This window comes from Amycolatopsis sp. NPDC049253, from assembly GCF_040678995.1.
Lineage (GTDB): Bacteria > Actinomycetota > Actinomycetes > Mycobacteriales > Pseudonocardiaceae > Amycolatopsis.
On the sequence record NZ_JBFAQX010000008.1, the window covers coordinates 171,091 to 281,602 of the forward strand.

Sequence of the window (110,512 nt, forward strand, 5' to 3'; positions counted from 1 at the left end):
CATGATGGCGGTGAGCAAGGAAGCCCGGTCCATCGATTTCGCCGAGGCGGCGTAGCTCAGGGCGTAGGTGTTGACGATGTAGTAGTAGGCGCCGGTGCTGATCATCGATCCGATGGCGAGCAGGATCTGGGTGGGGTACGCGCGGATCGCGGTGATCAGCGGCGCGCGCTGCGCTTCCTTGCGTTCACGGACCTTCTCGAACACGGGCGTCTCGCGCAGCTGCAGCCGAACCACGAGCCCCACGGCCACCAGCACGATGCTGATGAGGAACGGAATCCGCCAGCCCCACGCCAGGAACTGCTGCTCGGGCAGTTGCGAAACCAGCAGGAAAACCAGGGTGGACAGCACCAGCCCGGCCGGGACGCCGATCTGGGGGAGGCTGCCGTAGAGGCCGCGCTTGCGGGGCGAGGCGTATTCCACGGCCGTGAGCACGGCGCCGCCCCACTCGCCACCGACTCCGAAGCCCTGCACCAGGCGCAAGAGCACCATGAGGATCGGCGCCCACACGCCCACTTGCGCGTACGTCGGCAGCACGCCCATGAGGAAGGTCGCGAACCCCATCATGGTCAGTGACAGGACCAGCATCTTCTTGCGGCCGATGCGGTCGCCGAAGTGGCCGAGGATGATCCCGCCGATCGGCCGGGCGCCGAACCCGATCGCGAAGGTGGAGAACGCGAGCAACGAGCCCGCGAGCGGGTCCGCGGAGGGGAAGTACAGCGGTGCGATGACCAGGGCTGCGGCGATCCCGTAGAGCTGGAAGTCGTACCACTCGATGGTCGTGCCGATCAGCACCGACAGGGCGACCCGCCGCATCGGTGGACGAGCTTGGGGCGACGGCCCTCCGGGCGCGCCCTCCGCGGTCGCGGATCTCGATGTGCTCCGTGACCGGTCCGGCGTCAGCTCACTCGCCATGTACCTCTCCTCGTCGTTTTGGGGACGGCGGGCAGCGCCGTCCGAACCCGATGACTGCATTGGCATCCAGGAGCGAGGGCGGCCGCGTGGCTGTGGCTGGAGTCGGCCGTTCGCGAAATCGATCGGCCGGAGTCGGCCGATCGACAGTTAATTAACGTTCATTAATGGGTGGAAAGGGACGATAGTCTGGAGCTGTGACCAAGTCAACGGCCGTCTCGCCGCAGGCCGTGCACGAAGCCGCTCGCGATCTCTTCGCGAGCCGGGGCTACCGCGGCACCTCGATGAAGGACATCGCGCAGGTCTTGGCGGTCTCCGCGCCGAACCTCTACAACCACGTCACGTCGAAGCAGGATCTTCTCTACCGGATCATGGACGTGGCGATGGACCGCGCCCTGGCCGCACTCGCCACCGCCCTCGACGGCGTGACCGACCTGGCGGACCAGCTGCGGCGCGCCACCGAGGTGACGGTGCTGGACTTCCTCGAGAACCCCGCCGAGGTCACGGTCTGCAACAGCGAGATCCGCAACCTGGAGACACCGCTGCGCCAGGCCATCATCGACAAGCGTGACGCCTACGGCGCGCAGATCCTCGCCATCGTCGACCGCGGCTGCGCGCAAGGCCGGTTCGACGTGCCCGAGCCGCGGGTCGCCTCGTTCGCGATCCTGGAGATGGGCAACAACGCGAAGGCGTGGTTCCACCCGGACGGCCACTACACCGCGGCCGAAGTGGCGGCGCTCTACGGCAGCTTCGCGTTGCGGATCGTCGGCTGCCGGCCCGCGGAGCCGTGATCCGTGGGAGCGGCGGCCGGGCGGGTCGTGGCCCGCTGGGCCAAGCGCGCGCTCAGGGGAGAGAACTGCCGATGCATCCCTGATTTCGGGGATGCGGGCAGGGAGCCTCCTGACGATCGAGGCTCTGGCTCTGTGTGGTGCCGATCAGCCGTGCCCTGTCGGCCGAAGGCTCAGCCTTCGCCCCAGGAGGCAATGAGCGGCTCGGTAGTGACAGGACTCCGATGCGGTGAAAACGAACCAGGGCGGGAGAGGATTCCGGCTCTCCCGCCTTGATTTCGCCTTATCGCCCGGTTTGTCGCTCAGTGGTGGTTACCGTGCGGTGCCCAGATCTTGAACTGGCCGCTGTCGTAAAGCAGGCCGAGCAGGTAGAGCATTCCGTCGTAATAACGGGCCCGCCCGGTCGGGATCGGCGTGTTCCAGAAATCCCGGACAAAGGCGTTCTTGCCCGGATCGGTGGCCGAGATCGCGGAGGTCGAGTTCATCGCCACGAGCCCCTCGGCGTGCGCGGGTTCGTAGGTGTTCTGGCCGGAGGTCAGCGGGGTGCCGTCGAGGTGGTAGCGGCTGACATAAGTGCTGACGCCCTGGCCCTGGAAGAAGTGCTCCAGCGTGTTGGAGTACTGCGTCTCCCACGGTTTGACGCCGTACCAGGAAGCGTCGACGTTGGCGTTGGCGATGGCGCGCCACGCGTCTTCCTGGAAGTTGTGGTCGTAGGCATTGTCGGTGGCCGTCTCGGTCGGCCGCAGGTACGGCGTGCCGTCGAAGTGGGCGTAGTCCGGGGCCAGGCCGGTCGCCGGGTTCGCCGCCTTCTGCAGCAGCGTTTCGCCCGCGGTGTAGGCCTTGTCCCACAGCTCGCGATCCGACGGGTCGGCCGCGGCGAACACCTTGTAGAACCCGGTGAGGCTGTAGGAGGGATCGGTGTAGTCGACCGCGAACGGCGGCGAGAACGTCGGCAGGGAGGACTTGCGGTCGAACATGTCGACGCCGCCGTGGTCGGACTCGTGCCACATCGCGTGGAGGATCTGCTCCGCCTGCTGCCCGTAGTCGTAAGTCCCGCGCCCGTCGCCCCACCGGCCCGACGCGAAGTCGAGCGCCGCGGCGATCCACTGGTCCCCGTCGGGCGCCACGCCGGTGTCGATGATCTTCCCGGTGGTGTCGGTGTGCCAGGCGAAGTAGTACTGCTCGGGTCCGCTCTGGATCTGCATCTTCGTCTTCGCGAAGTTCCACAGCGCGTCGAACTCCTGCTTGTGGCCCAGTTGCACCGCGATCATCATGGCGTAACCCATGCCCTCGGTGCGTACGTCCTGGTTGCCGATGTCCTCGACGTAGGCCAAGTCCGGCGCGAGCTGGTAGTACAGCGTCTGGCCGTCGTAGCGGTTCGCGTCGGTGCCCGGGTTGCCGTGGAAGAGCTGTTGCCAAGTGGTGTTCACCTTGGCGTCGACCTGTCTCTTCGAGTAGCCGGCGCGGGCGAACGCGTCGGGATACGGCCCGGCGTGCAGATTTCCGGGCGGATTGTGGGCGGGAAATGGTGCGGCGAATGCGGTCGCGGATACGGAGGACAACAAAGCAGCGGTCGCGAGAATCAGCGTGCTGAGTTTCGTCGTCTTGCGCACACGACACCTCCTCGTGTCAGGGCGGGCACGGTGGCCGCGGGGCCGTCGTCAACTTAAGAGGCCGAGATAGAGCGAGTCAATGGCCAACCCTCGCCAGAAATGGGGGAGGTTATTTCAATTATGGGGCTAACCTTGCTAACGTGACCGGGGTGGAATCGCGACAAATGCGCAATCGGCGCGCAGTGCTCGCCGCGGCACGATTCGGGCGCCCGACGACCCGGCTGGAGATCGCGCGCATGACCGGTCTCTCGGCGGCCACCGTCTCCGGCCTTGTCGCTGACCTGATCACGGACGGTGTCCTGGTCGAGCTGGCCCAGCGAGTCCCCGCCGCGGGCGTGGCCGGCGGGCGCCCGGCCGCGGCGCTCGCCCTCAACCCGGCGCTGGGCGCGCTGATCGGCATCCACCTGGCTCACGCGGGGGTCCGGATCCTGCTCGCCGGCGTGGACGGCACCGTGCGCGCCGAGCACACCCACGACATCGACGTCGAACACCAGCCGGCCGACACGCTCGAGTACGTGGCTTCCACGGCGCTCGACCTCGTCGCGGACCTCGAGATCCCGCACCGGGAGCTGCTGGGCGTCGGGGTGGCGGTCTCGGCTCCGGTGCTGCTGCATTCGCAGACCCTCAGCTCACCGCCGATGCTGAGCGATTGGGGCGAGGTCGACATCGCGGCGCGGCTCGGGAAGCGCATGGGCCTGCCCGTGCACGTCCGCAACGACGCCGACCTCGGCGCGCTCGCCGAATGGCGCCTCGGCGCGGCGGCGGCCGCGGACAACTTCGTCTATGTGATGCTGTCCGAGGGGGTCGGCGCCGGTCTCGTCCTGCAGGGCCGGCTCTACGAGGGCGACGCCGGTGCCGCGGGCGAGCTCGGGCACGTCACGGTGGTCCCGGACGGGCAGATCTGCCGATGCGGCAGCCGGGGCTGCCTGGAGACCGTCGTCGGGGCTCGCGCGCTCGCCACCACGCTCGCCCACAGTCACGGCCCCACCTGCAGCTTCGCCGATCTGATCTCCCTGGCGCACCAAGGAGATCCCGGCGTGCGGCGCCTGCTCGGCGACGCGGGCCGGGCCGTCGGCACCGCGCTGGCCCCCGTCTGCACCGTGCTCAACCCGAAACTGGTCGTCGTCGGCGGCACCCTCGCGCAGACCGGCGAGCCCCTGCTCACCGGAATCAGGGAGACGCTGGCGCGCAACGTTTCGCCCGTCACCAACCGGACGCCGGAGCTCGTCCCGGGCGCACTCGGCACCGGCGCCGAAGCGCTCGGCGCGGTGATCACGGCGAACCAGTTCGCCGACCTCGGCTGACCACCGCGCGGCGATTCGGGCCGCAGGGCGCGGAGCCCGGGCTCGACGTCGCGGAGACCGGTACCTCCGGCGCCGGATCGGGCTGTCGGTCGGGCCCGGTACCGGGGGATGCCTCCCCGGTAACCTCCACTTAGCGCGCGCTTAGCCAGGCCGGTGCGCCGGGCCGCGGGAAACGAAGGAGCACGATGAGGATCGGGACGGGCATCAACTACTCCGGCGGGTTCGCCGACAGCGTGGCGGACATCGTCGAGCTGGAGAAGGTCGGGCTCGACATCGCCTTCGTCCCGGAGGCCTACAGCTTCGACGCGGTGAGCCAGCTGGGGTACCTCGCGGCGAAGACCGAGCGGGTGCAGCTGGCGTCGGGGATCTTCCAGATCTACACGCGCACGCCGAGTCTCACGGCGATGACGGCGGCGGGCCTGGACTTCGTGTCCGGTGGCCGGTTCACGCTGGGGCTGGGCGCGTCGGGCCCGCAGGTGATCGAGGGCTTCCACGGTGTGAAGTACGACGCGCCGCTGGCCCGCACGCGCGAGATCGTGGAGATCTGCCGGCAGGTGTGGCGGCGCGAGCGCGTGGTCCACGAGGGCAAGCACTACACCATCCCGCTGCCGCCGGAGCAGGGCACGGGGCTGGGCAAACCGCTGAAGCTGATCAACCACCCGGTGCGCGAGCGGATCCCGATCCTGCTGGCGGCGCTGGGCCCGAAGAACGTCGCGCTGACCGCGGAGCTGGCCGAGGGCTGGGAGCCGATCTTCTTCCACCCGGAGAAGGCGAACGACGTGTGGGGCGAGGCGCTGGCCGAGGGCAAGGCCAAGCGCGACCCGGCGCTGGGTGAGCTGGACGTGTTCGCGGGCCCGGCGCTCGCGATCGGCGACGACGTGGAGCACCTGCTCGACCGGATCCGGCCGCACCTGGCCCTCTACATCGGCGGGATGGGCGCGCGCGGCAAGAACTTCTACAACACCCTGGCCCAGCGCTACGGCTTCGAGGCCGAGGCGAAGGAGATCCAGGACCTCTACCTGGACGGCAAGAAGGACGAAGCCGCGGCCGCGGTGCCGCTGGAATTGCTGCGCGCGATCTCGCTCGTGGGCCCCGCGTCGTACGTCGAGGAACGGGTGGCGGCGTTCAAGGAAGCGGGGGTGACCACGCTGGTGGTCAGTCCACTGCAGCCCGGTCGCGAGGCTCGGGTCGACGCCGTGGCGAAGCTGGCGGAGATCATCACCTGACCTGCGGCGACGCGCCGGTGAGCGGGACGGACCAGGCTCGCTCAGGCGTTCGGTTTATCATGTCGTAATAGGAAGGTGTGAAGAAGTCGCACCTCGGGCCCAGTGGCTGTGGTGGGAAAACCGTAAATCCGCGTCCGGCGGGTCACATCGGGTGTAGGAACGGTCTTCCGGGGGAACACGACGGCGAAGCGAAAGCGAGGTAGGCCTGACTGTGCGCAAAATAGCGGGGCCGGCTGCGGGAGTGCTGGACGTGGGTTCGTTCAGCGCCCGCCTCGTCGTGCTCGAGCCCGGGGGTACGCCGCTCGAGCCCGCCTTGACCCACCAGACACGGCTGCGCCTCGACCGTGAGCTCGACGACGACTGCCGGCTGAGCCCGCGAGGGATCGCCGCCATCTCCGCGGCGGTGGCCGACGGCGTGGCCGTAGCGAGGGAACACGGCGTGCGCGACGTGTTCCCCCTGGCGACGTCTTCGATCCGCGACGCGGCCAACGCCACCGAGGTGGTGCGCCGCGTCCGTCGCGACACGGGTGTGGAGCTGCAGTTCCTCTCCGGCCGGCGCGAGGCCGAGCTGACTTATGTGGGCGCCCGGCGCTGGTACGGCGCGTCGGCGGGCCCGCTGCTGGTGCTCGACATCGGCGGCGGCACCGTGGAGCTGTCCGCCGGCGCCGGCTCTCAGGCCGACTTCGCCCGTTCGCTGCCGCTGGGTGCCCGCTCGGTCACGCGCGACTGGCTGCCGGCCGAGCCGCCGGTGCGCACGAAGAAGGTCCGCGCGCTGAGCGAGCACGTGCTGGCAGAGGTGTCGGGCGCGCTGGGCGACGTGACGGAGCACCTCGCCGACCACCACGTGGTCGGCTGCTCGAAGGTGCTGCGCCAGCTGGCCCGCCTCGCGGGCGCGCGCCCCGGCAAGACCCGCGAGCTGCACCTCGACGACCTGCGCGTCTGGATCCCGCGCCTGGCCGCCATGCCGTCGGCGAAACGCGCCGAGCTGCCCGGCATCTCGCGCCAGCGCGCCCAGCAGGCCCTCGGCGGCGCCGTCGTGGCCGAAGCCCTGCTCACCATCACGGGCGGCCGCATGGCCATCTGCCCGTGGTCCACCCGCGACGGCCTCCTGCTCACCCTGCTCGACGCGCTCGCCACGACCCCGGACAGCACGGGTTCGCGTCCGGCCGCGTGACACCTCTGGTGCGGCCAGGGTGGAACGGGGTATCCCGGACGTATGACACGTGAGCTGTTTCCGCGGGATCGGGCTGAGGACGACGAAGACGACTTGACGCTGCCTGATCCCAGCCGGGTGCGTTCGGAGGTGCCGTCGGTGCCGGGGCCGGATTTGACGCCGGGTGAGACGAAGGATGTGGAGTCGCCGCCGGGTACTGGGGACGCTGAGGACGCTTGAGAGTGGGTGCGCTCGTTGCGCTGGCGCGCAACGTTGCGCGTGGGGTGGACGGCACCCCGATCTTTGAGTGTCGCCACGGTCCGGACCGCGAGTCAAGGCGGGAAAGCGTGCCTTGACACGCGGTCCGGACCGCGGAGAAGGCGGGGATCGAGGTGCAGGGCCAGGGCTGGGTGCGCTGGTGAGTTGAGGTTGCCGGCCGGCGGTCTGTGGGGTGGGCGCGGGCGCAGTCGCGTGGTCGGAGTCGGGCCTCGCGGACACCTGCGCGTCCGTGAGGCCCGTGGGCTCAGGCTTCCGGGGACACGAACTGGCGGACCTTTGAGGCGTCGCGGCGTTGGGGGGCGCGGCCGTAGGGCTGGACTGGCGGGGTGCCCGGGTCGACGTCCGCGATGGGCAGCGTCAGGGGGTCCGTGGTGACCGTGAAGCGCTCGCCGTGGTGGACGAGTTCCAGGGGCTCGCCATCGAGGACGTGGTAGGTGGCCTCGCCGGGACGGATGGCGACCTGGAAGCGCGTGCCGCGGAAGGCCAGGCGGAAGGTGATGCCGCCGAGGTCACGGGGCAGGCGCGGGGCGAACGAGAGCTGCCCGCCGTGGTCGCGCAGGCCGCCGAAGCCCGCGACGGTGCCCTGCCAGGCGCCGGCGAGCGAGGCCATGTGCAGGCCGTTGCGGACGTTGTTGTGCACGTCGTGCAGGTCGGTCAGGGCGGCCTCGGCCAGGTAGTCGTACGCGAGGTCCAGGTGGCCCACCTCGGCCGCGATCACGGCCTGCGTGCCGGCCGAGAGCGACGAGTCGCGCACCGTGCGGGCCTCGTAGTAGGCGAAGTCGCGGGCCTTCTCCTCGGGGCTGAACGAGTCGCCGCACAGGTGCAGCGCCAGCACGAGGTCGGCCTGCTTCACGACCTGCTTGCGATACAGGTCGAAGTACGGGTAGTTCAGCAGCAGCGGGTAGAACGCCGGGTCGGTGCCCTTGTAGTCCCACTCGTCGTGCTCCAGGAAGCCCTCCGACTGCGGGTGCACGCCGAGTTCCTGGTTGTACGGCAGGAACATCGCCTCGGCCGCGGAGCGCCAGCTGTCGATCTCCGTGATGTCCACTTCGAACTGCTGCACGACGTCGGGGTACTTCTCGCACACCTGCGCGGCCGAGATCAGGTTCCGGCGCGCCATCAGGTTCGTGTAGACGTTGTTGTCCGCCACCGCCGAGTACTCGTCCGGGCCGGTCACCCCGTCGATGCGGAAGTGCCCGTGCCGGTCGTAGTGGCCCAGCGAAGCCCACAGCCGCGCCGTTTCCACGAGCAGCTCGGCGCCGCAGCCGCGTTCGAAGTCCTCGTCCTCGGTGGCGTTGAGGTAACGCTGCACGGCGTCGGCGATGTCGGCGCTCACGTGGAACGCCGCCGTGCCCGCGGGCCAGTACGCCGAGCACTCGGCGCCGTTGATGGACCGCCACGGGAAAGCCGCGCCGCGCAGGCCCAGCTGCTTCGCGCGTTCCTTTGCTTTGTCCATTGTGGAGTGCCGCCAGCGAAGGGCGTCGCGCGCCGCGTCGGGGATGGTGTAGGTGAGCACGGGCAGCACGAACGTCTCGGTGTCCCAGAACGCGTGCCCGTCGTAGCCGGGGCCGGTGAGGCCCTTGCCGGCGATCGCGCGCGTCTCGCCGCGGGCCCCGGCCTGCAGCAGGTGGAACAGCGCGAAGCGCACGGCCTGCTGAAGCTCGGGGTCGCCGTCGATCTCGATGTCCGACGTGGCCCAGAAATCGTCGAGGTACTGGCGCTGCTCGCTGATCAGCCCCTTCCACCCCGTCTGCCGCGCACCGGCGAGCGCGGCCTCGACCTGCGCGCGCAAGGCGGGCACGGACCGCTGCGCGGACCAGCCGTAGGCGAGGAACTTCGTGATCCGCAGCCGCCCGCCCTTCGGGACGTCGACGGCGACCGTGAGCCGCGCGAGGTCTTCCTCGCTGTGGATGCGGGTGCGGATGCCGTCGTCGACCTCGATCTTGTGGTCCATCGCGGCGGCCATGCGCAGGCCGGAGTTGCGCGTCTGGTGCACGAGCACGGCCTGGTAGTTCGCGGCGCGGTTGAACTGCGAAACCAGCGGCGTGTCGAGAGCGGCGGCCACGCGCGGGTCACGGGCGTCGGACTCGATGGGCTCGTTGGCCAGCAGATCCGACTGGACGACCAGCTGCAGGTCCTCGTCGAGCGGTTCCACCTCGTAGCGGATCGCCGCGATCGCGCGCTGGGTGAACGACACGAGCCGCTCGGTTTTCACCCGCACGCGGCGGCCGGTGGGGGAGGACCACTCGGTGGAGCGGGACAGGGTGCCGCGGCGGAAGTCGAGCACGCGGTCGTGTTCCGGCGCGATGCCGTAGCGCATGTCGAGCGGCTCGTCCTCCACCAGCAGCCGGAGGATCTTCCCGTCGGTCACGTTGACCACGGTCTGCCCCTCCTCGGGGTAGCCGTAGCCGCCTTCGGCGTAGGGCAGTTCGTGCTGCTCGTAGAAGCCGTTGAGGTACGTGCCGGGCAGCCCGCGGGGCTCGGCCTCCTCCAGCGTGCCGCGCAGGCCGAGGTGGCCGTTCGACAGCGCGAACGCCGACTCCGTGCGCTGCAGCGCGTCGACGTCGAGGCCGCGCCAGCGCAGCTCCCACGGCGAGCACTCGTAGCCGAACGGCGTTTCGGTCATGCCTTCTCCAGAAGTTCGGCGAGGTCGTCGACCACGACGTCGGCGCCGTGGGATCGCAGTTCGTCGGCCTGGTCGGCGCGGTTCACGCCCACCACGCAACCGAAGTGGCCGGCGTGCCCGGCCTGCACGCCCGAGAGCGCGTCCTCGAACACGGCCGCGTGCGCGGGCTCGACACCGAGCGCCTTCGCGCCGGCGAGGAAGGAATCGGGGGCGGGCTTGCCCTTGAGGTTGTCGCGCCGGATGACCAGGCCGTCGATCCGGGCCTCCACGAACTTCGTCAGGTCCGCGGCGTCGAGCACCTTCGCGCCGTTGGCCGACGACGTCACCACGGCGATGCGCAGGCCGGCCGCCTTGGCCGCTTCGAGGTAGCGCACCGAGCCGGGGTAGGGGTTCACGCCGCGTTCGTCGATGATCTTGAGGACGAGCTCGTTCTTGCGGTTGCCGACGCCGTTCACGGTCGGCTCGTTCACGCTGTCGTCGGGCTTGCCTTCGGGCAGCCGGATGTCGCGGGAGCGCAGGAACTCGCGCACACCGTCGGCGCGCGGGCGGCCGTCGACGAACGCCGCGTAGTCGTGGTCGGTGAACTCCCGGAACGAGTCGCCGTCCCGGCCGCGGAGAAACTCGTCGAACGTCCGTTTCCACGCTTCACGGTGGAGCACGGCCGTTCCGGTCAGCACGCCGTCGAGGTCGAACAGACAGGCGGTGATGGTGTCCGGCAGTCCGATCATGCGTGCAAACCTACCGGTCCGGATCCGCTTCCGCGGCACCCGTGTCGTGCGGGCGCACGCGGTGGATCAGCTCGTGCACCGTCGCGTCCGCCAGCCGGTACCGCACCACGCGCCCGTCCCGGTGCGCGGTCACCAAACCGTGGGCCCGCAACAGCCGCAGCGCCTGCGACACGGCGGTGTCCGTCATGCCCGTGGCCGCCGCGAGGTCGGTGACGCTGATCTCGCGCGCGTAGTGGATCGACACCAGCAACGCCAGCCGCGACGGATCGGCCACCACGGCGAACCGCCCCGCCCACTCGTCGATGACCGCCCTGTCCCCGAGTCCGGCGACAGCGGCGGCCACGCGCTCCGGGTCGATCAGACGCCGGTCGGGCTCGATGCTCACAGGGGCCGATGATTCCACCCGGCGAGCGCGGGGACCAATGCGGCTGCCGGGATCGGGTGATTCGGACGTTCTGGCTCAGGCCGCCCCGACCCGTCGTTCGAACACCAGCCCCTCCGCGGCCCTCAGCCCGACGCTCATCGCTCCCGTCAGTACGCCGTCGTCGCCCAGTTCGCCTTGGACGACGGTGGGCAGGAGGGGTGTGAAGGAGCGCAGGGCGCGGTCGATGGGGTCCAGCAGGAGGTCGGCGGCGGTGCCGATGCCGCCGCCCAGGACGATGAGCTCGGGGTCCACCACGGCGGCCACGGAGGCGACCGTGTAGGCGAGGCGGTCGGCTTCCGTCCGGACGGCGCGCTGGGCCAGTTCGTCGCCCTCGCGGGCCAGGCGGAAGACCTCGCGGGCCGATTTCGCCGTGCCCAGGCCGAGTTCGCGCGCGCCGCGGACCACGGACTGGGCGGCGGTGGCCTCTTCGAGGTGGCCGCGGGCCGGGACCTCGCCGCCGGACTGCGTGCGGCCGTAGGGGAGGTAGCCGATCTCGCCGGCGGCGCCCGTCGCGCCGCGGAAGACGCGGCCGTCGACCATGAGGCCCATGCCGACGCCGGTGCCGATCATGAGGCAGCCGACCACGGACGCGCCGCGGGCGGCGCCGCTTTCCCACTCGCCGACGGCGGTGAGGTTGGCGTCGTTCTCCACGACCAGGCGGCCGCCCAACGCGGCCTCCAGGTCGTCGAGCAGGCCGGGTTTGCCCCAGCCCGGCAGGTTCGGCGCGTGCCGGAAGCAGCGCTTCGCCGGGTCCGCGACGCCGGGGGAGCCCAGCACGCGCACCACGATGTCGGCGTCGGTCAGCCCGGCCTCGGCCACGATCTCGCGCGCCAGCCGGCCCACGGCGGCGACCAGCGCGCTGCCGGAGCGGGCCGTGTTGCGGGCGTCGCGGCGGGCGACCACCGTGCGGCCCAGGTCCGACACGGCGACGCGGATGTGCTCGCGCCCGATGTCGACACCCAGCACGTACCCCGCGGTGGGGTCGGCTTCGTAGAGCACGGCGGAACGGCCGGTGCCGGTGGACGTGTGCCCGGTCGCCCGCGCGAGACCCGCGGCCTCCAGCGCCAGCAGCGCCTGGCTCACCGTCGGCTTGGACAGCCCGGTGTCCTTCGCGACCTGCGGCCGCGTGGCCGGCCCGCCGCGGCGCAGCAGGTCGAGCACCGCCCGCTGGTTGATCCTGCGCATCCCGGCCGGCGTGCCGACCGGCGGAGTCCCCGCGCCCACCACGTGCCGCCCGCTTCCTACTCGTGCCGATGTCACCCTTGCCAAGGTAACCGGCTTCGGCAGGAAACCTTCTTTTCACCCGTTCGGTGACCAGCGGCAGAGCGTCCAGACGACGATACGGGTTGTCCGCGCCATCCCGGCGCAGGGCGCGCGGAGCCGAAGCCCGGCGAGTGCCCGAGCGGCCATCCGGCGCAGCGCGCGCTCACCCGTCGGCACCCCTGCGAACCGCCGATCCGACCAGCGGTGAATGTGTCACGACGCACATTCGAAGGCGGTCGGCTGTTACCTCGTCACAGACATCAGTCGACACGACTACCGCGCGTTGCGTCGTTTCTGTCACGTCCTTAGCGTGGCGCGCCAGACGTCCGGTTCCACCACCGCGTCACACCCCACCACCCGGGCTGCACCGTCGCAGCGGCGCTCGCCCGGCGCGCCGTCCGCACCGGCGCGAGTGCCCCGAAGGGATTCCCGATGGCCAGTCCCACCACCAGCCCCGGACCACAGGGCGACGCCGCGCCGGACGACGACGGCCGCGTCGGCCGCCGCCGCTTCCTGACGTATCTCGTCGCCGCGCCGACGCTGACCGTCGCGACGAAGCTGTCGTTCGACACTCTCGTGCCGGACAAGGCCGAGGCCGTGGTGCCCACGCTGCCGCAGCCCGCGGAGATCCTCGACCTCGGCGACGTGCTCACGCTCTCGTGCGCGCCGACGTCGGGCATGCTCGTGCTCGAGGTGACCACCGACGGCCGCGTGCGCCTGCAGCTGCCCCGCGCCGAGGTGGGCCAGGGTATCAACACGGCCAGCGCGATGCTCGTCGCCGAAGAGATGGACCTGCCGCTCGACAAGGTCGACGTGGTGCTGGCCGACGCGCGCCCGGAGCTGCTGTTCAACCAGCTCACCGGCGGCTCCAACACCATGCGGTCGCTGTACGACCCGATCCGCACCGCCGCCGCCACGGCCCGCGCCCGGATGGTGTCCGCCGCGAGCTCGCAGTGGAACGTCCCGGCGGCGCGCCTGTCCACCCGCGACGGTCTCGTGCGCTCGCCGGACGGGCGCAAGGCCTCCTACGGTGTGCTTGCCGGTCCGGCCGCCCGCGCGGACCTGCCCACCGCGGCCGTGAAGCCGAAGGCCGAGTCGGACCACACGCTGGTCGGCACCCCGACGTCGCGCAAGGACGCGCTCGCCATGGTCACCGGCAAGCAGGTATACACGCTCGACCTCGACATCCCCGGCGCGATGCCGGTGATGGTGCGGCGCCCGCCGACGATCAACGGCACGGTGAAGAAGGTCAACAACGAGGCCGCCGTGCGCGCGATGCCCGGCATCATCGACATCGCCGTCGTGCAGACCGGCGTCGCCGTGATGGCCGAGACCTTCGGCCAGGCGCTCGACGGCAAGAACGCCCTCGACGTCACGTGGAACGCGGGCACCGTCGACGGCGAGAACAACGCGTCCATCACGAAGAAGCTGCAGGCCGCGGCGCTGCCGTTCGTGGTGCCGCCGCTGCTGACGCAGTACGTGGACGGCGAGTTCGACTTCGCGTTCGTCAGCCACGCGCCGATGGAGTCGAACTCCGCGGTCGCCGACGTCCGTGAGGACAGCGCCACCATCTGGGCCGGCCTGAAGTCGCCGATCGTCGCGAAGCAGACGATCGCGCAGGAGCTGGGGCTGCCGGAGAACAAGGTCACCGTGCACGTCCAGCAGGGCGGCGGCTCGTTCGGCCGCCGGCTGTTCTTCGACGCCGCGCTGGAAGCCGCGCACATCTCCAAGGCCATGAAGAAGCCCGTCCGGCTCATGTGGAGCCGGATCGACGACATGCGCCACGGCCGTGCCCGCGCGGCGAGCCACCACAAGATCCGCGCGACGTTCGCGCTCGGCCAGGTGCTCACGTTCGAGCACCGCGTGGCCAGCGTCGAGACCGACTGGGGCCACGGCCTCGGCGAGATCCTCACCGCGTTCGCCGCGAAGCTGCCCGTGGGCGGCAACCTGAGCTTCGCGCAGACGGTGTTCCTGCTGACGGTGAAGTCGCCCTACAACTTCGGCGTCACCACGCAGCTGCTCAACGAGGTGCCGCTCAAGTTCCACACCTCGGCGTGGCGCTCGGTGTATTCCGCGAACACCCGCGGCGCCGAGGAGATCATGGTCGACGAGATCGCCGCCAAGCTCGGCAAGGACCCGCTGGCCTTCCGCCGCGAGTTCATCAAGGAGCCGCGCCAGAAGGCGGTGCTGGACAAGGTCGCCGAGCTCGGCGAGTGGGGCAAGAAGATGCCGAAGGGCTTCGCCCAGGGCATCGCGGTGCACGGCGAGTACAAGTCCTACACCGCCTGCCTGGTGGAGCTGGACGCGCGCGACCCGAAGAACCCGCGCGTGACCAAGGCGACGATCGCGGTGGACGTCGGCAAGCCGGTGAACCCCCGCGGTATCCAGTCGCAGATGCTCGGTGGCCTCACTGACGCCATCTCGACCACCCTCACCGCGGGCCTGCACATCGACAACGGGCTCCCGCTCGAAGGCAGCTACTCGCAGTTCCACTACTCGCGGCAGAAGAACGCGCCGACGGACGTGAACGTGTTCGTGATGCCGGCCAACGGCAGCGAAATCGGCGGTGCGGGCGAGCTGGGCCTCCCCGCGCCGGTGGGGGCGATCGCCAACGCGTACGCGCGCGCCACGGGGATCAAGCCGCGCAGCTTCCCGATCAACTTCCCGGTCGACTTCGACCCGTTCCCCCGCTGATCTCCCCACCACACCAAGGAGTTCTCGCATGCCCAACTACACCTTCGTGGTGAACGGGAAGACCGTCACCGTCGACGCACCCGCCGATCTGCCGCTGCTGTGGGCGCTGCGCGACAAGCTGAAGGTGCGCGGCCTCAAGTACGGCTGCGGCATCAACGTCTGCAAGGCCTGCACCAGCCACCTCGACGGCGAGGCGGTGAACCCGTGCGTGGTCCCGGTCTCCGAGTGCGAGGGCCGCGAGGTCACCACGATCGAGGGCCTGGCGGACGGCGACACCCTGCACCCGGTGCAGGAGGCGTGGCTGGAGCAGGACGTCGCGCAGTGCGGCTACTGCCAGCCGGGCCAGATCATGGCCGCCGTCGCGCTGCTGAAGAAGACCAAGAACCCCACCGACGCCGACATCGACGCGATCGAGAACGTGTGCCGCTGCGGTTCGTACTTCCGCATCCGCGAGGCGATCAAGGCGGCCGCCGCGAAGATGTGACCCCGCGAATGCGGAAGTTCTACACGAATTCCTCCGCATTCGCGGCAAGTGTCACAAGTTCACCCGGTCGAGTGGGCGGGTGTCGTGTTAGATGACCTTCCCGAGGGCTCAACGGCGAGTCCCCGTACGGTCACGGGCGAGGGGCGCGCGAGCGCCCTTCGCCCCGGCCTGGAGGGCGTTGATGCATTACCAGACAGTTCTGCGCGATGGGCTCGCCCCCGTGGTCTCGGTGCTGGCCGCCGAGGTCGAAACCGCCATGCCCGAGCTGATCGAAACGACCACGCACCAAATCCTCGAGCAGATGCCGGTCTACCGCGACCAGCGGTTCGTCACGCACGCCGAGCTGCGCAAGTCCGTGCGCGCCAACCTCGACTACGTGATGCGCACGCTGCGCGGCGAGGACGTGCCGGACCTGTCTCAGGCGCGCGCCACCGGCCGGGCACGAGCGCTGCAGGGTGCGCCGCTGCCGGAAGTCCTGCGTGCGTACCGGATCGGGCTCACCGAGGTGTGGCACCGGTTCGTGCTGCTGACCGCGCGCGGAGATCACCAGGACCTCGCCGGGCTCGTCGCCGCGACGTCCGCGGTGTGGGCGCTGGTCGACGACTACGCCGAGGCACTGACTTCGTCCTATCGGGACACCGCCGCCGAAGTCGTGGTGGCGCACCAGAACCGGCGTTCCGCCCTGGTTGAGGCATTGTTCGCCGGCGGCGCCGCGACCGAGGGCACGCTCTGGGACATTGCCCGCGTGCTGGAGCTGACCGTGGACGGCAGTTTCGTGGTCGTCGCGGCCGAAACCCCCCGGCTCGGGCACGAACCGCTGCCGAAGATCGAGCAGCGCCTGCGCGAAGCCCAGCACGCCTCGGCGTGGCGGCTCACACCGGACCTGCAGGTGGGTGTGGTGTCGCTGCGCGACCCGTCGGCGTGCAAGGTCACCATCGACCTGCTGCGCGAAGCCCCGGTGGGCCGCGTCGGCATGAGCCCGGTGTTCTCGGGGCTGGGCAACACTTCCCGGGCGCTGCACCTCGCGCGCGTCGCGCTGTCCAGCATGGCGCCCGGCTCGACGGGCCTGGTGCAGTTCACGGAGTCCCCGCTCGCGGGCCTCGTCGCCAGCGCGCCCGAGGCGTCGGTGCAGCTCGCGCACCACGTGCTGCGCCCGATCCTCGACCTGCCCGGCGACGACCGCAACGTGCTGCTGCTGACGCTGCGCGCGTGGTTCGACTGCCAGGGCTCCACGAAGCTCACGTCGGAACGGATGTTCTGCCACCCCAACACGATCCGCCACCGCCTGCGCCGCATCACCGACGAGCTCGGCCGCTCGCTCACCGACCCGGCGGACATCGCGGAGCTGGGCGCGGCGCTGCGCGCGCTGCACCTGTTCCCGGACACCTCGCACCTGCCGGCACCGCGGCCGACGCGCGCGGGCTGAGCTCCCCGACCCGGCCGTCCACAGTGGCCGGTGACGCGAACGCCACCGGCCACCGCGGCAGGCGTCAGGCGTCGCTGGACTGCTTCCAGAGGTTGATGTCCGACTCTGTCGCGTACCGGTCGATCTCGGCCAGCTCCTCGGCGGTGAACTCGAGGTTGTCCAGTGCGGCGACGTTGTCCTCGAGCTGCTTGACGCTGCTCGCGCCGATCACCAGCGACGTCATGCGCGGGTCGCGCAGGGCCCAGGCCAGCGCGAGCTGCGCCAGCGACTGGCCGCGGCGCGCGGCGATTTCGCCGAGGGCGCGGATCTTCGCGAGCCGGTTCTCGGTGATCGTGTCCGGGTCGAGGGACTTGCCCTGCGCCGCGCGCGAGTCCGCCGGCACACCGCCGAGGTAGCGGTCGGTGAGCAGGCCCTGGGCGAGCGGCGAGAACGCGATGCAGCCGGCACCGGCCTCTTCGAGCGTGTCGAGCAGGCGGTCGTCCTCGGTCCACCGGTTGAACATGGAGTACGAGGGCTGGTGGATCAGCAACGGCGTGCCCAGCTCGCGCAGCAGGCGCGCGGCCTCGGCGGTGCGCTCGGAGTTGTACGAGGAGATGCCGACGTAGAGCGCCTTGCCCGCGCGCACGGCCGCGTCGAGCGCGCCGACGGTCTCCTCCAGCGGCGTCTCGGGGTCGAAGCGGTGGGAGTAGAAGATGTCGACGTAGTCCAGGCCCATGCGGCCCAGCGACTGGTCGAGCGAGGCCAGCAGGTACTTGCGCGAGGCCCAGTCGCCGTACGGGCCCGGCCACATGTCGTAGCCGGCCTTGGTCGAGATCACCAGCTCGTCGCGGTAGGGCTTGAAGTCCGTGGCGAGGATCTGGCCGAAGTTGGACTCGGCCGAGCCGTAGGGCGGGCCGTAGTTGTTGGCCAGGTCGAAATGCGTGATGCCCAGGTCGAAGGCGCGGCGCAGGATGTCGCGCTGGACCTGCAGCGGCCGGTCGTGGCCGAAGTTGTGCCACAGGCCCAGGGAGATGGCGGGCAGCTTGAGTCCGCTGCGCCCGCAGCGCCGGTAGGGGATCGAGTCGTATCGGCTGGTCGCCGCAACGTAGGTCACGTGGCCAGATGCTAGCTCGCGACGAGCGGCTCGGCTCCCTCGCCGCCCGACCAGTCCGCGTCGCTCGCGACCCGTCGCAGGCCGGCGAGCCGGCGGGACGCGATGTCCTGGCCGTGGCCACGACGTCGAGCAGCCGGTCGGGCGGTCCGGTGCCGATAGGGCTCTTGCGAGACCCGACGGTGCCGCGCAGGGCGGCGACGAGCCCGCCGGGTGGGCGGTCGGTGCGGCGGATCGCGGAGTCGCGCAGCACCCGATCGAGTCCGCCACGGGTGCGGACCAGCTCCGAAACGACCGTGCCGAGGCCACCACGTCGCGGACCCGCCACCCGGTGCAGAGCGAGGGCTCGTCCCAGCTCGTGGGCGGCAGCTGTGGGGAGCTGCTCGACGACCTGGAGCGGCTCGGCTACCCGCGGCGCGTACCGGACCCGGCCGACCGGCGCGAAGCTGATCCTCTCCACCGACCGAGGCGTCGAGGCGCTGGACGTCGCGTTCGCCGCGATCCGCGAACTCGAGCGGAAACTCGCGCAGCGGCTGGGCGAGGAGACCGTGGCGGAGCTCAACCGCACCCTCGCGCGGATCGTGGAGACGGACTGAAGCCCGGCCAGTACAGTGCGAGGTGAGCATCCGCTTAGGAGGTCACGTGGGCACCGGGTTCTTCTCGTCCGTCGACGACGTGTCGGCACAGCTGGCCGAGGTCGGGTACCTCGCCTCGACGGCGGTGGCGACCACCGTGTTCCTCGCCGACCGGCTGGGCAAGCCCTTGCTCGTGGAGGGCCCGGCCGGCGTGGGGAAGACGGAGCTGGCCAAGGCCGTGGCCACCGTGAGCGGCTCGCGCCTCGTGCGCCTGCAGTGCTACGAGGGCATCGACGAGGCCCGCGCGCTCTACGAGTGGAACCACGCCAAGCAGCTGCTGCGCATCACCGCCGGGCGCGACGAGACGTGGGAGGACGCGCGCACCGACATCTTCGGTGAGGAGTTCCTGCTGCGCCGTCCGCTGCTGCAGGCCATCTCCGGCACCGAGTCCACCGTGCTGCTGGTCGACGAGACGGACAAGGCCGACGTCGAAGTGGAGGGCCTGCTGCTGGAGGTGCTCGGCGACTTCCAGGTCACCGTGCCCGAGCTGGGCACGATCACCGCCACCCGCGACCCGTTCGTGGTGCTCACGTCCAACGCGACGCGCGAGCTGTCCGAGGCGCTGCGGCGGCGCTGCCTGTTCCTGCACATCGACTTCCCCGACCCGGAGCTCGAGCTGCGGATCGTGAAGCTGCGCGTGCCCGGGATCGACGCGGCGCTGGCCGGCTCCGTGGTCCGCGTGATCGCCGCGCTGCGCGCCATGGACCTGCGCAAGCTGCCGTCGGTCGCCGAGACCATCGACTGGGCGCGCACGCTGCTGGAGCTCGGCGCCGGCACGCTCGACGAGCAGATCGTGCGCGAGAGTCTCGGCGTGGTGCTCAAGCACCAGGACGACATCACCAAGGCCGGCGCCGGCCTCAAGCTCGACCAGGTGCTGGACGCGTCGTGAGCGCGCCCGGCGTCACCGAGCGGCTCACGGCGTTCGTGCAGGCGCTGCGGGCGCAGGGCATCCCGGCGGGCCCGGCCGAGACGGTCGACGCGGGGGCCGCGCTGGAGGTGCTCGGCTTCGACGACCGCGAGCTCGTCCGCGAGGGGCTCGCCGCCGCGCTCGTGCGCCGCGGTGGGCAGCGCGCGGTGTTCGACGCCGCGTTCGACCTGTACTTCCCGGCCGGCGTGGGCGTGCCCGAGCTGGCGCGCGACGACCGGCCGCGGGACCTCGAACAGCTGCGGGAGGCGGTGGCGGCCGCGCTCGCCGAGGGCGACCAGCAGGCGCTGGCGCAGCTGGCGGGCGTCGCCGTGGAGATGCTCGGCGGGTACGGCGCGGGTTCCGGCGCCGGTGGCGGGTTCTCGGCGCACCAGACGCTGGACCGGCTGCAGCCCCAGACGCTGATCGTGCGCGTGCTCGCCGCGATCCGGGCCGCCGGCGGCGGCTCCGACGAGGGCGGCGAGTTCACCGACCGGCTCACGCGCGACGAGGTCCGCCGCCGCGTCGAGGACTTCCGCGGGAACGTCCGCACGGAGGCCCGCCGGCGCGCCGCCGAGGTGCGGGGACGCGACCGCGTGGCCAAGCACGCGATCGCGCCGGCCGCGGACCGCGTGGACTTCCTGATCGCCAGCCGCGCGCAGCTGGCCGAGCTGCGCCGGGCCGTGCAGCCGTTGTCGCGCAAGCTCGCGACCCGGCTGGCCGCGCGCCGCAAGCGCACCACGCGCGGGCAGATCGACCTGCGGCGCACGCTGCGGCGGTCGCTGTCGACGGGTGGCGTGCCGGTGCGCCCGGCGTTCCGCCACCGGCGGCCCGGCCGGCCCGAGATCGTGCTGCTGTGCGACCTGTCGGGGTCGGTCGCCGGGTTCGCGAACTTCACGATGCTGCTGGTGCAGGCGCTGCGTGACCAGTTCAGCAAGGTGCGCGTGTTCGCGTTCGTGGACAGCACCGACGAGGTCACGCACCTGGTCACGGCGGGCGTCGCCGACCCGGAGCACCTCGGCGCGCGCATCCTCGAAGAGGCGGCCGTGGTGCGCTGGGACGGGCACAGCGACTACGGCGGCGCCCTGCGGGGGTTCACCGGCAAGTGGCTCGACGCCGTCGGCCCCCGCACCTCGGTGCTCATCCTCGGCGACGCGCGCACCAACGGCGGCGACCCCAACCTCGACGCCGTCCGCGCCATCCGCGACCGCGCGCGGCACGTCTACTGGCTCAACCCCGAGCGTCGCGCGCTGTGGTCCACCGGCGACTCGGCGGCGCTGGCGTACGCGGAGCTCGTGGAAATGCACGAGTGCCGCAACGTGCAGCAGCTGAGCACGCTGGTCACGCGCCTGCTGCCGGTGTGAGCCACGCGGCGATCTCCTGGCGCAGCGCGGTTTTCGTCTCCTCCGGCGCGAAGGAGGCCGTCACGGCGGTCTCGGCCAGTGCGGCCAGAGTGGTGTCGTCGTAGCCGAACGTGTCGCGCGCGGCGGCGAACTCGTCGGTCAGCGTGGTGTGCGTGACGGAGGGGACGTCGGTGTTCAGCGTGACGGCGAGGCCTGCGCCGACGAGCCGGGGGAGCGGGTGCTCGGCCAGGCTCGGCACCAGGCCGAGCACGACGTTCGACGTCGGGCACACCTCGAGCGCGATGCCGCGGTCGCGCACCTCGGCCACCAGGCCGGGGTCGTCGAGGACGCGGATGCCGTGGCCCAGGCGCTCGGTGTGCCCGACGTCGAGGGCTTCGCGGATGCTCTCGGGCCCCGCGTCCTCGCCTGCGTGGTGCACGAGGTGCAGCCCGGCTTCGCGTGCTTCGGCGAAGACGCCGGCGAACGGGACGAGCGAGTGGTGCTCCTCGCCCGCCATGCCGAGACCCACCACCTCGTCGTGGGCGAGGGCGAGCCCCAGGGTGCGCTCGGCGCGGTCGACGGACCGGCGGCGCGAGTGGTCGAGGATCACCCGGGTCTCGAGCCCGCCTCCGGACAGTCCTTTGAGGACGGACACGAGCGGCATCTCCAGATCCCCCAGCCGTTCCCCGTGGGAGGCGGCCGTGAACGTCACCTCGGCGTACCGCGTGCCCTGTGCGGCCTCGTCCACGCAGAACTCCCGGGCGACGCGCTCGAAGTCGTCCGGCGTGCGCAGGCAGGCGCGGACGAGGGAGTTGTAGTCGGCGAAGTCGCGGAACCCGGTGAACTTCCGCGCCTCGCCGGGCAGCGGAACGCCGTTCGCGTCGGCCAGCTCGCGCAGCGTCGCCGGCCGCACGGTGCTCTCGAGGTGGACGTGCAGGTGCGCCTTCGGCAGCGCCGCGAGATCTCGCATGGCGCCGATCATGCCTGGTCAGCCGCCGCGGGTCGCGTGGATTTCGGCGGGTCCCCGTCCGGAATGTTCGAATCGGGGGAACTCCGGGTACTCATCGCTGCGTTGAGGGGATGACGAGAAACCCGCGGGAGGACTCCATGGCAATGCTCAAACGACTCGCCGTACTGGCCGGCGCGGCCGGTGCCGTCACGTCGTACGCGAAGAAGAACCCGGAGAAGGTCAACCAGGCCGTGGGCAAGGCCGCGCAGTTCGTCGACCAGAAGACCAAGGGCAAGTACCACGCGAAGATCAACGGCGTGACCCAGAAGGTCTCCGACGCGACGAAGCCGAAGCCGGGCCACTGACGTACGCGCGGTGAGCCGGCGGGTGCCGGAACGACCGGATGCTCACCTGGTGAACGCCGGTCACCGCGACCCCGCCTTGCTCGCGTTGACCATCCGTCGCCGCTCATCGAGCTGCGCGACGACCGGCTCGCGCCCTCGGCGTCCGGCTGCCGACGTCCGGGGGTGCGTTCTCGAACCGCCGGCGGGCCACCGCCGCGGCCGGGCGCCGCTTCGGTTCGGGACCCGTCGACGTGGTCCGCGGGGAAGAGCACTTGCCGCTCGACGAGCCGCCCGCGCATGCGTGCGCGAGGGGTTGAGCGACGGTCGTGGCCGTCCTGAGCCGGTGGCGGTGCCAGGCCGCCCTTGCGGAGCCTCCGCTATTCCGCCGCCAACGCGGCCAGCACGCTCTCGCCGTACTTCGCCAGCTTGGCCTCGCCGACGCCGCTGACGGTGCCCAGGTCGGAGAGCGAGCCGGGGCGTTCGGCGGCGATCTGGCGCAGCGTCGCGTCGTGGAAGATCACGTAGGCGGGGACGCCCTGTTCCTTGGCCGTGGCGGCGCGCCAGGCGCGCAGGCGCTCGAACAGCGGCGCGGCCTCCGCGGGCATCTCCACGGCCGCGGCGGTGCTGCGGCGGGACGTGCGTGCGGCGCGGGCCGGGCGCTCCGGTTCGCGCCGCAGGGACACCGTGCGTGAGCCGTTGAGCACCGACGTGCTGCCGTCGGTCAGGACCAGGGAGCCGTAATCCCCTTCCACGGCAAGGAGGTTCTGCGCCAGCAGCTGCCGGACGACCGCGCGCCACTCCTGCTCGCGCAGTTCGGTGCCGATGCCGAAGACCTTCAGTGTGTCGTGCTGGAACTGGGTGACCTTCGGGGTCGTCTTGCCCAGCAGGATGTCGATGATCTGGCCGGCGCCGAACTTCTGGCGGCGTTCGTTGCGCAGGCGCACGACGGTGGAGAGCAGCTTCTGCGCCGGGATGGTGCCGTCGAAGCGTTCGGGCGGGGCGAGGCAGGTGTCGCAGTTGCCGCAGGGTTCGCCGGTCTGGCCGAAGTAGGCGAGGATCTGCGTGCGGCGGCATTCGACGGTCTCGCACAGCGCCAGCATCGCATTGAGGTGCGCGGCCTGCCGGCGGCGGTGGGCTTCGTCGCCCTCGCCGTTCTCGATCATCTTGCGCTGCTGCATCACGTCCTGCAGCCCGTAGGCGAGCCACGCCGTGGACGGCAGCCCGTCGCGGCCCGCGCGGCCCGTCTCCTGGTAGTAGCCCTCCACGGACTTCGGCAGGTCGAGGTGCGCGACGAACCGGACGTCCGGCTTGTCGATGCCCATGCCGAACGCGATGGTGGCCACCACCACGAGCCCGTCCTCGCGCAGGAACCGCGCCTGGTTCTCCGCGCGGGTGCGCTTGTCGAGCCCTGCGTGGTAGGGCACCGCGCGGATTCCGTTCTGCACCAGGAACTCCGCCGTCTTCTCCACCGACGCGCGCGAGAGGCAGTAGACGATTCCCGCGTCGCCCTTGTGCTCGGTGCGCAGCAGCTCCAGCAGCTGCTTCTGCGGCGAGTTCTTGCCGACGATGCGGTACTGGATGTTCGGCCGGTCGAAGCTCGCGACGAAGTGGCGCGCGCCGTCGAGGTTGAGCCGCGCGGAGATCTCCTTGTGCGTGGCCTCGGTCGCCGTGGCGGTGAGCGCGATGCGCGGCACGTCCGGCCAGCGCTCGTGCAGCGACGAGAGCATGAGGTAGTCGGGCCGGAAGTCGTGGCCCCACTGCGACACGCAGTGCGCCTCGTCGATCGCGAACAGCGCGATCTTCCCGCGGTCGAGCAACCGCACGGTCGACTCGACCGAAAGCCGTTCCGGCGCCAGGTAGAGCAGGTCGAGCTCACCGGCGACGAACGCCTCCTCCACGCGCTGGCGCTCGCCGAAATCCTGCGTGGAGTTGAGGAATCCCGCGCGCACACCGAGGTTGCGCAGTGCGTCGACCTGGTCCTGCATCAACGCGATCAGCGGCGAGATCACCACGCCGACACCGGGCCGCACGAGCGAGGGGATCTGGTAGCACAGCGATTTCCCGCCGCCGGTGGGCATCAGCACCAGCGCGTCTCCGCCGGAGATCACGGTTTCGACGATGTCCGCCTGATCACCGCGGAACGCGTCGTAACCGAACACGCGCTGCAGGGTTTCGAGGGCGGGGGAGCGCTGGGCCTGGTCGGGGTGAGCCACCCGGCCGATTCTAGGCGCCGGGACCGACACCGCGGTGCCACCCCGGGGCCTCGGCGCGTTTCCGGCACGAGTGTCCCGCTCGCACCACACCGGTCACGCTGTGTGTGATCCCCGCCCTGTCGCCGCGTCACGTCGCACGCGCGGGCGCAGAATGGCCGGGTGGACTTCGCGATCACCGACCTCGCCGCGCACTTCGCCGGCCCGTGGCGGCTCTCGCGCGACATCGTGGCCGCCGACGGCGAGCCGATGGGGGAGGTCACCGGCACCGCGACGTTCACCCGGGACAGTGCCCGTGCCGGCGTGCTCGTCTACCACGAGACGGGCGAGCTGCGGCTGGCCGGCTACACCGGCCCGGTGAGCCGCACCCTGCTCTACCACGCCGATGGCCCCCGCGCCGCCGTGCACTTCGACCACGGCGGGTTCTTCCACGACCTCGACCTGGCCACCGGCCGGTGGAGCACCGACCACCCGTGCCGCGACGACCTCTACCGCGGCGAGTACCGCGTGCTCGACGCCGACCACTGGCGCCAGGAGTGGGTGGTCGCCGGCCCGGCGAAGGACCACGTGATCACCACCCGGTTCACCCGCGCCTGACCCGCCCGTCGAAAGGGGACACCCGATGCGCATCGACCGACTGGACCACCTCGTGCTCACCGTCGCCGACGTCGAGGCCACGGTGGCCTTCTACACGCGGGTCCTCGGTATGGCGGAGGTGACGTTCAAGGGCGGGCGCACGGCGCTGGCTTTCGGCACCAGCAAGATCAACCTGCACCAGGCCGGCCACGAGTTCGAACCCAAGGCACTGCGCCCGACGCCGGGCAGCGCGGACCTGTGCCTCATCACCGAAGACGCGCTCGACGACGTGATCGAAGAACTGCGCCGGGCGGGCGTGCCGATCGAGGAAGGGCCGGTCGAGCGCACCGGAGCCACGGGCGAGATCCGCAGCGTCTACTTCCGCGACCCGGACGAGAACCTCATCGAGGTCAGCAACTATCTCGGCTGAGCAGCGGGAAGGAACGCAGCCGGGAAAGAACTCAGCGCCGCCGGTTGCGCACGATCAGCAGCAGCACCACGAGTGCGGCGACCGCGCACACCACAGCCAGCAGCGTGCCGGCCCAGCCGGGAATGGGTACGCCGGCGATGGTGTCGAAGCCGGGCACGACGCGGAGCGCGCCGGAAGCGAGCCGCACGGTGGTGGCCACGCGCTGTCCTCCCGTCCGCCGGGTTCCGCCCTGATGTCCGAACCGTACCTCATCCGGTGGCTCGCGCTCGGCCACTCGGCCGAAAACGCCGTTCATCCGGCGCAATTCGCGTTTCGCCTGGGCTGCGGCGGGCATCCGGGCGGTACGGGGGGCTCGACAAATCCGTAAGGAGTTCGTGCGATGCCCACTTGGCTCATCGTCGTGATCGTGGTGGCCGCCGTCGTGGTGATCGGCGCCGTGGCCTGGCTCGTCGTCCAGGAACGGCAACGAAAACGACTGCAGCAGCAGTTCGGTCCCGAGTACTCGCGCGCGGTCCGGGAAAACGAAAGCCCGCGTGCGGCGCAACGGGAGCTGGCCGAACGCGAACGCCGTCACCGCGACCTCGACATCCGGCCGCTCTCGGCCTCGGCGCGCGAGCGCTACGCCCAGCACTGGACGCTGATCCAGGAGAAGTTCGTGGACCAGCCCGCCGGTGCGCTTGACGAGGCCGACGACCTGCTGGTGGCCGTGATGTCCGAGCGGGGCTACCCGACCGAAGGTTACGACCAGCAGCTTTCCGACTTGTCCGTGCGCCACTCGCGCACGCTGGAGCACTACCGCTCGGCGCACGAGACGCACCGCCGCCACTCCGAGACGGCACTGTCCACAGAGGAACTGCGTTCGGCGATGGTGCACTACCGCACCGTGTTCGAGGACCTGCTGACCGACCACACCGGCGCCGGCACCGACGCGGACCCGCGTCCTGGCAGCCGTGCCGACGCGGACACCGTCGAGAGCCGGCGCGAGCACACCGCCGCGCGCACGGGCAACCACCGCGGCGCCCACGAGCGGAACGGAGACCGCTGACATGACCGACCAGGAGACCCGGGGACTGAGCACCGCCGACCTGGCGGGTGCCGCCGAGCAGCCCCGCACGGAGCAGCGCCGGGACATTCCGGAAGAACGCTCGCGTGAAGTGTCCGATGTGGACACTCGGGTGCCGGATGCCGCCGACATGGACGACCGTGCGGCGGACAGAAGCACCGCTAGCCGCGGCGCCCGCACCGACGGTGCTCCGCCGCTGTTCCAGGGCGGCGACGTCGACCGTTTCCGCAATCGCTGGCAAGACGTGCAGACCGGCTTCGTCGACGACCCGCGCCGTGCCGTGCGTGACGCCGACGAGCTCGTCGCCTCCGTGATCAGCTCGCTGGCCGAGACCTTCGCCGAGCACAAGGGCGAGCTGGAAGCGCAGTGGCGCGACGGCGAGCCCGCCACCGAGGACCTGCGGATCGCGCTGCGCCGCTACCGCGCGTTCTTCGACCAGCTGCTCGGCGCGTAGCGGGGCCGCCGGGTCAGCCCGCCGCCGCGCCCGACCGCCGGAATTCGGTGGGGGCGCGGCGGTTTGCGTGCGGCATGATCGGGGTAGCAGGCAGGAACGAACCGAGGAGGACTACGGATGAACGTGGCCGATCTGCTCGTGGACGGCTTCGGCCGGATCCAGGAGGTCGTGCACCAGTCGGTCGACGGCCTGACCGGCGACCAGCTCGTCGCGCGGCCCGGGCCGCGCGCCAACTCGATCGCCTGGCTCGTCTGGCACCTCGCGCGCGTGCAGGACGACCACGTGGCCGACGTCGCGGGCACCGAGCAGATCTGGACCGCGCAGGACTGGCACCGCCGCTTCGGCCTGCCCTTCCCGCCGGCGGACACGGGGTATGCGCACAGCAGCGACGACGTCGCCGCCGTGCAGATCGACGACCCCAAGCTGCTGACCGGCTACTTCGACGCCGTGCACGAGCAGACCGTGGCGTGGGTCGGCGGCCTCGAGGGCGAGGCGCTCGACGCCGTCGTCGACGAGCGCTGGGACCCGCCCGTGACGCTGGGGGTGCGGCTGGTCAGCGTGCTTTCGGATGACCTGCAGCACGCCGGGCAGGCCGCCTACGTGCGCGGTCTCGTGCTGGGCTGAGCGTCACGGGTAGCCGTCGCCACGGTGGTCCGGGAGCCGCCGCGGCCCTGGCCCCTCGCGGCCCAGGCGGTCGCCGGGGTTGGCCAGCCGGCACTTCGTGAGCGACATGCAGCCGCAGCCGATGCAGTCGGTGAGCTGGTCGCGCAGCTGCTCCAGCTGCCGGATGCGCTCGTCGAGGTCCTCGCGCCAGCAGTGGGAGATGCGCGCCCAGTCGGCGCGGGTGGGGGTGCGGTCGTCCGGCAGCAGCGCGAGGACCTCGCGGATCTGCGACAACGGCATGCCCACCCGCTGCGACATCCGGATGAACGTGACGCGCCGCAGCGTGTCGCGGCGATAGCGGCGCTGGTTGCCCGCGGTGCGGCGGCTGCGGATCAGCTTCTCGTCCTCGTAGAAGCGCAGGGCCGACGCGGGCACCCCGGTGCGGTGCGCCAGCTCGCCCACGGTCAGCTCGGGCAGCTCGGTCTTGGTCATGCGGGCGAGCATAGCTTGACTTCAAGTGAACTTGAAGTTCCAGACTCGGTATCCGTGCGGGACACCCGGTCCCGCAACGGGATTCGAGGAGAACATCGTGTCGGAAGTTCCGGTCCGGGTCGCCGTGATCGTCGGCAGTGTCCGGGAAGGACGGTTCGCGCCGACGGTCGCGAACTGGTTCACCCGCGAGGCCGCGGCGCACGGCGGGTTCGAGGTGGACGTGGTCGACTGCGCCGATCTGGCTCTGCCACTGGCTTTTCCCGCGTTCGGGTCCGAGCCGGAGCCGGAGGTCGGGCGCCTCGCGGCCCGGCTCGCCGCGGCCGACGCGTTCGTCGTGATCACGCCGGAGTACAACCACAGCTACCCGGCCCCGCTCAAGAACGCCGTCGATTGGTTCCGCTCGGAGTGGCAGGCCAAACCCGTCGCTTTCGTGGCGTACGGCGGGCTTTCCGGCGGCCTGCGGGCGGTGGAGCACCTGCGCCCGGTCTTCGCGGAGCTGCACGCCGTCACCATCCGCGACACCGTGAGCTTCCACGGCGCCCGCGGCCGGTTCGACGACGCCGGCAGCCCCACCGACGCCGAAGCCACCGCCGCGGCTGTGAAGAAGCTGCTCGACCAGCTGGAGTGGTGGGCGCGTTCGCTCGCCGACGCGCGGGCCCTGCGCGCCTACCCCGCCTGACCGGCGGCCGGTACCGGCTCAGAACGTGCAGAGCGCGGGACCGAGGCGGGAATCGGGCGTGACCACCGAAACACCGCGCAGGTCCGCGGGCAGCCCGGCCGCCGACATGGCCGCCACGGTGGTGCAGACCACCTGGTCCACGCCGAGGTAGAGCGGCTTGATGGAGAACGGGATGGTCACCGTCGGCGGCACGCTGGTGGTGTCGATGGTGACCTGGCCGTCGCCGGGGAACAGCAGCGAGTAGTAGCCGCTCTCCTGCTCGGCCGGGGTGGGGCCCTGGAACAGCTCGTTCACCGCCAGCTCCGGTGAGACCGGGCTGCCCCAGCTGCGCACGACGGGGGCGAGCTGGCCGTCGACCAGGAAGTACAGCGTGAGCTGGTTCGCGCGGGCGCCGGGGCCGACGGCGGTCGGGGCGGGACCGGCGGGCACGACGACGGTGGGCTGGATGCCGCACGCGCTCACCAGCAGGAGCACGGCGAGTGCGGTCACGAGCTTTTTCATCGCGTCTCTCCGGGCCGGGGGTGGCGCGGCAGCCACAGGGTGAACCGCGCGCCGGAACCGGTGTTCGCCGCCTCGACGTCGCCGCCGTGCAGCCGGGCGTTCTCCCGCGCGATGGACAGGCCGAGCCCGCTGCCCTCCGAGCGCGCCCGCGCGGAGTCGGCCTTGGTGAAGCGGTCGAACACGTGGGGCAGCACGGCGTCGGGGATGCCGGGCCCGTGGTCGGTGACCTCCAGGGTGACGGTGTGCGCGTCGGCGGCCAGGTGCACCTCGACGGGCGGTTCGCCGTGGCGCAGGGCGTTGCCGACCAGGTTCGCGACGACGATGTCGAGCCGACGCGGGTCGACGGTCGCGACGACGCCGGCGAGCAGGTCGGTGACGATCCCGTCGGCGGCGGTCCAGCCGCGTGCGGCAAGGGTGTCGGTCACGCCCTGCGCGACGTCCCACTCTTCCAGCCGAAGCTCGGCGCGCCCGGCGTCGAAGCGCGAGATCTCCACCAGGTCCTGCACGAGCCGCGTCAGCCGGCGCGTCTCCGCGGACACCAGGCGCGCGGCGACGGCGGTGTCGGCGGGCAGCTGCTCGGCGTCCTCGTCGAGCACGTCGGTCACTGCGTTCATCGCGGCCAGCGGGGTGCGCAGCTCGTGGGAGACGTCGGCGACGAAACGGCGCGCGTCGGCCTCCATGTCGCGCAGCGTGCCGACGGTGCGTTCCAGCTCCGCCGCGGTGCTGTTGAACGTGGTCACGAGCTGGGCCAGCTCGTCGGAGCCCGTGGCCTGCAGGCGGACGTCGAGCTGCCCGTGGCCGAGCTTGCGGGCCGCGGTGTTCAGCGCGCGCACCGGCCGCAGCACCTGCCGGGCGGCCAGCAGCGCCAGCGCGACGGCGATCGGCAGCGCCAGCGCGGCCGTCTGCCACGCGCGGGTGGCCAGCTGGTCGATCGCGGTCTGCTGGGCGGCCAGCGACACCATGGAGTAGACCTCGACGCCCGTGTGCGCCACCCCGTTGTCGCCCGGCTGCAGCACCGGCATCCCGACCAGCAGCAGCGGCGTGTCGCCCCTGATCACCCGTTTGAACTGGATCGTGGCGCCGCCGGCGACCTCCTGGCGCAGGTCGGCTGGCAGTGTCGAGGGATCGAGCCCCGACCGCGAGTGCAGGTCCCGGTAGATCGCGACGGTGGTGCCCTTGAGGTTGTCGGCGAGGTTGTCGAGCTGGCGCTGGTCCGGTGGCAGCGTCATCTGCGGCAGGTACGCCGTGACCTGGTCGCGCAGCTGGACCATGGCCGGGTCCTGCACGCCCTGCAGGATGGTCGTGCGCGCCGTCACGTAGCTGGCGCCGGCGGCCGCGGCCGCGCCGACCAGGGTCATCGCCGCGAAGGACAGCACCAGCCGGGGCCGCAGCCCCGAGAGCCACGGCCGCAGCCGGGGCAGCCTCACGAGCGGCCGAACCGGTAGCCGAAACCACGCACGGTCTGGACGTGGTCGGGCCGCGCCGGCACGTCCTCGATCTTGGACCGCAGCCGCTGCACGCAGGCGTCGACCAGGCGGGAGTCGCCGAGGTAGTCGTGGTCCCACACGGCGGTGAGCAGCTGCTGGCGGCTGTACACCTGGCCCGGTGTGCGGGAGATCTCGAGCAGCAGCTTGAGCTCGGTCGGCGTGAGCGCCACCTGCTCGCCGCGTTTCCTCACGAGCATGCCGGCACGGTCGATCACCAGCTCGCCGTGGCGTTCGACCTCGCCGGCGCGCGCGTCGTGATCGCTGACGGCGCGGCGCAGGACGGCGCGGATCCGCGCGTCGAGCACCCGCGGCTCGACCGGCTTCGCCACGTAGTCGTCGGCGCCGGCTTCCAGGCCCGCGACCACGTCGAAGTCGTCGCTGCGCGCGGTCAGCATGATGATGGGCACCTCGCCCAGCGCACGCATCCGGCGGCAGGTCTCGAACCCGTCCATCCCGGGCAGCATCAGGTCGAGCACCACGATGTCGGGCTGGTGCTTGCGCACCAGGTCCAGCCCCGCCTCGCCCGAGCCCGCGGTGTGCACCCCGTGCCCCTGCCTGCGCAGCGCCAGCTGGAGTCCTTCCCGTACGGCCGCGTCGTCCTCGACCACCAACACCTCTGCCACCCCGGCCATTATTCGGAAAACCGCAGCGTGGGGCGAACCGGGGCGATCTTGTAGCAAAACCATGACACGGCACTGACCTGACCACTAAATCCCGCGCCGAGACTCGGGTCCATGGCAGTGACGTTCCCCGAGGCACCCCCGATCACCCCGTCCGGCTTCCCGCGCCAAGCGCTCGAGGTGCGGACACCGTCGCGCACCGTGCTGCTCGCCGCGAGCGCGGTGGGCTGCGCGGTCGCGTTCCTCGTGGCGTACCTGCTCTTCGTCCGCACCGCGGCGGGCCAGGAGGCGGAGAACGGCGTGGTGCACAGCGCGCAGGCGACCGGCTCGTCCACTGTGGACTGGGCCGCGCCGCTGCGCGACGTGGACCTCGTGGTGCTGCTCGGCGCGGTCGCGGTGCTCGTGCTCGCGCTGGCGTCGGTGCGGCGCCGGTTCGCCCTGGGCGTGACGGCGCTGGTGCTGCTCGCGACCCCGCTGGTCGCGGCGCAGCTGCTCAAGATCTACGTGCTCGACCGGCCCGGGAGCCACGACGGCTACGCGGTCGCGAGCCACAACAGCTTCCCGAGCGGGCACGTCAGCGCGGCGACGGCGGTGCTGTTCGCGCTGGCGGTGGTGCTACCCGCACGGATGCGCACCTGGGTGCTCGCCGTGGGTTCACTCGGCGTCGCCTGGGTCGCCGCGGCGACCGTCGCGCTCGGCTGGCACCGGCTTTCCGACACCGTGGGTGGCTGCCTCCTCGTGGCCGCCGTGGTGTGCGCCGGCGCGGCGGTCGTCTCGGCCCGGCGGCCCGACGGGCGCCGGGTCCCCGTGCTCGCCACGGTGGTGGCGCTGGCGGGCCCGACGGTGGTGGTGCTCGCCGGGTTCGCGGTACTGGCCTCGGCGACGTCGGAGGCCGCGCAGTTCCTGGCCGCGCTGGTGCTGGCGGGCGTGTCGGCCGTGGCGCTGGTGCTGCTGGTCGCCGGCCCGGTGCGGAAGGTGAATTTCGACCCGGGGCGGGCGCGGACGCGCCTGAGCCGCTGAACGGGCCAGTTCCGGGGGATTGGCCTGCGACGGCCGCGGCCGCACGCGGCTAGGGTCGCCGCAGGAGGTGGCTGTGTACTCGAAGCTGGCCGAAGACCTCGACGGCCTGCCCGCGCTGCTCGACGCCGCGCGTGAGCAGGCCGGCGAGCTGCTCGCGGGGGTGGCGGACCGTCCGGTGGCGGTGCCGCCGGGGACGCCCGAACCTGCGGAGCTGCCGGAGGACGGCGTGGGCGCGCGAGCCGCGCTCGCGGAGTTCGCGCGCCGCTGGGCGCCGGGGTTCGCCGCGAGCGCCGGGCCGCGGTACCTGGGGTTCGTCACGGGCGGCGCGACCCCCGCGGCGGTGGCCGGCGACTGGCTCACGGCCGCGGCGGACCAGAACCCCGTGTCGTCGCTGGACTCCTCGGCTTCGGACCTCGAACGCGAGACAGTGGGCTGGCTCGCGGAGCTGTTCGGGCTGGGGCCGGAGTTCAGCGGCGCCTTCGTGTCCGGCGCGACGATGTCCAATGTGGTCGGTCTGGCGATCGGGCGCGAGTGGCTGGGGGAGCGGCTCGGCGTCACGGTCGCCGACGCCGGGGTCGCGGCGCTCGGCCCGGTCGAGGTGCTGAGCGGATCACCGCACTCCAGCGCGCTCAAGGCGATGTCGGTGCTGGGCCTGGGCCGCTCGGCCCTGCGGCCGGTGACCGTGCGGCCCGGGCGTGAGGCCGTGGACGTCGAGGCGCTGGAGCGGGAGCTCGCCGAGCTGGGCGGGCGGCCCGCGATCGTGATCGCCAACGCGGGCACGGTCAACACCGTCGACTTCGACGACCTGCGGGCGATCGCGGCGCTCAAGCAGAAGTACCCGTTCTGGCTGCACGTCGACGCGGCGTTCGGCGGGTTCGCCGCGCTCTCGCCCGAATACGCGCGGCTCGTGGACGGGCTCGAGCTGGCCGACTCGGTGTGCGTCGACCTGCACAAGTGGCTCAACGTGCCCTACGACTCGGCGATCCAGTTCAGCCGCCGGCTCGACCTGCAGGTGCGCGTGTTCCAGAACTCCGCGGCCTACCTCGGCCACCCGGGCGTCAACCCGGACTTCGTGCACCGCACGCCCGAATCGTCGCGGCGGCTGCGCGCGCTGGCCGCGTGGTGCACGCTCGCCGCCTACGGGCGAGCGGGGCACCGGGAGATCGTGGAACGCTGCGTCGCCCACGCCCGGGACCTCGGCGACCGCCTGGCCGGCACGCCGCGGTGGCGGCTGCTCGCGCCGGTGCGGCTCAACGTCGTGTGCTTCACGCTGGCCGAGGACCCGACGCAGGAGCGCATCGACTCCGTGGTGCGCGCCGTCGCGGCCGGAGGCGAGACGTTCGTGACGCCGACGGTCTACGCGGGCGTGCCGGCGCTGCGGGCCGCGTTCAGCAACTGGCGGACCGGGCGTGCGGACGTGGACCGGATCTTCGCCGCGCTCGTCACGGGTTCCGGCGCGGCTTGATCCGGACGTTCGGCAGGACGGGGGCCGGCAGCCGCGCGGGGTCGCCCGGTACCTCGGGGATCGCCCCGAACTGCGGGGATTCCGCCTGCCACGCCTCGCGGTACTCCACGATCTCCTCGTGCGTGCGGGCCAGGAAGTTCCACCACATCACGATCTCCTCGCCGAACGGCGGCCCGCCGAGCAGCAGCACGCGAGCACGGCCGTCGCCGGTGTTCGTCAGTTCGAGCGTGGCGCGGCCCGTGCCGAGGTACCCGAGGTCGGTGCTGTGCAGCGCCGAGCCGGCGAAGGTGACCTCTCCGGTGTCGACGAGCACGCCGTGTTCGTACTCGGGGTCGACGTCGAGCGTGACGCGGGCGCCGGGCGCCAGCACCAGCTCGGCGCCGAGCAGCGGCGTGAACGTCTTGACCGGCGCGGTCTCACCGGCGAGCGTGCCGAGGAAAACGCGCGCGGTGGCGCCCCCGAGGTCAGTGGCGGGCGGGGCGTAGTGCTGGAAGTCGCGTGCGGCGTGGCGGTGGGCGTCGGGCAGCGCGACCCACAGCTGCACGCCGTGCAGCGTGGTGGTCTCCGGCGTCGAGACCTCGGAGTGGCAGATGCCGTGGCCGCCGGTCATGAGGTTCAGCTCGCCGGGGCGGATCATCGCGTGGGAGCCGAGGCTGTCGCGGTGCTCGATCTCGCCCGCGAACAGCCAGCTCACCGTCTGCAGGCCGGTGTGCGGGTGCGAGCCGACCGACATGCCGCCGGTCGTCCTCGGGTCGTCGGGCCCGTAGTGGTCGGCGAAGCACCAGGCGCCCACGAGCGAACGCTTGCGCTGCGGCAGCGTGCGGCGCACCTTCATCGCGCGCGGCCCGCCCAGGGGCACGTCCCGCGCGCCGAGCACCTCGACCCCGCCGAGCACCTCGACCCCGCCGTGGCCGGCCGCGTCGTCCCCGCAGTCCAGGACGGGTGGCTCGGTCTCGACGTTGCTCATCGTGGTGCCTCCACTCGCGCGGCCGGTTCACCGAAACCTTAGCGGGAAGGCTTGTGCCGCGTCGTTTTCGAGGCGCGGCGGCACGGCAGGGTGGCTCAGTCGGGCGAGTTCGGGGTGGCCTCGTGACCCGGCAGCCCGGGCGTGCGGTTCTCGCGCTTCACGCGGGCCTCGGCGAGGTGGCGGACGCCGCGGGTGAGCTCGCGGACGCGGGTCTCGTGGTCGTGGAACGCGCGGTAGTAGGTGGTGTCGTACTCCTCGACGATCTGGAACGTCCAGCGCCCGTGCAGCACGTTGCGGCCCAAAAGGTGCTCGGTGAGCCGGTCGGCGTGCTCGGCGTGGCCCGCGTCGCGCAGCATGGCGATGCCGTCGGCGAGCTTGCGGTCCGCGGAGCCGGTGAGCTGGTGGAACTCGTAGAGGTGGCCGCGGGCGATCTCGACGGTCTCCAGCGCCTCGGTGATCTTGCCGACGGCGTCCAGCGTCGCGCGGTCGGGTTCGAGGTGCTCGGCCGCGGTGTCGTCGAGCCGGAGGTCGGGGTGCGGGTCTGAGTCCATACCTCGCGAAGTACCCCGTGAACGCCGTTCCCTCACGGGCGCGGCCCGCTAGAGTCGCCGCGTATGGGGACCTCACACGATCTGACCCTCGCGGGCGGCCGCGTGCTGCGCGCGCACGACAGCGGCCGCGGCGACACCCTCACCGTGGTCTGGCTCCACGGCACGCCGCAGACCGGAGCGCTGCTCGCACCCGTTCTGCAGGCCGCGGACGCCCGCGGGATCCGGGTCGTCTCCTACGGCCGCCCGGGCTACGGCGGGTCGACCACGGTGCCGGGCCGCACCATCGGGTCCGCGGCCGAGGACGTGCGCCTGGTCGCCGACGCGCTGGGTCTCGGCCGATTCGCGGTGGTCGGCGCTTCGGGCGGCGGGTCGCACGCGCTGGCGGCTGCCGCACAGCTGCCGGACCGCGTCACGGCGGCCGTCGCCCTGGCCGGCGTCGCGCCGTACACCGACGAGTTCGACTGGTTCGCCGGCATGGCCGACCCGACTTCGCTGCGCGCGGCCCGCGAAGGCCGCGAAGCGCGGATGGCCCACGCGCTCACGCACGAGTTCGACCCGGCGAGCTTCGTCGCGACCGACTGGGCCGCGCTGGACGGCACGTGGGGACCGCTCGGCGCCGACGCCGGGGAAGCCGGGGGCGCAGGCCACGACGGAGAGGTCGACGACGACGTCGCCTACGCCTCGCCGTGGGGCTTCGAGCTCGCCGACGTGCGCACGCCGGTCCTGCTGGCCCAGGGCGGCGCCGACCGCGTGGTCCCCGCGTCGCACGCGCAGCACCTGCTGGCCCACCTGCCCGACGCCGAGCTGTGGCTGCGGCCCCGCGACGGGCACATCTCGGTGCTCAACGCTCTGCCCATCGCGCTGGACTGGCTGCTCGCGCAACCCCGGTGACGCCGGCGTCCTCGCGGGCCGGTCAGGACGCCTCTTCCAGCGCCCGTTCCAGATCCGCGCGCTTCATCTTCGAGCGGCCCTTGATCTCGCGTTCCTTGGCCAGCTCGTCGAGCTGGGCCTTGGTGAGGTCCGCGAGCTGCGGCCCCTTCTCCTTCTTGCCGCGCCGCTTCCCGTTCTTCACGCTGCGCTGCAGGGCCTCGAACAGGTCGACCACCTTCGTCGGCTCCGCGGCCTCGGCGGCCGGCGTGACCGTGTCGCCCTTGCGCTTGGCCTCGATCAGCTCGTGGACGCGGTCGGTGAACGTGTCGCGGTAGTCCTCGGGCCGCCAGTCCTCCGTGAGGGCCTCGATGAGATCCACGGCCATGTCGAACTCCTTGCCGCGCGCCGGCGCCTTCTCCGGCAGGTCCGGCAGCGACTTCTCCCGGTCCCGCAGGTCCTCCGCGAAGTGCAGCGTGTCGAGCAGCATCAACCCGTCGCCGGCCCGCACGAGCGCCAGGTACTCGCGCCCGCGCAGCACGAACTTGGCCACGCCCGCCTTGTCCGTCTTCGCCATCGCCGCCAGCAGCAGCGAGTACGGCTTGTCGTAGTCGGAGCCCGCGGGCGCGAGCCAGTAGGTGCGGTCGAAGAACATCGGGTCGATGTCGGCGAGGTCGGCGAACGCCTCGACGTCGAGCGACTTGCTGCGCCCGGGGGCGATCTCGTCGAGCTCCCCGGGCTCGACCAGCACGTAGTCGCCGTCGTCGAGCTCGTAGCCCTTCACGATCTCGGACAGCTCCACCTCGTCGCCGGTGCGCTCGTTCACCCGCCGGTAGCGGATGCGGTCGCTCGTGCCGCGCTCGAACTGGCGGAAGTGCACGGTGTGGTCCTCGATCGCGCTGTAGAGCCGCACCGGCACCGTCACCAGGCCGAGGGTCAGCGAGCCGCTCCAGACGGGCCGTTTCGGTGCCATGACGCACTCCTTTCCCGACCGGGGAGTACCCGCTTTCCCCCGCGCCGACGCATCGCCCCGCGTCAGGCCAGTCGGTCCAGCAGCTCGTCGTGCCCGCCCGCGCGGCGCAGCTTGCGCGGGTCGGGGCGGCCGAGGGAGTGGTCGGCCGCGCGCAGCGCCCCCAGGAAGCGCTCGACGGCGGCGGGTTCGGCGAGCACGTCGTCACCGTCGAGGTAGGCCAGCACGATCAGGTCCTCCCCGCACGAGGCCTCGATCGCCGCCGACCAGCCGTGCACCTCGTCCCACAGCAGCGCCAGGTCCCGGTCGGGGAAGCGGTCGAGCCGCCGGTCGAGGGCGATGTAGGCCGAGACGGGCTGGTCGAGATCGATCGTGCAGGACTCCAGTCCCACCCCGACCGCGGCCGCCACCCGGGAGAGGTAGCCGCGCAACGCGCGGTCGAAACGGTGGTCCACGCCGAGGTCCGCATCCACGAAGCTGCTCACGACGGACACCCTCTCTGTCGCCGGGGAAGGGGATCGCCCTGTGGGGCGAGCATCGGCTACCCCGTTCCGGGTCGCGTCACACCCCATTTTCGGGTGAATTTCGTGCCACACGGGCGATCCGGCGCAAAGTGGCTCCGATCGGACGCACACCGGTCCCGGCGAACGGAACCCCTCGTGAGCGGGCGGCTACCGTCCGCCCAGCCGCCGCACCGCCGCGACGATCTCGCGGTTCGGCACACCCTTCGTGAGGTACTCGACGGCGCCCGCGCTCTCCAGGGAGGCCATGGACGCGTGGTCGGAGTAGGCGGAGAACGCGAGCACCGCCGTACCCGGGCAGCGGGCCGCGATCTCGCGCGCGGCGCGGGCCCCGCCTCCGCCGGGCATGCGCACGTCGAGCACCGCGACGGCGGGCCGGTGGCGCTCCGCGAGCGTGATCGCGTCGTCGGCGTCGCGCCCGACGCCGACGACCTCGATGTCGGGCTGCTCGTCGAGCACCTCGCGCAGGGCGTCGCGGATCATGTCGTCGTCGTCGCTGATCACGACGCGCAGGGGGCCGGTCACCGCTGCTCGTCCGGGGCGCTCGGCAGCCAGAACTCCACACTCGTCCCTTCTCCGGGTTTGCTGGACATCGACCACCAGCCGTGGGCCGACTCGGCGCGCTCGCGCATCTCGATCAGCCCGAAGTGGTCGCGGCCGGGATCGGTGCCGGTCACGGCGGTGCCGACCCCGTCGTCGGTCACGCGGAACAGCGTGCCACTGTCCACTGTGGACAACGAGACCTCCACCCGTGACGCGCGGGCGTGCTTGTGCACGTTGGTGAGCGCCTCCTGGCAGATCCGGTACCCCGTCACGGCGGCTTCCGTGGTGGGCTCGGCGGTGAGGTCGTGGCGCAGGGTGTACTCCAGCCCCCAGTCGGGCAGGACCTCTTCGAGGTGACCGGTGAGCGCGACCACGAGCCCGTCGTGGTCCAGGTCCGGCGGCCGCAGCCGGGAGACGAGCGTGCGCAGCCGGCCCACCGCGGCGCGCACCGACTCGTCGAGCGCGAGCACCCCCGCGCGGTGCTCTTCGGGCAGCCGGTCGGCCAGCAGCTGCAACCGCATGCCGACGGCGACCATCGACTGGATCGAGTCGTCGTGCACGTCCCACGCGATGCGCCGGCGCTCCACCTCCTGGGCGTCCACGAGGTGCCCGACCAGCCGGCGCCGTTGCACCAGGGTCTGCTCGGCGGTGCGGCGTTCGGTCATGTCCCGGGTGACTTTGCCGAAGCCGCGGTGGTTGCCGGCTTCGTCGAACAGCGCGGTGATGACGACGTTGGCCCAGAACCGGGTGCCGTCCTTGCGCAGCCGCCAGCCTTCGTCTTCGAGCCGGCCTTCGGCGAGCGCGGTTTCGAGCTCGCGTTCGGGTTTGCTGGCGGCGATGTCCTCGGCGGGGTAGAACGCGGAGAAGTGCTGCCCGATGATCTCGTCGGCGCGATAGCCCTTGATGCGCTGGGCACCGGCGTTCCAGCTGACGATACGGCCGCCGGTGTCGAGCATGAAGATGCCGTAGTCGACCACGTCCTGCACCAGCAGGCGGAAGCGCTCCTCGCTCTCGCGCAGGGCCTGTTCGGCGGTGCGGCGTTCGGTCGTGTCGCGGGTGACTTTGCCGAAGCCGCGGTGGTTGCCGGCTTCGTCGAACAGCGCGGTGATGACGACGTTGGCCCAGAACCGGGTGCCGTCCTTGCGCAGCCGCCAGCCTTCGTCTTCGAGCCGGCCTTCGGCGAGCGCGGTTTCGAGCTCGCGTTCGGGTTTGCTGGCGGCGATGTCCTCGGCGGGGTAGAACGCGGAGAAGTGCTGCCCGATGATCTCCTCGGCGCGGTAGCCCTTGATGCGCTGGGCGCCGGCGTTCCAGCTGACGACCCGGCCGGCCGGGTCGAGCATGAAGATCGCGTAGTCGAGGACTCCCCGCACCAGCAGGCCGAGGTCGTCCACCGCGGGGTCGTCCATGCCCCAACTCTGCCCCATCCGGCTCACGCGGGCAGCTTCCGGCTCACTCGCGCGGAGCCCGGCCCAGCTCACACCACACGACCTTCCCCGACGCGCCGGGCGTGACGCCCCACGCGAGCGAGAGCTCCTGCACCAGCCGAAGGCCCCAGCCGCCGTCCGGACCGGAGTCGCGGGTCGCGGGCGGCGTGGCGCTCTCGTCGGCCACTTCGAGCCGGACCGCCGCGTCGCCGTACTTGAGCCGCAGCACGGGTTTCCCCTCACCGTGCTGCACGGCGTTGGTGGCCAGCTCGGTCACGATCAGCAGCGCGTCGTCGGTCACGGCGCCGAAGCCCCAGCCGGTCAGCGTCGCCCGCGTGAAGTCGCGCGCCTGCGCGAGACCGGCCACCGATTCGGGCAGCACGCACTCGGCGTCGACGGGCGCAGGGACCTCCACATCCCCACTCTGCTCGAACCGCCCGCCGTGCGGCAGACGCAGATCACCACCGCGTCACTGACGCAGGTGCATCAATCGAGCAGGCCCTCGCGCCGCGCGAAGGCGACCGCTTCGAGTTTCGAGCGCGCGCCGAGCTTCTCCAGCACGCGCTGCACGTGGTTGCGCGTGGTGTTGCGGGTGACGCCGAGGCGGTCGCCGATCTCCTCGGTGCTCGCGCCCTCCGCGAGCAGCTGCAGCGTCTCGCGTTCCCGCGCGGTGAGCGCCGAGCCGTTGCCGCCGGCGCGCCCGGTGAGCCGGTCGAGCACACCGGGCAGCAGGGCCGCGTCGAACACGACCTCGCCCGCGGCCACGCGCTGCACGGCCGACTCCAGCTGGTTGAGCGGCGCGGACTTGAGCAGCAGCCCCCGGCCGCCGGCCTCGGCCACGCGCGCGGCGACGGCCGGGGTGGCGTCACCGGTGAGGACGAGGACACGCGAGCCCAGCGCGGCGAAGTCGCCGATCGCGGCCACGGCGTCACCGTCGGGCAGGCGCCGGTCGAGCACCACGACGTCGGGCCGCAGCCGGGCCGTGTCGGCTGTCGCGGCCTCGCGCGAGCCGGCGCGCCCGACCACGGAAATCGCGGGAGAGCGCTGCAGGGCGAGTTCGAGCGCCTCGGCCACCATGTCGTGGTCTTCCACGAGCAGCACCCGCACCGGGCCGGCGAACCGAGGCTCGACAGGCATGTCGCTGCCTTTCCAACTGGGACTGGGCGGGTTTCGGAGCTGACCACTCATCGTAACGGGGTGCAGGCCTGGCCACCGTCCGGGCGGGTCAGGCCGTCGCCGGTCTCGCCGCGCCGGCCGGCACGGCGAAGTGGTCGACGACGTCGAGAGCGCTTTCCCGGTTCGCGAAGAGCCGGCGCTGGCGGTCGGCCCCACCGCCTTCGCGAGCGAGCCGAGCGAGGCCTTCGCGGACGAACTCGGTGTCCCCGGCAGCACGGAGGGCGGGGGCGCAGAGCTCCGCCAGCCGCCTGAGCACCTCGGTGGCGGGCAGCAGGTCGCCGGTGGCCGGGTCGGAGCAATGGCCGGTGACGCCCTCGCGGGCGGCGCGCCAGAGCTGGCCGCGCAGCACCTCGTTGGACAGGTGCGGGGGGTCGCCGGCGTCGAGCACCGTGGCCACGAGCGCGCGGCACAGCACGGCGAGCAGCGTGGCCTCTTCGGCGGTCGCGGCGACGTCGGCGACGCGGAATTCGATCGTCGGCTGCCTCTCCGACAGGCGCACGTCCCAGTAGACCATCCCGCGGTCGAGGATCGCGCCCGCGCGCAGCCACGCGTCCACGACGCCCTCGTAGTCCGCGTGCGAGGCGAACCGCGGCGGCGGCCCGGCCGAGGGCCAGCGTGCCCACTCCTGGTGGCGCCAGCTGCAGTACTCGGTGTCGAGGCCGTCGGCGATCGCGGAGTTGGCCGTGACGGTGAGCAGCGCGGGCAGCCACGGCCGCACGTGCCCGAGCACCCGCGTGCCGGTCTCCGGGTCGGGCACGGCGACGTGGATGTGGCAGCCGCAGGTCATCGTGGTGCGCGCGGTGGCGCCGAAGTGCGCGGCCATCCGCCGGTAGCGCGGTGTCGAGGTGATGGCCGGGAGCTCGCCGGGGGAGACGGGCGAGCTGGCGCAGGGGAGGATTCGCAGCGCGCGCCGGTCGGCCGCGAGGGCGAGCGAGGTCCGCATCGCCTGCAGCTGCTCGACGGCTTCGCCGTGGGTCACGCAGATGCCGGTCGCGGTCTCGGCCTGCGCCTTGGTGAGCTCCTGCTGGAGATCTCCCGCGCCGCTGTCGTCGGCCGATTCCAGCACGGCTTCGGCCGCGTGCGCCGGGCGTCCCCGGTCGTCGACGACGAGGAACTCTTCTTCGATCCCGAAGGTGAGCACATCGGCCATGGTGGTCCTTTCCGGGGTCAGCCCGTGCGCTCGGCGCGGGCCTGGTCGGCGAAGCAGCCCCACGCCTGGCTCACCAGAGCCGGGTGCGCCAGCAGGTCCACCGTGGTCCTGCCGAGCGCCGCGGCCGCCGCGAGGACCACCGAACGGGCTCGGGGGGACGCGGCCGCCGCGGCGAACTCCGGCGTGCGCTCGGCGTGGCCGGGATCGAGGATCGCGACGAAGGGATGGATCGTGGGCACCCTCAGGCTGACGTCACCGACGTCGGAGGAGCCGGGGAACACGCCCGGGTCCGGCGGCGTCGCGTGGATGCCGCGCGCGGCGAGGTGACGGGCGAAGTGGCCCGACAGCACGGGGTTGTCGCGGAAGTGCGCGCAGCCGGAGCCGAGCCGGTCGGCCTCGGCTTTCGCACCCGTGGCCAGGGCTGAGCCCTCGACGCACGCCGTCACGTCGGACACCAGTGTGTCGAGCGCCGCGGTGGTCGGTGCGGACAGCCCGAACCACGCCTCGGCCAGGTCGGGCACGACGGCGGTGGACTCGCCGCCGCGCGTGATGATGCCCTGCACGTGGAAGCCGGCGGGCAGGCGCGACTGCAGCGCCGCGGCCGCGGTGAAGGTCTGCACGAGCGTGGCCACCGCGTCGATGCCGCGGCGCGGCTCGGCGGTCGGGTGCGCGGCGCGGCCGTGCACGGTCACGCGCACGTCGGTGCGGGCGGTCAGCGGTGCCCACGTCCAGGAGTGCGTGCCCGGGTGAAAAACCAGTGCCGCGTCGACGTCGTCGAACACCCCGGCGGCGGCGAGGGCGGCCTTGCCCGTGGCCGGTTCCGCGGCGGGGCAGCCGACGACCAGGATCGAGCCGCGGTCGTCGCCGGTGACGGCCCGCGCGGCGAGCGCGGCCCCGAGGCCGGCGGCCGCGACGAGGTTGCGCCCGCTCGCGTGCCCGAGGCCGGGCACTGCGTCGTACTCCAGCAGCAGCGCCACGCACGGCCGGGTTTCGCCCTGGCGCGCGGTGAACGCCGTGGGCAGGCCGGCCACGCCGTGTTCGACGGTGAAACCCGCCTCGGCCAGCTCACCGGTCAGCGCGCGGACGGCCTCGTGCTCGGCGTTCGCCGGCTCGGGGCCCGCGTGCAGCGCGCGGGCGATCGACCACAGCCGCTCGTCCAGCCGCTCGATCTCCTCGTCGACCCGCTCGTGCCGGGTTTCGTCCGCCTCCATGCGCCACACATACCCACCCTCCTCCGATTCGATTCCGGCGGGGTCCGCGAGTGGGTAATTCGGCCGTGTGCCGAGCGCGGTCGGTGGGGAATTCTCGACGGAAAGCAGCCGAGTCGGACGGAGCAGGCATGACAGCGGGAAGCTACCGGGTACTGCCGGCCGAGGTGTCGTCGATCGTGAAGAACGTGGAGAGCCTGGGCTCCTCGGCGTTGTCCTCGACGCGCGACCTCGAGTCGCTCGTGATCGACGCGCTCTCGTTCGCCGGGATCGGCGGCGGGGTGGCCGCGGCGAACTCGACGCTGCAGTCGCAGCTGGTCTCTTCGCTCGGCAAGTTCGTGAGCCTCATCGGCGAGGTCAGCGGCAAGGTCCAGTCGGCGGTGCAGGGGTACACCGACGCGGACACGGCCGTGGCCCAGGGACTCGGTGGCGGCACTCAGGCTGCCGCCGGTGGTGGCGCCGCCGCGCCGGCCGCAGCTCCGGCGCAGCTGGACGACCGCGTCGTCGACTCGATCATGCGCTCGGAAGGCGCGACCGGCGAGCAGGGCGGCGTGCCCGAGGTCTACGGCTTCCGCCAGAACATGCACAACGGCTACGACGAGATCATGGCCGCGCGCACCCAGTACGGCATCGGCAGCCCTGAGGAGCACGCCGTCGTCGCTCGCCTCATGTCCGACAACGCCCGCACGGCCGGCGCCCTCAACTTCACCGACCCCGGCACCCAGGCCGCGGTCATGTCCGGCGCCCACATGCGCGGCGCCGGCGGCGTGCGCGCGATCCTCAACCACATGGGCGGCGCCGACATCGTCCGCAGCGCGGGCACCCTCGACCCGGCCGCCGTGCAGCACATCCAGGGCCTCACCCCCGAACAGTTCCAGCAGGACTTCCACGACGCCCGCATCGAGTATGACCGCCAGATCTACGGTGCCACGACCACCACGCAGGGCGGGCACACGCAGAACTGGTGGGACCGCTACGGCAACGGCCTCACGCAGCGCTATGACCGTGAACAGCAGGAGTTCCTGGGCTTGTAATTCGGCCTCGGCTCGGCCGAGGCGTGCGAGATCGCTTTACGCCGGCTTCTTCCCCCCGATGCCCAGGGGCAGCGCAAATCGCTCAGGCCAGAAGCCGGCGCGATCTCGAGCGGGGGGTTGCGACGGGTGCGGGCGGCTCTTGAGGGCGGAGGCTTACTCCGCGGGTGGTTCGCGCAGGAGAGCCGCGATGCGCCGCAGCGGCCGGCGCGCGATCGCGCCGAGGCGGGTGCCGTCGGTGTCGGCGTTGTGGAGGATGGCGGCTTCGGCGGTGGCCAGGGCGGACGGGGCGGGCGTGCCGGTGAGGACGGCGGTCACGGCGTCGGAGAGGGGGCCCGCGACTTCGGACGTGTCGGTCGGTTCGCCGCGGGCGGTGAGCTCGGTGGTGTCCTCGAAGTGGATGCGCACGAGGGTGCCGATGTCGGCGGCGGTGCGGGCGAGGGGCACGAGGGCGGCGAGACGGTCGGTCTCGGTGCGGCGCCACCACGGGTGGGAGCGCACGGCTTTCCGCGCCAGGGCGAGCTTTCCGGGCAACGCCCGGGCGTGGGTCTCGACCGCGCGCACCGACTCCTCGCCGGCGGGCGCCCGGAGGTTCTGCGCCAGTTCCGCGGCCGTCTCGTGGAGTTCTTTCACGAACGTGCGGGCCGGGTTCGCCGGCAGCAGCAGCGGCGCGAGCACCACCGTCACCCCGGCGCCGACGGCCGTCTCCCACAGGCGCGACACCGCGTAGGAGTCCGGGTCGGTGCTGGCGAACACCAGCAGCGCCGACACGGCGACCTGGATGTTGAGCGTGCCGCCGATGCGCAGGACGATGCCCACGGCGAGCGCCAAGGCCAGCACGAGCGCGAGCGCCCCGGCGGACGGTTGCACCACGCGCAGCACCAGGATCCCGATCGACAGCCCGCACACCACGCCGGCCAGGCGCGCCAGCGACACGTTGAACGTCGAGTACGGCGCGTCCCGCATGGACACCAGCGGCACGATCACCGCGTACACCGGCGGCTGCCGCGCGCCCAGCCACACGCAGATCTGCCATGCCACGGCCGCCGTCACCACGATCCGCAGCGCGAACGGACCGTCCGTGCGCAGCAACTCGCCCAGGCGGCTGTGTTGTCTGCCTCGGCTCCGCCGAGGCGTGCGAGATCGCCTCAAGCCGGCTTCTTCCCTCCCGATTTTCGCCCAGCCCAGGGGCTGCGCGAAAATCGCTCAGTCCAGAAGCCGGCGCGATCTCGCCCGGGGCTCACCGGATTCCCAGGTGCAGCCCCGCGGGTGTGGGTCGTCGTCATCGGCTCATCCTCGGGCCAAGCCTCGGATCCGTCTAGCGGTCGGCCACGAACGGCAGCGACCGGTACCAGATCTGGCCGATCACCGAACCGAGATCCTGGATGCGCTCGGGCCGCGGGGTCACCGGCAGGAGTCCGATGTGGACGTAGGCCATCTGCTCGATGAGCGATCCGAGGGCTTCGGCGTGGAGCTCGTAGTGGGTCTCCTCGATCACGCCGCTCTCGTGGAGGCGCCGCAGCCAGCGTTCGGTGCGGTGCACGAAGCCGGAGCGCACCTGGAGCCACAGCTTCAGGAATCCCTCGTTCTCGCTCGCCGCCGCGGCTTCGCGCATCACGCGCAGGAGGTGGCGGTTGCGCGCGTAGGAGTGCAGGTAGGCGATGGTCTGCTCCACGAGGTGGTGCTGCTCGTCGCCGGAGCGTGGCGCGGTGGCCGACGCCGCTGCCAGCTCCTCCAGGGCCGGCTGCAGTGCCGCGAGGAAGATGTCGTCGAGGCTGGTGAAGTGGCGGTAGAAGTTGCCTTGCGCGGTGTCGGCCCGGTTGGTGATGTCCGAGACGCGCGTGCGGGTGTAGCCGTACTCGGAGAAACACGCCGTGGCGGCCTGCACGAGCTTGTCGCGGGTCTGCGCGCCGCGCTTGTTGGGGCGCTTGTCCACGGCGTCGGGCTGGAGCGCGGCGATCAGCTCGCGGACGCGCACGCGCGCGGCCTCCGCCCGGTCCTCGCCGGTCGTCTCCTGCGTGCTACTGCTCATCTTCTGCTCACCCAACCGGTCATTCGCGTCCGCCGACCTTACTGTGCCGATCGTTACCAATCCGACCACAGTCACGGCCGAATGGCTTCGCGGCAACGGTGACGTGCCGCGCGGGGGTCCGGCCTACTTTTTGGCCGGATTCGTACTGTGCACCAGCGCGAGCAGCTCGGGCAGCGCGCCGTCGCCGCCGGTCCGCGCGGCCGCCCACTCGGTGAGCGTCGCCGCGGGACCGCCGGAGGTCGTGCCCGCTCCGCTCGCGCGGTCGCCGTCGAGCACCGCGCCGGTCGTGCCGTCGACGGTCACGAGCCGGCCGCGCAGCGCCTCCACCGTGCCGTCGCCGCAGCCGACCACGCACGGGATGCCCGCCTCGCGGCACACGAGCGCCGCGTGGGAGGTCGACCCGCCGTGCTCGGTGACCACGGCGGCCGCGGCGAACATCGCCGGCACGTCCTCGGGGGACGTGAACGGCCGCACGAGCACCACCGCCGTGCCGTCGTCGGCGGCGTCCAGCGCTTCGTCGGGGTCGGTCACGACCTTGCCCACGCCCAGGCCGGGTCCCGCGCCGGTGCCGCGGGCCAGCTCGACGCCCTCGGCCACGCCGGCCGTCTCCAGCAGCTGCGTGGCCTGGGCCGGGGTCACGCGGGTGAGCGCGGTGTCGGTGTCGATCAGGCCTTCGCCGACGAGGTCCACGGCGATGCGCGCCGCCGCGCCCGGCGTGCGCTTGCCGGCCCGGGCCTGCAGCACGTAGAGCGCGCCGGACTCGATCGTGAACTCGACGTCGACCATGTCTCGGTACTCGCGCTCCAGCACCCCGGCCAGGCGGAGCAGCTCACGGTGGTTGCCCGGCTGCGTGCGCGCCAGCTCGTCGAGCCGTGCCGGGGTGCGCTCGCCGGACACGACGTCCTCGCCCTGCGCCCGGGCCAGCCACTCGCCGTAGACGCCGGGCTCGCCGGTGCCGGGGTCGCGGCTGAACAGCACCCCGGTGCCGGACTCGGCGTCGCGGTTGCCGAACGCCATGGCCTGCACGGTCACGGCTGTGCCCCCGAGATCGGTGATGCCGTGGTGCTCGCGGTAGCTCACCGCGCGCGGCGAGAACCACGAGCGGAACACGGCGCCGATCGCGGCGCGAAGCTGCTCGCGCGGGTCGGCGGGCGGCGGGCCGCCCACGATGCCGGAGTACGAGCGCTCGAACCGCTCCCACGTGTCGGCCGCCCACGCGGGGTCGCCCGACTGCTCGGCCAGCGCGTCGCGCAGCTCCCGCGTGAGACCGAGGTTGAGGACGGTGTCCATCATCCCGGGCATGCTGCGGGCGGCGCCGGAGCGCACGGAGACCAGCAGGGGCCAGCCCGGTCCGCCGAAGTGGCGGCCGGTCCGGTCCTCCAGGTGCGCCAGGTGCTCGAGGACCCGCGCCCAGACGTCGTCGGGCAGCGTGCCGCCCGCGTGGTAGGCGGTGCAGACGTCCACGGTGATCGCGAACGCCGGCGGCACCGGCAGGCCGAGCGAACGCATCCGGTTGAGGCTGTGGGCCTTGCCGCCCACGAGGTCGCGGCCCAGCGGGCGCGTGCCGTCGAGGGGGAGCACGGTCTCGGTCGACTCGGGAGGTGCCGTGGTGGTCACCGGGTGGTCCTTTCGGTGCTGGGCTCGGCGGTGCTGGGCTCGGGCACCGCGGCCAGGTGCGTACGTGCGGCCGCCAGGCCGCCTTCGACGGGCAGGTCGATGCCGTTGACCCAGGAGGCCGCCGGGCTGAGCAGGAACGCCGCGGCGGCGGCGACCTCACCGGGTTGCGCATGCCGTCCGACCACCGCGCCGGCGCGGTCGATCGACTCGGCGCCCATCGACGCGCGGAAGTCGGCCAGGATCGGCGTGTGCACCGGGCCGGGGCTCACGCTCACCGCGCGGGCACGCGGCAGCAGCCGGGCGGCCAGCCGTGCGCTCCACGCGACGAGCGCGGCTTTCGACGTGTCGTAGGCGGCAGCGCCCGACAGCGGGAACTCCGCGAGCCAGCCCGCCAGTTCGGTCTCACTGTCCACAGTGCACAGCCGGTCGAGGGCTTCGGCCGGGAGAGTGTTGCGGTGGGCCGCGATGGACGCCACCGTCACCACGGCGCCGCCCTCGGCCAGCCGCGGCAGCAGCGCGTCGGTGAGCACGCGGGTGCCGACCACGTTCACCGCGAGCACGGTGGCGGCGGGCGCGGTGCCGGGCACACCGGCGACGTTGGCGATGCCGTCCAGCTCGGCGACGCTCGCCGCGGCCTCCTTCACGGCCGCGAAGTCGGTGAGGTCCACCCGCACGGCCCGCTCCACGGGCACCGGGATCTCGGCGCGGTCGACGCCGATCACAGCCACCCCTTCGTCCGTCAGCTGCCGGGCGAGCGCGAGGCCGACGCCGGACGCGGCGCCCGTGACGAGGATCCGGCGCGTCATCGCAGCACCGCCTGCACGGCGGTGAGGTCGGCGATGCCTTCGGCGCCGAGCTCCCGGCCGTAGCCGGAGTTCTTCCGGCCGCCGAACGGCACGCCGGGGCGCTCGCGGGTGCGCACGCCGTTGATCTTGACCTGACCCACGCGCAGTGTCCGCGCGAAGCTCTCGGCCCGGTCCGGGTCGGCCGACCAGATCTCGGCGGACAGCCCGAAGTCGCTGTCGTTCGCGACCGCGGTGGCGTCCGCCTCGTCGGTGTAGGACTGCACGACGAGCACGGGACCGAACACCTCCTGGCGCACCAGCGGATGCCGGGCGTCGAGTCCGAAGTAGACCCGCGGGCCGACGAAGAACCCGCGCGAGGGCAGCACTCGCTGCACCTGCGTCACCGCACGGTCGTCGCCGGCGGTGTCGAGCAGGTGGCGCACGCGGTCGCGCTGGCGCGCCGAGGCCAGCGGCCCGAACGTGGTGGCCGGGTCGCGCGGATCACCGGCGACCACGGCGTCGAGCGCGTCGGCGACGAGTGCTTCGACGTCGGCGAGCGCACTGCGCGGCACCACGATCCGCGTGGTCGCGTTGCACGCCTGCCCCGAGTTCACCAAGCCGCTCTTCACCGCAGCGGGGACGGCGCGCGCCAGCTCCGCGTCCGGCAGCAGTACGGCGGCCGACTTCCCGCCCAGCTCCAGCGTGGTCGACGCGGTGTGCCCGGCGGCGAGCGCGGCGACCGCCTGTCCGGCCGGGACGCTGCCGGTGAACGACACGTGGGCCACGCGCGGATCGGCCGCGAGCGCCTCGCCGGTGACGGGCCCGGTGCCTTGCACGACCGAGAACACGCCCGGCGGGAAGCCCGCTTCCAGCGCGGCGGCCGCGATGAGGTTCGCGTCGAACGGCGTGGCTTCGCTCGGCTTGAGCACCACGGTGGTGCCCGCGGCGAGCGCGGCGCCGACCTTCGCGATGATCTGGTGCGCGGGCATGTTCCACGGCGTGATCGCGCCGACCACGCCCACTGGCACGCGGTGCAGCTGCGCGCCGTCGATCTTCTCGGTCCACGGGAACGCCCGCGCGGCCGTGGCGAACGCGCGCAGCACCCGCGGCGGCAGCTCGCCCTGGCTCGCCATCGCGAGCGTGGCGGGCATGCCCATCTCCCGCGTGATCAGCGCCGCGAGCTCACCCGAGCGGGCCTCCAGCAGGCCGGCCAGCCGGTCGAGCAGGTCCGCGCGGTCGGCCGGTCCGGTCCGTTCCCACTCCGGGAGCGCCGCCTCGGCCGCCGCGACGGCCTCGGCGGTGAGACCGGGACCGGCTTCGGCCGTTTCGCCGATGGGCTGCTCGGTGTAGGGGTCGACGACGGGGATCGCGGGGCCGTCGGGCGTCCGCCAGGCACCGCCGACCAGGCACGCCGCGCGCCCCAGCCACTGCTCACCCACGGTCGCTCACCAGCCGCACCGGCAGCCGCTTGACGCCGCGGAAGAAGTTGCTGCGCAACCGTTCCGGCGGCGCCTGCACGTCCACGCGCAGGCTGCGTTCACGCAGGCGGCGCAGGAACAGCTGCGCCTCCAGCCGCGCGAGGTGCGCGCCGAGGCAGGCGTGGACGCCCCAGCCGAAGCCGAGGTGCTCGTTGGGCGTGCGCTCGGCGCGGAACTCGTCGGGCGCGGTGAACACTGTCTCGTCGCGGTTGCCCGAGGCGAACCACAGCACCACTTTCTGCCCGGCCTCGATCGTGCGGCCGTGCAGCTCGACGTCGCGCGTCGCGGTCCGCCGCATGCACAGCACCGGCGACACCCAGCGCACCATTTCCTCGACGGCGCCCGGGATCCGGTCCGCGTCGGCGCGCAGCGCGGACCACTGCTCCGGGAACGCACCGAACGCGATCATCCCGCCCGTGAGCAGGTTCCGGGTGGTCTCGTTGCCGGCGACCATGAGCAGCAGGTAGTACGCGTCGAGCTGGCCGCGGTTGAGCGGTTCACCGCCGGGTGCCGCGTGGGCGAGCACGCTCACCAGGTCCTCGGCCGGGTTCGCGCGCCGCTCGGCTTCCAGCTCGTGGAAGAACGCGAAGATCTCGTCGCGCGCGCGGGCGGCGGTTTCCGGGCCCGTGCTGTACTCCGGGTCGTCCGACGCCATCTGGTTGGTCCAGCGCTGCATGTGCGGGCACGCCTCGGGCGGCGCGCCGAGCAACCGGCTGATCACCAGCAGCGGCAGCTGCGCCGCGACCGTGTGCACGAAGTCGAACGTGCTGCCCTGCTCCAGCGCGGTGTCGAGCAGCCCGTCGATCACCGCGGCGATCTCGCCCTCGAGCGGGCGGACCTTCGCGGGCCGCACGTGCGGCACCACGAGCTTGCGCAGCGCCCCGTGGCGCGGCGGGTCCATGTTGTGGATGCTGGGTTCGCCGTGCCCCTCGGCGCGGCGGTCCGGGATCTGCGTCCCTTCGGCGGAGGAGAAGCTCTCGTGGTCGGCGGCGATGCGCTTGATGTCGGCGTACCGCGTGACCGACCAGAAGCCGCGGCCGCCGGGTTCGTCGTTCCAGTGCAGCGGATCGTGTTCACGCAGCTCGCGGAACGCCTCGTGGTCGGACCCCGTGGCGAACAGGTCCAGATCCATGAGGTCGACGGCTGTCGCGCCGGACGTCTGTTCGGACACCGCTGTCCCTTCTGTCGCACCTTGCTGGATTGCGAACGCTCAATCACTACATCACATCAGATCCCAGAACGGAAGGGCTAAGCACGAGCGTTGCGGTGGCGCTCGTTCGTGACATAGCATTCACAAACAATCGAGAAGGAGGTCGATGGCGTGTACCCCGCCCCGATTGCGCGTGAGCGGCCCGGCGCCCGGGCGTACGTGATGGCGCCGAGCGGCGAAAGCCTTACCTACGCCGAGCTCGAGGCCCGCTCCAACCAGGTCGCGCACCTGCTGCGCGAGCGGGGGATCGGCCCCGGCGGCACGCTGCTGCTCGTGCTGGAGAACCGGCTGGAGTGGCCGGTGCTCGTCGCCGCGGGCATGCGCTCCGGACTCTACGTGACCCCGGTGAACTGGCACCTGCGCAGCGGCGAGCTCGGCCCGCTGCTCGCCGAGGCGGTGGGTGACGGCACCTCGTGCGCGATCGTCACCAGCGCCGGCTGCGCCGACGTCGTCGCCGAGGCCCTGCGCGAGGTCGGCAAGCCGGCGCTGCTGCTGTCCGTGGACCCCGGCGGCGAGCCGGAGTTCCTCGGCGACGCCGTGGCCGGCTTGCCCGAGACGCCGATCGACGACGAGCTGCTCGGCGCGCGGGTGCTCTACAGCGGCGGCAGCACCGGGCGGCCCAAGGCGTTCCGTCAGCAGCTGCTCGGCGTGCACCCGGCCGACGCGCCCGCCCGCCACGCGGGTCTCGCCGCGACGCTGGAGCTGGCCGCCGACACCGTGTTCCTGTCGCCGGCGCCGAACTACCACGCCGCGCCGTTCACCTTCCAGCTCATCACGCTCTCGCTCGGCGGCACCGTGGTGTGCCTCGACCGCTTCGACGCGGAGGGCGCGCTCGCGGCGATCGCGGCCCACGGCGTGACGCACTCGCAGTGGGTGCCGACGATGCTGCTGCGGCTGCTGCGTCTGTCCCCGGACGCCCGCGCGCGCCACGACCTGAGCAGCCACCGCGTCGCGTTCACCTCCGGTGCGCCGTGCCCGCCCGAGGTCAAGACGGCGATCATGGACTGGTGGGGGCCGGTCCTGCACGAGTACTACGGCGCATCCGAGGGCTACGGGCACACCTACGTCGGCCCGCACGACGCGCTGGCGCACCCGGGCACGGTGGGGAAACCGTTGTCCGGCAGCGTGCACGTGGCCGACGACGCCGGGCACGAGGTCGCGGCGGGCACCGTCGGGAAGGTGTGGTTCGCGCCGGGCGGCTCGGCCTACCGCAACGCCGGCGACGCGGGCGCCGACCTGCGCACCGTCGGCGACCTCGGCCGCCTCGACGAAGACGGGTTCCTCTACCTCGTCGGCCGCGAGGGGCACACGATCATCTCCGGCGGCGTGAACGTGTACCCGACCGAGGTCGAGGACACCCTGCTCACGCACCCCGCGGTGGCCGACGCCGCCGTGATCGGCCTGCCCGACCCCGAGTTCGGCGAGGGCGTGACTGCCGTGATCGAGCCCGCCGGCGAGGTGAGCGGGGCCGAGCTGATCGAGTACTGCCGTGAGCGGCTGGCCGGATTCAAGGCGCCGCGGCGCGTCGAGTTCGTGGTCAGCCTGCCGCGGCTGCCGACGGGCAAGCTGAACAAAACCCTGTTGCGAGACCGGATCCTGTCCGGCGACTCCGGTGCATCCGGCGAAGGAGCGTGACCCATGACGACGTCCACCCGAGCGCGGTTTCTCGTGCTCCACGCGTTGCGTGTGAAGGGCCTGGCCCCCGACCCCGTGCTGCAGGCGCTCACGGGGCTGCCGGCGAAGGAGGTGGCCGCCGAGGTCGCCGCGCTGGTCGCCGACGGGCTCGCCGTGCGCCGCGAAGGCCGGCTCGCCGGGACCATGCCGACCCCGGCCGGGCGCGCCGCCCACCCGGAGCTGCTCGCGGCCGACGTCGCGGACTCCGCGGAGGCGCTTTCCGTGGCCTACGAAGCGTTTCTGCCCGTGAACGGCGAGTTCAAGCGCGTGTGCTCGGCCTGGCAGCTGCGGCCGTCGGGTGAGCCGAACGACCACGCCGACGCCGCGTACGACGCCGGGGTGGTCGAGTCCCTGGGCGAGGTGAACGCGAAGGTGACCGGCCTGCTCGACGAGCTCACCGCGTCCGCCGGCCGGTTCGGCACCTACCCGGTGCGGCTCGCCGGGGCGCTGGAGCGCGTGCGTGCGGGGGAGACTGCCGCGTTCGCCCGGCCGATGGCCGACTCGTACCACGACATCTGGATGGAACTGCACCAGGACCTCCTGCTCAGCGCGGGCCGGGAACGTTCGGCCGCCGACGAAGGCTGACCGTTCGAAGGCTTGTCCGCCAACGGGAAAGGGCCTGCACCCCACGTGGAGTGCAGGCCCTTTGCCTTGCCGGGACTAGACTTCCAGCACCGTGACGGTGCCGGTGGTGCCGTCGACCTCGATGAGGGCGCCGTCCGGGATCCGGGCCGACGCGGCCGTCGCCGAGACCACGCACGGGATGCCGAGCTCGCGGCTCACGATCGCGGCGTGGGAGAACGGCGCGCCGACGTCCACGACGACCGCGGCGGCGGGCACGAACAGCGGCGTCCACGACGGGTCGGTCAGCGGGGCCACCAGGATCTCACCGGGCTCCAGGGCCGACGGGTCGTCGGCGTTCGTGACCACGCGGGCGCGCCCGCGCGTCGAGCCGTTGCAGCCGGGCACGCCCTGGATGACCTCGCCGGCCACGGCGGGCCGCACCTCGCGGCCCGAGCGGCGCGGCCAGTTCTCCACGGGCTCCGGCTGTCCCACGACGACGAACGGCGGCTCGCGGTCGAACAGGTCCAGGTAGGCCGCTTCGCGGTGGCGCAACGTCGTGCTGAAGCTCGCCGGGTCGGCCAGGAACGCGTCGAGCTCGCCGGCGAAGAGCATGAAGATCTGCTCCGGGCGCTCCAGGTGGCCCTCGGCGGTGAAGCGGCGGCCCAGCTCGAGCGCGGGCAGGCGCAGCTCGTGCATGACCATCGCGCACGACGTGCGGCCGCGTTCCCGGCCCCGCAGCCACAGCGCGGCCGCGTGCAGCACGGCATCGAACTGGCCCAGCGCCTCGTCGTTGCCCGCCAACGCGGCGCGGACCCCGGCGGAGGCCGCTTCCCGCTGCTCGACGCGTTCGGCGTTCTTCACCGCGGGCGACGCGGAGTCGTCGGCCTGGCGCATCCGGTCCACGGTGGACAGGACGAGCGAAGGCTTGACGCCCCACGTCTTCGCGCGGATCTCCCACTCCGACGGGCCGCGGAAGTCCCACGCCGCCAGGAAGTCGTCGAGCTGACGGGTGAACGCGACGACCTCGGGGTCGCCGCTCGCGCGCAGGCGCTCGACCAGGCCGTCCTGGCCCTCGTCGAACAACGCGGCCACCGGGCCGGTGCGGGCCAGGCGCGAGAGCGCCCACATGCCGGTGGACGGGCCGGTCGAGTCGATGTCGCCGATGCCGGCCACGAGCGTCAGCGCGAGCTCGGGCTTGCCGATCGCCTCGGTGAACTGCGCGACGGCACCCAGGCCGACGCCGGCCTTGAGGCTCGCCTCGATGTGGCGGCTCAGCAGCGGCCGCAGCACGTCGTTGAACGAGGTGATCCGCTCGCGCAGCTCCTGGTTGCCCAGATCGGCGATGGCGGGGCGGTTCTTGCGGATGTCCTCGACGGTGCGGCGGTCCGCGTCGTAGGCCGCGAGGTCCGTGGCGCCGAGGACCTGCTCGGCCAGCCACTGCCCGGCCGTGGCCTCGAACTCGGGGTTCTCGTCGAAGTCGCGCTTTTCGCTTTCGTACGAGGGGATCCCCGGCATGTCGCCGAAGTACTGCAGGTCCACCGCTTCCGGCGTCATGCCCGGCACGCGCACGCCGAACAGGCGCATCAGGGACATGTTGATGTAGAGGTAGCTGCCGAACGCGGGAAGCACGTTGTGCTGCACGGCGGAGTCGTAGGTGGCGTGGTCCCACACCCCGCACGCGACGAACGCGTCGTCCCAGCCGGGCGAGAGGTTCGCCTGGAAGCCCGCCGACGCGTTGAGCGGGCTGATCGGGTCGGGGAAGATCTCGCCGATGTTGGCGCGCGAGTAGATCGGGAAGACCGCCGACGCCTTGTCGTAGATGGGCCACTGGGTCATGGAGACCTCTCCTCGTCATTGAGTGGTGTGGGTGTGGTTTCTTGCGGTGCGGTGACTCAGGCGGACGTGAGCCGCCGCCGTTCGAGGGCGAGCTGCCGGGGCAGGCCGAACGCGACCGAGCCGACGTGCCGGCCGCCCGCCGAGTAGCGGGCGACGAACTTGTCGCCGGCGAGGTCGCCGTGCACCAGCTCCACGTGCTCGCCGCGGCCGGGCAGGCCGACGCCCTGGATGCGCAGGCCGCACTGGTCGGACCAGAACGAGGGCACGGCGTCGAACGGGGTCTGCGGCCCGTGCAGCAGCGTGCGCGCGGCCGCGGCGGCGCCGAGCGCGGCGGTGGTCCAGTGCTCCACGCGCACCGGCGCGCCGAGCAGCGGGTGGGTCCAGCGGGCGACGTCGCCCGCTGCCACGACGCCCGGCACCACGGCCCCGGACTCGTCGAGCACGCGCAGGTACTCGTCGCAGCGGACGCCGCCGGACACGTCGATGCCGCTGCCGGCGAGCCAGCCGGTGGCCGGGCGGACGCCGGTGGCGATGACGACGACGTCGGCGCGCACCACGCGGCCGTCGGACAGCACCGCGCCGGTCACGCGGTCCGTGCCCAGGAACCTCACGACCTGGGTGCCGAGCAGCCAGCGCACGCCGCGTTCGCGGTGCAGGCGCTCCACGCGCCGGGCGACGTCTTCGCCGAGTACCCGGACCAGCGGGTGGGGGAGCGGGTCGGCGACGGCCACGCCGAGGCCGAGGTCTCGGCACGTCGAGGCGAGCTCGCAGCCGATGAAGCCGGCGCCGAGTACGAGGACGCGCCCGGTGAGGTCGGCTCGGAGGGCCCGCGCGTCGTCGAGGGTGCGCAGGACGTGGACGCCGGGCGGGCGGTTGAGGCCGGCGGGAACCACGGGGGTCGCGCCGGTGGCGATCACGAGGCCGGTGAAGTCGAGCTCTTCGCCGTCTTCGAGGACGACGGTGCGGCCGCGCAGGGCGGCGACGGGGTTGCCGAGGCGCCAGGTGACTTCGGTGTCGCTGTCGGACAGCGCCAGCGTGCTTTCGCCGGTGGCACCGGTGAGCAGGCCCTTCGACAGCGGCGGCCGGTCGTAGGGCCGGTGCGCTTCGGCGCCGGCCACCACGAGGTCGCCGCGGAACCCCTCGGCGCGCAGCGCTTCGGCGGCTCGCCAGCCGGCGAGCCCCGCTCCCGCGACCACGATCCGCACGGGCTACTCCGCGATCCGGATCGCACGGGTCGGGCAGGCGCGGGCCGCGCGGTGCACCGCTTCGCGCAGGCTCGCGACAGACCCGTGGTCGATGTGCAGCACCGCTTCGTCGTCGAGGCTGAACACCTCGGGCGCGGCGAACTCGCACTGCCCGTGGCTCTCGCACAGGACCGGGTCGACTTCGACGTTCACGGGTCACTCCTCGCGGCCAGTTTGTGACATGCAGATCACATAATGCGGACCCGGGGGCTTCTGGTCAAGGGGGAGAAGTGCGCATCCTGGCTGCACGGGTTCACTGTGTTCGACTTGGGCGTGGACACAACAGCGAACGTGTGGTCACAATCTAGCGATCCGAACACTCCGACGAACCGGGAGCCGGCGACTGTGCGGGTACTGCTCACGAACGACGACGGCATCGAAGCCCCGGGCCTGCTCGCGCTGGCCCACGCCCTGCGGGACGCGGGGCACGACCTCGTCGTGGCCGCGCCCGCGGGGGACAGCAGCGGCAGCGGCACGTCGCTGGGCGCCATCGACCACGGCACGATCGTCGCGTGCGAGCCGCACGCGCTGCCCGGCCTCGACGGCGTGCCGGCGCACCGCGTGTCCGCGCCGCCGGCGTTCGCCGTGCTCGCGGCCTGTTTCGGCGCGCTCGGCCCGCCGCCCGACGTGGTGGTCGCGGGCATCAACGACGGCCACAACACCGGGCGCTCGGTCCTGCACTCCAGCACCGTCGGCGCGGCGCTCACCGCGTCGACCGCCGGCCGCTCCGCGCTCGCCGTCAGCTGCGGCGACCGCCCCGGCGCGCGCTTCGACACGGCGGCGGCCGTGGGTGTCGCCGTGCTCGGCTGGCTGGTCGCCCACGCGCCCAAGCGCACCGTGCTGAACGTCAACGTGCCCGACGTCGACCTGGCCGACCTGCGCGGCGTGCGCTGGGCCCGGCTCGGCCGCGTGGGCTCGTCCGGACTGATGATCAAACCCGCCGCCGACGGCCTGCGCCTGGAACGCTTCCCGACGGCGCAGGACGTGCTGGCGCGCGACGAGCACGCGGACACCGACGCCGCGCTGGTGGCCGCGCGGTGCGTCTCGGTGACGGGGCTGCTGGGCGGTCCGCGGGAGGTCTCGGACCTGGGCTCGCTGGAGGGTGTGCTGCCCGTCGGCTGAGTAGGCTTCGGGCCGGAAACCGGCGGCTGGGGGCACATGTACGTCGAAGCGGAGTTCGAGAGGTTCGACGAGCGGTTCGCGCGCGTCGGCGGTGATGCGCGGCTGGAGCGGCTCCACGACGGCTGCCGCTGGGCCGAAGGCCCGGTGTATTTCCCGGCGGCGCGCTCGCTGGTGTGGAGCGACATCCCCAACGACCGGATGCTGCGCTGGGACGAGACGACCGGCGCAGTGGGCGTGTTCCGCCACCCCGCGGGCTACTCGAACGGCAACTCGCGCGACCGCCAGGGCCGGCTGCTCACGTGCGAGCAGGGCCCGCGCCGGGTCACGCGCACCGAGCACGACGGCTCGATCACGGTGCTCGCCGACCGCTTCGACGGCAAGCGGTTCAACAGCCCCAACGACCTCGTCGAGGCGGCCGACGGCGCGGTCTGGTTCACCGATCCCCGCTACGGGATCTCCAGTGACTACGAGGGTTTCCGGGCCGAGAGCGAGATCGGCGGCGACCACGTCTACCGCATCGACCCGTCGGGCTCGGTCACGGTGGCGGCCGACGACTTCGAGCGGCCCAACGGCCTGGCGTTCTCCCGCGACGGCTCGCAGCTCTACGTCGTCGACACCAAACGCGGCCACCTGCGCCGCTTCGACGTGACCTCGCGCGGCGGGCTGACCGGCGGCACCGAGATCGCGCGCTGCCGCCAGGGCAACTTCGACGGGCTGCGCCTCGACGACCAGGGCCGCCTCTGGGTGGCCACCGGCGGCGGCGTCGACTGCTTCGCCCCCGACGGCACGCTGCTCGGCGGCCTCAAGGTCCCCGAACCCGTGGCGAACCTGGTGTTCGGCGGCCCGAAGCGCAACATCCTCTACGTCTGCGCCACGACGTCGATCTACTCGATCATGCTGACCGTGACGGGTGCCTGAGGCCGCGCACCATCTTCAGCGCCGGCCGCCGGTACTGCACCGTGCCGTCTTCGAGGAACCCGCACCGGCGGTAGAGCGCGATGGCCGCCGCGTTGTCCTCGAAGACCTGCAGCCGCACGGTGCGGGCGTCCTGGTGCGAGGCCCACTGCGCGACGGCCTCGACGAGCGCTTCGCCGACGCCGAGGCCGCGTGCGGACGGTGCCACGTACATCGACAGCAGATCCACCACGCCCTCGTCGTCGGGTGCCGTGGCGCTCGCCATGCCCGCGTCGTGCCCGGCGACGGCCGCGAGCACGTTGAACGGCACGTCGGTGAGCCGCGCCCGCCAGCGCGCCTCGGTGTCGCCCTCGCCCCGCCAGTCGGCGAGCCGCGCGCCGAACGCCTGCGGCGCCTCGGCGAGCGCGCTGAGCCGCAGGGTCCGCCACGCGCGCCAGTCGTCGGCCGTCAGTTCCCGGATCTCCGCCACGTCCTCCACGATCGCGGCGACCGGTCGTGGCCCGCAAGATGATTTCCGTATAACGACATATACGGCGGCTCGTGGGCTCAGCCGGTCTCGGCGGCTTCGGTCGAGCTGCCCAGCGTGATGAACGTCTTCGTGCCCACCACCCCACCCGACACGCGGATCGCGTCGATCACCTGGCGCAGGTGGGTCACGTCGCGGGCGCGGATGTGGCACAGGGCGTCCGGGTCGCCCGCGATCAGGTACACCGCCTGGACCTCCGGCAGGTCGCGCGCGAGGCGCTCGATGTCCGGCGGCCGGGTGCGGCCCGTGTAGCGCAGCTCGGTGAAGGCCTCGATGTTCCAGCCCAGCTTGGTGTAGTCGATCCGGGCGGTGAAGCCGGTGATCACGCCGGCGGCCTGCAGGCGGTCGACGCGGCGCTTCACCGCGGGCAGGGAAAGCCCGACTTCGGCGGCCATGTCCGCATACGAGCGCCGGCCGTCGAGGCGGAGGAACTCCACGAGGCGCAGGTCGATGTCGTCGACGCCGGCCATGTCGCCTCCTGGCAAGAAATTAAAGTGGATACCAGGTCCACGTTACATAGTTGCGTCATCGTGGCCAGGCCACGCACTGATCTTGCGCCGTGAGAGGCTGAGGTTTCTCCTGTGTCCCACGTAACCGTGCCCATCCCACCGGGCCCCCGCCACGCCCCTGCGAGAGGAGCGCCCCACGTGCTCACCGAACCGGTTTCGCTGGACGACAAGTACGTCGCCGACCACGGCCGCGCGCTGATCTCCGGCGTCCAAGCGCTCGTGCGGCTCACGCTCGAGCAGCGCCGGCTCGACGAGGCCCGCGGCCTCGACACGCGCGTGTTCGTCTCCGGCTACCAGGGTTCCCCGCTCGGCGGGCTGGATCAAGAGCTCGCGCGCGCCAAGAAGTTCCTCGACCCGGCCGGCGTCGTGTTCCGGCCCGGGGTGAACGAGGAGCTGGCCGCGACCGCCGTGGCCGGCACGCAGCTGCTCGGCAACGTCCCCGGCCGCCGCCACGCCGGCGTCACCGGCTTCTGGTACGGCAAGAACCCGGGCCTCGACCGCGCGGCCGACGCGATCCGCCACGGCACGCTCGCCGGCACGGCCTCGCTCGGCGGCGCGGTGGCGTGGATCGGCGACGACCCGGCGTGCAAGTCCTCGACGGTGCCCAGCTCGTGCGAGCCGATGGCGCAGAGCCTGGCCATGCCGCTGCTCGCGCCGGGCAGCGTCGCGGAGATCATCGAGTTCGGTCTGCACGCGGTGGCGCTCTCGCGGGCGAGCGGGCTGTGGACCGGCTTGAAGATCGTCGCGGACATCGCCGACGCGTCGGCCACGGTCGACATGGACACCCTCGCCCACGGCATCCCGATGCCGCCCGAGGCCCTCCGCCCGACCGGCCGCGCGCTGGTCGGCGCGCCCGCGCTCGACGCCGAGCACGACATGTTCACCCGCCGTCTCGACCTGGCCCGCGCGTACGCCCGCGCGACCGGCCTCAACCGCGTCACGTTCACCGCCCGGGCGGCCAAGCTCGGCGTGCTCGCGTCGGGCACCGGCTACGCCGTGGTGCAGCGCGCGCTGCAGGACCTGGGGCTCGACGAGGCCGCGATGGAGGCGCTCGGCCTGCGGCTGATCCGCCTCGCCATGCCTTACCCCCTCGACGCCGACGTGCTGGCCGAGCTCACCGAGGGTCTCGACGAGGTCCTCGTGGTCGAGGACAAGGTGCCGTTCCTCGAAGGCCACCTCAAAGAGGCGCTCTACCGCCGCCCGGGCGCGCCCAACGTCGTCGGCCGCCACGACGAGGCCGGCCGGCCGCTGCTCACCGGCCGGGGCCAGCTCGTGGCGGAAGACGTGGCGAAGGCGCTGGTCAAGCGCATCGAGGCCGTCGTCGGCCCGGACCGGCTGCCGCGCACCGCGGCCGTGCACCTCGACGCGATCACGCCGCCGCGGCCGGCGCGCATCGCGCTGCCCACCGCCACCGCGCCGCGCACGCCCTTCTTCTGCTCCGGCTGCCCGCACAACGTCTCCACGCGCACGGGCGACGACACGCTCGTCGGCGTCGGCATCGGCTGCCACGCGATGGTGGCCATCGACGGCGCGGGCCGCGGCAACCAGATCGGCCTCACGCAGATGGGTGGCGAGGGCGCGCAGTGGCTCGGCCTCGCGCCGTTCACCGACGACCGCCACTTCGTGCAGAACCTCGGCGACGGCACGTTCCACCACTCCGGCTCGCTCGCCGTCCGCGCGGCCGTCGCCGGCGGCGTGACGATGACGTACAAGCTGCTCTACAACGACGCGGTCGCCATGACCGGCGGACAGCGCGCCGAGGGCCGCCTCGACGTCCCCGCCATCACGCGCCTGCTGGCCGTGGAGGGCGTGCGCCGGATCGTGATCACCACCGAGAGCCCGGCCGACTACCGCGGCGTGCCGCTCGACCCGATCGCGTCGGTGCGCCACCGCGACGACTTCGCCGAGGTCGAGGCCGAGCTGGCCGCGACCGACGGCGTCACCGTGCTGATCCACGACGATCGGTGCGCGGCCGAGGAACGCCGGCTGCGCAAGCGCGGGCAGCTGCCGACGCCGGCCGAGCGCGTGGTCGTCAACGAGCGCGTGTGCGAGGGCTGTGGCGACTGCGGCGACGTGTCCACGTGCCTGTCGGTGCGGCCGGTCGAAACGGAGTTCGGCGCCAAGACACGCATCCACCAGTCCTCGTGCAACAGCGACTTCACCTGCCTCAAGGGCGACTGCCCCTCGTTCCTGCTCGTGACCCCCGGCACGAAGAAGCCGCGCCGTGAGGTACCCGAACTGCCCGTGGCGCTCGCGGAACCGGCGGCCCGGCTGTCCGAAGTGGACACCGTACTGATGCGGATGCCCGGCATCGGCGGCACGGGCGTGGTCACGATCTCGGCCGTGCTGCAGATGGCCGCGCACCTCGACGGGCGCTTCGCCGCCGGCCTGGAGCAGACCGGCCTGGCGCAGAAGGGCGGGCCGGTCGTCTCCGACATCAGGATCGCCAAGTCGCCGGTGACCGGTTCGCTGCGGGCCTCGCGCGCGACCGCCGACGTGCTCGTGGGCTTCGACCTGCTGGGCGCGGCCGACGCGGGCAACCTCGCCACCGCGCGGGCGGGCCACACCGTCGCCGTGGTCAACACGGCGCTGGTGCCCACGGCCGCGATGGTCACCCACCGCGTGGTGCTGCCCGGTTCGAACGACGACGCGCTGGAGAAGATCAGCGCGGTGACGCGCGACCTCGTGGCGCTCGACGCGAACGAGCTGGCCGAGCAGCTCTTCGGCGACCACATGCCGGCCAACATGCTGCTCATCGGCGCCGCCTACCAGCACGGCGTGGTGCCGATCTCGGCCGACGCGATCGAGGCGGCGATCCGGCTCAACGGCACGGCCGTGGAGAAGACGCTGGCCGCGTTCCGCTGGGGCCGCGCCGCGGTCGTCGACCCGGCCGCCGTGCGGGCCGCCGCGATCGCCCCGGCCGTCGCGGAGGTCACGGTGGACGCCGTGGCCGCGACGATCGCCGCCGGTGACTTCGAGCAGGTCCTGGCGCCGCGCGTCGCCGACCTGATCGGCTTCCAGGACGAGACCCTCGCCCGCCGCTACGCCACCCAGGTCCGGGAGCTCGCCGCGGAGGCGGCCGGGCGCACCGACGCCGACACGGGTGCCCGCATCGCCGCCGCCTACGCGCGCGGGCTGCACAAACTGCTGGCGTACAAGGACGAGTACGAGGTCGCGCGCCTGCACCTCGACCCGGTCGAGCGGGCACGGCGCGAGGCGGAGTTCGGCGCGGACGCCGACGTCGCCGTGCTGCTGCACCCGCCCGTGTTGCGCGCGATGGGCATGAAGCGCAAGATCCGCCTGCGCGGCCGCACCGCCACGGTGGCCTTCCGCGCGCTGAAGGGCGCCCGCCGCCTGCGGGGAACCCGGGCCGACGTGTTCGGGTACGCGAAGGTGCGCCGCGTCGAGCGCGCGTTGCCGGGTGAGTACCAGCACCTCGTGGAGCGCGCCCTCGCTCACCTGACCCCGAAGACCGCCGACGCGGTCACCGAGCTCGCCGCGCTGCCCGACGTCGTGCGCGGCTACGAGGACATCAAGCTCGCCAACGTCGAGACGTTCCGCACCCGCGCGGCAGAGCTGCTGGCCACGATCACCGCCTGAGCCCTTCCGGTCCCGATCCACAAAGGACTCGGCAACAAAGGACCCGGACCGGGAGTGGCGCCGCCGCCGCCGGGATGCGAGGCTTCCGCGGGAAGATCGCGAAACGGTGGGGTGCGGGTGAACGTTCTGGCGCGCGGCGGCGGTTTGCTCGTCGTGATCCTGGTGGTGGTCGGCGGCACGGCCGGGCTCGGGGCCGTGCTCGGCCTCGGCGGCACGATGATCCTCGCCGGGCTGACCGCGTTGTTCTGCTTCATCGCGGCCAACGGCGGGCCGCTCGTGCCGGATCTCAAGCTGCTGGCGGCGTTCGCGCCGGCGGTGGTGATCGGCGCGGCCGGGCCGCGGCTGCTCGGGCAGGTCTCGCACGTCGCGGCGATCGCGTTGCTCGTGGTCGTGGTGTTCTGCGCGGCACTGCTGCCGGCCCTGGGCGCGCGGTACGTGACCGTGGGCCTCGGGCTCGGGATGTCGTCGGTGTTCGGCTACGGCTTCCAGCTCACGGGCACGGCGAGCGTGGTGCAGATCCTCGGTGCGCCCGCGCTGGCCATCGGCGTGGTGTTCGTGCTGCGGCTGCTCACGGGCCTGGGCGACCCGGGCAAGCCGACCCGCGCCGCGCTCGCCGACGCGCTCGCCGGACCGGACCGCGAGAGCGCCGAACGCGCGGTGCGGCTGTGGCTGGCCGACCGGCCGCTGCGTTGGCAGGCGCGCGTCGTCGCGGCGGGCGTGCGCTGCCACGGCACGGCCGCGGTGCTGCGCGACCGGCTGCGGGTGCTGGACGCCGAGCAGGCGGCGGCCGTCACGGAGGTGCTGGCGGCCGTCGACGCGGCACTGACGCGGCTCGCCGACGCGGTACGCGCCAAGACGCCCGGCCCGGCCGGCGTCCCGGAGATCGAGCGGCTCGAACCCGAAGTCGGCCTGCCCGGCGACACCCGCGGGCTGATCGACGACCTGTGGGTGGCGGTCACCGCGGTGCGCGAGGCCGTCTCGACACGTGACGAGTCCCTCGTGGACTTCCCGCGCCACATCGTGCGCACGGCGTTGCGCCGCGAGGCCGCCGGTGCGTTGTCGTGGCGCTCGGCCCAGCTGCGCCACGCCGTCCGGTGCGCGCTGGGCATGCTGCTGGCCCTCGTGATCGCGTCACTGCGCCCGGGTGACCCGCTCACGGTGTCGTTCCTGATGACGACGTTCGCGATCATGCAGCCCGAATGGCGCGACACCCTGGCGAAGGTCTGGCAGCGCGTGGCCGGTTCGGTGGCCGGGGCGGTGGTGCTCGTGCTCGCGCTGTGGCTGCTGCCGCATTCGGCGTTGCTGCCGCTGGGGCTCGTCGCGCTGCTCGTCGGGTTCCCGTTCATGCAGGCGAAGCCGTTGGTGTTCAACGGGTGCATCGTGCTGATGAGCGTGAGCGTCAACGCGGTCACCAAGCACCTCGACCCCGGCGCCACGCTCGCGGAATACGTGCTGCTAGTGGCGCTGGCCGTCGCGATCGCGCTGCTGTTCGGGTTCGCCGCCGTGCCGGGTGTGCCGAAACCGCCGGTGGCGCAACGCTTTTCCGACGCGACCACGGCGATGGGGCAGCTGCTCGGATCCGTCGCCGCCCGCCTGCGCGAAGAACCGGGCGGCGACGCGCGCGAGGTCGGCCCGCGCTTCCGCACGGCCGTGCGCACGCACCAGGACCTCCTCGCGCCCGAACCCGGCAGCCGCGGCCCGGACTCCGCGCAGCGCGACGCCCTCGACGAGTCCGTGGAGGGCCTGCGCGGCCTCGCGGCGTCGGCCGGCGCGATGCTCCAGCGTGGCACCGGCTCGGCCGAGCTGGCCGGGTTCACCGCCGACGCCGCCGCGGCGCTGACCACCGGCGCGCCGCCGCCCTCCCGGCCGGACCTGCCGGACGAGGAGGAGCGGCTGCTCGCCGATCTGGTCCTCGCCGACGTGCTGCGGATCAGCCGCGGGCGCGCACTCCTGATCCCGGCGTGAATGCGATTCATTTTCTGTGGAGGAATTCGCGGCAACCCTAAGTCATTCCTAAATGGCCACTTTCGAGGTGCGCCGCTCGGCTGTTCCGTTGTACGTTCGGTTCCGCGGCGAGATGATCTTGCCGCTCTTACTGGAGGGAACTGAACACATGGGGAAGCGGATTTCGCGGATCGGTGCGCTCGTCGCCGCGGTCGCGGCGGCCGGCACGCTCGTGGGTGGGGCGGGGGTCGCGAACGCGGCGCCGGCCGGCGCGTGCACCGACCCGCACCAGGCGTCGGGCATCATCGGGAAGTGGGGCCCGGTCAGCAAGTCGAGCTGCGCGATCTTCGGCCACGCGGGCTTCCGCGCGGGCTACGGCTGGAACGTGCAGGAAGGCACCAACCAGTACGCGTGCGTCGAGGGCTGGGGTTTCGACGCGAAGCACCCGAAGGGCGGCTGGTTCAGCCTCGGCTGCGGCAAGAGCGGCAAGACCACGGTGCCGTGGGGCAACGTGGCCGCCAACCCGCAGGTGCGGGCGAAGAGCATGGGCGGCAGCCTCGCGGTGATCATCGACTGGCGCCAGTGAGCTGATCCCGGTGCCCGCCGGCCATTCCCCGGCGGGCACCGGAACCATACTGTGCCGATCGTTCCCCTCCGGCCACCGTCGCCGCCAAATGGCTTCGCGGCAACGGTTACCTGCCGTGTGGGGTCGGCCTGCTTTCGGTCGGATTGGTACCTGAAAACGGTAGTCCGCTATTCGATGGCCACGATGTCGCGGCCGGTTCGGTCGGGCGCTATCGCCGAGAAAACAATCCCCGCCAACGGCCCCAGAATGCCCAGTGCCAACGCGAGCGGAATGCCGCCGCCCGCGAGGGTCAGCGCGAAAAGCGGGTACACACCGGCGCCGAGCCCGCGGCCGACGTAGTAGCTGCTGTTCGCGCCCGTGGACCGGATGCGCGTCGGGTAGTACTCCGACATCCACACGCCCAGCACGCCGAACCCGCCGCAGGCCGCGGCCGCCCACATGAGCGCCCAGAACGTGGCGTCGCTCCAGAACGACGCGCTGACGTGGTCGGTGCCCGACAGAACCTGCGCCAGGAACCACGCGAAGCCGGCGACGCCGAAGACGCACGCGGCCAGGAACGCGTACTTGCGCCGGATCGAGTCCGACAGCACCCCCGTCGCCGAGTAGGCGGCGATGGTGAACACGTAACCGATCAGCACGATCCCGCTCGCCGTGCCCAGCGGCAGGTGCTGCACCTTCAGCAGGTACGTGGACAGGTACACGCCGACGGAGTTGGTCGTGAGGAACATGGCCGTGGACAGCACCATGAAGATCACGCTGCCGTAGACCACCTTCGAGCGGAACACGTCCAGGATCGGCACACGCGTGCGCCGCAGCTCGGGCGGCACCGTGCCCTCGCGCAGCCGACGTTGGTACTCGAGCCAGTGGCGCGACTCCGGCAGCAGCCGGAACGCCGCGAGCCCGATCACCACGCTCACCACGCCGATCACGACGTACCCGGTGCGCCAGCCCAGGTCGTTGCCGAACCACGACAAGCAGGCGTAGAGCACGCCGACCGTCACGATCTCGCCGAGGAAGTACATCGACTGGATCAGCCCGCCCATCGTGCCGCGGCGGGTGGTTTTCCAGCACTCGGTGAACATCGAGAACGACAGGCCGAACAGTCCGCCCATGCCCAGCCCGGCCAGCAGCCGGGTGACCAGGAACGTCCCGAAGTTCGGCGCCAGCCCGCCGAGCACGGCGGCGACGCCGAACGCGAGCACGGAGATCGCGTACGTGCGGCGGCGCCCCAGCGTGTCGCCGAGCCAGCCGAACAGGAACCCGCCCGCGATCGAGGCGAAGCCCTGGAACGTCGCCACGCTGACCAGCGCCACCGTGGAAACGTGCAGCGAGCCGGACAGGTAGGTGAGCGGGTAGCCGACGAGGTTGAGCTCGGCGCCGTCGAACAACGAGCCGAGGAACGCGAACACGAGGATGAACCGCAGCTCCCGGCGGGACCCGGCTCTCAGTGGTGCCTCTGCTGACACAGCGGTCATTGGTGTGCCTTCCGAAGCGAAGCGGTGGGGGAGGGGAACGGCGTCAGAGCACCTTGCCGAGACCGGCGTGGGCGAGGGCGGCCGCGACCTCGTCGTCGGCCTCCGGGGCGAGCGGCAGCAGCGGCGAGCGCACGTACGCGTTGGGGATGACCCCGCGCTGCACCAGGCCCAGCTTCAGCGCGACGCTGCCTTCCATGTGCGAGCCGCGGTGGTACACGGCCTTGGTGAGCGGCAGCAGCCGGTCGTGCACCGCACGCGCCGCCGGGTAGTCGCGGCGCTTGCCGGCCTGCAGCAGCTCCCACATGCCCTCGGGTGCCAGCGCACCGTAGCCGACGAGCGCGCCGTCGACGTCGAACATGGTGTGCAGCAGGTACTCGTCGTGGCAGGTGAGGATCTGCAGGTCGGGGAACTCCTTGCGCAGCACCGGGACCTCGGTGTCCCAGCGGCGCATGTTGCGCACCCCGTTCTTGATGGCGAACACGGAGTCGAGCTCGGCGATCTTGAGCTGCTCGGTGAGGTTGTAGCTGGCTTTGGTCACGTCGGGGTACTGGAACAGGATCTGCGGCAGGCCGGAGATCTCGCCGACGATGCGGTAGCGGTCGGCGGCGGCGCCAGGCTGGAAGCCGAAGCGCAGCCAGCTGTGCGCCGGGTAGAGCAGCACGCCCGCCGCGCCGGCCTCGCCGTAGCGCTTGGCCTCCTCGCCCGCGACGCGGCTGCCGTCGCTGATCACGCCGGTGATGATGGGCTGCTTGCCCTCCACGGCGTCGACCAGGGTTTTCACCACGTCGCCGCGCTCGGTCTCGGTCATGCTGGCGCCCTCGCCGGCGTGCCCGTTGCACACGATGCCCTTCACACCCGGCAGACCGGCGAGCCAGCGGCCGTGCACCGCCAGGGCTTCGTGGTCGACGTCGCCGCTCTCGGTGAACGGGGTGACGCACGCCGGGACGAGGCCGCGCAGGTCGAGAGACTTCATGACACTCCCTGGGTTTTGATTGTGCAAACGATGAGGGAATCGGTTGCACAACGGTAGGCTGCGGGTTGCCCGAGAGTCAAGGAGCCGCATGAGCGAGCGAACACCGGAGTCCACCCGGGAGCAGGGGGCCCGTCCGACGATCAGCGACGTCGCGCTGGCGGCCGGCGTCAGCAAGTCGACGGTCTCTCGTGCGCTCAACCCCGAGCACCGGTTCTTCCGCAGCCCGTCGGCGGCGCGGATCCGCGAGATCGCCGAGGGCGTGGGCTACGAGCCGAACCCGGTCGCGGCCAACCTGCGGCGCCAGCAGACCAACACGTTCGGCGTACTCGTGCCGCGGCTGACCGACACGGTGATGGCGATGTTCTACGAGGAGGCCGCCTCGGCGTGCACGCGCCGCGGGTACCACGCGCTGGTCGCGACCTCGCACGACGAACCGGAGCTGGAGCGCGAGAACGGCCGGATGCTGCTCGGCCGCCGCGTCGACGGCCTGATCCTCACCACCGCGCGCACCGAAGGCGGCTTCTGCCAGGAGCTGCTGGAGCGCGGGGTGCCGCACGTGCTGGCGATGCGCACGTTCGGCGACAGCGCCGCAGCCGTGGGTGACGACCGCCTCGGGGGCTACCTCGCGACGCGGCACCTCCTGGACCTCGGGCACCGTCGCATCGCCCTGGTCGCGGGCCCGGCCTACGCGTCCAGCGCGCTCGGCCGCCGGGCCGGCTACGAGGACGCGTTGCGCGAAGCCGGGTTGCCCGCGGTCGTCTTGCCCTCGACGTTCAGCATGGAGAGCGGCGAGGACGCCGGGCGCGCCCTGCTCGCCCTCGACCCGCGCCCGACCGCCGTGTTCGCCGTGAACGACAACACCGCCGTCGGGCTGCTCTCGGCCGTTCAGCGCGCCGGTGTGCGGGTGCCCGAGGAGCTGTCCGTGGTGGGGTACAACGACATTCCGCTCGCCGCGCGCCTGCCGGTGCCGCTCACGACGATCCGGGTCCCCTTCACGGAGATCGCCGGCGCGGCGGTGGACCTGCTGATCGACGCGGGCGCCGGCGTGCCGGGCACCACGCGCCGGTTCGCGCCGACGTTGATCCCGCGGGGGACCACGCTGCGGGTGCGGTGACGGCGATCCGTCCGTCCACAGGGGACGAAACCGTGCGGAACCAGTGCGCAGTTGTTGCAGACCCATGACATTTCCCGGCCCCACCGCGGACGAAGCGTTGGCAGGCTGGACAGGGTGAACAACCGAGTGCTCAGCATCGCCTGGCGGCTGGCGGCTGCCGTCCTCCTCGTCGTGGCGACGGGGGTGACGTACTTGCTGCTGGTCCGCACGGAGTCCGGTCAGGAGGCCGACCAGCGGGTCCTGGAGACCTTCGACCCGTCGTTCACCCGCGCGTCGGGGGAGGTGCCGCTGCCGCTGGAGGTGCCCGTGCCGGTGCTGTTCGCCCTCGCGCTCGTGCTGGTCGTGGTGATCGGCCTGGTGCGGCGCGCGTACCGGCGCACGGCGGCGGCCGTCGGGCTGATGGTCATGGTCGCGGGTTTCGCGCAGCTGCTCAAGGTCGCCCTCGACCGGCCGAACCTGGCCGAGCGCATCCACTCCACCAGCAACAGCTTCCCCAGCGGCCACGTGACGGTCGCGGCGATGAGTGTGTTCGCGCTGCTGCTCGTGCTGCCGCGTGTGGGGCGCTTCGTAGCGGCGCCGCTGGGCCTGGCGTGGATCGTCGCGGTCGGCGTCTCGACGCTCACCGTCGGCTGGCACCGCCCCAGCGACTGCCTCGGCGGCTTCTTCCTCGCTGCGGCCGGCTACGCGCTGGCCTCGGCGTGCGTCCTCGAGCGGTCCGGCCCGCGGCTGCCCGCGGACGCCACGACCGTCGTGCTCGCCGCGCCGCAGCCGGCGCCCGGGCAGCCGGACCGGCAGCCGTTCTCCGTGCCGCGCTGACGGATCGGCACACGGCTGTTGCCTTGCCACGACAGGGAGCGCGCGGTCCGGGGACATGCCGGTCGGACCCTCGGACCCGGGGACAGCGAGTCCTCACCGGACACAAGAGGGTGCGTGATGAACGAGCTGACCGTGCGGGACCTGGGCCACGTGGACCTGATCGGCATCGGCGGGGTGGGGATGTCGGGCCTCGCGGAGATCCTGCTGCGCCACGGGGTGCCGGTGAGCGGCAGCGAGCTGGGCGACCGGCCGGCCTTGGCGTTGCTGGAAGAGCTGGGCGCCACCGTGCACCGCCGGCACTCGCCCGGGCACCTCTGGAACGCCGACACCGTGGTGTACTCCACCGCGATCCCCGACGACCACGTGGAGCTCGTCGAGGCTCGCGACCGTGGGCTGCCACTGCTGCACCGGTCCGAGGCACTCGCGGCGGTGCTGGCGGGGCGCCGGGCGATCGCGGTCGCCGGCACGCACGGCAAGACCACCACCACCGCCATGCTCACGGTCGCGCTGCGCGCCGGCGGGGCCGACCCGTCGTACGTGATCGGCGGCGACGTCCGCACGCTCGGCTCCGGCGGCGTCGGCTCGGGGGAGTACTTCGTGGTCGAGGCCGACGAGAGCGACCGCTCGTTCTTCGCCTACACCCCCGAGGTCGCGGTGGTCACGAACATCGACTCCGACCACCTCGACACCTACGGCGACGTCGAGGGCCTGCAGCAGGCGTTCCTCGACTTCTGCCGCCGCGTGCGCCCCGGCGGTTTCGTGGTGACCAGCGCCGACGACGAGCGGTGCCGGCGGCTCGCCGCGGCGCTGCGGGCGCGGCGCCGGACCGTGTACACCTACGGCGAGGCCAACGACGCCGACCTCGTCGGTGGGGCTGTCCTCGGTGGCCACGGGAATCCGCTACGACGCCGTGCTCGACGGCGCCCTCGTCGGGGCCGTGCACGTGCCGGTGGTGGGCAGGCACCTCGGCCTCAACTCCGCGGCCGCGCTGCTCGTCGCCCAGCGTCTGGGCATCTCCGATGCGGCCCGCGGCCTGCGGCGGTTTCCCGGTGTGCGCAGGCGGTTCGAGCTCCGCGGGGTCGCGCGCGGTGTGCGGGTGTACGACGACTACGCGTGCCACCACACGTCGATGGCCGCTTCGCTGACGGCGTTGCGATCGGTCGCGCAGGAGCACCGGCTGGTCGTGGTGTGCCAGCCCAACCGCGCGTACCGCGTGCGGCAGTTCCTCGGCGAGATGGCCGAGTCGCTGAGCCTGGCGGACCAGGCGGTGGTGCTTCCGGTGTTCGGTCCCGGCGAGACCGTCGCGGCGGGGTACGACGGCGAGGCGCTCACGGCCGCGATTCCGTTGCCGGAGAAGGACAAGGTGTACGCCGGGTCCGGCTCCGGCGCGCTGACTGAGGTGGTGCGGAGGGTGCGGCGGGGCGACGTCGTGGTGACCATCGGGTCGCCCGAGATGGCGACGCTCGCGGGCCGCATCGTCGAGGCGCTGCACGAGAGCTGAGCGCTTATTCGCGTGCCGGCCGGAGTGGTGTCGTGCTACTTTGCCCTGCTCCCAACGAAAGGAAGCTCATGACCGTTCCGGCGCCGCACCGCGAGTTCCTCGACGACGTGCTCCCGAAGATCCGCCGCGACCCGCGCGTGGCCGGGGTGGCCGTCGGGGGCTCGATCGCCCATGGCGAGCCCGACGAATACTCCGATGTGGACGTCGTCGTGGTCGTCGACGACGACGCGTTCGACGCGGTGACGGCCGAGCGGTTCGCGTTGATCGGCTCGTGGATCGACCTCGTCGCGGCCTTCACCGGCGAGCACGTCGGCGAGCCGCGGCTGGTCATCACCCTGACCGGGCCGCGCCTGCTGCACGTGGACTTCAAGTTCGTGCGCGTGGCCGACTTCGGTGAGCGGACGAGCGACCCGAAGATCCTCTGGGAACGCGACGGTGCGCTGACCCGGGCCCTCGCCGCCGCGCCCGTCGCCAAGGACCCGCTGGACGAGCAGTGGCTCGAAGACCGGTTCTGGGTGTGGGTCCACTACGCGGCCACGAAACTCGGCCGCGGCGAGCTGTTCGACGTCCTCGGCTTCCTGGCCTTCCTGCGGGAAACGGTGCTGGGACCGCTCATCGCCGCGCGCGCCGGCGGTTCTCCTCGAGGCGTGCGCCGGCTGGAGTTCCTCGCCCCGGAAGAGGCGCGCGAGCTGCGGGCCACTGTTTGCGGATACGACGCGAAGGAGGCCGGCGCGGCAGTGCTGGCGAGCATCGAGCTGTACCGCCGCTGGCGCGGCGACGTCGAGCGGCGCGACCGGGCCGAGGAACTGGCGGTGCGGTACCTCGCCGATGTGCTGGAGCCGGCCGCCAGGTAGCGGACACGCTCGGGAGGGCTCCCGCCGTCCGCGGTTACCGTCCCCGGTGATCGACCGGAAGAGGGTGCGTCGTGGGCGGGTGGCAGGTCAGGACCGCGCGGTGGGTGATGGCCGTGCAGGCCGTGGCGTCGATCGGGATCTGGGTGGTGCAGCTGCTCACGGTGCTCGAACGCCTCGACCACGGGCAGGACGTGCCGGGGTCGGTGTGGCTCGTGCTCGTGCTGAACCCCGTGATCGCGGTGCTGGTCGCCGTGGCCGCGGTGTTCCTGGCGCGGCGCACGTCGGCGGCGACGCTGGGAGTGGCCATGGAGGTGATCGGCGTGGTGAGCGCCCTGATCAGCGTGATCACCGGGTACTACCAGGCCGTGGTGGCGATCCTGCTGGCCGCCGCCGTGATCACGCTGATCGTCCGCCGCCGTCAGCCCGCCGTCGCCTGAGTTGTCCCGGGAAGGGGTTCCGCCGTGTCACGCTCGCGTCTGGCCGCCGCGGCCGCCGCCGTCGTCCTGCTCGCCACCGGCTGCGCCGGGCCGCCGCCGCCCGAGCAGTGCGACGAGTTCATGTGCGAGACCGTCGGCTACTGGCCCAGCACCGAAACGCAGATCGAAAACGGTTTCGTCGCGGTGCTGAGCGCCCTCGGCGTCGTCCCGATCGTGCCCCGCAGCGCCAACGGCACGGCGCGGCGCACCGGCACCATCGGCGGCGAGTAGCCCCGCTGCGGGCGAGGACGGTCCTGCCACGGCGTCAGGGCCAAGTGGCGGCCCCGCCTCGGCGTTTGCGGACTGCTTTGCCGGTGCCCGGTGGGTAGCCGTGCTTGGCCAGGCGCACTTCGGCGAGTTCGTCGGCGCTGCCGAGGGTGAGGAACAGGCCCAGGACCAGTGCCATGAGCAGCCCGAGCAGGATCAGGCCCGCGGGCAGCGGTGTGAGGAACACCAGCAGGAGGAACGCGGCGGTGAGCCAGGGCAGCGCCTCGAAGAACACGCGGAGCGCGAACCTCAGCACCCACGTCCGGGCGGTCGCGTCGTGCAGCACCCACGGGCGGTACTCGTCGGGCAGCCGAGCGCCGTAGACGTAGCGCAGCCACCGGATCGGACCTGGTCGTGGGGTCACCATCGTCACTCCAGTGTGCTCTCTGCGCTGTCGCTTCACGCCAGCGAAGCGAGTGCCGCCTTCGCGGAACCCGTGTGCTTCGCCAGGTCGCGCCACGGGTCGGGCTTGCGGGCCAGGCGTTGCTTCTGCTTCGCGGGCGGCCAGCCGTCCGGGTCCGCCTTGCCGAGCTCGCGCCAGTCGAGCGGCGTCGCGGCCGCCGCGCCCGGGCGGGCGCGCAGGGAGTACGGCGCGACGACCGTCTGGGCGTAGCCGTTGCGGTTGGCGTCGAGGAAGATCCGGTTGCCGCGGCTGTTCTTGCGCTGCGCCGTGGTGAGGTGGTCCGGGTCCGCTTCGGCCACGCGGTCGGCGAGCGTGCGGGCGAGCTCCAGCACGACGTCGGTGTCCGAGCGGGCGTCGAGCGGGGCGAGGACGTGGAAGCCGCGGCCGCCGGTCGCCTGCACGAACGCGGTGAGGCCGGCCTTCTCGTAGTGGCCGCGGATCTTGCGCGCGACCTCGCGCAGGCGCGTCACGGGCGTGCCGTCCGGTGGGTCGAGGTCGAGCACGAGCCGGTCCGGTCGCTCCGGATTGTCCACAGTGGACAGCCATACGTGGAACTCCACCGTCCCCTGGCCGGTCAGGTAGGCGAGGGAGTCGGCGTCGTCGCAGACCACGTACTCGTCCGTGCCCCCGCCTCGCCGCGGCACGCGTGCGACGCGCAGCCAGTCCGGGAAGTGCTCGCCGGGGTGCTTCTGGAACCAGCCCTGGCCGTCGATGCCGTCGGGGAAGCGCCGCAACGTCAGCGGGCGCCCGCGCAGGTGTGGCAGCATCACGTCGGCCACCGCCCGGTAGTGCTCGGCGACGTCGCCCTTGGTGAGCCCGTCCTCGGGGTAGAAGACCTTGTCCGGATGGGAAACTTCGATCACGGCTTCTCCCGCACGACGTCGGCCGGTTTCTTGTCCTCGCGCAGGCCCAGGAACCGCGGGTGCCGCAGCCGCCCGTCGCGCGTCCACTCGGAGAACCCGATCTGCGCCACCAGCTCCGGCCGCACCCAATGCGTTCCCTGCTCGCGTACCGCATCCGCGAACGGAGACCGGTCCGTCTCGAGCTCGCGCAGCCGATCGTGCAACGACGCCAGCAGCTTCTCGTCGAACCCGGTGCCGACCTTGCCGGCGTAACGCAGCTCGTCGCCTTCGTAGTAGCCCAGCAGCAGCGCGCCGAAGCCGTGCCGCGCGCCCTGCGGGTCCGTGAACCCGGCGACCACGAGCTCCTGGCCCTGCGCGCACTTGAACTTCAGCCAGTCCGCCGACCGGCCCGAGTGGTACGGCGCGTCGGCCCGCTTGGCGATCACGCCCTCCCAGCCGCGCCGGCAGGCCTCCTCGAAGAACTTCTCACCGTCGGTGTCGCGGTGCGCCGACAGGCGCAGCGGATCCGTGAACTCGAACGCGTCCTCGAGGAGGACCTTGCGTTCGCGCAGCGGCAACGGCGTGGCGTCGTGCCCGTCGAAGTGCAGCAGGTCGAACAGGTAGTAGTACACGCGCACCCCGGTCGCCCGCGCTCGCGCCGGATCCGTGAGGTGGATGCGCGGCTGCAGCGCGGCGAAACTGGTGTTGTCGCCGTCGAACGCCACGATCTCCCCGTCCGCGACGAACCGCGGGCCGCCCTGCCGGTCGAGCGCCTCGACGAGCTCCGGGTACGCGTTGTCCATGACCTTGTGGTTGCGCGAATACAGCGTCGGCGTGCCGCCGTCGCGCACGCAGATCGCGCGCACGCCGTCGAGCTTGCGCTCGAACAGCCAGCCTTCGTCGGAGAACCGGCGGTCGGTCAACGTCGCGAGGGTCGGTTCTCGCCAGCCCGGGGTGCTCATCGCGTGGTCCTTTCGCCACCTCGCCTCGGAATGCCCGGCCCGTCGGCGTTCGAAACCCCAGCTCAGCGGGGTGGGGAGCCGGCCGGCGGTGTACTCCCGGCACGAACCGGGTAGCCGGTCGCCGAGAGCGAAGGGAGCTGCCTGCCGATGACGCGCACCGCCGAGGCCGGCGTCACCACGCTGCGCCGGCACCGCAGGTCCCGCGACTACCCGGCCGCGGCGACGATCCACCTCCGGGACAACGGCGGGCAGCTGCGCCGCGACCTGCCGCGCAAGCGCGACGAGCTGGTGGCCGCGGCCCGCCGCGACGGTCAGGACCCGGCCGAGATCACGGGGTGGCGGTGGCCGACGTGAGTGTCCTGACCGTCAATCCGGGCTCCGGCAGCCTGCGCCTGCACGTCGTCGACGGAGACTCCGTGCCGGACTCCGCAGAGGTCGGCCACCCGCCCGGCTCCGACGAGGCCGACGCCGAGATCGCCGCGTTCCTCGACCGGCTCCCGGACTCGCTCGACGCCGTGGCGCACCGCCTCGTCCACGGCGGGTCGACCGTGCTCGCTCCGACCGTGGTCGACCGACGCGTGCGCGCCGCGATCTCGGCCGCCGCCTCGCTGGCCCCGCGGCACGTACCGGCCACTGTGGACCTGCTGGACCGGCTCAGCGCCAGGCTTCCCGCGGTGCCGCACGTGGTCTGCCCCGACACCGCCTTCCACGCGCACCTGCCCGAGATCGCCCGCACCTACCCGTTGCCCGAGCAGTGGCGCGCACGGTGGGACCTGCGCCGGTACGGGTTCCACGGGCTGTCGTTCGCCTGGGCCGTGCGCCGCGCGGGTGAGCTGCTCCGGCGTCCGGTCGGTGAGCTGAACCTGCTCGTCGCCCACCTGTCCGGCGGCAGCTCGGTGTGCGCGGTCGCGCGGGGGCGCAGTGTCGACACGTCGATGGGTTTCACGCCGCTGGAAGGCGTGATGATGGCGAACCGCTCCGGTACCGTCGACCCGGGCCTGCTGCTGTGGCTTCTGCGCGAGGGCAAGCTGACGGTCGCCGAGCTCGAAACCGGTCTGTACGAGCGCTCCGGCCTGCTCGGCCTGTCCGGCTCCTCGGCCGACACCCGCGACCTCGTCCACGCCGCGCGAGACGGCGACGTCAAGGCCTCGTTCGCCATGGCCGTCTTCGCGCACCGCGTCCGGCGGGAACTCGCCGGCGTCGCCGCGAGCCTCGACCACGTCGACGCGCTCGTCCTGACCGGAGACATCGGCTGGGACCAGCCGGAAGTCGCCGAAGAAGTCGCCATCGGCCTCGGCGTCCTCGGCCTGCGCGGCGGCCTCGACCCCCGTCGCGACCACGACGCGGTGATCAGCCCGCCCGGCGCCGTCGTCCCGGTGCTCACCGTGCAGTCGCGCGAAGAACTCGAGCTCGCCCGGGCCGCGGCGACCGTCGTCCGGGAGGCCGCGCCGACCCGCTGAGCGGCTGCCACGGAGAGTGCTCGCGCCCCGCCACTTCCGCGACGAGTCTTGTCAACGCCGGCTAACTAGCATTACGTTACTAACAAGTCGCTAGTTAGGAGCCAGCGTGGGCTGCAACGAGCACCTGGACCCCCGGTGGGTCCGGCCGGGACCCCATCGGGTCGTCACGAGCGAAGTCGACGAGTGGGCGACCGCGGACGGGCAGCGGGTCGCCGTTTTCGTGCAAGAACCCGACAGTGCCGGGGAAAAGCCGGTCGTCGTCCTGTGTCACGGGCTGGGCGGGAGCCACCGCGGGTACGCGGGCCTCGGCCACCACCTCGCGTCCCACGGGTACGCGGTGCTGCACCCGCAGTTCCGCGACGCCTTCGAGCTCGCGGGTCCGGAGCTCGGCCTGGCCGGTGTGGACGAACGAACCTGGGCCGCGGATCCCGTGGCCAGGCAACGGATGCACACGCTGCTGTTCGACCCGGAACACTGGCTGTCCCGGATCGACCGGGTGCACGCCGTGCTCGACGCGCTCGCCACGCGGCCGGATCTCAAGCCCCATCACGTGCTCCTCGCCGGGCACTCGTTCGGCGCCTACACCGCCCAGCTCCTCGTCGGCACGCGCCTGTCCGGCTACGGGACCTTCGCCCACCCGGCCGTCGCGGGCGGAATCCTGTTGTCACCGCAGGGAAGCGGCGACCGCGGGCTGACGCCGGACTCCTGGCGCGAGGTCGAGCTGCCCCTGCTGGTCGTCACCGGCACGCGCGACTTCGGCGCCCGCGGCGAGGGCGTCGAATGGCGCCGCGAGCCGTACGACCGGGCGCGCTCGCGGTTCAAGCACTTGGCCGTGGTCCACGACGGCGACCACCAGCTCGGCAGAATCCCGCGCCACGAAACCGGAACCGGCCCGACCGCGGCCGCGATCTCCGCGGTCGCCACGGCGTTCGCCGATCGCGTGCACGGCGACCGGACCGCGGGGGAGTGGCTCGCGAACGCGCCCTTCCCGGCGATCCTCGACCACACTCACCAGGAGGAGGCCGCATGTCCGACGTCGTGATCAGCGCGACGGGCGTCGAGCGGACGTTCGTTTCCCGCGGCCACGCGGTCCACGCGCTGGGCCCGGTCGACCTGACTGTCGAAAGAGGACAGTTCGTCGCCATCGTCGGCCCGTCCGGCTGCGGGAAGTCGACGTTGCTGCGGATCGTCGCGGGGCTGGCCGCGCCCTCGGCCGGCGAGATCGTGATCGACCGCGCCGACGCGGACTCGCCGCTGTGCTCCATGGTCTTCCAGGACTACGGCATCTTCCCCTGGAAGACCGTGCTCGCCAACGTGCGGCTCCCGCTCGACATCGCCGGTGTTTCGCGGCCGAGGGCCAACGAGGTGGCCCGCGGCTGGATCGAGCGCGCCGGCGTCGCCGGCTTCGAATCCGCCTACCCGGCCACGCTTTCCGGCGGCATGCGCCAGCGCGTGGCCCTGGCCCGGGCGTTCGTGGCCAACCCCGAGATCCTCCTGATGGACGAGCCGTTCGCCGCCCTCGACGCGCAGCTGCGCCTGGTGCTGCAGCAGGAGCTGCTGCGGGTGTGGGAGGCGCACCGGCGCACCATCCTGTTCGTCACCCACGCCATCGACGAGGCGCTGCTGCTGGCCGACCGCGTCGTCGTCATGTCCTCTCGGCCCGGGCGCATCCTCGACGACATCGAGGTCCCGTTCGCCCGGCCGCGCACCCGCGCCGCGCGTTCGGCGGCCGAGTTCGGCGCCCTCGAAGACCACATCTGGCGGCTCCTGAAAGGTGAGGTGGAAGAACGTGAGCACGCTCATGACGTCGCATGACCGGCTCGGAGGTCGTGAGCTCGTCCGGCGCACGCCCGGTCCCGCCGAGCTGGCGCCCCAGCGGCACGCCCGGCGTCGCCGCGGCGTGACCCTCACGCTGGCCTGGGCGACCCCGGTGCTGATCATCGTGGTCTGGGAGCTCACCGCGCAGTTCGGCATCCTCGACACCCGGTTCTTCCCGGCCCCCAGCGTGATCTGGCAGGCGGGCGTCCGGTCCATCCAGGACGGCGTGATGACCGACGCCATCGTGGACACCGTGCGCAAACTCGTGATCGGCTACGGGATCGGCGTCGTGGCCGGCGTGGCGCTCGGAGTCCTCTTGGGACTGTCATGGATCGTCCGGGCGGCGCTGGAACACACGCTGGTCGCGCTCTACACGCTGCCGAAGCTCGCGCTGTTCCCCGTGTTCCTGCTGATGTTCGGCCTCGGCGGGCTGCCCCAGATCGTGCTGGTCGGCGTGTCCGTGTTCTTCATCGTGGTGCTCGCCTCCACCACCGCGGTCCTCTCGGTCGAACAGGGCTACCGCGACGCCGCCGAAGTGCTCGGTGCCAAACGCACCCAGCTGCTGCGCCACGTCATCCTCCCCGCCGCGCTGCCCGCCATCGCGACCTCGATCCGGCTGACCGCGGGCATCGCCATCCTCGTGATCGTCGGCATCGAGATGGTGTCGGGCGACAGCGGCCTCGGCTACCTGATCTTCCAGCGCTCCCAGGTGTTCGACCCCGCGACGATGTACGCCGGCGTGATCATCGCCGGGGTGATCGGCGTGGCCTTCACCGGTCTCGTCACTCTCGCGCTGAAGTTCGCCGTTCCCCAGCAGCGGCCGCGCCTGCGCCGGTCCTGAGCCCCTCGTCTCCCCGAACCCCCTCCCCACCCCCCTTCCTCAGGAGAGCCATGTCCAGAACCACCCGGGCGCTCTGCGCCACCGCCGTCGCGGCCGGCCTGGTGTTCGCGAGCGCGTGTGCCCCGTCGTCGCAGCAGAACCAGGCCACCGACGCCAAGCAGGTGTCCGCGCTGCCGGCCGGCGTGAGCCTGTCGGGCAAGGCCGGCACGCCCGCGCCCAAACCACTGGCGCAGCGCGCTTCGCTCAAGGTCGGCATCCCGTCCAAACTGGAGCTCGAAGCGCCGGCGCTGCTCGCGCAGGTCTACGGCGAGTTCGGCAAGGAAAACCTCGACGTCACCTTCGTCACCGACACGGTGCCGAACCTGCTCACGCTGCTGGGCCAGGACAAGATCGACCTCGTCTACGCCGGCGCGCAGGCGCTGGTGTTCAACGCGCTGCGCAACGGCGTCCCGATCCGCTGGGTCTCCGGGGTCGCCTCGGCCGCGCCGGACAGCGGGGTGTACCTGAGCACGAAGTACGGGAACAAGGCGAGCGACTTCAACCCGGCTTCGTTGAAGGGCAAGAACATCGGCGTCAACCCGGGTGGGCTCGCCGCGCCCTCGGAGTACGGGCTCTACGAGCTGATCACGAAGGGCGGGTTGAAGCCCGCCGACATCCGGATGACCACCTTCACCGACGGTGCGGCGATGGTGCAGGCACTGAACAACGGCTCGATCGACGGTGCGACGCTCGGGCCGCCGTTCACCGCCGGGGTCCGCGCCGGCGCCGCGTTCCAGGCCGAGGACGGCTATCCCGAGACCATGCAGATCGCCGGTTACTTCGCCACGACCGCGCTCACCGGCGCGCACCGCGACGCGGGTGTCGCCTTCTTCCGGGCGGTGGAGCGGACCGTGAACACGCACCTGAGCGGCGACTACCACCAGGACACCGACGTGATGACCAAGATGGCCCAGCAGCTCGGCACGACCGTCGAGACGTTGCGGGTCGCGCCGTCGGTGCCGTTCGACTTCAACGTGCCCGCCGAATCGGTGGCGAGCCTCCAGAAGATGTACCAGGCCGTGCCGAACACGTTGCAGGCGGACTCGCCCGTGAAACCCGAAGAGCTGATCGACCTGTCGCTCGTGATCGACGCGGCTCAGGGCAAGTGAAGCACTCGACACGAGCAAGGAGGTTCACCCCACGATGAGCGACGCGCTGGCCGGTGTCCGGGTCCTCGACGCCGCGACCGTCCTCGCCGGACCGGTCTCGGCGACGATCCTGGGCGACTTCGGCGCCGAAGTGGTCAAGATCGAAGACCCGAAGGTCGGCGACTTCACCCGCAGCGGCGGGCGGTCGCCGGGCTGGCTCCAGGAGGGGCGCAACAAGAAGTCCGTGGCGCTGGACCTGCGGACGGCCGAAGGGCAGGCCGTGTTCCACCGGCTGGTGCCGCACTTCGACGTGGTGGTCACGAACTTCCGCCCGCCGACGCTCGAGCGCTACCGCATGCTGCCCGAGCACCTGCAGCCCCTCAACCCGCGGGCGATCCTGTTGTACCTCACGGGTTTCGGCCTCACCGGGCCCTATCGCGACCGGGGCGCGTTCGACCGGATCGCGAGTGCCTACAGTGGACTCACCTACGTCACGGGCGAGCCGGAGCGGCCGCCGGTGCGCAGCGGATACTCGGTGATCGACTACATGAGCGCCTATCTCGCGGCGTTCTCGGTCGTTTCCGCGCTGTACCACCGCGACCACGGTTCGGGCTCGGGTCAGGTGATCGACCTGGCGCTGTACGAGGCGGCCTTGCGGTCCAGTGAGGACTCGGTGACCGCCTACGGCCTCGACCGCCAGGTCCGGGAACGGCTGGGCAACAAGAACCCGGCCATCGTCCCCGCGTCGGACTTCGTGACGTCCGACGACCGCCGGGTGTCGCTGCACGCGGGCACCGACTCGCTGTTCCGGCGGCTGTCCGTGGTGATGAACCAGCCGGAGCTGACCGACGACCCGCGCTTCGCCGACCGCCCCGCCCGGATCCGCCACCAGGACGAGCTGTACCCGCTCATCAGCGAGTGGGTCTCGCGCCTGACCGCCGACGAGGTGGTGAAACTGCTGAGCGACGCCGACATCCCGGCGTCGCCGATCATGAGCGTCGCCGACCTGATGAACGATCCGCACTGCCGGGCCCGCGGCTCGGTGATCACCGTCGACGACGCCGAGTTCGGCGAGGTCCCGATGGTCGCGCCGCTGCCGCACCTGAGCGCGACACCCGGCAGCGTCCGCTGGGCCGGCACCACGTTGGGCGCGCACACCGACGAGGTGCTCGGCGGGCTGCTGGGCCTGTCGACCGCGGAGCTCGACGCGTTGCGGGACCGGGGTGTGGTGTGAGCGATCACTAGACTGCGAGACCGGAGGCAGGGGAGAAGAAGTGCACAAGGGGGATGATGTGAACGACACCGCCGGGCAGGCGACGAGCCGGCGCGGGCGCGACCGGGCCCGCACCGAGGCCGACCTCCTCCAGGCGACTTTCGACCTGCTCCAGCGCGACGGGATCTTCGCCGGGCTGAACCTGCAGGAGGTCGCCGACCGCTCCGGGGTGAACCGCGGCCAGATCTACCAGTACTTCGGCGACCGCCGATCCCTGCTGAGGGCGGCCGTGGCCCACCGCACCCGCGAATGGGCGGCCGGCGCGAAACGGCACTGGGAGGCGTCGTTCCTTGGCCGGCGCAAGGCGATGTTCCGCAGCGCGCTCGCGAACCCCGCGCCCACGCTGGTCGAGGCCCTGCTCGCGATCGACGGCGACCCGGACTACCACGCCCTGCCCGAGATCGAGAAGACGAGAGCCGCCCTCGAACGCGACCAGGCCACCGGCGCCCTGCCCGCCGACGGCGACGCGATCGCGATGCACGTGTTCATGGTCGCGGCGTACAAGGGGTATCTCATCTTCCGTGAGGCTCTCGCGCGCGACGTGGGCGTGCCGGTCGAGGAGCTCGACGCCCGCGTGCTGGCCGTGCACGACCAGGTGGCCGGGGCGATGACCGGGGGCGACGCGCGGGACCGATGAGTTTTCGCGGCGGCGGAGGTCCGACCGGCCGTCGGGCGGAGTGGTCCCGTGGACCTGGACACGATCATGCGCGTGCGCGACCTGCCCCGGGCCATGGTCACCCTCGGCGTGACCGATCTCCCCGACCCGGACGGCACCAGCCTCTCGCTCGCCCGGGCGCCGGTGGAGTCCGCGCAGCCGCGCACCCCGCCGGCGAGCGGGCCTAGTCCAGGGCCTTGAGGAGTTCCCGGGCCAGCGGCGCGGCCGACGCCGGGTTCTGTCCCGTGTGGAGGGTGCGGTCGACGACCGTGTACGGCTGCCAGTCCGGCCCGCGCTCGAACGCGACGCCGAGCTTGCCCAGCTCGTCCTCCAGCAGCCACTTCGCCTTCGGGCCGAGGCCGACGGCGTTCTCCTCGTCGTTGGTGAACCCGGTGACGCGGTAGCCGGCGAACGGGGACTCGCCCCGCTCGTCGCGCGTGGCCAGCAGCGCGGCGGGGGCGTGGCACACCACGGCGAGCGGCTTGCCCGACGCGAGCGCGGCGTTGAGCAGGGCGCCGGAGTCGGCGTCGTGGGAGAGGTCCTCCATCGGACCGTGGCCGCCGGGGTAGTAGACGGCGTCGTAGTCCGGCAGGTTCACGTCCGTGAGCACGATCGGCTCGCGCAGTTCGCCGGCGGATTCGAGGACCCGCGCGAGCTTCGCGGCCTCCTCCTCACCGCCGGCCAGGTCCGGGCTCAAACTGCCCCGGTCCACGGTCGGCACCACGCCGCCCGGGGTCGCCACCACGATCGTGTGGCCCGCGTCCTTGAGCGCGGTGTACGGGGCGGTGAACTCCTCGGCCCAGTACCCGGTCGGGTGCCGAGTTCCGTCGTCGAGCGTCCAGTGGTCGGCGCCCGTCATGACGAACAGGACTCGTGCCATGGTTCTCGTTCTCCTCCGGTCGATCACGGATTGTCTGGGTCGGGTACCCGTTCCGGCGGCCGCCGACCTCACCCGTCCGGTGGACGGCTAGAGCCGGCGGGAGAGCCGCGTGAGGATGTCGGCGGCGGGTTCGGCGGTGGCGTGGCGGTAGCCGGTGCCGGCCCACAGGTTGACGCGCTCGGCGTCACCCGCCTCCACGGCCGCCTTGCGCAGCGCGCTGGTCAGGTGGTGCAGCGCCGGGTATCCGGCGGGAGCTTCGGCCGAGTGGGCGTCGGTGAACGCGTTGCGCAGGCCCCGCGCCGGGCGGCCGGTGAACGCGCGCGTGACGACCGTCTCCCGGCGGGCCGGGTCGGCCAGCGCCGCGCGGTGCGGCTTCGACGCGCCGCTCTCGTCGGACCGCAGCAGCACGGTGCCGACGGCCACGGCGGTGGCCCCGGCGTGCAGCGCTTCGGCCACGGCCTCGGGAGTGGCGAGCCCGCCCGCGCCGACCAGGGGCAGCGACACGGCGGCTCCGACCTCGCCGAGGAGCCGCGGCAGCGGCACCGCGGGCGGGACGTGGGCGGGCGTGAGCGTGCCCGAGTGCCCGCCCGCGGCCGCGGCCTGCACGAGCAGGAGATCGGCGCCGGCGTCGGCGGCCAGCCTGGCTTCGTCGGCCGAGGTCACGGTCTGCGCGACCAGCGTGCCGGCGCGGCGCAGCCGGGCGAAGACCGCCGCCTCCGGCAGGCCGAAGGTGAAGCTGACCAGCGGGACCGGACCGGCGAGCAGGAGGTCGAGCTTGGCCTCCCAGTGGTCGTCGTCCTCGGTGATCCCCTGCGGCAGCGCGACGCCGTAGCGGTCGGCGTCGGCCCGCAGCGCGCCGGCGTAGCGGCGGTAGGCGTCCGGGTCGACGGGCACCGGGTTGGGGGCGAACAGGTTGACCCCGAACGGGATGCCCCGCGCGCGGACCTGCGCGATCTGCTCGGCGAGCGCTTCGGCCGTCTTGTACCCGCCGGCGATGAAGCCGAGGCCCCCGGCGCTCGCCGCCGCGGCCACCAAGGCGGGTGTGGTGCCTCCGCCCGCCATCGGCGCGGCCAGGACCGGCGAGGTCACCCCGAGACCGGACAGCGAGCTGTGCATGTCGAACGCCTTCTCTCTTTCCGCGCGAACCCTTCGCCTCCACGCTAGGCACCCGCGGCCGCGTTGGGAAATGCCCGTCCGGCCGCGGCTATGCTCTGCGGGCATGGTTGAGGGCACACCGGCGGGCATCGAAATCCGGCACCTGCGTGCGTTCGCGTCGGTGGCCCGGCTGGCGTCGTTCACCCACGCCGCCCAGGAGCTCGCCATCACGCAGCCCGCGCTCAGCCGGACGGTGCGCCGGCTCGAAGAGCTGCTGCGCGTGACCCTGCTGGACCGCTCGTCGCGGCACGTGGAGCTGACGGAAGCGGGCCGGACGTTCCTGGAGCACACCTTGCGCGTGCTGGCCGAGCTCGACCGCGGCGTCGGCGCCGCCCGGCGCCGGGGCACGGTGAAGCTGGGGTTCAGCTGGCTGCTGCCCACGCCGTGGGCGCAGGAGACCGTCGCCCGCTTCGAACACACCACCGGCAGCTCGGTCGACCTCGTCCGCATCGACGACCCGCTCGCGGCGGTGCAGCAGGAGAAGGTGGACGTCGCGCTCGTGCGCGGGCCCGTGCGTTCGTCGCGGCTGCAGGTCGTGCACCTGTTCGACGAGGACCGGGTCGCCGCGTTCGCGGAGACGTTCCCGCTCGCCGGCGAGCCGGAGCTGGCGTGGGCCGACGTGCCGAACTGGCCGCTGGTGGTCAACGTCGTCAACGGCACCACCGGCCCGTGGTCCTGGCCCGAGGGCCAGGGGCCGTCGACCGTCGTCGAGACGGCGAACTTCGACGAGTGGATCGAGAGCGTCGCCGCGGGGCGCGGGCTGGGTGTGGTGCCGGAGGTCGCGGTGCGGCGCAACATCCACCCGACGGTGCGGTTCCTCCCGATCGCCGGTGCGCCGGCGATCCCGGTCGCGCTGGCGTTCCTGCCGAGCGTGAACGGGCCGGTGCTGCGGCAGTTCGTGGAAGCGGCGCTCGGACGATGAAATGGGTTCGGTAATAAAGATTGACACCCGGGTGCGGGTTCGCGATTATGTAATGGAGCCGAACGCAAGGGGCTCACAGGGCAAGAAACCAGCACAAAAACTCAGAAGGAGTCGTCGTGGCGAGCACGGAGAAGCGAGGGTCGCAGCGCCGTTGTCCCGGCGATCTGCGCGATGCGCTGCGCTCGTCGGATGCGCTGTCATCGATGCCGCGCCTGCCGCAAGAGCGGCTGCTGAGCACCGGGGGCTCCCCACCGTGACGTCGTCGACGTCGTGACCGGGAGCCGCCCATCGGGAAACCGATTCGGGCGGCTTTCTCTATTTCGTGCACCCTGAAAATGGTGCGTTAACCATTTTGTCGATGTGCTGTCACCATTATTTGGCGCTTGTTCTTTGTCAACTTCACAGCGGAGCAGAAACACGCTCGCCGGCCGCGGCGAGCACGGTGGGGCTGGGCACCGGTGAGCCCACCCGGCTGTAACCCGGACGCCCTTCGGCGGCTTTGACGGTTCGACTCCGTCCCCCACCACGCGAGGCCGATGCGACTGCTGGTCAGGTCACCGCCCTTTCAAGGCGGGGGACCGGGATCGATACCCGGATCGGCTGCCACACCCCTGTAGCTCAGCTGGACAGAGCGCCGGACTACGAATCCGGAGGTCCCAGGTTCGACTCCTGGCCGGGGTACGCAGGTTTTCAGGCTCACGTGGCCCAGCGGCGAGGGCAGCTCCTTGTCGAGGAGACGATCGCGGGTTCGAGTCCCGTCGTGAGCGCGGGTCCGGCACCCGAGGGGGGTGCCCGGCCGACGAGTGCGAGGGAGACGGGAACCCATCCGCTTCGGGAGCGGAAGACACCGCGTTCGACTCGCGGGCACTCGACCGAGGTGATTCCGGGACCGTCGAAGACGGCCCCGGCACGGCGCGTTGGTCCAGCGGCACGGACACCGGCCCCTCAAGCCGAAGACGCGGGTTCGACTCCCGCACGCGCTACGCGGTTGTAGCCCAACTGGCAGAGGCACCTGGCCCAGCGCCAGGCCAGTCGGGGTTCGAATCCCCGCAACCGCACGCAGCTCCACCGAAGACGGGTCCCGCGTGGGGGGCCCCGCGCCCTCGTAGCCCAACCGGCAGAGGCACCGGACCCAGGATCCGGACAGTCCAGGTTCGACTCCTGGCGAGGGCACCTTTTCCCGGGTGGTGTATCCGGCAACACGGCGGACTTTGGTTCCGCAGAGCCAGGTTCGAGCCCTGGCCCGGGAGCACCACGCGATGCCCGTTCGTCCAACCGGCAGGACTCCGGACTCTGGATCCGGCAACCGAGGTTCGAACCCTCGACGGGCAGCGCAGCACGCAGGACAAGGAGGGCTGGCCGAGTGGCAAGGCACCGGATTGCTAATCCGTGGTCCGGGACGTGACGTCCCGGCGCGCGTTCGATCCGCGCGCCCTCCGCGCACGACGACGGCACCAGGGTGCCGCCGGGCCGGGGAGGATTGGCCGAGTGGTAAGGCAGCCGTTTCGAAAACGGTGGTCGGGTGTGCTGAGCACCCGCGTGGGTTCGACTCCTGCATCCTCCGCACCGCGCCGGCGCGAAGCCGGCGAAGCCCCCGTGGTCCAGCGGACACGACTCCGGCGTCCGAAGCCGGGAACGCAGGTTCGACTCCTGCCGGGGGCACCGCGGCACACCGCGACGCGCGGGGCCCAGTGGCCGGCCGGGGCTCATATCCCCGGATCGCCTGGATCGACACCAGGACGCGCGACCGAACTCTGCTCCGCCGGTGGTTGCCGGCTCCTTCGCGGGCCGGGGCCGGGCTCGGCCGTGCGAACGAGGGCCGCGGCGGCTGCCCTCGTTCGCAGGTACGAACTTCCCTGCGTGGACCCGTTCCATTGTGCGGCAAGGAAAACCGGCTCCTAGGGTCCGGATCATGACCGAATACGACAACCGGGCTCCCGGCACCGTCCTCGGAGCCTTCTGGCTCTACCTCGTGTCGACCGTCGTCGCGATTGTCGGCGTGGTCGTGCTCGTCACGAACAAGCAGACCATCGTCGACGCGATCGGAAACGCCGACCGCGGCCGGCTCACCGACGCGCAGATCCGCCAGGCCGCGAACGTCGGCCTGTGGGTCGCGGTCGCCATCGCCGTCGTCATCGCACTGATCTACCTGTGGCTGGCGTTCAAACTGAAAGCCGGCCGCAACTGGGCGCGGATCACCCTGGCGATCCTGACCCTGCTGCAGATCGCCTCCCTCGTCGCCGGCCGCGGCGGCACCGCCCTCGGTTACCTCAGCGCCGCCGCGGCGGTGGTCGCGCTGGTTCTGGCGTTCCTGCCTCCGTCCAACGCCTACCTCTCCGCCGCTCGGCGCTGATCCCCGGCGGCCGCCGGTACCGGCGATCGTCCTGGCGTGCCGGATCGACGCGTCGGCCTCGCTACGATCGGGGGATCGCCACACCGAGGGGGACCCGCCGATGCCGCAACTGCTGGGCGCGATCGACAGCAGCATCACGGTCGAGTACGGCCAGTTCGTGCTGCAGGAAATCCCGATGAGCCGCAACGCGCTGGGCGTGGGGGAGCCGCGCGGTGACTGGCTCGTCCTGGGCGGGGCCGGGGGCCTGATGCTGCACAGCGCCGGGAACGCCCACGACCCGGCCGTGCGGGTGGAGCTGTGGGACACCGAGCCGCCGGCGGCGCACGGCGAGTGGGACCAGGTGGTCACGGTCGCGTGCGACCTGGCCGATCAGGTGCGCCTGCAGTCCGTCACCGCCGCGATGTCGCCCGACGTGCTCACCCTGGGGCGGCCCGGTCCGCACCACGCCCGGGTGCACGGGGGCGGCCGCGCGGCGACGGCGAAGCTGGACGAGGGGACGTTCGCCGAGGGCGTCGAACGCTGGCTGATCCAGCTCTGGCCCGCGTGAGGCGCCCGGATATTCTCGCCGGACCATGACGAACCTCGACCGGATCCGTGCCGACCTCATCGCCGACCCGGACAACGCGTGGGCGAAGGAAGCCGGCTACGAGCCCCTCTACACCGCGGAGCCGTCGGCGAAGGTGGCGCTCATCGGGCAGGCGCCCGGGCGGAAGGCGCAGGAGAGCGGCATCCCCTGGAACGACGCCAGCGGCGTGAAGCTGCGCGGCTGGCTGGGGGTGACCGACGAGGAGTTCTACGACCCAACGCTGTTCGCGATCGTGCCGATGGACTTCTTCTACCCCGGCAAGGCGGCCTCCGGTGACGCGCCGCCGCGCCGCGGGGTGGCCCAGAAGTGGCATCCGCGGATTTTCGCCGAGCTGCCCGACATCCGGTTGACGGTGCTCGTCGGCAGTTACGCGCAGAAGTACTACCTGCACGCCGGGCGCGGGGGGAGCCTCACGGAGACCGTCCGCTCGTTCCGGGACTACCTGCCCTCGATGATCCCGCTCGTGCACCCGTCGCCGCTCAACGTCGGGTGGCACCTGCGGAACCCGTGGTTCGAGCAGGAAGTCGTGCCGGAGCTGCGGAAGCTGGTGGCGGCCGCGCTGAAGTCCTGAGTGGACGGATCAGAAGATGCTGAGCCCCGTGACGTTCCCGAACGTCTCGAGCGCCATCGCCGCGGACACGGAGTTGCCTTTCTCGTCGAGCCCCGGCCCCCACGCCGCGATCGCGCAGCGGTCCGGCACGATCGCGAGGATCCCGCCGCCGACGCCGCTCTTGCACGGCAGCCCCACGCGGTACGCGAACTCGCCGGCGGCGTCGTAGGTGCCGCAGGTGAGCATGATCGCGTTGATGCGCCGGGCGTCCTGCTTCGACAGCAGGCGCGTGCCGTCACGCCGGACGCCGTGGCGCGCCAGGACCAGCCCCGCGCGGGCGAGCTCGACGCACGAGGCCATGATCGAGCACTGCCGGAAGTAGTGGTCGAGCATCTCGTCGACGGGGTTGAGGACGTTGCCGAAATCGGCCATCAGGTAGGCCAGCGAACGGTTGCGGTTCCCCGTGCGCGTCTCGGACTCGGCCATCGCCGGGTCGTAGGTGAGATCGGGGTTCCCGGTCTCCGCGGCGAGGAACGCGCACAGCGCACCGCAGGCGTCGCCGGTGTCCGCGAGGAGCTGGTCGGTGACCAGCAGCGCGCCCGCGTTGATAAACGGATTGCGCGGCACGCCGCGCTCGATCTCCAGCTGGATCAGCGAGTTGAACCGCGTACCGGACGGCTCGCGGTTCACGCGCCGCCAGATCGACGCGCCGTCGTGCCCGAGCACGTGCGCGAGCGCGAACGCCTTCGAGATGCTCTGGATCGAAAACGGCACCTCCGCGTCGCCCACCTGGTGCAGCTCGCCGTCGACGGTCGCCACAGCGAACCCGAACTGGCCCGGGTCCACGCAGATCAGGTCGGGGATGTAGTCCGCCACCTTGCCGGCCCCGATGTGGGGCCGCGTGGCCGCCCAGACCTCACCGACAGCACGCTCGTAGTCCACCGGCCGCCCTTCCCGCACGTGATCACCGCGGCCCTGATGATGTCACGGCCACTGTGGGTCGCTGTCGCAGAACACCTGCTCGACCTGAGCACGGCGTGCGGTTGCCGTTCGATCGCCTGTCACATTCTGACGCTGGGGGAGGGCGACTTGAGCGACTACTTGTCCCTTTCGCCGTCGACATGACAACGGGTGTCGAACCGGCTGGGGTCTGTGTCGGACGAGCCGTGGCCTCTGTGGATCGGCCTTCTTTCCCGGTCTGCGTCGCGGGGATTTCGGTCTGGTTGTTGCGAGGTGCCTGTCTGAAGAGCTTGAAGTGGTGGTTCTTCATCTTCCGCCCCGGTCGGAGTGCTCAATGTGGTCTTCGCCGTCGCGAACAGCGCGCCGGGCTGACGCCGGCACGGTGCACCGGCCGATCGCACGAAGTCGTCTCATCCGGTGTCCCGTGTCGGCCCGCCGGCGGGGGACACCCGGCGAGCTACAGTCGATCATGAAGCCGCCCCACCGGAGGTCGCGATGAGTGTTCCCTTGCCGGACGAGTTCACCTACCGGCGGGTCGACGCCGGGGGCGTGCGGATCAACTGCGCGGTCGCCGGGGAGGGGCCGCCGGTGTTGCTGTTGCACGGTTATCCGCAGACGCACCTGATCTGGCACCACGTCGCGCCGCGGCTGGCCGGGGAGTTCACGGTCGTTCTGACCGATTTGCGCGGGTACGGCGACAGCGACAAGCCGGCCGGCGGCGATCACGAGTATTCCAAGCGGGCCATGGCGAACGACCAGCTCCGGGTCATGGCCGAGCTGGGCTTCGACCGCTTCGCCGTCGCCGGGCACGATCGCGGCGGCCGAGTGGCGCACCGGCTGGCGCTCGACGCGCCCGAAGCCGTGAGGGCGCTGGCGGTGCTGGACATCGTCCCCACGCGGTACGCGTTCCAGCACGCCGACAAGGACTTCGGGCTGGGCTACTACCACTGGTTCTTCCTCGCCGCCGGCAACGGCATCCCCGAACGGCTGCTTGCCGGCGACCCCGCGTTCTGGGTCACCTCGCGCATGCACTCCCGCCACAACGGCGGCACGCCCTTCGACCCCGCCGCCGTCGCCGAGTACGTGCGGTGCTTCTCCACGCCGGAGGCGATCGCCGCGTCCTGTGCGGACTACCGTGCCGCCGCGGGCATCGACCTCGAGCACGACGACGCGGACGCGGCGGCGGGCCGGCTCGTCACCAGCCCGCTGCTCGCGCTGTGGGGGAGCGGCAGCTTCGTCGGCCGCGCCTACGACGTGCCCGCCGTGTGGCGCGAGTACGCGACGGACCTGCGCACCCTCGCCGTCGAGAGCGACCACTACCTGCCGGAGGAACAACCGCACGTCGTCGCCGAAGCATTGCGGGACTTCTTCGCGGAGGCCTGAGCCCCGGGTGTCTGCAGCGGCACCGGGCCGTCCATCAGCCGCACGCCGCCGTCGACGTGGAGGTCTAGCGCGTTCACGGCGGGGTTGCGCAGGAGGAACTGCGTGGCGTCGACGATGTCGGCCATCGCGATCGGCGTGCCGGTGAGCGTTCGCGCGGGCGGGTTGCCGGGGACCTTGCGCCAGACCGGGCTGTCGAGGACGACAACCGGGTGCAGCGCGTTGACGCGGATCGGCGCGAGCTCCCACGCGAGCGTGCGCGCGAGTGAGCTGACGCCGCCGTTCGTCGCGGACACCATGGTCGACCCGGGATAAGGCCGGTCTTTCGCGCTGCCGCCGAAGAGCACCACCGAGCCGTGCGGGGTGAACCGGTCGCGAAGGACACGGACGGCCTCGGCGTACCCGACCAGCTTGACCGTGGCGGCGCGCACCGCGTCGGCGACGCTGAACGCGTGGATGCTGCCCCCTTCCTGGTGGATGGCGGTGATGACGAGCCCGTCGAGCTCATCGACACCCGAAACGGCGCCGGCGACGTCTCCGGCATCGCCAAGTCGACAACGAGTCCGGTCGCGCGTCCGCCGATCTCCCGTGCGGCGGCTTCGGCGCGGCCCGGATCGCGGCTGGTGACGATCACCGCGTCCCCGTGGTCGGCCACCGCCTGGGCCACGGCCCGCCCCAGTCCGCCGCTGCCCCCGATGACCAGGATTCGAGACACGAGCTTCCCTTCGTGCGTACCTATCGCAACGCTATCGCCGTTCTACGGACAACTGTCCGGCAACAGTGAACCGAGGCCGCGCAGCATGTCAAGTGCTCTCAGGGCACCATCAGGAGGGTATTTCAACGGATGTTGAGTCTTGACAACAGCCGCTCCAGGTCGAATTGTCGTCGTCTGGCGGACAACTGTCCGAAGATGGCTTCCAGTGCGTGCCCTTCGCCGCCTGCCGCTGAAAGGACCAACCCATGGAGCGCTACACCGCACCGGCGGTCGCGGCCGGACTCGAGTTCACCCCGCCGACGCAACGCGCGCAGGCCGGCCCGGTTCCTGGCGACCGATGTCACGAGCGCGGGCGAGGTCGACGCTCTCGTGGAGGCGGCCGCCGAGTTCGGCGGTGTCGACGTGATGGTCTGCAACGCGGGCATCACGCTCCCGTCGGACGGCGCCGAGTTGGCCGCCGACGGCCTGCACCGGTTGATGGCAGTGAACGTCGACGGCGTGCTCTTCGGCGCGCAAGCCGCGGCCCGGCGGATGAAAGCGCTCGGGAAGGCGGGCAGCATCGTCCTGATGGGCAGCATGGGCGGGCTGCGCGGCGCCGCGGTCACCATCGCCTACTCCACGAGCAAGGGCGGCGTCGTCGCGCCGGCCAAGGCACTGGCCGACGCGCTCGGCCCGGACGGCATCCGCGTCAACGCGGTCTGCCCCGGTCTCATCGACACCGAGATGCTGCGGGCGACGCCCGGCGTCGCGGACGGCACCGAAGCTCGCCGCCTGCGCACGCCGCTGCGCCGGCTGGGCCGGCCCGCGGAGATCGGTGACGCCGTCGCGTGGCTCGGATCGGACCTGTCCAGCTACGTGAGCGGCATCGAGCTTCCGGTCGACGGCGGGCTGATCTCCGTCATCTGACCGCGGTGGTCCCCGACAGACAGCCAGAAACTTCCGAAACGGAGATTCCCATGACGACACAGGCCGGCCTCGACACCGCCGACGCGCTGACGACCCTCGAGCTGACACCGGGCTTCGACGTCACCTACCTGCCCCGCAAGATCGAAGAGCTGCTCGACGCGACCGAGAAGCCGTTGCACCGCGCGATCCTGAAGAACTACCTGCGTCACGCGTTGCTCGAGATTTCCGGGTACTGGGAGGAAATCCTGGTGCCGGAGCTGACGATCGACGAGCCCGTGTACCGGATCGCGGAGCGCGGTGCCGTCCACTCGCTCGTGGGGCACGAGGCGGTGCTGGGGTTCTACCGCGAGGTCTTCGAGACGAAGACGAACGTGATGGCGGCCCGTGCGACCAACATGTGCGTGGGTGATTTCGGTGTCGTGACGGAGATGGTGTTCGCGCACATGACGCCCGGAGCGGTCCTGGTGGGTCAGGACATCGGGCAGCCGGTGGACCCGGACTCGCACTACCTGATCCAGCACAACGTGATGCAGAACTTCGTCTACACCGCCGGCGCCAAGCTGATCGGCGAGCGCGTGTACGACGATCCGGTGAGCTACAGCTACGGCAAGCTGATCCCGTCCGAAGTGGTCACTCCGGAGATGGCGCGGGAACAGCTGGCCCCGTTCCTGAGCCGGGCGGCGCTCGACTGAGAGGGAGCCCGGGCCGGGCGGGGCTGACCGGCCGACGCCGAACAGCTGTCCGAAGAGGACTCTCGGCGCGCTGCGGAGCGCGCGGCACCGGAGGCCGCCCCCGTGGTGGCGACGTTGGGCGAGGTAAATGTTGCGCCGGGCTCAGCCGGGGAGGGCGGTCAGCCGGGCGTCGAGCGCGCGCAGGGTCCGGGCGGTGAGGCTGGGGGTCGTCGCGGCCAGTTCCCACACCGACAGCGTCGCGACCGAGGCGGCGAAGTCGGCGTTGGCGAGCAGGGGCAGGTGGCGCACGAGGATCTCGCGGGCGACCGGGGCCAGTTCGCCGATCGGGGTCAGGAGGGCGGAGCCGAACTCGGTCGCCGGGGGGAGGCCCTCGAGGACGGCGAGGGCGTTCTCGCGTTGGGCGCGCACGAGGAGGTGTTCGCGCGTCACGGGGCCGTCGGTGGGCAGGCCGAGGCGCTCGAACTGGGACGCGGGCGCGTCGGCGGCTCGCATGAGCTCGACGAGGTGGGTGGCCATCGTGAGCTCGAGGTCGTCGTCGACGAGGGGGCCGGTCTGGCCGGGGTCGGTTTCGAGGTCGAACAGCAGGGTGCCGAACGCGTGCGGGTCTCCCCAGGCGTAGCCGGGCATGCGCAGCACCGGCGCTCCTTTGGTGAAGGGCAGGGGCGGGATGAGCTCGGCGTCACGCAGTTCGGCGGGGGAGAAGCGGGTGTTCATGTGGGTGGGCATGAGGGTGTGCTCGAACAGCGGGGCGTTGTCAGCGGTGGCGGAGGCTCGCAGGTAGACGTACCGGCCGTCCGTGACGTTGACGTGCGCGCCGAAGCTGCCGAACAGGCAGGCTTCCCGCGTGGCGGGGCCCGTCAGCGGGAGGCCTTGCATGTCGGCCGGCCTTGGTACACCGAAGAAGTCGAGCAGTGTCGGTCCGAAGTCGACAGTCTGCACGAGCTCGGCCCGGCGCTCGCCGCGGGCGCCCGTGCGCGGGTCCCAGACGAACAGCGGGGTGTGGATGTTCTCGTCGTACCAGGGTTGCACGTTCTTGCCCCACCAGCCGTGCTCGCCGAGCAGGAGGCCGTGGTCGGTGCCGACGATGAGGAGGGTGTCGTCCCACAGTGCGTGGGCGTCCATCGCGTCGAGCACGCGGCCGAGAGAACTGTCGCACATGGACAGCAGGGCGCGGTATTCGTCGCGGACCTTCAGTGTGTCGCCGGGTCGTTCGGTGACCCTGCGGTAGCCGGGCCAGTCGTACTCCGGGCCTTGGTGGCCGAGGGCGTACCGCGCGCGGTGGTCCTCGGTGGCGACGAACGGTTCGTGCGGGTCGAAGCACTCGATCTGGAGGAACCAGTCCTGCTCGCCCGCGTTGGTGCCGAGGAACTCCAGCCCGGCGTCGACGGTGAGCGTCTGCGGGTGCTGCCCGGGTTCGAGGAAGTGCTGCCGGTTCACCCAGTGCCGGCGCACCATCGCCGGCGCCCGCCGCCCCGCGACCGCCGGTTCCGGTATCTCGGGATCGGCCACCTGGCCCTTCCAGCGGTCGCCTTCCTGGCCGCGGAAGAACTCGTAGGTGTCGAAGCGGTTGTGGTAGGTCGCGCCGCCGTCTTCCCAGTAGTGCTGGTGATCCGTGACGAGGTGGGTGTGGACGCCGGTGCGCGAGAGCAGTTCGGGCACCGAGTCGTCGAACGGCTCCAGCGGACCCCACGACCGGTGCAGGAAGTTGTACCGGCCCGTGTGCAGCTCGCGGCGCGCCGGCATGCACGGCATGCTGCCCGCGTAGCAGTTGTCGAACGTCACGGCCACGTCGGCCAACCGCTCGAAGTGCGGCGCGAGCACGCCCGTCGCCCCGTAGGGCGGCAGATACCGGCGGTTGAGCGTGTCGAACAGCACGACGATCGCGCGCATGGCCGGTCTCCTCCTCAGGCGGGTTCCGCCTAGGCCAGCCTAGGCGGAGGTCCGGCCGGGGTAGCCCGAACTTTGGCGAACGCGGCCCCCGCCTGATTGACTGTGACTGCCCGGCTCGGCCGGGCACCAGACACCCAAGACGATTCTGGAGGACCCATGCCCGTCTCGAAGGCGCACGCGAACTGGAACGGCGACCTTCCCACCGGGTCCGGTCAGTTCACCGCCGGCGGAGGCAGCATCAGCGGGAGCGTGACCTTCAAGTCGCGCTTCGAGGACGGCCCCGGGTCGAATCCGGAACAGCTCATTGCCGCGGCGCACGCGTCGTGCTTCTCGATGGCGCTGGCCAACACCCTGGCGAGTGCGGGATTCCCGGCCGAGTCGATCGAAACCGACGCTTCGGTCACGCTGCGCCCGGTCGACGGCGCCCCGACGATCATCAAGGTCGAGCTCTTGACGCAGGGCCGCGTGCCCGGCGTCACCGAGGAGCAGTTCCAGGAGTACGCGGCGCAGGCCAAGGCCGGCTGCCCGGTCAGCCGCGCGCTGGCGGGCGTCCCCGAGATCGCCCTGCAGGCGTCGCTGGCCGGCTGAGCCGCGCGAGCGCTCGCTCCCGCGCGGGGCGAGCGCTCGGTCGGACCGGGGCCGCCACGACCTCGCCGCCGTGGTGGCCGGCTGATCGGTGCGCCCGTCGGCTGAGGGCGGCGGGCGGTGATGAGGCGTTCTTCAGCAGGCCCAGGGACTCGGCGTGGAGCTGGGCGGGCGCGGCGAGGAACGAAGTGGCCTGCGGGTGCCAGGGGTTGCCGTCGGCGTCGCTGACGACCACGCCCGCCTCCTGGGCGATGAGGCTTGCGCCCAGGAGGTTGCCGGCGTCGCGGCCGTAGAGCCAGAAGCCGTCCGTGCGCCCGGCGGCGACGTCTGCGATCTGCAGGGAGGTCGGGCCCAGGTTGCCGACCGCGCCGACGTGCGGGAGGACGGCCGAGAGTGAGCGGCCGGCCTGCTCGGCGGCGTTCGGCTGGGCGGTGATGAACGGCGGCTGGCTGGTGCCGACGAGCGTGACCGGGAGCTCGGCCGTGGCGGCCGGGGTGAGGCGCTCGCCGTCGAGGAACGCGCCGAGGCCGATCGCCGCGTGGTAGGTCTCGCCGCGGACTTCGCTGTGGATCACGGTGGCGACCGGGACGGCGTCTTCGACCAGGGTGATGCTGACGCACCAGTAGGCAGGCCGCGCAGGTACTGGACGGCGCCGTCGGCCAGGTCGACGACCCAGCGCTGCTCGCCGGGCGGGACGGTGGTGTCGATCTCGTCGGCCCATGCCACGCCGGGGCGCAGTGTGCCGAGACTCGCGCGGAGCGCGCCCTCGGCCGAGTGTTCCAGTGCGTCGAAGGTCCGGCGGAATTCGGCGAAGGTGGCCGGGGCCGCCGGCCTGGGGCGGGCGGCGAGGAGGCGGTCGGCCACGACTACGCCCACCCGGCCGGACGGGACGACAGCCGTGGTGCTTCCGTGATGCCCGCGGAGCGCAGTTCCTCGGCGACGAGCTCCCGCAGGCGGAACTTCTGGACCTTCGTGCCCGACATCGGCCAGTCCGTGACGAAGCGGATGTAGCGCGGCACCTTGAACGTCGCGATGCGGCCGAGGCAGTGATTGATCAGAGTGCGTTCGGTGGTGGTGGCGCCGGGGAGGAGCCGGATGAAGGCGGCGGCCACCTCGCCCAGGCGGGCGTCGGGGGCGGCGACGACCTGGACGACGCCGCAGGCGAGGCAGCCGGCGGGGACCGGCGCGCGAGTCGAAGGGTCGACGACGCGGACTTCCCTGTGCCGCAGCACGGTGCCGCTCGTGGTGGCGCGGACGTCGGCCGGGTCGTCGGGGGAGCCGACGCGGCAGAAGCCGGGGGATTCCGTCGAGCCCAGGACGACATCTGCCCGGCCGGGGCGATCCGCGCCTGCGTGGCGCGCAGCCGTTCCGGCGAGCCGACGTTGAGCACGAGGCGCAGCGCGGACAGATCGCGCGAGGAAACTCCGCGTGGTCGAGCACGCGCAGCCAGCTCGTCTCGAACGCGGGAAACGCGACCGTGCAGCGTTCTTCGGACAGTTGACGCAGCGCGAGCCCCGGCTCGAACGGTCCGGTGTGGACCATCGAGCACCCGGCCGCCAGCGCCGCGAGGACGACGTCGTAGCCGCCGCAGGACGGTGCGTAAAGACGGCGGATGGCGCGTGCCGGCGGGGACGGGCGGGGTAGGCGGGCCGGTGTTCCCACAACGAGAGCCCGCTTACCCCGCGCGCCTTCCGCCGCGAACTCGCCGAAGGTGCCCGAGCGCACCCGCGGCGGGGGATCCGCGGTGGCTCGCCGTCCGCGTCCGCGGCGCCCGGGGGAAAGCGGCGCGGACGCGGACGGAGGTCACTTCGTGGCGATCTTCTGCCCGACCAGGATCAGGTCGGCATCGGGGACGTACGCCGAGTTCAGCTGCTGCAGGTGCTGCCAGCCGCCGGCGACGCCGGTGCGCGCCGCGATGCCCGACAGGGTGTCGCCCGCGACGACGGTGTAGTCGCCGTTGGGGTTCGACCGCGTCGTGCCGGCCGCGGGCGTGCTCTTGACCTGCGGCTTCGCCTTGGCCTTGAGCTGGGTCTTCGCCTGGGGCTTGGCGGCCTTGGCCTTGCTGCGGGCGGTGGCGGAGCCGCTGTCGGCGGACCCGGTGCTCAGCTGGCCCGAGAACGAGCCGAAGCCGGCCGGGCCGGCGCCCGTGCTGCACTCCCACGGCGCCGAACCCGACTTGGCGTAGATCCGGTCCGCGACGACCTGCTGCTGGGCGGGGGTGGCCTTGTCCGCGGTCGGGGCGAACTGGCCGCCGCCGTTCGCGAGCCAGGTCTTGGTCACGATCTGGAACAGACCGGCCGGGCGTCCGGCGCGCTGACCGGCCGCGGTGTTGTTGACCGCGGTCGGGTTGCCGGAGCTCTCGCACTTGACCAGTCCGGCCTGCCCGGGGAAGGCGTTGGCCGGGCCGGCGCCGACGAGGCCGATGCCGCCGAGCGTGGCGCCCGCGAGAGCCGCGGTCGCGCCGGTGCGTTTGAGGACGGTTTTGGTGTGACTGGGTTTGCTGTGTCGCCCCACGGGGGTGGGCTCCTTCGTTTTCACACCGCAGGCCCGGCTCCGCGCCCGGGGAGGGGCCGCGTCTGCCGGAGTCTCGCGGTGGCTTCCGGCCGCTGATCCTCGGGGGTGGATCGCAGGTCACCGCAAAAGCACGACGAGGTTAAGAACAAGCAACGACATGTGTACAGAGTGCGTGGGAAGCGACACAGATCATCTGGCGGCGTAGTGATGGTGCGACGGTGTGTCATGTCAAGTCGGTGTCAGTTGGTGAGTAGATCTTGGCTCAATGGCAGTGAGAACCTCTCACTGGTGACGGTCATTCGGGTTGAAACCGGTCGCGAAGGAAAATTTCCCACTCGTCTGACTGTTCGCCAACCGGCACTATTTTTCCCGGCTCGCGTGTCACGGTTCGACTCTTCTCGAAACTCCGGCGGGCGCGGTGGATCTTGCGCCATGCTGATCGCATGGAGTTCTCCGAGGTTCTGCGCCACCGGCGGATGGTCCGGGCGTACCGGCCCGATCCGGTGCCCGAAGCCGTCCTGCGCCGGGTGGTGCGCGTGGTCCGGCGCGCGCCGAGTGCCGGTTTCAGTCAGGGGCACCGGCTCGCGGTGATCACGGCGCCCGACGTCCGCGCCCGGATCGCCGAGATCGTCGAGCAGCCGTACCTCGACTTCGGCCTTCCGGCGTGGATCTCGAAGGCGCCGGTGCACATCGCCGTCGGCATCCGGGAAGCGTCTTACCACGAGCGTTACCAGGAAGCCGACAAAACCGACGACGACGGTGCGGAATACGAGTGGCCCGTGCCGTACTGGTGGTTCGACAGCGGTGCACTCCTGTCCCTGCTGCAACTCGCCGCCAACGACGAGGGGCTCGCCACGGGCTTCTTCGGCCCCGGCGACCAGGGCCAGTTCGACGCGGTCCACGCCCTCACCGGCTTTCCCGAGGACGTCGCACTGACGGGCGTCCTGACGCTCGGCTACTCGGCCGAAGACCCGGACGCGCCGCCGAGCGGCAGCGCGGGCAAGCGTGCGAAGCTGCCGCTGGACGAGCTGATCACCTGGCGGATCTGAGCCGTCAGGCCAGGTTCAGGCCGCCGTCGACAGTCAGCACGGCGCCGGTCGTGTACGGGCTGTTGAGCAGGCTCAGTACGGCCGCCGCCACGTCTTCGGGTGCGCCCAGCCGGCCGAGCGGCGCCCGCGCGCCGGCGTTGTCGCGCAGGGCGGTCCAGTCGTGGGTCAGCGGAGTGTCGATGTAGCCCGGGGCGATCACGTTGACACGGATTTCCGGTGCCAGCGCGACGGACAGCAGCTTGGTCAGGTGGATCAGCCCGGCTTTGCTGACCGCGTAGGGGATCGAGCTGCCGCTCACCGTCAACCCGGCCACCGACGCCACGTTGACGATCGCGCCGCGGCTCGCTCGCAACGCGGGCGCGGCCGCGCGCGAGAGGTGCCACGGACCGAGCAGGTTCACGCCGAGCACCTGGTCCCACCATTCGTCCGACACGGCGTCGAGGTCCCGGTGCGGGATCCACCGCGCGATGCCGGCGTTGTTCACGACCACGTCGAGCCGGCCCCACCGCTCGACGGCCGCCGCGACCAGCTTCGGCGCCACTCCGGGGTCGGAGATGTCGCCGTCGACGTACACGGCGTCCGGCAGCTCCGCGACGAGCGCGTCGCCCGCCTCGGGCTTGCCGAAATCGTGCACCACGACGCGGTGTTCCTGCCCGGCCAGGGCGCGGCACACGGCCGCGCCGATGCCCCCGGCCGCGCCGGTCACCAGCGCGACCGGGTTCTTCGTCGTCATGGGACCGCCTCCGTTCGTTCTCGCCCCATCGTAGTGCGCCGACTATTGACTGACTCAGTCAGTCAATCAATACTGTGCGGGTGCGAGGGAGAGTGCCGGCGCGGCCGGTGGGGGAGATCGCCGAGGCGGCGGCCCGGGTGTTCATCGCGAAGGGCTACCAGGCGGCCGGGGTGTCCGACGTGTCCGCGGCGCTCGGCCTGAGCCACGGCGCGGTCTACACCTACGCCAAGAGCAAGGAAGCTTTGCTGTACCTGGCTTTGCTGCGCCTGATCCGGCCGGACGCGCTGGACACCCTGGCCACCCCGGTGCCCACGCCGACGCCGGAGGAGATCGTCGCGCTGATCGACGGCTGGGCCACCGACGACAGCGGCCTCCCCGCGCTGGCCGCGTCCGCCGGCCGCAGGCAGAGGCCCGTCGCCGACGAGCTCGGCGCGATCGTCGACGAGCTCTACGGCTTCATCGAACGCAACCGCCACCTGCTCGCCCTGGTCGAACGCTGCGCGGCCGACCTGCCCGAGCTCGCCCAGTACTACTTCGTGCAGCGGCGCCGCGGCATGCTCGACACCCTGGCCGCCTACCTCACCCGGCGCATCCGCTCCGGCGCGGTGAGCGCAGTCCCCGACGTTCCGGCAGCGGCGCGCTTCATCGTCGAGACCATCGCGTGGTTCGCCTGGCACCGCCTCGGCGACCCCGACTCCGCGAGCCTCGACGACGACGCCTGCCGGGCCACGGTCCGCCACCTCGTGCTGGCCGCGTTCGTGCCCCGTCCCTCGTCCTGACCGGAAGGCCGGGATGTCCTTCGCGGCAGGGGAAAGCTCGCGAGGGTCATCACCGGCCGTCCACGCCTGCCGGGCCACGGTCCGCCCTCGGATCCTGGCCGCGTCCGTACCCGTCCCCGTCCTGACCGGAAGGCGTGAAGCCATGCATGACACGGGAATGCTCGAAACCGACAGACCGGCCGCCCGAGCCGAGCGGCTGGCGTGGCGGCCGATCCTGGCGGTGGTCGCCGTCGCCGGCGCCGTGCACCTGGCGGTGGCGGCGCGCTTCGGCTGGCACCGCGACGAGTTCTACTACGTGGTCTCCGGCCGGCACCTCGCGTGGGGCTACCCCGACCAGCCGCCGCTGACGCCACTCCTGGCGCGGCTGGCCGCCGACCTGCCCGGAGGCGTGCTGCCCCTGCGGCTGCTCGCGATCGCCGCGCAGCTGGGCTGCGTCCTGCTGGCCGCCAAGCTCGCCGCCGAGTTCCGCGGTCGCGCCCGGGCCCAGACCCTCACGGCCGCAGCGGTCGCGGCGTGCCCGGTGTTCGTCGCGGGCTCGATGCTGTTCGGCACGACGGTGACGGACCAGCTGGCCTGGGCCGTGGTGTTCGTCACGGTGGCGAGGGCGCTGCGGTCGGGCACCGTCCGCGCGTGGCTCCTGGCCGGCGCGGTGGCCGGGGCCGGGCTGGAGAACAAGTACACCGTCGGGGTGCTGCTGCTCGGCGTGTTCATGGGCCTGGCCCTGTTCCGCCGCGGCGTGTTGCGGACCCCTGGGCCGTGGCTGGCCGGTGCGCTGGCCGCGGTGCTGGTCGCACCCAACGTCGTGTGGAACGCGCAGCACAGCTGGGCGCAGTTCCGCATGGCGGGTGTGCTCTCGGCCGAGCAGGGCGGGCCGCTCGGGGCGCTGCCGAACGTGCCGCTGCTGCTGCTCGTGCTGGCCGGCCCGCCGCTGATCGCCCTGTGGATCTTCGGGGTGCGGTGGCTGGCCGGGAACCGCGAGCACCGGTGGGTGCTCGTCGTCGCGGTGACGGCGTTGGTCATCTTCACCGCGGGCGGCGGCAAGAGCTACTACGCGGCGCCCGCCTTGCTCGGCCTGTTCGCCGCCGGCGGGGTGTGGGCGGAAACGCGGAACGCGGTCACCCCGCGGCGCTGGCAGATCGCCATCGGCCTCTCCGGGGTATTCGCGGTGCTGATCGGCCTGCCCGTACTGCCGGTCGGCGCGGAACGCGTGTTCGCCTCGGTCAACCCGCAGCTGGTGGAGACCTACGGCTGGCCCGATCTCGTCCACCAGGTCACCGCCGTCGCCGCCACCCTGCCGCCCGGTTCCAGCGTCTTCACCAGCAACTACGGCGAAGCCGGCGCCCTGACCCTCCTCGGTCCCGACGCGGGCCTGCGGCTGCCGGTTTCCAGCGCCCACAACGGTTATCTTCTGTGGGGCCCGCCCGCCGGCACTCCGGACACCGTGCTGTGCGTGGGGGAGTGGGGTCCGGCCTACCTGCGCCGCTTCTGGTCCGACGTCCGTGAGATCGCGCCCGTCACCACCCCCGGCGGCGTCCCGGACGAAGAAACCACGAACCACGCGGCGATCTACCTGTGCCGCCGGCCCCACGGCACCTGGGCGCAGCTGTGGCCGGGACTCAGCCACCTCGACTGAGCGCTCGCGTCACCGCTCCGGCAGCGCCGACGCGTACTCCGTCAGCTCGGCGCGCCCGGTGTGGCCGAGCTTGGTCATCAGGCTCGCCACGTGCTTCTCCACCGTGCGGGGCGAGATGTGCAGGCGCCGCGCCACGTCCTTGTTGCTCATGCGGCCCGCGAGCAGCTGCAGCACCTCGTACTCCCGCACCGTGACACCGCTGGAGCGCAACGACTGCGGCACCCGCTCCAGCCCGGTGCGCCGTTGCTGCACGTGCGCGCCCGTCCGGCGCAGGAGGCCGCGGCACGCGCTGGCGACGGCGGGGATCTCGGCGGAGTGGAAGTACTCCTCGGCGTCCTTGAGCCACGTCACGGGATCGCCCCAGCCGTCGGCGGCCGCGGTCTCCGCGACGAGCCGCAGGCCGAGGTGCCGGGCCATCGGGTAGGGCGCGGCGGCCTCCAGCGCGTCGGCGACGGCGTCGTTCGCTTGCGCGGCAAGGCCTTTCCGGCCGAGCGTGACGGCGTCGGCGAGCCCGATGAACTGCCGGTTCCAGCGCATCCGCCGCGCCGCGTGGGTGCCGTCGGCGGTACCGGGGACGCCGGCGAGCGCGTCGAGCAGCAGCCGCAGCCCGTGGCGCCCGGAGAGGTGGAAGCGGCTGGGCTTCTCCTCCTCCATCGCGTCGACCTGGGCCAGCTCGCGCCGCGCCCGGTCGGGGTTCTCCTCCAGCAGCGAGCAGAACGTGCGCGCCAGGCCGAGGCACAGCACCATCTCCTGCGCGTGCTGCCCGCCCGCGGCGAGGAACTCGTCCAGCGCGAGCTCCATGCCCGCGCGGTCGGCGCGGTGCGCGGCGGCCATCGCGCGGGTCATCAGCAGGTACTGCGAAAGCGCGGTGAGCTTCAGCCGGGTGAGCACGGGCATGTTCCGGTCGGTGAGCTCGGCCGCCACGGCGAACTCGCCGCGCATGATCGCGTGCATCGTGCGGACGGAGTCCACCGTGCAGCTCAGCGTGATTGCACCGGTGCGGCGGGCCTCCGCGTGCGCGAGGTCGAGGAAGCTCTCGTCGCCCTCGGCGAGCACGCGGTGCCCGCCGATGCGCGCCAGCACCTGCGTGTGCAGGTGGTGCAGGTGGTTCTCCTCGGCGATGCGCCGCGCGTGGTGCAGATACTCCTCCGACTCGTCGAGGTCGCGCTCCAGCACCACCACGCCGAGCGCCTGCAACGCCTGGCACGCCACGAAAGGAGACTCGGCGACCTGCCAGGCCTGGCGGGCCAGCCGCTCCGCGCGGCGCGTGTGGTCCGGACCCGGCACGTCGAGCCAGAGCGTCGCCTCGACGGCGTCGATCGCGGCCTGCTGCTCCTCCGGCCTCGGCGCGCCGAGCAGGGACCGTGCCTGGCCGATCTGGCTCAGGCAGTCGTCGTGGCGGCCGGCCACGTACGCGACCCACGCGAGCTGTGTGTGCACTTTCGCCGCGCGTTCCAGGAAACCGGTCTCCGTGAACTCCGCCGCCAGCTCCACGGCGCGGTCGAACTGGCCGGTCTGCCCGAGTGCGTGGAGCAGGGTCCCCAGTACCTCGGCGCGGTCGGCGGGATCGGCCGTCGCGAGGAGCTGGTGCGCCTGGGTGAGCATGGCGACGGCGGAATCGGCCGCCCCCGCGTCGAGCGCGCGTTGCCCGGCTTCGAAGAAGAGCCGCCCGGCCGCCGGTTCGTCGAGGGCCGTCAGCCGCAGCGACGCGACGAGCGCGCACAGGTCGCCGGGCAGTTTCGGGTGCCGTGCTTCGACGGCGTCGGCGGCGCGTGCGGCGAGGTCGGCCTTCGTCGACGGGACCAGGCGCGCCAGTAGCGCCTCCGCCGTCAGCGGGTGGCGGAAGGCGTACCAGCCGGGCGTGGTCTCGTCGGTCGTCACGAGCTGCGCGGTGACGGCGGCGCTGAGGTGGCTGTGCAGCGTGTGGTCGTCCATCCCGGTCACCTGCTGCACGATCGCCAGCGGGAACCGGCCGCCGAGGATCGCCGCGACCGACAGCAGTGTCTCGGCCTCCGCGCCGAGCTGCCCGACGCGGCCGGCGATGGTGGTGACGAGCGCGGCGGGCACGCGCGAGCCCGGCTCGCCGATCACCTGCCAGCCGTCGTGGCCGTCGACGAGCAGGCCATCGCCGACCATGCCGTGCAGCAGCTCCTCGAGGACGAACGGGTTGCCGTCGCTGGTGTGCCACAGCAGGTCGATCGCCTGTCCGGGCAGCCGGTCCGGCTCGGTCTCCAGACAGGCCGCGGCGAGCTCGCGGGTGTGGCCGCGGCCGAGCCGGCGCAGCGGGAGCACGGTCGCGCTGGCCCGCCGGTCGGCCGCGTGGGCCAGCCGCAGGGCGTCGCCGGGCTCGTCGCGCTGGGTCGCGACGAGCAGCGCCCCGGCGCCCGCGAGGTTGTCGACGAGGTATTCGAGGATGAACAACGTCTCGGCGTCGGCGTCGTGGAGGTCTTCGAGCACCACCACGCAGCCCGACTCCCGCGCGGTGACGGCCAGCAGCCGCAGCACGGCCTCGGCCAGCACGACGAGCGAACCGCCCTGGTGCGGCCGGTCGCGGCTGCCCCAGTCGGGCACGAGCTGGGCGAGCACGGGCAGGTACGCGTCGAGCTCCGGCAGCTCCGGCGGACGCCCGCCGCGGAAGTGCGACAGCAGCGCTTCCGCCAGTGGCCGGAACGGCACCATCGGGCCGATCGAGCTGGCCCGCCCGCGCAGCACCGGCAGTCCGGCGGCCAGCGCCCGGCCGGCGGCCTCGGCCGCCAGCCGGGACTTGCCGATCCCGCCTTCACCGACGAGGAAAACCGCGCCACCCCGGCCCGAGCGCAGCTCGTCGGACGCTCGCTGCAGCACGGAGAGTTCGTCGTCACGGCCGACGACGCGCGGCGAACGGAGGCCCACGGATCCGATGCTAGCCGGTGATTTTCCGATCGACGAGGGTCATTCGACGGTGGTGCACCAACCGGAGCAGCTTTTCAGAAGATGATCAAGGACACGACGGTGCCGATCGGGTCCGCGTCCGTCGCCCGCGGCTTGTCGCCGGCGAGAGCGTGGTTGCGCGAACCCACGCGAGAGGGCTCCGGCAGGGTGACGGCGCCGACGGGGTTGTCCGAAGCCGGCTCGTTTCGCATGGATTCTCCTCCTGTGGGGCGTGCTTTCAGGGGATGGTCGACTGGTCCGGACCACGCCGGTCAGACGCCGATGACGAACGACACCACGGTGGGCGACCAGTCGTCGAACGCGTCGGCCGCCCGGGGCTTGTCGCCCGCGAGGGCGTGGTTGCGGGACCCGACGCGAGAGGGCTGCGGCAGGCTGACGGCGCCGATGGGGTTGTCCTCTACCGACTCGTTGTGCACGGGGTTTCCTCCTCGGTGTTTCGTTCACTGCGGTGGACAAGGGGCTGCAGGAGCAGCGCCGACGGGACCTGCTCGGCGAAACCCAGTCGCAGCAGGCCGTACCCGATGCCGGCGAGCCCGGTCAGCAGTCCGGGCGAGGGCACGGCGCCGGGGGTGCCGCAGAGCGCGCCTCGCTGCCCGATGGCGGCGAGCACGGCGCCGGTGCGTTTCGCGACGGCTTCGCGCGCGCCCGGATGGCCGCCTTCGGCCAGCGTCACCAGGACGTCGACGACCCCGAACTCGCCGTGGCACAAGGACATGTCGCGCAACGGCGCACGTTCGGCCAGGCGGGTGACGCAGGAGTCGAGCCCGCCGAGCCGCTCCAGAGCGACGGGGTCGTGCGCGTGCGCGAGGGTGAGGCCGGCCAGGCCCGAGCACCAGCCGTGGTCTTCGGTCGGCTCGGGTGGGAAGTCCGTTTTTTCCTTGAGGGCCCAGTGGATCCCGGCGCTGCCGAAGGCGAACCCGGGCGGCTCGCCCTCCGGGGCGGGGCGGGCGGCGAGGTCCGCGTAGTCGTCGGCCAATCGGGTCGCGGCGGCCAGTCCGGTGAGGGTCGCGACCGAGCGCAGTGCGGTGATCCCGCCCGCGAGCCCGGTGGTGAAACGGCGGGGCAGCGCGGGATCCGGCGCGGGCATCGCGGCCACGGCCTGCTCGACGAGGTCGTGAGCGGGCTCGTCCAGCAGCGTTGCCAAGCGGGCCAGCGCGTACGCGACGCCGCCGAGGCCGAGCAGCCCGCCGCACCCCGCCGCCGCGGCCAGCTCGGGATCGGCGGTGAACCGGGCGAGGAGCGCGGGGATCGGGCGCAGCGCCCGCACGGCCAGGTCGTGGTAGCGGTCGACGTCGGTGAGCCGTGCGAGCTGCGCGAGGAACAGCGCGACGCCCGGGTAGCCCTCGCCGAGGCCCGCGCCCATGGGCAGCACGGTCCAGTAGCGCTCCTCGACCAGCTCCAGCCCGAGCCAGTTGGCGCGGCCGTCGCGGGAGAACGCTCGGGCGAGGATCTGGTCGGCGATCCCGGACGCGGCGGCGAGCACCTGGGCGGCCGTCGGCGCGATCACCGGCACGGCGTCGGCGAGCTCGTCGCAGCGGTGCGTGACCGGGCCCGGGCGGGTGGCGAGCGCGGCGGAGATCAGCCACGCCTGGTCCCGCTGGTCGACGCTGGTCATCGCGGCGATCTTCTCCGTCACCACCCGCAGAGGCGGCGCCGGGAGCAGGTCCGGGAACCGCCGTCCGGCCGAGTCCCACAGGTCCGCGGCGCCGGGGCGGCCGGTGAACAGCGGCACGTCACCCGCCCACAGGTCGGCCAGCTCGCTCGGCACCAGCGTGCCGCGCACGGGGTCGGCGCTGTCGGCCGCCAGCAGGCCGAACGCGGCGTCGCGGTCGTCGGCCGCGCGCAGCAGGTCCGGGTGCGTGGTCTCGTCGAGGACCCGGGCGTAGAAGTTCGTCGGCCGGATCAGCACGCGGATCTCGTCGCCGGCACACCGGGCGAGCAGGCCGGTCAGCTCGTCGCGGTGTGCGGCGATCGTGTCGTACCCGAGGCGGAACCCGGCCAGCAGTGCGGCGCTGTGCTCGGCGGGCTCGATGGCACGCCCACCCAGCCGCGGCCGGTTCACACCACCGGGCAGCTCGGCGGGCACACGGGTGAGCCGCATGCGGTCGGTGCCGGGGTCGAGCCAGCCGACGCGGTCGGCGGGCAGCCGGCCGCCGCTGCCGCCGCTGAGCCCGGAGATGTCGACGGCGCCGTGCTCGCCGAGGAACATCTGCGGCAGCAGGGAAGTCCGGTGCACCGAGCCCGCCAGCGCCTCGGCGGCCGGGTCGGGGCCTTCGCCGCCGCGGTGCGGGGACGGATGGAAGAGCGTCTCGAGGTCGATCAGCACGGGCTGGTCGCCGGCGGCGATCACGTTCTCGAAGTGCACGTCGGTGCCGTCGAGGGCGTGCAGCAGCGCGAGCAGGATGCCCTGGCGGCGGTGGAAGCGGTCGACCTCGGTGAGGTCGGCGCACGGCCGGTGGCCGACGAACGTCAGCCACCCGTAGCCGTCGCGGACCACGGCGTCGACGGTCCGCAGTTCCAGCCCGGGCAGGTGTGTCCCGAGCCAGGCGACGACCTCGCCGAAGTGCGCGTGCAGGGCGAGGGAGCGGGGTTTGTAGACGAGCCGGGTGCCGTCGGCGAACTCCAGGACCTTCACGGAGCGGCCGCGGCGGTGCGCGTCGCCGAACCCGCCGTGCACCGCGACCAGGTCGCCGACGCCCAGTGCGGCGCGGTCGGCGTCGAGCCGGTCGAGCAGTTCCCGGTGCGCGTCGGCGGAGTCGAGGCAGGCCTGGCCGAGCAGCCGGGCGAGCACGGGGTAGGTGGTGAGCAGGCCCGTCAGTCCTCCGCGGGTGCCGGTCTGGCGGACGAAGTCGGTGAAGCGCGTTTCCGGTGTTTCGCCGTCGAGGCGGCCGGCCGCACGGGCGTGGTGCAGCTCCAGCACGAGCGTGCGGATGCCGAGGTTGAGCAGCCGGCCACCCAGCTCGGCGGCGAAGTCCGCACCGCCGCCGGCTCGGCGCCGGGCTTCCCGCGTGAACGGGTCGAACACCGACGTCAGCGCGCCCCGCCAGTCCGCCGGGAGGAGCCGTTCGCGGGTGCCGTCCTCGACGACCCCTTCGACGAACCGCGCCCACGCGGGCACGGCGTCGCCGGCCCGGCGCTCACCCGAGGTCAGCCCGGGTGACCACCAGCGGGGTGTGAAGGAAGGGATGCTCACGGCCCTGATCGTGCCAGCGCCCCGCCCCGGCGGACATGGGTAGGAATCCCCCAGATTCCGCGCGGGTGAGGTCCCGTGCCGCCGACGCGGCTGCCCCGGGCACCGCGCCGGCGACCCGGCTCGCGCGCCACCGCGAGGTGCTCCACGGGTCTCCGCTGGTATGGACCTTTCCGCCCGCGGGGAGAATGTGGGGGCACGCGACCCATGTGCGCGGGCGTCCGGGCTGGTTGGTTCAGGGTATGACCGCTACCCCTGAAGTCGCCGTGTCCGTGCTGGACTGCCGGGTGTTCAGTGAGCTGAGCGTGGCCACTGGGGGTCGGCAGGCCGACCTCGGCGGGCCGAAGCAGCGGCTGCTGCTGGCCGTGCTGCTGAGCCGGGCGAACACGATCGTCGGGGTCGACGAGCTGACCGAGACCCTCTGGGACGGGGCGCCGCCGCGCAGCGCACGCAAGAACCTGCAGGTCTACGTCTCCAAGCTGCGCAAGGCGTTCGGCGACCGGCTCACTCACGTGGGACCGGGTTACCGGTTGCGCGTCGGGCCGGGGGAGTGCGACCTGCAGCGTTTCGACCACCTCGTGCGGTCCGGGCGCCGGCACGTGCTGGACGGCGATTTCGCCATCGGCGCCGAGCTGCTGGGCGAGGCGGTGATGGCGTGGCAGCGGCCGTTCGCCGAGTTCCCGCGGCTCGCCGACGAGGCGGACCGGCGTGAGGAGCGGTTCCTCGACGCGCTCGAGGAGTGGGCCGAGCTCGTCGCCGAGCGCGGCGGCCACCGGCTGGTGCTGGAGCGGCTCGCGCCGCACGTCCGCCCGCACGTGCTGCGGGAACGGCTCGGCGCCGCCTGGCTGCACGCCCTCGCCGCGGCCGGCCGGGGCAGCGAGGCGCTCGCGCACTACGACCTGGTCCGCCGCGCGCTGGCCGACGAGCTGGGCGTGGACCCGGGTCCCGCGCTCACCGCCGCGCACCGGGCGCTGCTGGCCGTCGCTCCGCGCACCGCGCTCGGCACGCAGCTGCCGCGCGACCTGCCCGACTTCGTCGGCCGCGGCGCCGAGGTGCGCCAGGTGGTCGACGAGTTCTCCGGCAGCCGCGGACACGACGTCGTGGTGGTCACCGGGCCGGTCGGCGCAGGCAAGTCCGCCTTCGCGGTCCACACCGCCCACCTGCTCGCGGACGCCTTCCCCGACGGCCGCTTCCTGCTCGACCTGCGCGCCCCGGACGGCACCGCGAAGCCCGCGGCGACCGTCCTCGCCGAGCTGCTGGAGCTGCTCGGGCTGGGGGCGGTGCCGTCCGCCCGACGGGCATTGGCCGTGTGGCGCACGTGGGTCGCGGACCGCCGGATGCTGGTGGTGCTGGACAACGCCGTCGGCGAGGACGTCGTGCGCGCGCTGCTGCCGGGTGGCGCGAGCGCCACGATCGTCAC

General features: G+C 72.3%; 109 protein-coding genes, 12 tRNA genes and 2 pseudogenes (2 of these 123 running past the window's edge). 68 read left to right on the forward strand and 55 right to left on the reverse strand.

The genetic code is table 11. The features are described 5' to 3' along the window. Positions 1-813, reverse strand: the 5' portion of a protein-coding gene (locus tag AB0K15_RS20460) for an MFS transporter (RefSeq protein ID WP_364052426.1). The gene continues 459 nt to the left of window position 1, outside the view; 813 of the gene's 1,272 nt are visible here — the first part of the coding sequence; it begins with the start codon at positions 811-813; its stop codon lies off the left edge, out of view. A gap of 293 nt (positions 814-1,106) precedes the next feature. Here AB0K15_RS20460 and AB0K15_RS20465 point away from each other — a divergent pair, with 293 nt between their 5' ends. Beyond that, positions 1,107-1,700, forward strand: a complete 594-nt coding sequence (locus tag AB0K15_RS20465; RefSeq protein WP_364052429.1) for a TetR/AcrR family transcriptional regulator — start codon at positions 1,107-1,109, stop codon at positions 1,698-1,700. Between the two features lie 299 nt (positions 1,701-1,999). Here the strand turns inward: AB0K15_RS20465 and AB0K15_RS20470 are convergent, their stop codons facing one another. Then, positions 2,000-3,310, reverse strand: coding sequence for a glycosyl hydrolase family 8 (locus tag AB0K15_RS20470; RefSeq protein WP_364052432.1), 1,311 nt, complete (start codon positions 3,308-3,310; stop codon positions 2,000-2,002). A 140-nt stretch (positions 3,311-3,450) separates the two neighbouring features. Between AB0K15_RS20470 and AB0K15_RS20475 the strand changes: the two genes are divergently transcribed. The 3 genes from AB0K15_RS20475 (at position 3,451) to AB0K15_RS20485 (ending at position 7,014) form a co-directional block, all read left to right on the forward strand. Continuing rightward, a complete protein-coding gene (locus tag AB0K15_RS20475) occupies positions 3,451-4,614 on the forward strand; it encodes an ROK family protein (protein WP_364052435.1) in 1,164 nt (387 codons plus the stop codon). A 185-nt stretch (positions 4,615-4,799) separates the two neighbouring features. Next, on the forward strand, positions 4,800-5,840 hold the full coding sequence (locus AB0K15_RS20480) for an LLM class F420-dependent oxidoreductase (RefSeq protein WP_364052438.1): 1,041 nt from the start codon (positions 4,800-4,802) through the stop codon (positions 5,838-5,840). A 211-nt stretch (positions 5,841-6,051) separates the two neighbouring features. Further along, positions 6,052-7,014: an exopolyphosphatase gene (locus AB0K15_RS20485; RefSeq protein WP_364052441.1), complete on the forward strand. Its 963-nt coding sequence runs from the start codon at positions 6,052-6,054 to the stop codon at positions 7,012-7,014. 502 nt (positions 7,015-7,516) lie between these two features. Here the strand turns inward: AB0K15_RS20485 and AB0K15_RS20490 are convergent. From AB0K15_RS20490 to AB0K15_RS20505, 4 genes are all read right to left on the reverse strand, one after another. Beyond that, positions 7,517-9,898 carry a glycosyl hydrolase family 65 protein gene (locus AB0K15_RS20490; protein ID WP_364052444.1) on the reverse strand — a complete coding sequence of 794 codons (2,382 nt, stop codon included), beginning with the start codon at positions 9,896-9,898 and terminating at the stop codon, positions 7,517-7,519. Further along, positions 9,895-10,626, reverse strand: a complete 732-nt coding sequence (locus AB0K15_RS20495) for a beta-phosphoglucomutase family hydrolase (RefSeq protein ID WP_364052447.1) — start codon at positions 10,624-10,626, stop codon at positions 9,895-9,897. Before AB0K15_RS20495 ends, AB0K15_RS20490 begins: the two co-directional genes overlap by 4 nt. Positions 10,627-10,636: 10 nt before the next feature. Then, on the reverse strand, positions 10,637-11,005 hold the full coding sequence (locus AB0K15_RS20500; RefSeq protein WP_364052932.1) for a metalloregulator ArsR/SmtB family transcription factor: 369 nt from the start codon (positions 11,003-11,005) through the stop codon (positions 10,637-10,639). Between the two features lie 81 nt (positions 11,006-11,086). After that, positions 11,087-12,235 carry an ROK family protein gene (locus AB0K15_RS20505; protein WP_364052450.1) on the reverse strand — a complete coding sequence of 383 codons (1,149 nt, stop codon included), beginning with the start codon at positions 12,233-12,235 and terminating at the stop codon, positions 11,087-11,089. 510 nt (positions 12,236-12,745) lie between these two features. On the opposite strand from AB0K15_RS20505, the gene AB0K15_RS20510 reads away from it, so the two are divergent. From AB0K15_RS20510 to AB0K15_RS20520, 3 genes are all read left to right on the forward strand, one after another. Beyond that, positions 12,746-15,007 (forward strand): molybdopterin cofactor-binding domain-containing protein, encoded by a 2,262-nt coding sequence (locus AB0K15_RS20510; RefSeq protein ID WP_364052453.1) that lies wholly within the window; start codon positions 12,746-12,748, stop codon positions 15,005-15,007. Between the two features lie 28 nt (positions 15,008-15,035). After that, positions 15,036-15,491 (forward strand): (2Fe-2S)-binding protein, encoded by a 456-nt coding sequence (locus AB0K15_RS20515; RefSeq protein WP_360603922.1) that lies wholly within the window; start codon positions 15,036-15,038, stop codon positions 15,489-15,491. Between the two features lie 181 nt (positions 15,492-15,672). Further along, complete coding sequence (locus AB0K15_RS20520) at positions 15,673-16,917, forward strand: helix-turn-helix domain-containing protein (RefSeq protein WP_364052457.1); 1,245 nt, start codon at positions 15,673-15,675, stop codon at positions 16,915-16,917. A 64-nt stretch (positions 16,918-16,981) separates the two neighbouring features. On the opposite strand, the gene mgrA is transcribed toward AB0K15_RS20520, so the two are convergent. Beyond that, complete coding sequence (gene mgrA / locus AB0K15_RS20525) at positions 16,982-18,010, reverse strand: L-glyceraldehyde 3-phosphate reductase (RefSeq protein ID WP_364052460.1); 1,029 nt, start codon at positions 18,008-18,010, stop codon at positions 16,982-16,984. Between the two features lie 368 nt (positions 18,011-18,378). On the opposite strand from mgrA, the gene AB0K15_RS20530 reads away from it, so the two are divergent. The 3 genes from AB0K15_RS20530 to AB0K15_RS20540 are packed head-to-tail and all read left to right on the forward strand — an operon-like array spanning position 18,379 to position 20,910. Next, positions 18,379-18,603 (forward strand): hypothetical protein, encoded by a 225-nt coding sequence (locus AB0K15_RS20530; RefSeq protein ID WP_364052463.1) that lies wholly within the window; start codon positions 18,379-18,381, stop codon positions 18,601-18,603. A 46-nt stretch (positions 18,604-18,649) separates the two neighbouring features. Continuing rightward, on the forward strand, positions 18,650-19,531 hold the full coding sequence (locus AB0K15_RS20535; RefSeq protein ID WP_364052466.1) for a MoxR family ATPase: 882 nt from the start codon (positions 18,650-18,652) through the stop codon (positions 19,529-19,531). Further along, the gene (locus AB0K15_RS20540; RefSeq protein ID WP_220242186.1) at positions 19,528-20,910 is read left to right on the forward strand and encodes a VWA domain-containing protein; all 1,383 of its coding nucleotides are present in this window, start codon (positions 19,528-19,530) and stop codon (positions 20,908-20,910) included. The genes AB0K15_RS20535 and AB0K15_RS20540 overlap by 4 nt, the downstream gene beginning before the upstream one ends. Here the strand turns inward: AB0K15_RS20540 and add are convergent. Further along, positions 20,888-21,859: an adenosine deaminase gene (add, locus tag AB0K15_RS20545; RefSeq protein WP_364052469.1), complete on the reverse strand. Its 972-nt coding sequence runs from the start codon at positions 21,857-21,859 to the stop codon at positions 20,888-20,890. The two genes, AB0K15_RS20540 and add, sit on opposite strands and share 23 nt — an antisense overlap. 137 nt (positions 21,860-21,996) lie before the next feature. On the opposite strand from add, the gene AB0K15_RS20550 reads away from it, so the two are divergent. Continuing rightward, complete coding sequence (locus AB0K15_RS20550; protein WP_360603939.1) at positions 21,997-22,203, forward strand: antitoxin; 207 nt, start codon at positions 21,997-21,999, stop codon at positions 22,201-22,203. Between the two features lie 356 nt (positions 22,204-22,559). On the opposite strand, the gene recQ is transcribed toward AB0K15_RS20550, so the two are convergent. Then, positions 22,560-24,395: a DNA helicase RecQ gene (recQ, locus tag AB0K15_RS20555; RefSeq protein ID WP_364052473.1), complete on the reverse strand. Its 1,836-nt coding sequence runs from the start codon at positions 24,393-24,395 to the stop codon at positions 22,560-22,562. 159 nt (positions 24,396-24,554) lie between these two features. Here recQ and AB0K15_RS20560 point away from each other — a divergent pair, with 159 nt between their 5' ends. Together AB0K15_RS20560 and AB0K15_RS20565 are read left to right on the forward strand one after the other, a co-directional pair. Next, positions 24,555-24,989 (forward strand): DUF6314 family protein, encoded by a 435-nt coding sequence (locus AB0K15_RS20560; protein ID WP_364052476.1) that lies wholly within the window; start codon positions 24,555-24,557, stop codon positions 24,987-24,989. A 25-nt stretch (positions 24,990-25,014) separates the two neighbouring features. Beyond that, positions 25,015-25,398, forward strand: a complete 384-nt coding sequence (locus AB0K15_RS20565) for a VOC family protein (RefSeq protein ID WP_364052479.1) — start codon at positions 25,015-25,017, stop codon at positions 25,396-25,398. Between the two features lie 31 nt (positions 25,399-25,429). Here the strand turns inward: AB0K15_RS20565 and AB0K15_RS20570 are convergent, their stop codons facing one another. Then, positions 25,430-25,597 carry a hypothetical protein gene (locus AB0K15_RS20570; protein WP_364052482.1) on the reverse strand — a complete coding sequence of 56 codons (168 nt, stop codon included), beginning with the start codon at positions 25,595-25,597 and terminating at the stop codon, positions 25,430-25,432. 180 nt (positions 25,598-25,777) lie between these two features. Here AB0K15_RS20570 and AB0K15_RS20575 point away from each other — a divergent pair, with 180 nt between their 5' ends. The 3 genes from AB0K15_RS20575 (at position 25,778) to AB0K15_RS20585 (ending at position 27,539) form a co-directional block, all read left to right on the forward strand. Next, positions 25,778-26,443: a hypothetical protein gene (locus tag AB0K15_RS20575; RefSeq protein WP_364052485.1), complete on the forward strand. Its 666-nt coding sequence runs from the start codon at positions 25,778-25,780 to the stop codon at positions 26,441-26,443. Between the two features lies 1 nt (position 26,444). Further along, positions 26,445-26,915 (forward strand): hypothetical protein, encoded by a 471-nt coding sequence (locus AB0K15_RS20580; RefSeq protein WP_364052488.1) that lies wholly within the window; start codon positions 26,445-26,447, stop codon positions 26,913-26,915. 117 nt (positions 26,916-27,032) lie between these two features. Further along, the gene (locus tag AB0K15_RS20585) at positions 27,033-27,539 is read left to right on the forward strand and encodes a DUF664 domain-containing protein (protein ID WP_364052491.1); all 507 of its coding nucleotides are present in this window, start codon (positions 27,033-27,035) and stop codon (positions 27,537-27,539) included. A 3-nt stretch (positions 27,540-27,542) separates the two neighbouring features. Here the strand turns inward: AB0K15_RS20585 and soxR are convergent, their stop codons facing one another. After that, positions 27,543-28,010: a redox-sensitive transcriptional activator SoxR gene (soxR, locus tag AB0K15_RS20590; RefSeq protein ID WP_220242179.1), complete on the reverse strand. Its 468-nt coding sequence runs from the start codon at positions 28,008-28,010 to the stop codon at positions 27,543-27,545. 97 nt (positions 28,011-28,107) lie between these two features. Here soxR and AB0K15_RS20595 point away from each other — a divergent pair, with 97 nt between their 5' ends. Next, a complete protein-coding gene (locus AB0K15_RS20595; RefSeq protein ID WP_364052494.1) occupies positions 28,108-28,689 on the forward strand; it encodes an NAD(P)H-dependent oxidoreductase in 582 nt (193 codons plus the stop codon). An 18-nt stretch (positions 28,690-28,707) separates the two neighbouring features. Here AB0K15_RS20595 and AB0K15_RS20600 read toward each other — a convergent pair whose 3' ends face one another. The 3 genes from AB0K15_RS20600 to AB0K15_RS20610 are packed head-to-tail and all read right to left on the reverse strand — an operon-like array spanning position 28,708 to position 31,300. Continuing rightward, positions 28,708-29,190 (reverse strand): hypothetical protein, encoded by a 483-nt coding sequence (locus tag AB0K15_RS20600; protein ID WP_364052497.1) that lies wholly within the window; start codon positions 29,188-29,190, stop codon positions 28,708-28,710. Continuing rightward, complete coding sequence (locus AB0K15_RS20605; RefSeq protein WP_364052500.1) at positions 29,187-30,617, reverse strand: HAMP domain-containing sensor histidine kinase; 1,431 nt, start codon at positions 30,615-30,617, stop codon at positions 29,187-29,189. Before AB0K15_RS20605 ends, AB0K15_RS20600 begins: the two co-directional genes overlap by 4 nt. Next, positions 30,614-31,300, reverse strand: a complete 687-nt coding sequence (locus AB0K15_RS20610; protein WP_364052503.1) for a response regulator transcription factor — start codon at positions 31,298-31,300, stop codon at positions 30,614-30,616. Before AB0K15_RS20610 ends, AB0K15_RS20605 begins: the two co-directional genes overlap by 4 nt. Before the next feature lie 111 nt (positions 31,301-31,411). Between AB0K15_RS20610 and AB0K15_RS20615 the strand changes: the two genes are divergently transcribed. Beyond that, a complete protein-coding gene (locus tag AB0K15_RS20615; RefSeq protein ID WP_364052506.1) occupies positions 31,412-32,317 on the forward strand; it encodes a phosphatase PAP2 family protein in 906 nt (301 codons plus the stop codon). A gap of 73 nt (positions 32,318-32,390) precedes the next feature. Then, positions 32,391-33,782 (forward strand): pyridoxal-dependent decarboxylase, encoded by a 1,392-nt coding sequence (locus AB0K15_RS20620; protein ID WP_364052509.1) that lies wholly within the window; start codon positions 32,391-32,393, stop codon positions 33,780-33,782. Here the strand turns inward: AB0K15_RS20620 and AB0K15_RS20625 are convergent. Further along, positions 33,760-34,749 (reverse strand): pirin family protein, encoded by a 990-nt coding sequence (locus AB0K15_RS20625; protein ID WP_364052512.1) that lies wholly within the window; start codon positions 34,747-34,749, stop codon positions 33,760-33,762. The genes AB0K15_RS20620 and AB0K15_RS20625 overlap by 23 nt on opposite strands. A gap of 95 nt (positions 34,750-34,844) precedes the next feature. Further along, positions 34,845-35,300, reverse strand: a complete 456-nt coding sequence (locus AB0K15_RS20630) for a hypothetical protein (RefSeq protein ID WP_364052515.1) — start codon at positions 35,298-35,300, stop codon at positions 34,845-34,847. Between the two features lie 63 nt (positions 35,301-35,363). Here AB0K15_RS20630 and AB0K15_RS20635 point away from each other — a divergent pair, with 63 nt between their 5' ends. Further along, the gene (locus tag AB0K15_RS20635; RefSeq protein ID WP_364052518.1) at positions 35,364-36,191 is read left to right on the forward strand and encodes an alpha/beta hydrolase; all 828 of its coding nucleotides are present in this window, start codon (positions 35,364-35,366) and stop codon (positions 36,189-36,191) included. A gap of 22 nt (positions 36,192-36,213) precedes the next feature. On the opposite strand, the gene AB0K15_RS20640 is transcribed toward AB0K15_RS20635, so the two are convergent. The 8 genes from AB0K15_RS20640 to AB0K15_RS20675 form a co-directional block, all read right to left on the reverse strand. Next, entirely contained in the window at positions 36,214-37,140 is a 927-nt protein-coding gene (locus AB0K15_RS20640; RefSeq protein WP_364052521.1) for a Ku protein, read from the reverse strand. A gap of 62 nt (positions 37,141-37,202) precedes the next feature. Then, a complete protein-coding gene (locus AB0K15_RS20645; RefSeq protein ID WP_364052524.1) occupies positions 37,203-37,622 on the reverse strand; it encodes a DUF6292 family protein in 420 nt (139 codons plus the stop codon). 186 nt (positions 37,623-37,808) lie between these two features. Continuing rightward, on the reverse strand, positions 37,809-38,183 hold the full coding sequence (locus tag AB0K15_RS20650) for a response regulator transcription factor (RefSeq protein ID WP_364052527.1): 375 nt from the start codon (positions 38,181-38,183) through the stop codon (positions 37,809-37,811). Next, positions 38,180-39,607, reverse strand: a complete 1,428-nt coding sequence (locus AB0K15_RS20655) for a PAS domain-containing sensor histidine kinase (RefSeq protein ID WP_364052530.1) — start codon at positions 39,605-39,607, stop codon at positions 38,180-38,182. Before AB0K15_RS20655 ends, AB0K15_RS20650 begins: the two co-directional genes overlap by 4 nt. Before the next feature lie 43 nt (positions 39,608-39,650). Further along, the gene (locus AB0K15_RS20660) at positions 39,651-40,040 is read right to left on the reverse strand and encodes an ATP-binding protein (protein ID WP_364052533.1); all 390 of its coding nucleotides are present in this window, start codon (positions 40,038-40,040) and stop codon (positions 39,651-39,653) included. Between the two features lie 71 nt (positions 40,041-40,111). Further along, positions 40,112-40,762, reverse strand: coding sequence for a response regulator transcription factor (locus tag AB0K15_RS20665; RefSeq protein ID WP_364052536.1), 651 nt, complete (start codon positions 40,760-40,762; stop codon positions 40,112-40,114). Positions 40,763-40,850: 88 nt separating this feature from the next. Beyond that, positions 40,851-41,951, reverse strand: coding sequence for a glutamate--cysteine ligase (locus AB0K15_RS20670; RefSeq protein WP_364052539.1), 1,101 nt, complete (start codon positions 41,949-41,951; stop codon positions 40,851-40,853). Between the two features lie 17 nt (positions 41,952-41,968). After that, positions 41,969-43,162 (reverse strand): amidohydrolase, encoded by a 1,194-nt coding sequence (locus tag AB0K15_RS20675; RefSeq protein WP_364052542.1) that lies wholly within the window; start codon positions 43,160-43,162, stop codon positions 41,969-41,971. A 128-nt stretch (positions 43,163-43,290) separates the two neighbouring features. On the opposite strand from AB0K15_RS20675, the gene AB0K15_RS20680 reads away from it, so the two are divergent. Next, a complete protein-coding gene (locus tag AB0K15_RS20680) occupies positions 43,291-44,193 on the forward strand; it encodes a hypothetical protein (protein ID WP_364052545.1) in 903 nt (300 codons plus the stop codon). Positions 44,194-44,346: 153 nt separating this feature from the next. Here the strand turns inward: AB0K15_RS20680 and AB0K15_RS20685 are convergent, their stop codons facing one another. The 6 genes from AB0K15_RS20685 to AB0K15_RS20710 all read right to left on the reverse strand — a co-directional run bounded on the left by AB0K15_RS20685 (position 44,347) and on the right by AB0K15_RS20710 (position 51,273). Then, entirely contained in the window at positions 44,347-45,282 is a 936-nt protein-coding gene (locus tag AB0K15_RS20685) for an aromatic acid exporter family protein (RefSeq protein WP_364052548.1), read from the reverse strand. 226 nt (positions 45,283-45,508) lie between these two features. Further along, complete coding sequence (locus AB0K15_RS20690) at positions 45,509-46,222, reverse strand: TetR/AcrR family transcriptional regulator (RefSeq protein ID WP_364052551.1); 714 nt, start codon at positions 46,220-46,222, stop codon at positions 45,509-45,511. A gap of 123 nt (positions 46,223-46,345) precedes the next feature. After that, positions 46,346-47,839, reverse strand: coding sequence for a pyruvate, phosphate dikinase (locus AB0K15_RS20695; RefSeq protein ID WP_364052554.1), 1,494 nt, complete (start codon positions 47,837-47,839; stop codon positions 46,346-46,348). After that, positions 47,836-48,645 carry an SDR family oxidoreductase gene (locus AB0K15_RS20700; protein ID WP_364052557.1) on the reverse strand — a complete coding sequence of 270 codons (810 nt, stop codon included), beginning with the start codon at positions 48,643-48,645 and terminating at the stop codon, positions 47,836-47,838. Before AB0K15_RS20700 ends, AB0K15_RS20695 begins: the two co-directional genes overlap by 4 nt. Beyond that, the gene (locus AB0K15_RS20705; RefSeq protein ID WP_364052560.1) at positions 48,642-50,063 is read right to left on the reverse strand and encodes an aldehyde dehydrogenase family protein; all 1,422 of its coding nucleotides are present in this window, start codon (positions 50,061-50,063) and stop codon (positions 48,642-48,644) included. The genes AB0K15_RS20700 and AB0K15_RS20705 overlap by 4 nt, the downstream gene beginning before the upstream one ends. After that, positions 50,056-51,273 (reverse strand): cytochrome P450, encoded by a 1,218-nt coding sequence (locus AB0K15_RS20710; protein WP_364052563.1) that lies wholly within the window; start codon positions 51,271-51,273, stop codon positions 50,056-50,058. Before AB0K15_RS20710 ends, AB0K15_RS20705 begins: the two co-directional genes overlap by 8 nt. A gap of 150 nt (positions 51,274-51,423) precedes the next feature. Here AB0K15_RS20710 and AB0K15_RS20715 point away from each other — a divergent pair, with 150 nt between their 5' ends. Together AB0K15_RS20715 and AB0K15_RS20720 are read left to right on the forward strand one after the other, a co-directional pair. Next, positions 51,424-52,947: an AMP-binding protein gene (locus AB0K15_RS20715; protein ID WP_364052566.1), complete on the forward strand. Its 1,524-nt coding sequence runs from the start codon at positions 51,424-51,426 to the stop codon at positions 52,945-52,947. Positions 52,948-52,950: 3 nt separating this feature from the next. Then, complete coding sequence (locus tag AB0K15_RS20720) at positions 52,951-53,571, forward strand: MarR family transcriptional regulator (RefSeq protein WP_364052569.1); 621 nt, start codon at positions 52,951-52,953, stop codon at positions 53,569-53,571. A gap of 75 nt (positions 53,572-53,646) precedes the next feature. Here the strand turns inward: AB0K15_RS20720 and AB0K15_RS20725 are convergent, their stop codons facing one another. Genes AB0K15_RS20725 through AB0K15_RS20735 form a run of 3 tightly spaced genes read right to left on the reverse strand, consistent with a single transcriptional unit; the run spans position 53,647 to position 56,783 of the window. Then, on the reverse strand, positions 53,647-55,386 hold the full coding sequence (locus AB0K15_RS20725) for a PEP-utilizing enzyme (protein ID WP_364052572.1): 1,740 nt from the start codon (positions 55,384-55,386) through the stop codon (positions 53,647-53,649). Between the two features lie 56 nt (positions 55,387-55,442). After that, a complete protein-coding gene (locus AB0K15_RS20730; protein ID WP_364052575.1) occupies positions 55,443-56,591 on the reverse strand; it encodes an FAD-dependent oxidoreductase in 1,149 nt (382 codons plus the stop codon). 3 nt (positions 56,592-56,594) lie between these two features. Continuing rightward, the gene (locus AB0K15_RS20735) at positions 56,595-56,783 is read right to left on the reverse strand and encodes a ferredoxin (RefSeq protein ID WP_364052578.1); all 189 of its coding nucleotides are present in this window, start codon (positions 56,781-56,783) and stop codon (positions 56,595-56,597) included. Between the two features lie 192 nt (positions 56,784-56,975). Here AB0K15_RS20735 and AB0K15_RS20740 point away from each other — a divergent pair, with 192 nt between their 5' ends. Then, positions 56,976-57,752, forward strand: coding sequence for a 5'/3'-nucleotidase SurE (locus AB0K15_RS20740; RefSeq protein ID WP_364052581.1), 777 nt, complete (start codon positions 56,976-56,978; stop codon positions 57,750-57,752). A gap of 36 nt (positions 57,753-57,788) precedes the next feature. Further along, on the forward strand, positions 57,789-58,670 hold the full coding sequence (locus AB0K15_RS20745) for an SMP-30/gluconolactonase/LRE family protein (RefSeq protein ID WP_364052584.1): 882 nt from the start codon (positions 57,789-57,791) through the stop codon (positions 58,668-58,670). Here the strand turns inward: AB0K15_RS20745 and AB0K15_RS20750 are convergent. Beyond that, positions 58,645-59,136, reverse strand: coding sequence for a GNAT family N-acetyltransferase (locus tag AB0K15_RS20750; protein WP_364052587.1), 492 nt, complete (start codon positions 59,134-59,136; stop codon positions 58,645-58,647). The genes AB0K15_RS20745 and AB0K15_RS20750 overlap by 26 nt on opposite strands. A 77-nt stretch (positions 59,137-59,213) precedes the next feature. After that, positions 59,214-59,663 (reverse strand): Lrp/AsnC family transcriptional regulator, encoded by a 450-nt coding sequence (locus AB0K15_RS20755; protein ID WP_364052590.1) that lies wholly within the window; start codon positions 59,661-59,663, stop codon positions 59,214-59,216. A gap of 132 nt (positions 59,664-59,795) precedes the next feature. Here AB0K15_RS20755 and AB0K15_RS20760 point away from each other — a divergent pair, with 132 nt between their 5' ends. From AB0K15_RS20760 to AB0K15_RS20770, 3 genes are all read left to right on the forward strand, one after another. Beyond that, the gene (locus tag AB0K15_RS20760) at positions 59,796-63,302 is read left to right on the forward strand and encodes an indolepyruvate ferredoxin oxidoreductase family protein (RefSeq protein ID WP_364052935.1); all 3,507 of its coding nucleotides are present in this window, start codon (positions 59,796-59,798) and stop codon (positions 63,300-63,302) included. Between the two features lie 117 nt (positions 63,303-63,419). Then, positions 63,420-65,267, forward strand: coding sequence for an FUSC family protein (locus tag AB0K15_RS20765; RefSeq protein WP_364052593.1), 1,848 nt, complete (start codon positions 63,420-63,422; stop codon positions 65,265-65,267). 148 nt (positions 65,268-65,415) lie between these two features. Then, entirely contained in the window at positions 65,416-65,832 is a 417-nt protein-coding gene (locus AB0K15_RS20770; protein WP_364052596.1) for a hypothetical protein, read from the forward strand. Positions 65,833-65,999: 167 nt separating this feature from the next. Here the strand turns inward: AB0K15_RS20770 and AB0K15_RS20775 are convergent, their stop codons facing one another. Both AB0K15_RS20775 and AB0K15_RS20780 read right to left on the reverse strand, forming a co-directional pair. Then, positions 66,000-67,307 (reverse strand): MFS transporter, encoded by a 1,308-nt coding sequence (locus tag AB0K15_RS20775; RefSeq protein WP_364052599.1) that lies wholly within the window; start codon positions 67,305-67,307, stop codon positions 66,000-66,002. A 43-nt stretch (positions 67,308-67,350) separates the two neighbouring features. Continuing rightward, on the reverse strand, positions 67,351-68,280 hold the full coding sequence (locus AB0K15_RS20780; RefSeq protein WP_364052602.1) for a dihydrodipicolinate synthase family protein: 930 nt from the start codon (positions 68,278-68,280) through the stop codon (positions 67,351-67,353). 88 nt (positions 68,281-68,368) lie between these two features. On the opposite strand from AB0K15_RS20780, the gene AB0K15_RS20785 reads away from it, so the two are divergent. From AB0K15_RS20785 to AB0K15_RS20815, 7 genes and pseudogenes are all read left to right on the forward strand, one after another. After that, positions 68,369-69,394 (forward strand): LacI family DNA-binding transcriptional regulator, encoded by a 1,026-nt coding sequence (locus tag AB0K15_RS20785; protein WP_364052605.1) that lies wholly within the window; start codon positions 68,369-68,371, stop codon positions 69,392-69,394. A gap of 114 nt (positions 69,395-69,508) precedes the next feature. Further along, the gene (locus AB0K15_RS20790; protein ID WP_364052608.1) at positions 69,509-70,210 is read left to right on the forward strand and encodes a phosphatase PAP2 family protein; all 702 of its coding nucleotides are present in this window, start codon (positions 69,509-69,511) and stop codon (positions 70,208-70,210) included. Between the two features lie 180 nt (positions 70,211-70,390). Continuing rightward, positions 70,391-71,011, forward strand: a pseudogene (locus tag AB0K15_RS20795) (Mur ligase family protein); the annotation flags it as partial. Positions 71,012-71,093: 82 nt separating this feature from the next. After that, positions 71,094-71,711: a cyanophycin synthetase gene (locus tag AB0K15_RS20800; protein WP_364052611.1), complete on the forward strand. Its 618-nt coding sequence runs from the start codon at positions 71,094-71,096 to the stop codon at positions 71,709-71,711. 68 nt (positions 71,712-71,779) lie between these two features. Next, complete coding sequence (locus tag AB0K15_RS20805; RefSeq protein ID WP_364052614.1) at positions 71,780-72,565, forward strand: nucleotidyltransferase domain-containing protein; 786 nt, start codon at positions 71,780-71,782, stop codon at positions 72,563-72,565. Between the two features lie 71 nt (positions 72,566-72,636). After that, positions 72,637-73,002, forward strand: coding sequence for a hypothetical protein (locus AB0K15_RS20810; RefSeq protein ID WP_364052617.1), 366 nt, complete (start codon positions 72,637-72,639; stop codon positions 73,000-73,002). A 24-nt stretch (positions 73,003-73,026) separates the two neighbouring features. Then, positions 73,027-73,272, forward strand: a complete 246-nt coding sequence (locus tag AB0K15_RS20815) for a hypothetical protein (RefSeq protein ID WP_364052620.1) — start codon at positions 73,027-73,029, stop codon at positions 73,270-73,272. Positions 73,273-73,306: 34 nt separating this feature from the next. On the opposite strand, the gene AB0K15_RS20820 is transcribed toward AB0K15_RS20815, so the two are convergent. The 3 genes from AB0K15_RS20820 to ligD (AB0K15_RS20830) are packed head-to-tail and all read right to left on the reverse strand — an operon-like array spanning position 73,307 to position 75,515. Next, entirely contained in the window at positions 73,307-73,675 is a 369-nt protein-coding gene (locus AB0K15_RS20820) for a DUF5313 family protein (protein WP_364052623.1), read from the reverse strand. Positions 73,676-73,707: 32 nt separating this feature from the next. Continuing rightward, positions 73,708-74,571: a non-homologous end-joining DNA ligase gene (ligD, locus tag AB0K15_RS20825; protein WP_364052938.1), complete on the reverse strand. Its 864-nt coding sequence runs from the start codon at positions 74,569-74,571 to the stop codon at positions 73,708-73,710. Beyond that, positions 74,571-75,515, reverse strand: a complete 945-nt coding sequence (ligD, locus tag AB0K15_RS20830) for a non-homologous end-joining DNA ligase (RefSeq protein ID WP_364052626.1) — start codon at positions 75,513-75,515, stop codon at positions 74,571-74,573. Before ligD (AB0K15_RS20830) ends, ligD (AB0K15_RS20825) begins: the two co-directional genes overlap by 1 nt. 147 nt (positions 75,516-75,662) lie before the next feature. Here ligD (AB0K15_RS20830) and AB0K15_RS20835 point away from each other — a divergent pair, with 147 nt between their 5' ends. The 9 genes from AB0K15_RS20835 to AB0K15_RS20875 all read left to right on the forward strand — a co-directional run bounded on the left by AB0K15_RS20835 (position 75,663) and on the right by AB0K15_RS20875 (position 82,890). Next, a complete protein-coding gene (locus AB0K15_RS20835; RefSeq protein WP_364052629.1) occupies positions 75,663-75,869 on the forward strand; it encodes a hypothetical protein in 207 nt (68 codons plus the stop codon). Next, positions 75,857-76,975, forward strand: coding sequence for an acetate kinase (locus AB0K15_RS20840; RefSeq protein ID WP_364052632.1), 1,119 nt, complete (start codon positions 75,857-75,859; stop codon positions 76,973-76,975). Before AB0K15_RS20835 ends, AB0K15_RS20840 begins: the two co-directional genes overlap by 13 nt. 106 nt (positions 76,976-77,081) lie before the next feature. Next, entirely contained in the window at positions 77,082-78,017 is a 936-nt protein-coding gene (locus AB0K15_RS20845; RefSeq protein ID WP_364052635.1) for a dienelactone hydrolase family protein, read from the forward strand. Then, entirely contained in the window at positions 78,002-78,790 is a 789-nt protein-coding gene (locus AB0K15_RS20850) for an ABC transporter ATP-binding protein (RefSeq protein WP_364052638.1), read from the forward strand. The genes AB0K15_RS20845 and AB0K15_RS20850 overlap by 16 nt, the downstream gene beginning before the upstream one ends. Then, entirely contained in the window at positions 78,765-79,634 is an 870-nt protein-coding gene (locus AB0K15_RS20855) for an ABC transporter permease (protein WP_364052641.1), read from the forward strand. Before AB0K15_RS20850 ends, AB0K15_RS20855 begins: the two co-directional genes overlap by 26 nt. A 50-nt stretch (positions 79,635-79,684) precedes the next feature. Beyond that, positions 79,685-80,782 carry an ABC transporter substrate-binding protein gene (locus AB0K15_RS20860; protein WP_364052644.1) on the forward strand — a complete coding sequence of 366 codons (1,098 nt, stop codon included), beginning with the start codon at positions 79,685-79,687 and terminating at the stop codon, positions 80,780-80,782. Positions 80,783-80,816: 34 nt separating this feature from the next. After that, a complete protein-coding gene (locus tag AB0K15_RS20865; protein ID WP_364052647.1) occupies positions 80,817-81,995 on the forward strand; it encodes a CoA transferase in 1,179 nt (392 codons plus the stop codon). A gap of 58 nt (positions 81,996-82,053) precedes the next feature. After that, complete coding sequence (locus AB0K15_RS20870; protein WP_364052650.1) at positions 82,054-82,671, forward strand: TetR/AcrR family transcriptional regulator; 618 nt, start codon at positions 82,054-82,056, stop codon at positions 82,669-82,671. Between the two features lie 48 nt (positions 82,672-82,719). Further along, positions 82,720-82,890, forward strand: coding sequence for a hypothetical protein (locus AB0K15_RS20875; RefSeq protein WP_364052653.1), 171 nt, complete (start codon positions 82,720-82,722; stop codon positions 82,888-82,890). Here AB0K15_RS20875 and AB0K15_RS20880 read toward each other — a convergent pair. Both AB0K15_RS20880 and AB0K15_RS20885 read right to left on the reverse strand, forming a co-directional pair. Continuing rightward, positions 82,874-83,569: a type 1 glutamine amidotransferase domain-containing protein gene (locus AB0K15_RS20880; protein ID WP_364052656.1), complete on the reverse strand. Its 696-nt coding sequence runs from the start codon at positions 83,567-83,569 to the stop codon at positions 82,874-82,876. The two genes, AB0K15_RS20875 and AB0K15_RS20880, sit on opposite strands and share 17 nt — an antisense overlap. A gap of 87 nt (positions 83,570-83,656) precedes the next feature. After that, entirely contained in the window at positions 83,657-84,685 is a 1,029-nt protein-coding gene (locus tag AB0K15_RS20885; protein WP_364052659.1) for a nitronate monooxygenase, read from the reverse strand. A gap of 103 nt (positions 84,686-84,788) precedes the next feature. On the opposite strand from AB0K15_RS20885, the gene AB0K15_RS20890 reads away from it, so the two are divergent. The 16 genes from AB0K15_RS20890 (at position 84,789) to AB0K15_RS20965 (ending at position 89,156) form a co-directional block, all read left to right on the forward strand. Next, positions 84,789-85,646, forward strand: coding sequence for a LysR family transcriptional regulator (locus tag AB0K15_RS20890; protein WP_364052662.1), 858 nt, complete (start codon positions 84,789-84,791; stop codon positions 85,644-85,646). 441 nt (positions 85,647-86,087) lie between these two features. After that, positions 86,088-86,172: transfer RNA gene (locus tag AB0K15_RS20895), tRNA-Tyr, on the forward strand. Positions 86,173-86,177: 5 nt separating this feature from the next. Next, a tRNA-Glu gene (locus AB0K15_RS20900) sits at positions 86,178-86,252 on the forward strand. 1 nt (position 86,253) lies between these two features. Continuing rightward, a tRNA-Arg gene (locus AB0K15_RS20905) sits at positions 86,254-86,327 on the forward strand. A 13-nt stretch (positions 86,328-86,340) separates the two neighbouring features. Continuing rightward, positions 86,341-86,413 (forward strand) — tRNA-Asp (locus AB0K15_RS20910). Between the two features lie 144 nt (positions 86,414-86,557). Next, positions 86,558-86,629 (forward strand) — tRNA-Glu (locus AB0K15_RS20915). Position 86,630: 1 nt separating this feature from the next. Next, a tRNA-Leu gene (locus AB0K15_RS20920) sits at positions 86,631-86,704 on the forward strand. A 41-nt stretch (positions 86,705-86,745) separates the two neighbouring features. Next, positions 86,746-86,819, forward strand: a tRNA-Leu gene (locus AB0K15_RS20925). A 5-nt stretch (positions 86,820-86,824) separates the two neighbouring features. Next, positions 86,825-86,896, forward strand: a tRNA-Gln gene (locus AB0K15_RS20930). A gap of 10 nt (positions 86,897-86,906) precedes the next feature. Then, positions 86,907-86,978: transfer RNA gene (locus AB0K15_RS20935), tRNA-Gln, on the forward strand. Positions 86,979-86,995: 17 nt separating this feature from the next. Further along, positions 86,996-87,085: transfer RNA gene (locus tag AB0K15_RS20940), tRNA-Ser, on the forward strand. A gap of 35 nt (positions 87,086-87,120) precedes the next feature. After that, positions 87,121-87,210, forward strand: a tRNA-Ser gene (locus tag AB0K15_RS20945). Positions 87,211-87,236: 26 nt separating this feature from the next. Further along, positions 87,237-87,308: transfer RNA gene (locus tag AB0K15_RS20950), tRNA-Arg, on the forward strand. A 250-nt stretch (positions 87,309-87,558) separates the two neighbouring features. Beyond that, complete coding sequence (locus AB0K15_RS20955; protein WP_364052665.1) at positions 87,559-87,999, forward strand: hypothetical protein; 441 nt, start codon at positions 87,559-87,561, stop codon at positions 87,997-87,999. A 100-nt stretch (positions 88,000-88,099) separates the two neighbouring features. Then, positions 88,100-88,546, forward strand: coding sequence for a hypothetical protein (locus AB0K15_RS20960; protein WP_364052668.1), 447 nt, complete (start codon positions 88,100-88,102; stop codon positions 88,544-88,546). A gap of 25 nt (positions 88,547-88,571) precedes the next feature. Beyond that, positions 88,572-89,156 (forward strand): uracil-DNA glycosylase family protein, encoded by a 585-nt coding sequence (locus AB0K15_RS20965; protein ID WP_364052671.1) that lies wholly within the window; start codon positions 88,572-88,574, stop codon positions 89,154-89,156. Positions 89,157-89,165: 9 nt separating this feature from the next. On the opposite strand, the gene AB0K15_RS20970 is transcribed toward AB0K15_RS20965, so the two are convergent. Then, positions 89,166-90,077 (reverse strand): glutaminase, encoded by a 912-nt coding sequence (locus AB0K15_RS20970; protein WP_364052674.1) that lies wholly within the window; start codon positions 90,075-90,077, stop codon positions 89,166-89,168. A 513-nt stretch (positions 90,078-90,590) separates the two neighbouring features. Here AB0K15_RS20970 and AB0K15_RS20975 point away from each other — a divergent pair. Next, positions 90,591-91,478: an alpha/beta hydrolase gene (locus AB0K15_RS20975; protein ID WP_364052677.1), complete on the forward strand. Its 888-nt coding sequence runs from the start codon at positions 90,591-90,593 to the stop codon at positions 91,476-91,478. Here the strand turns inward: AB0K15_RS20975 and AB0K15_RS20980 are convergent. Then, positions 91,412-91,963 (reverse strand): SDR family oxidoreductase, encoded by a 552-nt coding sequence (locus tag AB0K15_RS20980; RefSeq protein WP_364052941.1) that lies wholly within the window; start codon positions 91,961-91,963, stop codon positions 91,412-91,414. The genes AB0K15_RS20975 and AB0K15_RS20980 overlap by 67 nt on opposite strands. 110 nt (positions 91,964-92,073) lie before the next feature. Further along, positions 92,074-92,190: pseudogene (locus tag AB0K15_RS20985) on the reverse strand (KR domain-containing protein); the annotation flags it as partial. Positions 92,191-92,385: 195 nt separating this feature from the next. Here AB0K15_RS20985 and AB0K15_RS20990 point away from each other — a divergent pair. Continuing rightward, complete coding sequence (locus tag AB0K15_RS20990) at positions 92,386-93,096, forward strand: SDR family oxidoreductase (RefSeq protein ID WP_364052680.1); 711 nt, start codon at positions 92,386-92,388, stop codon at positions 93,094-93,096. Between the two features lie 50 nt (positions 93,097-93,146). Next, the gene (locus AB0K15_RS20995) at positions 93,147-93,788 is read left to right on the forward strand and encodes a hypothetical protein (protein WP_364052683.1); all 642 of its coding nucleotides are present in this window, start codon (positions 93,147-93,149) and stop codon (positions 93,786-93,788) included. A gap of 141 nt (positions 93,789-93,929) precedes the next feature. On the opposite strand, the gene AB0K15_RS21000 is transcribed toward AB0K15_RS20995, so the two are convergent. Next, complete coding sequence (locus tag AB0K15_RS21000) at positions 93,930-95,678, reverse strand: sulfatase (RefSeq protein WP_364052686.1); 1,749 nt, start codon at positions 95,676-95,678, stop codon at positions 93,930-93,932. A 156-nt stretch (positions 95,679-95,834) separates the two neighbouring features. Between AB0K15_RS21000 and AB0K15_RS21005 the strand changes: the two genes are divergently transcribed. Continuing rightward, positions 95,835-96,266 (forward strand): OsmC family peroxiredoxin, encoded by a 432-nt coding sequence (locus AB0K15_RS21005; RefSeq protein ID WP_364052689.1) that lies wholly within the window; start codon positions 95,835-95,837, stop codon positions 96,264-96,266. On the opposite strand, the gene AB0K15_RS21010 is transcribed toward AB0K15_RS21005, so the two are convergent. From AB0K15_RS21010 to AB0K15_RS21025, 4 genes are all read right to left on the reverse strand, one after another. Further along, positions 96,208-96,837, reverse strand: a complete 630-nt coding sequence (locus AB0K15_RS21010; RefSeq protein WP_364052692.1) for an inositol monophosphatase family protein — start codon at positions 96,835-96,837, stop codon at positions 96,208-96,210. The two genes, AB0K15_RS21005 and AB0K15_RS21010, sit on opposite strands and share 59 nt — an antisense overlap. Beyond that, positions 96,834-97,127, reverse strand: a complete 294-nt coding sequence (locus AB0K15_RS21015) for a hypothetical protein (RefSeq protein WP_364052695.1) — start codon at positions 97,125-97,127, stop codon at positions 96,834-96,836. Before AB0K15_RS21015 ends, AB0K15_RS21010 begins: the two co-directional genes overlap by 4 nt. 2 nt (positions 97,128-97,129) lie before the next feature. Further along, positions 97,130-97,495, reverse strand: a complete 366-nt coding sequence (locus AB0K15_RS21020; protein WP_364052698.1) for a hypothetical protein — start codon at positions 97,493-97,495, stop codon at positions 97,130-97,132. A gap of 571 nt (positions 97,496-98,066) precedes the next feature. Then, positions 98,067-98,777 (reverse strand): transglycosylase family protein, encoded by a 711-nt coding sequence (locus tag AB0K15_RS21025; RefSeq protein ID WP_364052701.1) that lies wholly within the window; start codon positions 98,775-98,777, stop codon positions 98,067-98,069. 443 nt (positions 98,778-99,220) lie between these two features. Here AB0K15_RS21025 and AB0K15_RS21030 point away from each other — a divergent pair, with 443 nt between their 5' ends. Next, positions 99,221-99,826, forward strand: coding sequence for a nitroreductase family protein (locus tag AB0K15_RS21030; protein ID WP_364052704.1), 606 nt, complete (start codon positions 99,221-99,223; stop codon positions 99,824-99,826). 4 nt (positions 99,827-99,830) lie between these two features. Here the strand turns inward: AB0K15_RS21030 and AB0K15_RS21035 are convergent, their stop codons facing one another. Beyond that, positions 99,831-100,559: an SDR family oxidoreductase gene (locus tag AB0K15_RS21035; RefSeq protein WP_364052707.1), complete on the reverse strand. Its 729-nt coding sequence runs from the start codon at positions 100,557-100,559 to the stop codon at positions 99,831-99,833. A gap of 80 nt (positions 100,560-100,639) precedes the next feature. On the opposite strand from AB0K15_RS21035, the gene AB0K15_RS21040 reads away from it, so the two are divergent. Further along, positions 100,640-101,338, forward strand: a complete 699-nt coding sequence (locus AB0K15_RS21040; RefSeq protein ID WP_364052710.1) for a helix-turn-helix domain-containing protein — start codon at positions 100,640-100,642, stop codon at positions 101,336-101,338. A 142-nt stretch (positions 101,339-101,480) separates the two neighbouring features. Beyond that, the gene (locus AB0K15_RS21045) at positions 101,481-102,971 is read left to right on the forward strand and encodes a glycosyltransferase family 39 protein (protein ID WP_364052713.1); all 1,491 of its coding nucleotides are present in this window, start codon (positions 101,481-101,483) and stop codon (positions 102,969-102,971) included. A gap of 9 nt (positions 102,972-102,980) precedes the next feature. Here the strand turns inward: AB0K15_RS21045 and AB0K15_RS21050 are convergent, their stop codons facing one another. From AB0K15_RS21050 to AB0K15_RS21065, 4 genes are all read right to left on the reverse strand, one after another. After that, positions 102,981-105,863, reverse strand: coding sequence for an AAA family ATPase (locus AB0K15_RS21050; RefSeq protein WP_364052716.1), 2,883 nt, complete (start codon positions 105,861-105,863; stop codon positions 102,981-102,983). Positions 105,864-105,937: 74 nt separating this feature from the next. Continuing rightward, on the reverse strand, positions 105,938-106,093 hold the full coding sequence (locus AB0K15_RS21055; protein ID WP_364052719.1) for a hypothetical protein: 156 nt from the start codon (positions 106,091-106,093) through the stop codon (positions 105,938-105,940). 60 nt (positions 106,094-106,153) lie between these two features. Continuing rightward, positions 106,154-106,318 carry a hypothetical protein gene (locus tag AB0K15_RS21060; RefSeq protein WP_364052722.1) on the reverse strand — a complete coding sequence of 55 codons (165 nt, stop codon included), beginning with the start codon at positions 106,316-106,318 and terminating at the stop codon, positions 106,154-106,156. Then, positions 106,300-109,095 carry a type 2 lanthipeptide synthetase LanM family protein gene (locus tag AB0K15_RS21065; RefSeq protein WP_364052725.1) on the reverse strand — a complete coding sequence of 932 codons (2,796 nt, stop codon included), beginning with the start codon at positions 109,093-109,095 and terminating at the stop codon, positions 106,300-106,302. Before AB0K15_RS21065 ends, AB0K15_RS21060 begins: the two co-directional genes overlap by 19 nt. A gap of 239 nt (positions 109,096-109,334) precedes the next feature. Here AB0K15_RS21065 and AB0K15_RS21070 point away from each other — a divergent pair, with 239 nt between their 5' ends. Then, positions 109,335-110,512, forward strand: partial view of a BTAD domain-containing putative transcriptional regulator gene (locus AB0K15_RS21070; protein WP_364052728.1) — the 5' portion only. The gene runs 538 nt beyond the window's last position; the window shows 1,178 of its 1,716 coding nt (coding positions 1-1,178); it begins with the start codon at positions 109,335-109,337; its stop codon lies beyond the right edge, outside the window.

What these genes read in the sequence shown, in the direction of transcription:
- AB0K15_RS20565 (WP_364052479.1), top strand. Translation starts at nt 25,015, where the DNA reads ATGCGCATCGACCGACTGGACCACCTCGTGCTCACCGTCGCCGACGTC.
- AB0K15_RS20880 (WP_364052656.1), bottom strand. Translation starts at nt 83,569, where the DNA reads ATGGCACGAGTCCTGTTCGTCATGACGGGCGCCGACCACTGGACGCTC.
- ligD (WP_364052626.1), bottom strand. Translation starts at nt 75,515, where the DNA reads ATGAGCACCCCGGGCTGGCGAGAACCGACCCTCGCGACGTTGACCGAC.
- AB0K15_RS20585 (WP_364052491.1), top strand. Translation starts at nt 27,033, where the DNA reads ATGAACGTGGCCGATCTGCTCGTGGACGGCTTCGGCCGGATCCAGGAG.
- AB0K15_RS20495 (WP_364052447.1), bottom strand. Translation starts at nt 10,626, where the DNA reads ATGATCGGACTGCCGGACACCATCACCGCCTGTCTGTTCGACCTCGAC.
- AB0K15_RS20625 (WP_364052512.1), bottom strand. Translation starts at nt 34,749, where the DNA reads ATGAGCAACGTCGAGACCGAGCCACCCGTCCTGGACTGCGGGGACGAC.
- AB0K15_RS20665 (WP_364052536.1), bottom strand. Translation starts at nt 40,762, where the DNA reads ATGCCTGTCGAGCCTCGGTTCGCCGGCCCGGTGCGGGTGCTGCTCGTG.
- AB0K15_RS20990 (WP_364052680.1), top strand. Translation starts at nt 92,386, where the DNA reads ATGGCTTCCAGTGCGTGCCCTTCGCCGCCTGCCGCTGAAAGGACCAAC.
- AB0K15_RS20780 (WP_364052602.1), bottom strand. Translation starts at nt 68,280, where the DNA reads ATGAAGTCTCTCGACCTGCGCGGCCTCGTCCCGGCGTGCGTCACCCCG.
- AB0K15_RS20550 (WP_360603939.1), top strand. Translation starts at nt 21,997, where the DNA reads ATGGCAATGCTCAAACGACTCGCCGTACTGGCCGGCGCGGCCGGTGCC.
- AB0K15_RS20510 (WP_364052453.1), top strand. Translation starts at nt 12,746, where the DNA reads ATGGCCAGTCCCACCACCAGCCCCGGACCACAGGGCGACGCCGCGCCG.
- AB0K15_RS20785 (WP_364052605.1), top strand. Translation starts at nt 68,369, where the DNA reads ATGAGCGAGCGAACACCGGAGTCCACCCGGGAGCAGGGGGCCCGTCCG.
- AB0K15_RS20755 (WP_364052590.1), bottom strand. Translation starts at nt 59,663, where the DNA reads ATGGCCGGCGTCGACGACATCGACCTGCGCCTCGTGGAGTTCCTCCGC.
- AB0K15_RS20520 (WP_364052457.1), top strand. Translation starts at nt 15,673, where the DNA reads ATGCATTACCAGACAGTTCTGCGCGATGGGCTCGCCCCCGTGGTCTCG.
- AB0K15_RS20965 (WP_364052671.1), top strand. Translation starts at nt 88,572, where the DNA reads ATGACGAACCTCGACCGGATCCGTGCCGACCTCATCGCCGACCCGGAC.
- add (WP_364052469.1), bottom strand. Translation starts at nt 21,859, where the DNA reads ATGCGAGATCTCGCGGCGCTGCCGAAGGCGCACCTGCACGTCCACCTC.
- AB0K15_RS20515 (WP_360603922.1), top strand. Translation starts at nt 15,036, where the DNA reads ATGCCCAACTACACCTTCGTGGTGAACGGGAAGACCGTCACCGTCGAC.
- AB0K15_RS20700 (WP_364052557.1), bottom strand. Translation starts at nt 48,645, where the DNA reads ATGACGCGCCGGATCCTCGTCACGGGCGCCGCGTCCGGCGTCGGCCTC.
- AB0K15_RS20865 (WP_364052647.1), top strand. Translation starts at nt 80,817, where the DNA reads ATGAGCGACGCGCTGGCCGGTGTCCGGGTCCTCGACGCCGCGACCGTC.
- AB0K15_RS20775 (WP_364052599.1), bottom strand. Translation starts at nt 67,307, where the DNA reads ATGACCGCTGTGTCAGCAGAGGCACCACTGAGAGCCGGGTCCCGCCGG.
- AB0K15_RS20890 (WP_364052662.1), top strand. Translation starts at nt 84,789, where the DNA reads ATGGTTGAGGGCACACCGGCGGGCATCGAAATCCGGCACCTGCGTGCG.
- AB0K15_RS20640 (WP_364052521.1), bottom strand. Translation starts at nt 37,140, where the DNA reads ATGGCACCGAAACGGCCCGTCTGGAGCGGCTCGCTGACCCTCGGCCTG.
- AB0K15_RS20860 (WP_364052644.1), top strand. Translation starts at nt 79,685, where the DNA reads ATGTCCAGAACCACCCGGGCGCTCTGCGCCACCGCCGTCGCGGCCGGC.
- AB0K15_RS20670 (WP_364052539.1), bottom strand. Translation starts at nt 41,951, where the DNA reads ATGGCCGATGTGCTCACCTTCGGGATCGAAGAAGAGTTCCTCGTCGTC.
- AB0K15_RS20955 (WP_364052665.1), top strand. Translation starts at nt 87,559, where the DNA reads ATGACCGAATACGACAACCGGGCTCCCGGCACCGTCCTCGGAGCCTTC.
- AB0K15_RS20850 (WP_364052638.1), top strand. Translation starts at nt 78,002, where the DNA reads ATGTCCGACGTCGTGATCAGCGCGACGGGCGTCGAGCGGACGTTCGTT.
- AB0K15_RS20680 (WP_364052545.1), top strand. Translation starts at nt 43,291, where the DNA reads ATGACAGCGGGAAGCTACCGGGTACTGCCGGCCGAGGTGTCGTCGATC.
- AB0K15_RS20630 (WP_364052515.1), bottom strand. Translation starts at nt 35,300, where the DNA reads ATGGACTCAGACCCGCACCCCGACCTCCGGCTCGACGACACCGCGGCC.
- AB0K15_RS20575 (WP_364052485.1), top strand. Translation starts at nt 25,778, where the DNA reads ATGCCCACTTGGCTCATCGTCGTGATCGTGGTGGCCGCCGTCGTGGTG.
- AB0K15_RS20960 (WP_364052668.1), top strand. Translation starts at nt 88,100, where the DNA reads ATGCCGCAACTGCTGGGCGCGATCGACAGCAGCATCACGGTCGAGTAC.
- AB0K15_RS21005 (WP_364052689.1), top strand. Translation starts at nt 95,835, where the DNA reads ATGCCCGTCTCGAAGGCGCACGCGAACTGGAACGGCGACCTTCCCACC.
- AB0K15_RS20725 (WP_364052572.1), bottom strand. Translation starts at nt 55,386, where the DNA reads ATGACCCAGTGGCCCATCTACGACAAGGCGTCGGCGGTCTTCCCGATC.
- AB0K15_RS20580 (WP_364052488.1), top strand. Translation starts at nt 26,445, where the DNA reads ATGACCGACCAGGAGACCCGGGGACTGAGCACCGCCGACCTGGCGGGT.
- AB0K15_RS20655 (WP_364052530.1), bottom strand. Translation starts at nt 39,607, where the DNA reads ATGGACGACCCCGCGGTGGACGACCTCGGCCTGCTGGTGCGGGGAGTC.
- AB0K15_RS20820 (WP_364052623.1), bottom strand. Translation starts at nt 73,675, where the DNA reads ATGGTGACCCCACGACCAGGTCCGATCCGGTGGCTGCGCTACGTCTAC.
- AB0K15_RS20975 (WP_364052677.1), top strand. Translation starts at nt 90,591, where the DNA reads ATGAGTGTTCCCTTGCCGGACGAGTTCACCTACCGGCGGGTCGACGCC.
- AB0K15_RS21035 (WP_364052707.1), bottom strand. Translation starts at nt 100,559, where the DNA reads ATGACGACGAAGAACCCGGTCGCGCTGGTGACCGGCGCGGCCGGGGGC.
- AB0K15_RS21000 (WP_364052686.1), bottom strand. Translation starts at nt 95,678, where the DNA reads ATGCGCGCGATCGTCGTGCTGTTCGACACGCTCAACCGCCGGTATCTG.
- AB0K15_RS20885 (WP_364052659.1), bottom strand. Translation starts at nt 84,685, where the DNA reads ATGCACAGCTCGCTGTCCGGTCTCGGGGTGACCTCGCCGGTCCTGGCC.
- AB0K15_RS21030 (WP_364052704.1), top strand. Translation starts at nt 99,221, where the DNA reads ATGGAGTTCTCCGAGGTTCTGCGCCACCGGCGGATGGTCCGGGCGTAC.
- AB0K15_RS20835 (WP_364052629.1), top strand. Translation starts at nt 75,663, where the DNA reads ATGACGCGCACCGCCGAGGCCGGCGTCACCACGCTGCGCCGGCACCGC.
- AB0K15_RS21055 (WP_364052719.1), bottom strand. Translation starts at nt 106,093, where the DNA reads ATGCGAAACGAGCCGGCTTCGGACAACCCCGTCGGCGCCGTCACCCTG.
- soxR (WP_220242179.1), bottom strand. Translation starts at nt 28,010, where the DNA reads ATGACCAAGACCGAGCTGCCCGAGCTGACCGTGGGCGAGCTGGCGCAC.
- AB0K15_RS20480 (WP_364052438.1), top strand. Translation starts at nt 4,800, where the DNA reads ATGAGGATCGGGACGGGCATCAACTACTCCGGCGGGTTCGCCGACAGC.
- AB0K15_RS20635 (WP_364052518.1), top strand. Translation starts at nt 35,364, where the DNA reads ATGGGGACCTCACACGATCTGACCCTCGCGGGCGGCCGCGTGCTGCGC.
- AB0K15_RS20805 (WP_364052614.1), top strand. Translation starts at nt 71,780, where the DNA reads ATGACCGTTCCGGCGCCGCACCGCGAGTTCCTCGACGACGTGCTCCCG.
- AB0K15_RS20720 (WP_364052569.1), top strand. Translation starts at nt 52,951, where the DNA reads ATGACGACGTCCACCCGAGCGCGGTTTCTCGTGCTCCACGCGTTGCGT.
- AB0K15_RS20995 (WP_364052683.1), top strand. Translation starts at nt 93,147, where the DNA reads ATGACGACACAGGCCGGCCTCGACACCGCCGACGCGCTGACGACCCTC.
- AB0K15_RS20600 (WP_364052497.1), bottom strand. Translation starts at nt 29,190, where the DNA reads ATGAAAAAGCTCGTGACCGCACTCGCCGTGCTCCTGCTGGTGAGCGCG.
- AB0K15_RS20770 (WP_364052596.1), top strand. Translation starts at nt 65,416, where the DNA reads ATGGGGAAGCGGATTTCGCGGATCGGTGCGCTCGTCGCCGCGGTCGCG.
- AB0K15_RS20745 (WP_364052584.1), top strand. Translation starts at nt 57,789, where the DNA reads ATGTACGTCGAAGCGGAGTTCGAGAGGTTCGACGAGCGGTTCGCGCGC.
- AB0K15_RS20490 (WP_364052444.1), bottom strand. Translation starts at nt 9,898, where the DNA reads ATGACCGAAACGCCGTTCGGCTACGAGTGCTCGCCGTGGGAGCTGCGC.
- AB0K15_RS20615 (WP_364052506.1), top strand. Translation starts at nt 31,412, where the DNA reads ATGGCAGTGACGTTCCCCGAGGCACCCCCGATCACCCCGTCCGGCTTC.
- AB0K15_RS21045 (WP_364052713.1), top strand. Translation starts at nt 101,481, where the DNA reads ATGCATGACACGGGAATGCTCGAAACCGACAGACCGGCCGCCCGAGCC.
- AB0K15_RS20505 (WP_364052450.1), bottom strand. Translation starts at nt 12,235, where the DNA reads ATGCGCAGGATCAACCAGCGGGCGGTGCTCGACCTGCTGCGCCGCGGC.
- AB0K15_RS20690 (WP_364052551.1), bottom strand. Translation starts at nt 46,222, where the DNA reads ATGAGCAGTAGCACGCAGGAGACGACCGGCGAGGACCGGGCGGAGGCC.
- AB0K15_RS20675 (WP_364052542.1), bottom strand. Translation starts at nt 43,162, where the DNA reads ATGGAGGCGGACGAAACCCGGCACGAGCGGGTCGACGAGGAGATCGAG.